General features: G+C 35.9%; 128 protein-coding genes and 1 CRISPR repeat array (1 of these 129 running past the window's edge). Of the genes, 65 read left to right on the top strand and 63 right to left on the bottom strand.

Going from position 1 to position 112,682, the window contains the following annotated elements:
* The 8 genes from HHL23_RS09550 to HHL23_RS09515 all read right to left on the bottom strand — a co-directional run.
* Window positions 1-94, bottom strand: the beginning of a protein-coding gene (locus HHL23_RS09550) for a hypothetical protein (RefSeq protein ID WP_169234584.1). It extends 335 nt beyond the left edge of the window; 94 of the gene's 429 nt are visible here — the first part of the coding sequence; its start codon is at window positions 92-94; the stop codon falls past the left edge of the window.
* A 1-nt stretch (window position 95) separates the two neighbouring features.
* Window positions 96-398, bottom strand: coding sequence for a hypothetical protein (locus HHL23_RS09545; protein ID WP_169234583.1), 303 nt, complete (start codon window positions 396-398; stop codon window positions 96-98).
* A gap of 12 nt (window positions 399-410) precedes the next feature.
* Window positions 411-773 carry a hypothetical protein gene (locus HHL23_RS09540; RefSeq protein WP_169234582.1) on the bottom strand — a complete coding sequence of 121 codons (363 nt, stop codon included), beginning with the start codon at window positions 771-773 and terminating at the stop codon, window positions 411-413.
* Entirely contained in the window at window positions 770-967 is a 198-nt protein-coding gene (locus HHL23_RS09535; RefSeq protein ID WP_169234581.1) for a hypothetical protein, read from the bottom strand. Before HHL23_RS09535 ends, HHL23_RS09540 begins: the two co-directional genes overlap by 4 nt.
* Before the next feature lie 40 nt (window positions 968-1,007).
* Window positions 1,008-1,268: a hypothetical protein gene (locus HHL23_RS09530; protein WP_169234580.1), complete on the bottom strand. Its 261-nt coding sequence runs from the start codon at window positions 1,266-1,268 to the stop codon at window positions 1,008-1,010.
* Window positions 1,269-1,277: 9 nt separating this feature from the next.
* Window positions 1,278-1,499: a hypothetical protein gene (locus HHL23_RS09525; protein ID WP_169234579.1), complete on the bottom strand. Its 222-nt coding sequence runs from the start codon at window positions 1,497-1,499 to the stop codon at window positions 1,278-1,280.
* 348 nt (window positions 1,500-1,847) lie between these two features.
* Entirely contained in the window at window positions 1,848-2,072 is a 225-nt protein-coding gene (locus HHL23_RS09520; RefSeq protein WP_169234578.1) for a hypothetical protein, read from the bottom strand.
* A gap of 53 nt (window positions 2,073-2,125) precedes the next feature.
* Entirely contained in the window at window positions 2,126-2,440 is a 315-nt protein-coding gene (locus tag HHL23_RS09515) for a hypothetical protein (RefSeq protein ID WP_169234577.1), read from the bottom strand.
* A gap of 129 nt (window positions 2,441-2,569) precedes the next feature.
* Between HHL23_RS09515 and HHL23_RS09510 the strand changes: the two genes are divergently transcribed.
* From HHL23_RS09510 to HHL23_RS09420, 19 genes are all read left to right on the top strand, one after another.
* Window positions 2,570-3,223, top strand: a complete 654-nt coding sequence (locus HHL23_RS09510; protein WP_169234576.1) for a hypothetical protein — start codon at window positions 2,570-2,572, stop codon at window positions 3,221-3,223.
* Complete coding sequence (locus tag HHL23_RS09505; RefSeq protein WP_169234575.1) at window positions 3,223-3,591, top strand: hypothetical protein; 369 nt, start codon at window positions 3,223-3,225, stop codon at window positions 3,589-3,591. The genes HHL23_RS09510 and HHL23_RS09505 overlap by 1 nt, the downstream gene beginning before the upstream one ends.
* Window positions 3,592-3,606: 15 nt before the next feature.
* The gene (locus tag HHL23_RS09500) at window positions 3,607-4,680 is read left to right on the top strand and encodes a major capsid protein (protein WP_169234574.1); all 1,074 of its coding nucleotides are present in this window, start codon (window positions 3,607-3,609) and stop codon (window positions 4,678-4,680) included.
* Window positions 4,680-5,000, top strand: a complete 321-nt coding sequence (locus HHL23_RS09495) for a DUF6706 family protein (RefSeq protein WP_169234573.1) — start codon at window positions 4,680-4,682, stop codon at window positions 4,998-5,000. Before HHL23_RS09500 ends, HHL23_RS09495 begins: the two co-directional genes overlap by 1 nt.
* Window positions 4,991-5,320 carry a hypothetical protein gene (locus HHL23_RS09490; protein ID WP_169234572.1) on the top strand — a complete coding sequence of 110 codons (330 nt, stop codon included), beginning with the start codon at window positions 4,991-4,993 and terminating at the stop codon, window positions 5,318-5,320. Before HHL23_RS09495 ends, HHL23_RS09490 begins: the two co-directional genes overlap by 10 nt.
* Window positions 5,311-5,730, top strand: a complete 420-nt coding sequence (locus HHL23_RS09485; RefSeq protein ID WP_169234571.1) for a hypothetical protein — start codon at window positions 5,311-5,313, stop codon at window positions 5,728-5,730. Before HHL23_RS09490 ends, HHL23_RS09485 begins: the two co-directional genes overlap by 10 nt.
* Window positions 5,727-6,134 (top strand): hypothetical protein, encoded by a 408-nt coding sequence (locus HHL23_RS09480; RefSeq protein ID WP_169234570.1) that lies wholly within the window; start codon window positions 5,727-5,729, stop codon window positions 6,132-6,134. Before HHL23_RS09485 ends, HHL23_RS09480 begins: the two co-directional genes overlap by 4 nt.
* A 14-nt stretch (window positions 6,135-6,148) precedes the next feature.
* A complete protein-coding gene (locus HHL23_RS09475; RefSeq protein ID WP_169234569.1) occupies window positions 6,149-6,652 on the top strand; it encodes a hypothetical protein in 504 nt (167 codons plus the stop codon).
* 65 nt (window positions 6,653-6,717) lie between these two features.
* Complete coding sequence (locus HHL23_RS09470; protein WP_169234568.1) at window positions 6,718-7,194, top strand: hypothetical protein; 477 nt, start codon at window positions 6,718-6,720, stop codon at window positions 7,192-7,194.
* 17 nt (window positions 7,195-7,211) lie between these two features.
* A complete protein-coding gene (locus tag HHL23_RS09465) occupies window positions 7,212-7,406 on the top strand; it encodes a hypothetical protein (RefSeq protein ID WP_169234567.1) in 195 nt (64 codons plus the stop codon).
* A complete protein-coding gene (locus tag HHL23_RS09460) occupies window positions 7,406-12,193 on the top strand; it encodes a tape measure protein (RefSeq protein WP_169234566.1) in 4,788 nt (1,595 codons plus the stop codon). Before HHL23_RS09465 ends, HHL23_RS09460 begins: the two co-directional genes overlap by 1 nt.
* Window positions 12,193-12,696, top strand: coding sequence for a hypothetical protein (locus HHL23_RS09455; RefSeq protein WP_169234565.1), 504 nt, complete (start codon window positions 12,193-12,195; stop codon window positions 12,694-12,696). Before HHL23_RS09460 ends, HHL23_RS09455 begins: the two co-directional genes overlap by 1 nt.
* Entirely contained in the window at window positions 12,693-13,715 is a 1,023-nt protein-coding gene (locus HHL23_RS09450; RefSeq protein ID WP_169234564.1) for a hypothetical protein, read from the top strand. The genes HHL23_RS09455 and HHL23_RS09450 overlap by 4 nt, the downstream gene beginning before the upstream one ends.
* Window positions 13,716-13,719: 4 nt before the next feature.
* A complete protein-coding gene (locus HHL23_RS09445) occupies window positions 13,720-15,402 on the top strand; it encodes an SGNH/GDSL hydrolase family protein (protein WP_169234563.1) in 1,683 nt (560 codons plus the stop codon).
* A gap of 24 nt (window positions 15,403-15,426) precedes the next feature.
* Window positions 15,427-18,129: a phage tail protein gene (locus HHL23_RS09440; protein WP_169234562.1), complete on the top strand. Its 2,703-nt coding sequence runs from the start codon at window positions 15,427-15,429 to the stop codon at window positions 18,127-18,129.
* Between the two features lie 30 nt (window positions 18,130-18,159).
* A complete protein-coding gene (locus HHL23_RS09435; protein ID WP_169234561.1) occupies window positions 18,160-18,477 on the top strand; it encodes a hypothetical protein in 318 nt (105 codons plus the stop codon).
* Between the two features lie 29 nt (window positions 18,478-18,506).
* Window positions 18,507-19,169: a DUF6808 domain-containing protein gene (locus HHL23_RS09430; RefSeq protein ID WP_169234560.1), complete on the top strand. Its 663-nt coding sequence runs from the start codon at window positions 18,507-18,509 to the stop codon at window positions 19,167-19,169.
* A gap of 36 nt (window positions 19,170-19,205) precedes the next feature.
* Complete coding sequence (locus HHL23_RS09425) at window positions 19,206-19,766, top strand: N-acetylmuramidase family protein (protein WP_169234559.1); 561 nt, start codon at window positions 19,206-19,208, stop codon at window positions 19,764-19,766.
* Between the two features lie 73 nt (window positions 19,767-19,839).
* Window positions 19,840-20,043, top strand: coding sequence for a hypothetical protein (locus HHL23_RS09420; RefSeq protein ID WP_169234558.1), 204 nt, complete (start codon window positions 19,840-19,842; stop codon window positions 20,041-20,043).
* A 29-nt stretch (window positions 20,044-20,072) separates the two neighbouring features.
* On the opposite strand, the gene HHL23_RS09415 is transcribed toward HHL23_RS09420, so the two are convergent.
* From HHL23_RS09415 to HHL23_RS09305, 23 genes are all read right to left on the bottom strand, one after another.
* Window positions 20,073-20,381, bottom strand: a complete 309-nt coding sequence (locus HHL23_RS09415; protein ID WP_169234557.1) for a helix-turn-helix transcriptional regulator — start codon at window positions 20,379-20,381, stop codon at window positions 20,073-20,075.
* Between the two features lie 474 nt (window positions 20,382-20,855).
* Entirely contained in the window at window positions 20,856-21,071 is a 216-nt protein-coding gene (locus tag HHL23_RS09410) for a hypothetical protein (RefSeq protein WP_169234556.1), read from the bottom strand.
* Window positions 21,072-21,266: 195 nt separating this feature from the next.
* Entirely contained in the window at window positions 21,267-21,527 is a 261-nt protein-coding gene (locus tag HHL23_RS09405; RefSeq protein WP_169234555.1) for a DUF7352 domain-containing protein, read from the bottom strand.
* Window positions 21,524-21,784, bottom strand: coding sequence for a hypothetical protein (locus HHL23_RS09400; RefSeq protein WP_169234554.1), 261 nt, complete (start codon window positions 21,782-21,784; stop codon window positions 21,524-21,526). Before HHL23_RS09400 ends, HHL23_RS09405 begins: the two co-directional genes overlap by 4 nt.
* Window positions 21,785-21,786: 2 nt before the next feature.
* Window positions 21,787-22,230 carry a hypothetical protein gene (locus HHL23_RS09395; RefSeq protein ID WP_169234553.1) on the bottom strand — a complete coding sequence of 148 codons (444 nt, stop codon included), beginning with the start codon at window positions 22,228-22,230 and terminating at the stop codon, window positions 21,787-21,789.
* Between the two features lie 2 nt (window positions 22,231-22,232).
* Window positions 22,233-22,652, bottom strand: coding sequence for a hypothetical protein (locus HHL23_RS09390; protein WP_169234552.1), 420 nt, complete (start codon window positions 22,650-22,652; stop codon window positions 22,233-22,235).
* A complete protein-coding gene (locus HHL23_RS09385) occupies window positions 22,649-23,068 on the bottom strand; it encodes a hypothetical protein (protein ID WP_169234551.1) in 420 nt (139 codons plus the stop codon). The genes HHL23_RS09390 and HHL23_RS09385 overlap by 4 nt, the downstream gene beginning before the upstream one ends.
* The gene (locus tag HHL23_RS09380; RefSeq protein ID WP_169234550.1) at window positions 23,065-23,322 is read right to left on the bottom strand and encodes a hypothetical protein; all 258 of its coding nucleotides are present in this window, start codon (window positions 23,320-23,322) and stop codon (window positions 23,065-23,067) included. Before HHL23_RS09380 ends, HHL23_RS09385 begins: the two co-directional genes overlap by 4 nt.
* A gap of 1 nt (window position 23,323) precedes the next feature.
* Window positions 23,324-23,716, bottom strand: a complete 393-nt coding sequence (locus tag HHL23_RS09375) for a hypothetical protein (protein ID WP_169234549.1) — start codon at window positions 23,714-23,716, stop codon at window positions 23,324-23,326.
* The gene (locus HHL23_RS09370; protein WP_169234548.1) at window positions 23,713-24,078 is read right to left on the bottom strand and encodes a hypothetical protein; all 366 of its coding nucleotides are present in this window, start codon (window positions 24,076-24,078) and stop codon (window positions 23,713-23,715) included. Before HHL23_RS09370 ends, HHL23_RS09375 begins: the two co-directional genes overlap by 4 nt.
* Window positions 24,075-24,335 (bottom strand): hypothetical protein, encoded by a 261-nt coding sequence (locus HHL23_RS09365; protein WP_169234547.1) that lies wholly within the window; start codon window positions 24,333-24,335, stop codon window positions 24,075-24,077. Before HHL23_RS09365 ends, HHL23_RS09370 begins: the two co-directional genes overlap by 4 nt.
* 2 nt (window positions 24,336-24,337) lie before the next feature.
* Window positions 24,338-24,580: a hypothetical protein gene (locus tag HHL23_RS09360; protein ID WP_169234546.1), complete on the bottom strand. Its 243-nt coding sequence runs from the start codon at window positions 24,578-24,580 to the stop codon at window positions 24,338-24,340.
* Between the two features lie 43 nt (window positions 24,581-24,623).
* On the bottom strand, window positions 24,624-24,953 hold the full coding sequence (locus HHL23_RS09355; protein ID WP_169234545.1) for a hypothetical protein: 330 nt from the start codon (window positions 24,951-24,953) through the stop codon (window positions 24,624-24,626).
* 107 nt (window positions 24,954-25,060) lie between these two features.
* Window positions 25,061-25,264: a hypothetical protein gene (locus HHL23_RS09350; protein ID WP_169234544.1), complete on the bottom strand. Its 204-nt coding sequence runs from the start codon at window positions 25,262-25,264 to the stop codon at window positions 25,061-25,063.
* Between the two features lie 5 nt (window positions 25,265-25,269).
* Window positions 25,270-25,602, bottom strand: coding sequence for a hypothetical protein (locus HHL23_RS09345; RefSeq protein WP_169234543.1), 333 nt, complete (start codon window positions 25,600-25,602; stop codon window positions 25,270-25,272).
* Window positions 25,603-25,626: 24 nt separating this feature from the next.
* Window positions 25,627-25,821, bottom strand: coding sequence for a hypothetical protein (locus HHL23_RS09340; protein WP_169234542.1), 195 nt, complete (start codon window positions 25,819-25,821; stop codon window positions 25,627-25,629).
* A 3-nt stretch (window positions 25,822-25,824) separates the two neighbouring features.
* The gene (locus HHL23_RS09335; RefSeq protein ID WP_169234541.1) at window positions 25,825-26,127 is read right to left on the bottom strand and encodes a hypothetical protein; all 303 of its coding nucleotides are present in this window, start codon (window positions 26,125-26,127) and stop codon (window positions 25,825-25,827) included.
* Window positions 26,108-26,536, bottom strand: a complete 429-nt coding sequence (locus HHL23_RS09330) for a hypothetical protein (RefSeq protein WP_169234540.1) — start codon at window positions 26,534-26,536, stop codon at window positions 26,108-26,110. The genes HHL23_RS09335 and HHL23_RS09330 overlap by 20 nt, the downstream gene beginning before the upstream one ends.
* Before the next feature lie 3 nt (window positions 26,537-26,539).
* The gene (locus tag HHL23_RS09325) at window positions 26,540-26,932 is read right to left on the bottom strand and encodes a YopX family protein (protein ID WP_169234539.1); all 393 of its coding nucleotides are present in this window, start codon (window positions 26,930-26,932) and stop codon (window positions 26,540-26,542) included.
* 61 nt (window positions 26,933-26,993) lie between these two features.
* On the bottom strand, window positions 26,994-27,239 hold the full coding sequence (locus tag HHL23_RS09320) for a hypothetical protein (RefSeq protein ID WP_169234538.1): 246 nt from the start codon (window positions 27,237-27,239) through the stop codon (window positions 26,994-26,996).
* Window positions 27,240-27,382: 143 nt separating this feature from the next.
* Complete coding sequence (locus tag HHL23_RS09315) at window positions 27,383-27,592, bottom strand: hypothetical protein (protein WP_169234537.1); 210 nt, start codon at window positions 27,590-27,592, stop codon at window positions 27,383-27,385.
* Window positions 27,593-27,639: 47 nt separating this feature from the next.
* Window positions 27,640-27,927: a hypothetical protein gene (locus HHL23_RS09310; RefSeq protein WP_169234536.1), complete on the bottom strand. Its 288-nt coding sequence runs from the start codon at window positions 27,925-27,927 to the stop codon at window positions 27,640-27,642.
* 17 nt (window positions 27,928-27,944) lie between these two features.
* Entirely contained in the window at window positions 27,945-28,307 is a 363-nt protein-coding gene (locus HHL23_RS09305; protein WP_169234535.1) for a hypothetical protein, read from the bottom strand.
* A gap of 103 nt (window positions 28,308-28,410) precedes the next feature.
* Between HHL23_RS09305 and HHL23_RS09300 the strand changes: the two genes are divergently transcribed.
* Complete coding sequence (locus HHL23_RS09300) at window positions 28,411-28,575, top strand: hypothetical protein (RefSeq protein WP_169234534.1); 165 nt, start codon at window positions 28,411-28,413, stop codon at window positions 28,573-28,575.
* On the opposite strand, the gene HHL23_RS09295 is transcribed toward HHL23_RS09300, so the two are convergent.
* From HHL23_RS09295 to HHL23_RS09250, 10 genes are all read right to left on the bottom strand, one after another.
* Window positions 28,559-28,747 (bottom strand): hypothetical protein, encoded by a 189-nt coding sequence (locus HHL23_RS09295; RefSeq protein ID WP_169234533.1) that lies wholly within the window; start codon window positions 28,745-28,747, stop codon window positions 28,559-28,561. The genes HHL23_RS09300 and HHL23_RS09295 overlap by 17 nt on opposite strands.
* A 26-nt stretch (window positions 28,748-28,773) precedes the next feature.
* Complete coding sequence (locus HHL23_RS09290; protein WP_169234532.1) at window positions 28,774-29,715, bottom strand: hypothetical protein; 942 nt, start codon at window positions 29,713-29,715, stop codon at window positions 28,774-28,776.
* A complete protein-coding gene (locus HHL23_RS09285) occupies window positions 29,648-30,433 on the bottom strand; it encodes a DUF1376 domain-containing protein (RefSeq protein WP_169234531.1) in 786 nt (261 codons plus the stop codon). The genes HHL23_RS09290 and HHL23_RS09285 overlap by 68 nt, the downstream gene beginning before the upstream one ends.
* A 103-nt stretch (window positions 30,434-30,536) precedes the next feature.
* On the bottom strand, window positions 30,537-33,041 hold the full coding sequence (locus HHL23_RS09280) for a DNA methyltransferase (protein WP_169234530.1): 2,505 nt from the start codon (window positions 33,039-33,041) through the stop codon (window positions 30,537-30,539).
* Complete coding sequence (locus tag HHL23_RS09275; RefSeq protein ID WP_169234529.1) at window positions 33,041-33,301, bottom strand: hypothetical protein; 261 nt, start codon at window positions 33,299-33,301, stop codon at window positions 33,041-33,043. The genes HHL23_RS09280 and HHL23_RS09275 overlap by 1 nt, the downstream gene beginning before the upstream one ends.
* 31 nt (window positions 33,302-33,332) lie before the next feature.
* A complete protein-coding gene (locus HHL23_RS09270; RefSeq protein ID WP_169234528.1) occupies window positions 33,333-33,644 on the bottom strand; it encodes a hypothetical protein in 312 nt (103 codons plus the stop codon).
* Entirely contained in the window at window positions 33,619-34,095 is a 477-nt protein-coding gene (locus HHL23_RS09265) for a hypothetical protein (RefSeq protein ID WP_228464689.1), read from the bottom strand. Before HHL23_RS09265 ends, HHL23_RS09270 begins: the two co-directional genes overlap by 26 nt.
* 212 nt (window positions 34,096-34,307) lie before the next feature.
* Complete coding sequence (locus tag HHL23_RS09260; protein WP_169234527.1) at window positions 34,308-34,583, bottom strand: hypothetical protein; 276 nt, start codon at window positions 34,581-34,583, stop codon at window positions 34,308-34,310.
* Between the two features lie 142 nt (window positions 34,584-34,725).
* Window positions 34,726-35,499 (bottom strand): YqaJ viral recombinase family protein, encoded by a 774-nt coding sequence (locus HHL23_RS09255; protein WP_169234526.1) that lies wholly within the window; start codon window positions 35,497-35,499, stop codon window positions 34,726-34,728.
* Window positions 35,486-36,019: a Rad52/Rad22 family DNA repair protein gene (locus HHL23_RS09250; protein WP_169234525.1), complete on the bottom strand. Its 534-nt coding sequence runs from the start codon at window positions 36,017-36,019 to the stop codon at window positions 35,486-35,488. Before HHL23_RS09250 ends, HHL23_RS09255 begins: the two co-directional genes overlap by 14 nt.
* A gap of 192 nt (window positions 36,020-36,211) precedes the next feature.
* Here HHL23_RS09250 and HHL23_RS22910 point away from each other — a divergent pair, with 192 nt between their 5' ends.
* On the top strand, window positions 36,212-36,346 hold the full coding sequence (locus tag HHL23_RS22910; protein WP_169234621.1) for a photosystem I reaction center subunit XII: 135 nt from the start codon (window positions 36,212-36,214) through the stop codon (window positions 36,344-36,346).
* Window positions 36,347-36,653: 307 nt separating this feature from the next.
* On the opposite strand, the gene HHL23_RS09240 is transcribed toward HHL23_RS22910, so the two are convergent.
* Window positions 36,654-36,974 (bottom strand): hypothetical protein, encoded by a 321-nt coding sequence (locus tag HHL23_RS09240; protein ID WP_169234524.1) that lies wholly within the window; start codon window positions 36,972-36,974, stop codon window positions 36,654-36,656.
* A gap of 29 nt (window positions 36,975-37,003) precedes the next feature.
* Window positions 37,004-37,276, bottom strand: coding sequence for a hypothetical protein (locus tag HHL23_RS09235; protein ID WP_169234523.1), 273 nt, complete (start codon window positions 37,274-37,276; stop codon window positions 37,004-37,006).
* A gap of 175 nt (window positions 37,277-37,451) precedes the next feature.
* Here HHL23_RS09235 and HHL23_RS09230 point away from each other — a divergent pair, with 175 nt between their 5' ends.
* Both HHL23_RS09230 and HHL23_RS09225 read left to right on the top strand, forming a co-directional pair.
* The gene (locus HHL23_RS09230; RefSeq protein WP_169234522.1) at window positions 37,452-37,760 is read left to right on the top strand and encodes a hypothetical protein; all 309 of its coding nucleotides are present in this window, start codon (window positions 37,452-37,454) and stop codon (window positions 37,758-37,760) included.
* Window positions 37,761-37,908: 148 nt separating this feature from the next.
* The gene (locus HHL23_RS09225) at window positions 37,909-38,340 is read left to right on the top strand and encodes a hypothetical protein (RefSeq protein WP_169234521.1); all 432 of its coding nucleotides are present in this window, start codon (window positions 37,909-37,911) and stop codon (window positions 38,338-38,340) included.
* Here the strand turns inward: HHL23_RS09225 and HHL23_RS09220 are convergent.
* The 3 genes from HHL23_RS09220 to HHL23_RS09210 are packed head-to-tail and all read right to left on the bottom strand — an operon-like array spanning window position 38,326 to window position 39,338.
* Window positions 38,326-38,592 carry a hypothetical protein gene (locus tag HHL23_RS09220; RefSeq protein WP_169234520.1) on the bottom strand — a complete coding sequence of 89 codons (267 nt, stop codon included), beginning with the start codon at window positions 38,590-38,592 and terminating at the stop codon, window positions 38,326-38,328. The two genes, HHL23_RS09225 and HHL23_RS09220, sit on opposite strands and share 15 nt — an antisense overlap.
* A gap of 1 nt (window position 38,593) precedes the next feature.
* Window positions 38,594-39,031 (bottom strand): hypothetical protein, encoded by a 438-nt coding sequence (locus HHL23_RS09215; RefSeq protein ID WP_169234519.1) that lies wholly within the window; start codon window positions 39,029-39,031, stop codon window positions 38,594-38,596.
* Window positions 39,032-39,053: 22 nt separating this feature from the next.
* A complete protein-coding gene (locus HHL23_RS09210; RefSeq protein ID WP_169234518.1) occupies window positions 39,054-39,338 on the bottom strand; it encodes a hypothetical protein in 285 nt (94 codons plus the stop codon).
* Window positions 39,339-39,560: 222 nt separating this feature from the next.
* On the opposite strand from HHL23_RS09210, the gene HHL23_RS09205 reads away from it, so the two are divergent.
* The 5 genes from HHL23_RS09205 (at window position 39,561) to HHL23_RS09185 (ending at window position 44,301) form a co-directional block, all read left to right on the top strand.
* Entirely contained in the window at window positions 39,561-40,001 is a 441-nt protein-coding gene (locus HHL23_RS09205; protein WP_169234517.1) for a hypothetical protein, read from the top strand.
* A complete protein-coding gene (locus HHL23_RS09200; RefSeq protein WP_169234516.1) occupies window positions 39,998-40,540 on the top strand; it encodes a DUF4468 domain-containing protein in 543 nt (180 codons plus the stop codon). The genes HHL23_RS09205 and HHL23_RS09200 overlap by 4 nt, the downstream gene beginning before the upstream one ends.
* Window positions 40,541-40,832: 292 nt before the next feature.
* Window positions 40,833-41,198 carry a hypothetical protein gene (locus HHL23_RS09195; RefSeq protein WP_169234515.1) on the top strand — a complete coding sequence of 122 codons (366 nt, stop codon included), beginning with the start codon at window positions 40,833-40,835 and terminating at the stop codon, window positions 41,196-41,198.
* Between the two features lie 571 nt (window positions 41,199-41,769).
* Window positions 41,770-43,572 carry a POTRA domain-containing protein gene (locus HHL23_RS09190; RefSeq protein ID WP_228464684.1) on the top strand — a complete coding sequence of 601 codons (1,803 nt, stop codon included), beginning with the start codon at window positions 41,770-41,772 and terminating at the stop codon, window positions 43,570-43,572.
* A gap of 132 nt (window positions 43,573-43,704) precedes the next feature.
* The gene (locus HHL23_RS09185; protein WP_169234514.1) at window positions 43,705-44,301 is read left to right on the top strand and encodes a methyltransferase domain-containing protein; all 597 of its coding nucleotides are present in this window, start codon (window positions 43,705-43,707) and stop codon (window positions 44,299-44,301) included.
* A 627-nt stretch (window positions 44,302-44,928) separates the two neighbouring features.
* Here the strand turns inward: HHL23_RS09185 and HHL23_RS09180 are convergent.
* The 3 genes from HHL23_RS09180 to HHL23_RS09170 form a co-directional block, all read right to left on the bottom strand.
* On the bottom strand, window positions 44,929-46,254 hold the full coding sequence (locus tag HHL23_RS09180) for a hypothetical protein (protein WP_169234513.1): 1,326 nt from the start codon (window positions 46,252-46,254) through the stop codon (window positions 44,929-44,931).
* A 219-nt stretch (window positions 46,255-46,473) separates the two neighbouring features.
* Entirely contained in the window at window positions 46,474-47,949 is a 1,476-nt protein-coding gene (locus HHL23_RS09175; protein WP_169234512.1) for a helix-turn-helix domain-containing protein, read from the bottom strand.
* Window positions 47,950-48,154: 205 nt separating this feature from the next.
* The gene (locus tag HHL23_RS09170; RefSeq protein ID WP_169234511.1) at window positions 48,155-49,663 is read right to left on the bottom strand and encodes a helix-turn-helix transcriptional regulator; all 1,509 of its coding nucleotides are present in this window, start codon (window positions 49,661-49,663) and stop codon (window positions 48,155-48,157) included.
* Between the two features lie 468 nt (window positions 49,664-50,131).
* Between HHL23_RS09170 and gndA the strand changes: the two genes are divergently transcribed.
* From gndA to HHL23_RS09145, 5 genes are all read left to right on the top strand, one after another.
* Window positions 50,132-51,550 carry an NADP-dependent phosphogluconate dehydrogenase gene (gndA, locus tag HHL23_RS09165; protein ID WP_169234510.1) on the top strand — a complete coding sequence of 473 codons (1,419 nt, stop codon included), beginning with the start codon at window positions 50,132-50,134 and terminating at the stop codon, window positions 51,548-51,550.
* An 11-nt stretch (window positions 51,551-51,561) separates the two neighbouring features.
* Entirely contained in the window at window positions 51,562-53,043 is a 1,482-nt protein-coding gene (gene zwf / locus HHL23_RS09160) for a glucose-6-phosphate dehydrogenase (protein ID WP_169234509.1), read from the top strand.
* 27 nt (window positions 53,044-53,070) lie between these two features.
* Window positions 53,071-53,781: a 6-phosphogluconolactonase gene (gene pgl / locus HHL23_RS09155; RefSeq protein WP_169234508.1), complete on the top strand. Its 711-nt coding sequence runs from the start codon at window positions 53,071-53,073 to the stop codon at window positions 53,779-53,781.
* Between the two features lie 279 nt (window positions 53,782-54,060).
* Complete coding sequence (gene ampC, locus HHL23_RS09150) at window positions 54,061-55,134, top strand: class C beta-lactamase (RefSeq protein ID WP_317174679.1); 1,074 nt, start codon at window positions 54,061-54,063, stop codon at window positions 55,132-55,134.
* Window positions 55,135-55,414: 280 nt separating this feature from the next.
* A complete protein-coding gene (locus HHL23_RS09145; protein ID WP_169234506.1) occupies window positions 55,415-55,933 on the top strand; it encodes a RidA family protein in 519 nt (172 codons plus the stop codon).
* A 202-nt stretch (window positions 55,934-56,135) separates the two neighbouring features.
* Here HHL23_RS09145 and HHL23_RS09140 read toward each other — a convergent pair whose 3' ends face one another.
* A complete protein-coding gene (locus tag HHL23_RS09140; RefSeq protein WP_169234505.1) occupies window positions 56,136-56,495 on the bottom strand; it encodes a prevent-host-death protein in 360 nt (119 codons plus the stop codon).
* Window positions 56,496-56,866: 371 nt separating this feature from the next.
* Complete coding sequence (locus tag HHL23_RS09135; protein WP_169234504.1) at window positions 56,867-59,353, bottom strand: DUF748 domain-containing protein; 2,487 nt, start codon at window positions 59,351-59,353, stop codon at window positions 56,867-56,869.
* Window positions 59,354-59,850: 497 nt separating this feature from the next.
* Between HHL23_RS09135 and HHL23_RS09130 the strand changes: the two genes are divergently transcribed.
* The 8 genes from HHL23_RS09130 to hemH are packed head-to-tail and all read left to right on the top strand — an operon-like array spanning window position 59,851 to window position 66,833.
* Complete coding sequence (locus tag HHL23_RS09130; protein WP_169234503.1) at window positions 59,851-60,525, top strand: MarR family winged helix-turn-helix transcriptional regulator; 675 nt, start codon at window positions 59,851-59,853, stop codon at window positions 60,523-60,525.
* Between the two features lie 2 nt (window positions 60,526-60,527).
* Window positions 60,528-62,000 (top strand): phytoene desaturase family protein, encoded by a 1,473-nt coding sequence (locus HHL23_RS09125; RefSeq protein WP_169234502.1) that lies wholly within the window; start codon window positions 60,528-60,530, stop codon window positions 61,998-62,000.
* Between the two features lie 2 nt (window positions 62,001-62,002).
* Entirely contained in the window at window positions 62,003-62,839 is an 837-nt protein-coding gene (locus HHL23_RS09120; RefSeq protein ID WP_169234501.1) for a phytoene/squalene synthase family protein, read from the top strand.
* Between the two features lie 29 nt (window positions 62,840-62,868).
* Entirely contained in the window at window positions 62,869-63,336 is a 468-nt protein-coding gene (locus tag HHL23_RS09115; protein ID WP_169234500.1) for an SRPBCC family protein, read from the top strand.
* Window positions 63,336-63,794: a sterol desaturase family protein gene (locus tag HHL23_RS09110; protein ID WP_169234499.1), complete on the top strand. Its 459-nt coding sequence runs from the start codon at window positions 63,336-63,338 to the stop codon at window positions 63,792-63,794. Before HHL23_RS09115 ends, HHL23_RS09110 begins: the two co-directional genes overlap by 1 nt.
* Before the next feature lie 2 nt (window positions 63,795-63,796).
* A complete protein-coding gene (locus HHL23_RS09105; protein ID WP_169234498.1) occupies window positions 63,797-64,489 on the top strand; it encodes a lycopene cyclase domain-containing protein in 693 nt (230 codons plus the stop codon).
* The gene (locus HHL23_RS09100) at window positions 64,476-65,756 is read left to right on the top strand and encodes a cryptochrome/photolyase family protein (protein ID WP_169234497.1); all 1,281 of its coding nucleotides are present in this window, start codon (window positions 64,476-64,478) and stop codon (window positions 65,754-65,756) included. The genes HHL23_RS09105 and HHL23_RS09100 overlap by 14 nt, the downstream gene beginning before the upstream one ends.
* 48 nt (window positions 65,757-65,804) lie before the next feature.
* Complete coding sequence (gene hemH / locus HHL23_RS09095) at window positions 65,805-66,833, top strand: ferrochelatase (protein WP_169234496.1); 1,029 nt, start codon at window positions 65,805-65,807, stop codon at window positions 66,831-66,833.
* A 218-nt stretch (window positions 66,834-67,051) separates the two neighbouring features.
* Here the strand turns inward: hemH and HHL23_RS09090 are convergent, their stop codons facing one another.
* The 4 genes from HHL23_RS09090 to HHL23_RS09075 form a co-directional block, all read right to left on the bottom strand.
* The gene (locus tag HHL23_RS09090) at window positions 67,052-68,014 is read right to left on the bottom strand and encodes a beta-1,6-N-acetylglucosaminyltransferase (protein WP_228464682.1); all 963 of its coding nucleotides are present in this window, start codon (window positions 68,012-68,014) and stop codon (window positions 67,052-67,054) included.
* 408 nt (window positions 68,015-68,422) lie between these two features.
* Window positions 68,423-69,628 carry an MFS transporter gene (locus HHL23_RS09085; protein WP_169234618.1) on the bottom strand — a complete coding sequence of 402 codons (1,206 nt, stop codon included), beginning with the start codon at window positions 69,626-69,628 and terminating at the stop codon, window positions 68,423-68,425.
* A 93-nt stretch (window positions 69,629-69,721) separates the two neighbouring features.
* Window positions 69,722-70,636 (bottom strand): helix-turn-helix domain-containing protein, encoded by a 915-nt coding sequence (locus tag HHL23_RS09080; RefSeq protein WP_169234495.1) that lies wholly within the window; start codon window positions 70,634-70,636, stop codon window positions 69,722-69,724.
* Between the two features lie 430 nt (window positions 70,637-71,066).
* Window positions 71,067-71,582 (bottom strand): hypothetical protein, encoded by a 516-nt coding sequence (locus HHL23_RS09075; protein ID WP_169234494.1) that lies wholly within the window; start codon window positions 71,580-71,582, stop codon window positions 71,067-71,069.
* A 123-nt stretch (window positions 71,583-71,705) separates the two neighbouring features.
* Here HHL23_RS09075 and HHL23_RS09070 point away from each other — a divergent pair, with 123 nt between their 5' ends.
* From HHL23_RS09070 to HHL23_RS09060, 3 genes are all read left to right on the top strand, one after another.
* Window positions 71,706-73,124 (top strand): aminotransferase-like domain-containing protein, encoded by a 1,419-nt coding sequence (locus HHL23_RS09070; RefSeq protein ID WP_169234493.1) that lies wholly within the window; start codon window positions 71,706-71,708, stop codon window positions 73,122-73,124.
* Window positions 73,125-73,410: 286 nt separating this feature from the next.
* Window positions 73,411-73,587 (top strand): histone H1, encoded by a 177-nt coding sequence (locus tag HHL23_RS09065; RefSeq protein WP_073332466.1) that lies wholly within the window; start codon window positions 73,411-73,413, stop codon window positions 73,585-73,587.
* Window positions 73,588-73,825: 238 nt separating this feature from the next.
* Window positions 73,826-75,397 (top strand): M20/M25/M40 family metallo-hydrolase, encoded by a 1,572-nt coding sequence (locus tag HHL23_RS09060; RefSeq protein WP_169234492.1) that lies wholly within the window; start codon window positions 73,826-73,828, stop codon window positions 75,395-75,397.
* Between the two features lie 170 nt (window positions 75,398-75,567).
* Here HHL23_RS09060 and HHL23_RS09055 read toward each other — a convergent pair whose 3' ends face one another.
* From HHL23_RS09055 to HHL23_RS09045, 3 genes are all read right to left on the bottom strand, one after another.
* Window positions 75,568-76,059, bottom strand: a complete 492-nt coding sequence (locus HHL23_RS09055; protein ID WP_169234491.1) for an RDD family protein — start codon at window positions 76,057-76,059, stop codon at window positions 75,568-75,570.
* A 64-nt stretch (window positions 76,060-76,123) separates the two neighbouring features.
* Window positions 76,124-76,759: an HAD family hydrolase gene (locus HHL23_RS09050; protein ID WP_169234490.1), complete on the bottom strand. Its 636-nt coding sequence runs from the start codon at window positions 76,757-76,759 to the stop codon at window positions 76,124-76,126.
* Between the two features lie 50 nt (window positions 76,760-76,809).
* Window positions 76,810-78,933: a Tex family protein gene (locus HHL23_RS09045; RefSeq protein WP_169234489.1), complete on the bottom strand. Its 2,124-nt coding sequence runs from the start codon at window positions 78,931-78,933 to the stop codon at window positions 76,810-76,812.
* A gap of 716 nt (window positions 78,934-79,649) precedes the next feature.
* On the opposite strand from HHL23_RS09045, the gene cas9 reads away from it, so the two are divergent.
* From cas9 to HHL23_RS09015, 6 genes are all read left to right on the top strand, one after another.
* Complete coding sequence (cas9, locus tag HHL23_RS09040; protein WP_169234488.1) at window positions 79,650-83,882, top strand: type II CRISPR RNA-guided endonuclease Cas9; 4,233 nt, start codon at window positions 79,650-79,652, stop codon at window positions 83,880-83,882.
* Window positions 83,883-83,884: 2 nt separating this feature from the next.
* Window positions 83,885-84,778 carry a type II CRISPR-associated endonuclease Cas1 gene (gene cas1 / locus HHL23_RS09035; RefSeq protein ID WP_169234487.1) on the top strand — a complete coding sequence of 298 codons (894 nt, stop codon included), beginning with the start codon at window positions 83,885-83,887 and terminating at the stop codon, window positions 84,776-84,778.
* A complete protein-coding gene (gene cas2 / locus HHL23_RS09030; protein ID WP_169234486.1) occupies window positions 84,775-85,113 on the top strand; it encodes a CRISPR-associated endonuclease Cas2 in 339 nt (112 codons plus the stop codon). Before cas1 ends, cas2 begins: the two co-directional genes overlap by 4 nt.
* Window positions 85,114-85,170: 57 nt before the next feature.
* Window positions 85,171-87,600: a CRISPR direct-repeat array (repeat unit 47 nt; unit sequence GCTGTGACTAATCACGAAGATAATAATTTTTGAAAGCAATTCACAAC).
* Between the two features lie 216 nt (window positions 87,601-87,816).
* Entirely contained in the window at window positions 87,817-88,494 is a 678-nt protein-coding gene (locus HHL23_RS09025) for a YceI family protein (protein WP_169234485.1), read from the top strand.
* A gap of 133 nt (window positions 88,495-88,627) precedes the next feature.
* A complete protein-coding gene (locus tag HHL23_RS22490) occupies window positions 88,628-88,780 on the top strand; it encodes a GIY-YIG nuclease family protein (protein ID WP_228464678.1) in 153 nt (50 codons plus the stop codon).
* A gap of 332 nt (window positions 88,781-89,112) precedes the next feature.
* Entirely contained in the window at window positions 89,113-89,391 is a 279-nt protein-coding gene (locus HHL23_RS09015; RefSeq protein ID WP_169234484.1) for a DUF1294 domain-containing protein, read from the top strand.
* A gap of 100 nt (window positions 89,392-89,491) precedes the next feature.
* Here the strand turns inward: HHL23_RS09015 and HHL23_RS09010 are convergent, their stop codons facing one another.
* Window positions 89,492-91,138, bottom strand: a complete 1,647-nt coding sequence (locus tag HHL23_RS09010) for a hypothetical protein (RefSeq protein ID WP_169234483.1) — start codon at window positions 91,136-91,138, stop codon at window positions 89,492-89,494.
* Window positions 91,139-91,441: 303 nt separating this feature from the next.
* Between HHL23_RS09010 and typA the strand changes: the two genes are divergently transcribed.
* The 4 genes from typA (at window position 91,442) to ychF (ending at window position 97,260) form a co-directional block, all read left to right on the top strand.
* Entirely contained in the window at window positions 91,442-93,247 is a 1,806-nt protein-coding gene (gene typA, locus HHL23_RS09005) for a translational GTPase TypA (protein WP_169234482.1), read from the top strand.
* A 125-nt stretch (window positions 93,248-93,372) separates the two neighbouring features.
* Window positions 93,373-94,983, top strand: coding sequence for a glycoside hydrolase family 10 protein (locus HHL23_RS09000; RefSeq protein ID WP_169234481.1), 1,611 nt, complete (start codon window positions 93,373-93,375; stop codon window positions 94,981-94,983).
* Between the two features lie 436 nt (window positions 94,984-95,419).
* The gene (locus HHL23_RS08995) at window positions 95,420-95,971 is read left to right on the top strand and encodes a ferritin (RefSeq protein WP_169234480.1); all 552 of its coding nucleotides are present in this window, start codon (window positions 95,420-95,422) and stop codon (window positions 95,969-95,971) included.
* Between the two features lie 197 nt (window positions 95,972-96,168).
* Window positions 96,169-97,260 (top strand): redox-regulated ATPase YchF, encoded by a 1,092-nt coding sequence (gene ychF / locus HHL23_RS08990; RefSeq protein ID WP_169234479.1) that lies wholly within the window; start codon window positions 96,169-96,171, stop codon window positions 97,258-97,260.
* Window positions 97,261-97,372: 112 nt separating this feature from the next.
* Here the strand turns inward: ychF and HHL23_RS08985 are convergent, their stop codons facing one another.
* Together HHL23_RS08985 and HHL23_RS08980 are read right to left on the bottom strand one after the other, a co-directional pair.
* The gene (locus HHL23_RS08985) at window positions 97,373-97,537 is read right to left on the bottom strand and encodes a bacteriocin-like protein (RefSeq protein WP_169234478.1); all 165 of its coding nucleotides are present in this window, start codon (window positions 97,535-97,537) and stop codon (window positions 97,373-97,375) included.
* Between the two features lie 137 nt (window positions 97,538-97,674).
* A complete protein-coding gene (locus tag HHL23_RS08980; RefSeq protein WP_169234477.1) occupies window positions 97,675-97,836 on the bottom strand; it encodes a bacteriocin in 162 nt (53 codons plus the stop codon).
* A 145-nt stretch (window positions 97,837-97,981) separates the two neighbouring features.
* Here HHL23_RS08980 and HHL23_RS08975 point away from each other — a divergent pair, with 145 nt between their 5' ends.
* The 3 genes from HHL23_RS08975 (at window position 97,982) to cls (ending at window position 101,425) form a co-directional block, all read left to right on the top strand.
* On the top strand, window positions 97,982-98,920 hold the full coding sequence (locus tag HHL23_RS08975; RefSeq protein WP_169234476.1) for a helix-turn-helix domain-containing protein: 939 nt from the start codon (window positions 97,982-97,984) through the stop codon (window positions 98,918-98,920).
* 100 nt (window positions 98,921-99,020) lie between these two features.
* A complete protein-coding gene (locus HHL23_RS08970) occupies window positions 99,021-99,785 on the top strand; it encodes an SDR family NAD(P)-dependent oxidoreductase (protein ID WP_169234475.1) in 765 nt (254 codons plus the stop codon).
* Window positions 99,786-99,961: 176 nt separating this feature from the next.
* The gene (gene cls, locus HHL23_RS08965; RefSeq protein WP_169234474.1) at window positions 99,962-101,425 is read left to right on the top strand and encodes a cardiolipin synthase; all 1,464 of its coding nucleotides are present in this window, start codon (window positions 99,962-99,964) and stop codon (window positions 101,423-101,425) included.
* Window positions 101,426-101,429: 4 nt separating this feature from the next.
* Here cls and HHL23_RS08960 read toward each other — a convergent pair whose 3' ends face one another.
* A complete protein-coding gene (locus HHL23_RS08960) occupies window positions 101,430-102,578 on the bottom strand; it encodes a methionine aminotransferase (protein ID WP_169234473.1) in 1,149 nt (382 codons plus the stop codon).
* A gap of 212 nt (window positions 102,579-102,790) precedes the next feature.
* Here HHL23_RS08960 and HHL23_RS08955 point away from each other — a divergent pair, with 212 nt between their 5' ends.
* Window positions 102,791-103,327 (top strand): DUF2867 domain-containing protein, encoded by a 537-nt coding sequence (locus HHL23_RS08955; protein WP_169234472.1) that lies wholly within the window; start codon window positions 102,791-102,793, stop codon window positions 103,325-103,327.
* Window positions 103,328-103,482: 155 nt separating this feature from the next.
* Here HHL23_RS08955 and HHL23_RS08950 read toward each other — a convergent pair whose 3' ends face one another.
* Entirely contained in the window at window positions 103,483-103,629 is a 147-nt protein-coding gene (locus tag HHL23_RS08950; protein WP_169234471.1) for a two-component regulator propeller domain-containing protein, read from the bottom strand.
* Window positions 103,630-103,849: 220 nt separating this feature from the next.
* Here HHL23_RS08950 and HHL23_RS08945 point away from each other — a divergent pair, with 220 nt between their 5' ends.
* The 7 genes from HHL23_RS08945 (at window position 103,850) to HHL23_RS08915 (ending at window position 112,535) form a co-directional block, all read left to right on the top strand.
* Window positions 103,850-105,733 carry a DNA topoisomerase IV subunit B gene (locus HHL23_RS08945; RefSeq protein ID WP_169234470.1) on the top strand — a complete coding sequence of 628 codons (1,884 nt, stop codon included), beginning with the start codon at window positions 103,850-103,852 and terminating at the stop codon, window positions 105,731-105,733.
* Between the two features lie 29 nt (window positions 105,734-105,762).
* Window positions 105,763-106,239 (top strand): hypothetical protein, encoded by a 477-nt coding sequence (locus HHL23_RS08940; protein WP_169234469.1) that lies wholly within the window; start codon window positions 105,763-105,765, stop codon window positions 106,237-106,239.
* A gap of 6 nt (window positions 106,240-106,245) precedes the next feature.
* Window positions 106,246-108,834 carry a DNA gyrase/topoisomerase IV subunit A gene (locus tag HHL23_RS08935; protein WP_169234468.1) on the top strand — a complete coding sequence of 863 codons (2,589 nt, stop codon included), beginning with the start codon at window positions 106,246-106,248 and terminating at the stop codon, window positions 108,832-108,834.
* Window positions 108,835-108,845: 11 nt separating this feature from the next.
* Window positions 108,846-109,499 (top strand): rhomboid family intramembrane serine protease, encoded by a 654-nt coding sequence (locus HHL23_RS08930; RefSeq protein ID WP_169234467.1) that lies wholly within the window; start codon window positions 108,846-108,848, stop codon window positions 109,497-109,499.
* A 30-nt stretch (window positions 109,500-109,529) separates the two neighbouring features.
* Complete coding sequence (locus HHL23_RS08925; RefSeq protein WP_169234466.1) at window positions 109,530-110,639, top strand: helix-turn-helix domain-containing protein; 1,110 nt, start codon at window positions 109,530-109,532, stop codon at window positions 110,637-110,639.
* Window positions 110,640-110,781: 142 nt separating this feature from the next.
* Window positions 110,782-111,567 (top strand): SDR family NAD(P)-dependent oxidoreductase, encoded by a 786-nt coding sequence (locus HHL23_RS08920; protein WP_169234465.1) that lies wholly within the window; start codon window positions 110,782-110,784, stop codon window positions 111,565-111,567.
* Window positions 111,564-112,535 carry an NAD-dependent epimerase/dehydratase family protein gene (locus tag HHL23_RS08915; RefSeq protein WP_169234464.1) on the top strand — a complete coding sequence of 324 codons (972 nt, stop codon included), beginning with the start codon at window positions 111,564-111,566 and terminating at the stop codon, window positions 112,533-112,535. The genes HHL23_RS08920 and HHL23_RS08915 overlap by 4 nt, the downstream gene beginning before the upstream one ends.
* Window positions 112,536-112,682: the final 147 nt, after the last annotated feature.

The raw sequence follows: 112,682 nt of genomic DNA, 5'->3' as shown, positions 1-112,682 counted from the left end.
AGATAGACTTTATACTATGAACACTCATGAATTTATCAGTCGGATTTCTATGTAACTGAATGTAATTTCCTATTCGTAATTCGTTTGCTTCCATATTAATTTTTTTGAGATCGTTTTAATTCCTCTAATTTTATTTTATCTGAAAGGTCTTTAATTTTATATCCGATAGAATTTATTTTGTGAGTTGAAATTATTCCAATTTTTTCGCTAAAATCAAATACTGCTTTTTCAAAGTTTTCAATTTTACCCGGAAATCCTAAATGTTTTAAGCGCATAATGTCGTCAGGATGAATCCCGTTTTTTTTAATCTGCTCTTTTACCTTGATTAAATCCATAAAGTCGCAATCCAAAGCTAATGAAATCTCCATAAGCCTTCCATTAAGTTCATATTCATTCATTTCAATTCAAATTTAAGTTATTTTAAAGAAATTCTCTATTTGCTCAACAAACCATCCTGTGAGATAAGCCTGAGTTTCGTCGTTTTCAGTATCTAATTGCAATCCTCGATCCTTAAATAACCTATTTACCAAGTGGACGGATTCATGAGCAATAACACTGCTTTTAGGTTTGTTTTTAAAGCATACAACATACTTTGAGTATCCGTTTTGTTTATAATCGAAAACAAAAGCCTCATCTTGCTTATCTGCTGGCCTGTCCCAATTCATACGATGCTGGTAAATGCCATTCACGTTTTTCCAGTCTTCCGGGTCCTGATCCAGCAATATCATAAAGTCACCGAAGAAAATAGGAATTTTAATTGTCTTTTTCTTCATCGTCTTATTTCGTTTATGACCTCATATCCAAGAGATTTTAGGCTTTCAATGGCATCCTGTACAGGTAATACGCCGTCTAAGTTATCGCCTATTCTTTCATGTCTCACTGCTGCATCATTAATATTTAATGACAGAAAACCCCAGCGATATCGAATGTACATCGGTTTGTCGTCAATAGTTCCCTCCCAAATCATTGGACATCCACTTAAAGTTTCTTTTTGAATAACAATTACACTACTCATAATCTTCAATTTTCTGTAAAAGAAGATTTGCGTCTTCAATTGTTTCCGGCTGAGGAATCTGTTTAAATACTATTCCGTTTTTCGGTGATGCTCCGGTAATAGTTTTGTCCTTATGAACCGTTAAGGAGTTCCAAATGTTCTCGGATAGTTCTTTCTGGTAGTTGGTGCAGAAAGTAATTCCACTTGCGTCACGGATTGTATCTTTTTCGTAACCGTTTTCAGTTAGGAAGTTGTAAAAATTAAAATTTGCCATAATCTAAACTTATGCGTTATAAGGTTTATTTTGTCCGTTGTGGTCTGAATACCTTTTGAACCTTTCAATCAGTTCAGCAATAAGCAAATCAGGACAATTTTTTGTAGGTGGAACACTCATTGTGAATTTTTTACCACCATTACACCAATCTTTTAAAATCTCTCTTGATTTTTCGATAAGTGTTTCATCTGGAATTTCAGATAACTGTTTGTTTAAAATTTCTTCTGTCATGCTTTTAATTTTTCGCTATTACTTTTGTTTTCGCCTCTTCCAAGGACTTTAATTTTATTTCAGGGATTTATATACCAGGGCATCTGTTACCGTCCAATTGGCTTTTATTTGTTCTAGTGTCATTGTTAATTTTTAGAGAATATTGATTCATTAATACATAAGTTATCAGACATCACTTCGAGTGAGCTACTTATATTAAAAGAAAGGTCTTTGCCTGTATCTAACTTTTTCCATCTAAAAACATGTTTATAAACCTTTATTTCTTTATAAATTCCCCAAACATTGACGTAGTTAAGATTATATATCTTTTCATTTAGACGTGTTAATTTATTTATAGTCATGAGTATTTTATTTTGATGAATTAGTAGTTATGTTGTAATCCATACCTTCCCAAGTGTAATCTATACTTAATTTTTTCAAACTTGCTTCTACATCTATTTGACATAAACAACAGTCTAATGAAATTTCAGAATACATATCATCTTTGATAGGATCTTCTTTGAAATAATCTATAAAGTCTTGAGGCGTCTCAATTTCTATTTCTCCGTTATTAATTACTATTATATTGCACATAATTCATATCCTTTATTGTTTAAGCCACTCAATTACTTTATGAGTGTAAATGTTCAAAAATTGTTTTTGTAAAACTCACCGGCTGTGTTTTCCGTTTTCATCTGCACTTTCAGCCATTCCAATACTTTTTGAGTGTGGAACATTAATTTAGTTTTCTGTTTTCTACTGGCGAATCCGCCGATTAATAATTCCTCAGGCAAAAGTTTATTATCAATCAATGAATAAACACGCCTTCTCGGTTTCCCTATAATCTTACAGAATTCATCCAAAGTGAGAGAAATCGACTTCGATAATTCTACCAAATGAGACGCTTCCATTACATCCCGGAGCGTCATATCTGCCATTCTTTTATTTAGTAATTCATTCATAACGTAATTAAAACAGCTTATTAAAGTAATACTTTATATAATGTTACTAAATTACATAATTACATATTGTTATGCAATAGTATTGAAAGTATTTTTGAATTCAATAATTAACAAATAACAATTCAAGTAATGTTTGAAAAAATCCTACAACAGCTTAAAACGAAATACAAAGACTTCGGGTTAAGTGAAACTATTTTGAAAGCTAAAGCAAAGCAAATTGAAAAAGCGGTCAAAGCAGAGGACGAAATTGAAAACGCAGTAGCAGGGGTAGAGGATGATTTGGCAATATTCCAATCATTCGCTGATCAAAACCGAACGTTGGCTAAAAAAATAGAGGAATTGGAAAAAGGCAAAACCCCAGATAAACCTGAGGATAAGCCAGAAGACAAGCCTACCGATAAACCAACGGGCGAAGCGGAACCAGCTTGGGTAAAAGCTCTGAATGATAAAATCGACAAACAAAACGAGTTGATTTCAGGCATCCAAGCGGAAAAAGCACAGCAAACCAATGCAGAAAAATTCCAATCAAAACTTAAAGAACTAGAAGTGTCTGATGACTACTTAAAAACGCTTCCAACGTTTGAGAGAAGTTTCCAAAGCGATGAAGAAATAGATGCCATTGCAAAAGAATACAAAGAGAAATCAGATGTGTTTGCGCAAATGTCAGCTAATTCGGCATTAGGAAATATGGCAAAGCCTTCATTGTTCGGTACAGAAGTAAAAGAGGGAGCGGTTTCACCTGAAGTTCAAGCGTTAATTGATTCCAAAAAAAGCCAAAACTAATGAATAATATAAAAAAATTCACAGGTAGCAGACAGAAGGTTGTTTTCGACTCTGTTTTAGCCACTTATCCTGGCGGAGTAAATGTAGAAAATACAGATGCAAAGCTAAGGTTTACAAATAATGTCCTGCCTGCCGGAACCGTGATTGTTTCCAATGGGAGTAGTGGTTGGAAGGTTTTAAATGTGGCTTTGACAGCTCCATTACTTGCAACAGCAATCGGTCTTGTGCTTCAAGATATTGCGATTGAAGATTTCACACTTTCATCAGTGGTTACTGACGGAACAGCGAGAATTGACGCTCTGCCTGACAAAGAAAAAACCGGTATTGCTTTGCTTAAAGCTGCACTTCCAAAAATCACATTCTACTAAAAAATTACAAAAACAATGGCAGATACATTATTACAAAGTATTATACCTGAATACAGAGAAGCTGATTTAGGAGCTTTACTTGAAGCGAACCCATTGGGTGATTTACGTTTCAAAGAGTTCTTTCCTTCCGAGTTTAAAACAGGGCTTACCTTCGGAAATCTGGAAGGAGAAACAGGTGCAAAAGTTATTGCTCCAATCGTTGCTCTTGATTCAGATGTTATTCTGAAAGGTAGAGAGAATACCGAAGCAATTAAAGGAGAAATTCCAAAGGTTGAAGTAGGTAGAAAGAAAACCGAAAGAGATTTCTTCAGATTGAATGATTTGAGAAATTCAGTTGCCTTGAATCCTAAAAACGCAAACATCAAAGTACAACTTATTAATAAGATTTATGATGATGCGATCTTCGTTACAGATTCAGTAAATGCGTCTATGGAATTCATGTCTAAATCTTTGCTTTCGCAAGGATGGTATGAAGCTTCTAACGGAGTGAAGATTGATTTTGGTGTTACGGTTCAAAATGCAACTGTAGACTGGTTCGATCCTGCGAATGCTGCAACATTTGACCCTATTAAGCAGTTACAGCTAGTGCAAAAGCAAGCTCTTGCAACTGGTTATCGCTACCTACGTCAAGTCATGGATTTAGCAACATTTAACCAGTTTGCTGCATCAGAAAAAGTTGTAAAGTTCACGGCCTCTTTCGCTCAAAATGTTCTAGGATTGGCTCAAACGCCTACTGTAGCGCAAATAAACTCAGCTTTATCAGCTCAGAATTTGCCAACAATCGAAATCTGGGAAAGTTACGTAAATGACGAGGCTAAGGATGGTACATTGACAGCTAAAAGCGGTTGGATTTTAGGAAATATCCATTTATCCGGAACAGCAACTTTCGGAAATACTCAGTACACAATTTCTCCGGAAGCTTCAATGGACTTGAACGAGACTTCAAAGATTACGACTAACGAATTCATTTTGGTTTCTACGATCGCAAAGGCTGCGCCTCTGTCAGTTCTTACAAAGGGGATGGCGTTCGCTACGCCTGTGCTAAACAGTGTTAAAAAACGATTAATTCTGAAAACGAAATTGGCATAATGACTATCGGGGGATACATACAAGAAAAATTTTCTAACTGGTCGGTTGAGTACTCCGACGGAATGGTTGCTGCTGAATTAGCACGCGTAAACCTTGATCCATCCGATACCATAACGAATGACATAAGCCTTGATACTTTCTTTTACAACATATTCCCCGACATCATTTCTATGCCTTCTAGTATTTCTGAGGGTGGTTATTCTATCTCTTATGATAAAGCCGCCCTTCTGAAATATTACTCAATGTTAGCGAGAAGACTCGGAAAGCCTGATTTACTATCTGACAATACAATAACAGACATCACTTCAAAATGGGGATAAGGCAATTTCCTTACACGCTGAATGTGTTTCAGAAGGCAGAAGACGTCTACAATGAAGCGAATGGTAGCTGGATTCCTGGAATAGCGGAGTGGGTGACAGTTTCTAAGTGTAGAGACGAAGGAAATGGAGGCGGAAACCGGATTGTAACCACTGATGGTGAGATCTACGTTTTTGGCGCAGTCATTTACCTTCCTAAATCCAGTCCAAAAGTGGCTCTAGGCGCAAGGATAAAAGTAACCGACAAAGATGGGAACGTCCGACTTGAAGGTGATAACAAGCTATTCAAGAAAGAACAACTACACGCAAGATTATGGGTCTGACATTTAAAGGTGACGCAACAGCTATCAATAAGCGCTTTTTAGACGCTCAAAAAGAGATTGAGGATAAAGCCTTACGTATTCTACGATACTGCGCGGAATCAGCCATTAATGAGGCTAGAACCGCTGGATCATATCGAGATGTAACCGGAAATCTCCGGGCCTCGGTTGGATACGCAATCATTCTCAATGGGCGAATAGCTGAAGAGAATTTCTCTGGTGCAAGTGAAGGTGTTAGCAAGGGTAAATCATTAGCCCAAACATTAGCTTCTCAACAGCCAGCTATAGCCTTAGTCGTAGTTGCGGGGATGAAATACGCTTCGCAGGTGGAAAGTAGAGGAGTAAATGTTCTGACAAGTGCAGAACAGATGGCTAAAACAATGGTTCCAAATCTATTAAAACAGCTTAAATGAAAAAGACGGTTTTAGAAGGCAAGCAATGGATTTTTGAGCTGCTTTCACAGGGAAATATCAAATCGGTTATCAATGGAAATATTTACAAGGACAAAAGGCCATCAGGAAGTACAAAAGAAGATTGTGTGATCAATTCTGTATCAATGGATAACTCTTTTCTACAAGATGGAGTTTTTAATGTCAATTTCTATGTGCCTATGCTTTCGGTGTTACTTAATGGAATCACGCAGTACATGCCGAATAATAATCGAATGCTTGAAATAAGCAAGGCTGTTTATCCAATTCTTGAAAACATATTTCGACCGGGATTCAATCTTACAGTAGTTAATCACTCAACATTTGAGGAAGTAGAAGAAAAAGCTACTTACATCAATTTCAGAATCAATTTAAAAGCATATAACTAACAAAAATACAAACAATGGCAGGACTTATAAATATAGGAGTAGCTGAGATCGCAATTGGAGCAATTGCAGTTGACGGTGGGATGGGGACGACCCTTGCACCATTAGGTTACACAGAAGAGGGATCAGCACAGTTAAACATGGATGATCCGACTGAAACAGAATTCAATGTAGAAGAAATAGATACTCCATTATGGATCGAATCTAAAGCCGGGAAAATTGCTGTTGCCTTTAAGGTTGCTGATCCGGACGAAGATACTTTAGTGAAAGTATTTGGAGGAAGCAAAACTGGTACAGGCGCAACGGCAGTTTATAGTTGGCCAATTACTCCAGTTTCTATTGAACGTTCTATCAAATTCACTCCAAAAAAGGGGATGGGGTTAAATATTCCTCGTGCAAAGATTACCGCAAAATTCTCTTCGGAAATTGGTAGAGGCGCATTGCTGGGTGTTGACGTAACCGGAACGGTACTACAGCCAACAAAAGCAGATGAACCAGCAATCACCACTTTCAGAGTATAACAGAATTCTAAAACTAAATAGAAAAGCCTATCTGATTAGGTAGGCTTTTTTTCAATAAAAATTACATGGAAAATCAAGAGCAAGAAGAACTGAATATTTTATCCGGAAAGGGCTATGAATTCGAAACGATTCTTTTTGGCAAAATCAAGAAATGGAACACTGGGAAAATGACGCTCGGAAAAATGCTGAAACTTTCTCGGGTTTTTATAAAAATAAAAATTGATGAAGCGGAAATCTTTAGTCAAGATCCTTCAGTAATGATAGCGGCTCAGTATAAATCTGTTAGCGACAATGCTAAATTACTTGTAGATGCAGTCTACATAGCAATTGAAACTGAATTTCCTAAATGGGTTAGAATCATGAGTTTTATTTATAAGCCAATCATAAAAAAACATTTACTGAATTCTATTAATTCTGCTGAATTATCAGAATTCGCACTGCGGTTATTGCAAAATTCAGATTACAAAAATTTTCTAAACTCTACGGTATTAATGAACGGGAATCGACCGACCAAAGCGATACCGATAGAGAAAACGGTCTAAAAACAATCTACGGAGTTATGGGGCAGATCTGCCACCACTTCGGATGGACATTAGACTACCTGCTTTGGGAAGTAGACTGGCGTATTGTACAGCGAATGCTTATTGATGCACCAAGCTACGAAAGTGAAGAAGAGAAAAAAGAAAAGAAAAAACCTGTCATAAATCTTTCTGAGCAAACCTCAGAAGATTTTCTACAACAATTATTTAAATAATGAATACCAGTCAAGGAGCCTTATATTTTGGAGCAGGAATAGACTTGCAACAATGGCGTAGAGACGTTGACTCTATGCGTAGAGATATTGTAGGATTGACCAATACGACTGTTCAGCAGACCCAGCAAATGGACTCTGCATTCAAAAATCTTTCTGTAGGTATTGCTGGATATTTCTCTGTGTCAGCCCTTCAAGGTTTCGCTATGGAACTTATTAGTGTTCGTGGAGAATTTCAAAAGACTGAGATTGCCTTCTCTACTATGTTAGGAAGTGGTGAAAAAGCGCGTGTCTTAATGGGGCAAATGGTAGATCTGGCTGCAAAAACTCCATTTTCACTACAAGATGTTTCTGCAGGCGCAAAACAATTATTAGCGTTTCAGATACCAGCGAATCAAGTTGTTGATGTTTTGACCAGAATGGGGAATATCGCTGCTGGGCTTGGAGTTCCATTGAGTAGAATTAACCTTGTATACGGTCAAGTAAAAGCAAAAGGTAAATTAATGGGTGATGACCTCCGCCAGTTCACGGAGGCGGGAATTCCAATGGTTGCTGAATTGGCTAAGAAATTTGGGAAAACTACTTCAGAAATCACGGAAATGGTTTCTGCCGGTAAAATTGGATTCAAAGACGTTCAAGATGTTCTTTTTGCAATGACAAATGAAGGAGGAATGTTTTTCAATCTTATGGAAAAGCAATCAAAATCACTTTCCGGACAAGTTGCGAATTTAGGCGATGCATGGGACCAGATGCTTAATAAAATAGGTCAAAGTAGCGAAGGATTTCTATATGGGTCAATAGAGAGTTTAACATACCTTATTGAGAACTATAGAGAAGTTGCAGAAATACTTTTAGAACTGGTTGCGGCATATGGAATCTATAAAGCAGCTGTTATTGCTACAAGCGTTATTTCCACAACTTACAATAAGACGATTGCTTCCGAAATAGCCCTGCTGGGTATTTCAGACAAAATGAAGCTGGGAAGGGCAATGGTGACCCAAAGACAGACGGAAGCCACAGCAAGGGATACTGCCGCTGAATTAGCAAGTACAAGAGCTAAATACGCAGCTTTACAGGTTGAGGTTTCGAGTTTAGCAGTAAAAAAACAATCGGCAATACAGTCTGGAATTGCTGCAACAGCAAAAGCACAAGAAGCACGAGTTCAATTAGCTTATGCTAGAATGGAATTGTCTTCAATTCAGGCAACCGGAACAGCAAGACATATAGAGATCGCTCAAAAAAGAGTAACAACAGCTCAAAATGCGGTTATCGCTACTCAGGAAACGGCTTCAATTGCTAGGAAACGAGCACTTGCAGCAGCTACTGAATTTAACGCTGCTAAACAGCAATTAGAAAACACAGCACAAGCCGTGGGAGTTGCGGAAAAAACAGCAGCGACGGCAGCGGAAGTAGCACAGGTTGCTGCCAAAAACGCAAACGCAATCGCAACAACCAGATTAACATTCCTTCAAAATTTACAGACTTTAGCGACTAGGATAGGAGCCGAAGCTCAGGCATTGTTAAACAGAACCATACTTGCCAATCCATACGCCTTAGCCGCAGTATTAATAGCAGGGATGACTTATGCTATTTATAAACATGCTACAGCTCTTACTGCACTTCAGGAAATACAAAACAAATTCAAAGAAGAGCTTTCTCAGACCAACGTAGGAGTAAATGAACAAATCACAAAGTTAAATTCATTGATTGCTGTCATAAAAAAGCAATCAACTTCATATGATGAAGCGAAAAAGATTTTAGCACAGGTCAACTCTCTTACGAATAACCGTATTGAAGGACTTACCATTGAAGCGATAAAAACCGGACACGCCGACGCAGCAATTAAGGCATACACTAAAAGTCTTTATAGACAGGCAGAAGTAATGCTTAAAGTTCAGGAGATTGCAAAATTAGAGGAACAAAGGAAGAAACTCAAAGAAGATATTGCTGACGAAACATTTTTAGAAAGAGCGAGTGCGACTCTTAATCCATTTGATGCAAATTATTTCGAGAAAGGATTTCAGGGGGCAAAAGAAAAAGAACTAAAAGCCATTGACAAAACACTTGCTGACTATAAAGGAGATGTTGAAAAGGCGGTTAAGGACGGCCTTGATCTGTCCGGAACTACTATAGAAGCTGAGGGACCCAAGGTGAAGTTAGGAATTCTCGAGGGTTTAAATGAGGAACTGAAAGCAGCCAATGAGGCTATTCAAAAAGCAGGATCAGATGCTGAAATAAACAAATGGATTAAAGTCCGTGATAGAATTCAGGCAAAAATTGACTCATACGGAGTAAAAAAGAAAAAGCCTAAAGAAGAAAGACAATTAGCGGAAATATTCCCTGTTGGTTCTCCAAAACAAATTCAACAACAGATCCAATTGCTCGATGAAGCAATGGCACAGGTTGAAAAGGGTATGGTGAAGATTCGTAAGCTGGATAAATATGGAAGCGACAAAGATAAAAAAGGAAATCCTTACCTAACAGGTGAACTAGTAAGTCTGGAAGAAGCTGGTAAAAGGAAAGAAGCGCTTGAAGATAAGCAAAAATCGCTTCAATATAAAAACTTCCAAGAGCGAATCGATGAATCCGAAAGACAATGGAATAATTTCTATAAAATGTCTGAATTCTATGGCAAGGCAACCGCTGATGCTCAGTATAAAGATTTGTTCAAAGGATCACAAAGTTACCTTCAGTATTTAGAAAAGATACAGCAAGCACTACTAGACAAGCAAGCAGTAGGAGATATTTTATCAGAAAAAGACAAAAACAATCTGGTATTCATCCAGGATAAAATCAATAGTTTAAATGGACAAGAAACCCCTTTGGAGAATTTTAAACGGGGAATTGATAATGCAGTGAAATCAATACCGTCACTAGTTGATCAGTTGGGTTATTTGGAAAAAGCTCAGGATGAAGCTTTCAACAAAGAGGGGTCAAATAGTAATTTATTTCTTCAAGAAAAATCATACTTAGAACAGCGAAAAAGAGACGTACTACAATCTCAGAAAGACTTATATAATGACTTCATAAAAGAGCAGGAAACATTTGAATCCAAGAAATCAACAATCGAGCAAAAATACAATGACATCCGTAAGAAGATAGGGGAGAACTCAACCTTTTCTGATGACGAAAGAATAAGACTTCTTGACACCGCAGCAAAAGAAGAAGCAAAAGAATATTCAGATGCTTTTTTAAATGTTTTCAAGAAAACAAAATTATGGGAAAAAGCATTTAGTGATATAGATTCTCTTACAAAAAAAGAAATATCACAATTAATACCCGTTTTAGAGGCTCAGATTTCTCAGTTGATAAAACTTGACGCTCCAATTGCTGAGATTGAAGGCTTTAGGAAAAAACTGGAAGAATTGAAGACTTTTTCAACAGGCTCAAATCCCATCACCAGATTAATCGCAAACTTTAAGGAACTAAGAAAGAAAATTAAAGAAGGAACAGCGACTCAGGCTGATTTCCAAAGATTAAGAGATAATGTTGATGAGGTCGCGGTTTATGTTAGAATGGCAACAGAAGCAGCCAAAGAATTATCAGAAGCTTTAGGGATAGGGGACAAAGGAGGTCCTTTCGAAAAGTTCGCAAAAGATTTAACTCAAACGATTGAAGGTCTGATCAACGCTATTGTTGGCTATTTCACTGGAAATATGCAGCAAATGGTAGGTGGTATTATCCAAATGGTTGTTGGAGTTATCAAAATGCTATCGACGGCTGGTGATGGAAGAAAAGAAAAGAGTATACGAGCTTGGAAAAGGGCTGTTGACGATTTAAAGTTTGCATACGAAGAATTGCAGATGATAATTGAAAAAACTGCCGGCGAAGGGCAGTTGGCAATGCAACGTGATCTCATTTCAAATTTAAAGGAACAACAAAGAATCCTTCAAGAAATGAGATCAAAAGAAAGCGCTAAGAAAAAAGCAGATCAAGAGAAAATTGCAGGATTTACACAACAGATCAACGATATTAATCTTCAGATTCAACAGTTAATCGATGACTTTCAAACGAGCGTCACGACAATCGAATTTAAAGATTTCTCAAAGAAAATAGCAGATGCTTTGATAGATGCTTTCGGAAAGGGTGAAAATGCGGCCGCTTCTTTTGAGAAGGTTGTAGATGACGTGATGAGAAATGCTGTAGCAAATGCTTTGAGAATTAAAATTCTGGAGCCGGCTGTTAAGAATATGGTTGATAGTCTTTATTCATCGATGGGTTTTGGCGGTACAGGAGGAGCCACAACTCAACAGGCTAATCAATTAAAAGCTTTTCAAGATCAAGTGGCATTAATTGATAAAAAGCTTCTTAGCGCAAATACTATATCAGCAGTTTCGCTAAACTCAATAAAAGCAGATTTACTTGAGCAAATAAAGATTCTTCAACAACAAATTGCGGCAAATGCTGTGTCCGGTTCTTATGATGGATTAACACAAGAGGAGCGAGATAAAATTAAAGCTCTTGGAACTGATGCAATGAATCAGTATACAGCGGCTTTACAACAATACCAGGATTTGTTTGGGGCTGCCTCAGAAAATGCTCAGGGATTGAAGGGAGATATCAAGGGTATCACTGAGAAAACGGCCGGAGCTCTTGAAGGCCAATTCAACGCTGTCCGTATAAACATCGTGGCTGTTCTGAAAATAATGCAGGGAAATCAGATTTTGTCAAATGCTCAAACAGCACTACTATCCCAAATCGAGGTCAACACACGAAATCTTCATCAGATGAGAAAGGATCTCGCTGAAATGAACTCTAAAATCAAACCGGGGTTAGCCGGAATACCATAATGGAAACGAAAGAAATACTAAAGCTGGCAACAGATATAAATCTGTGCAAGCCATGGCAGGAGAAGATGAAGAACGACCTGTCTTTGAAGAATCTTTGTCAGATGTACTTTGATGGTGACGACTGGTCAATGGAGAATGATTTTCCCAACATCGAAACCCTGCGAAATTTCAAGGGAAAAACAGAAATACACGGATTGTTTGCCGATTACATTGGGATGCCGAATGTCAGCAGCAAAATGGCATTTTTTGGGGATTCAGATGTGAAATTAAACTTCGTTGGTTTTGCAAAAAAACAATATGTATCAGTGTTGATTTTGCGCCACAATGTAAAAGCAAAAATCACAGCTTCAGATAATGCAATTGTTATCATCAATATTCTGGATAATGCTGAGGTTGAAATCGAAGCAGTTGAAAATAGTAGAGTAGATGTTTTCAGCTACGGAAACAGCAATATAAAATATTCAGGTGATGTAAGAATTCACAAATCAAGTTTCAAAAAATGAGTGAAGTAAAGGTTTCATTGAACGGTAAGAATTTTAAAGACTTCGAAGTTTATGTTTCGGAGTACAATAATCTTGTCGGAAAACTTGAAAGAAAAGACATTACTACATATGATTGGGCTGAGTATCACGGTTCATCACCGGATCTAAGAAAACCAAAATTTAAAGAAAGGCAGCTTGAATTGAAATGTTTCATAAGAGGTGATAATTGGGAATCATTATTCGGGAATTTTAAAGATTTTATTATTGAAGAATTCTCAAAACCCGGCACACAGAGATTACATATTAAGCCTTTTGGAGGTAAAACGCTTGCTTACGAAGTTTATGTAAAAGATGAGATTATCCCTGAAAAGACCTTCAGGAATGGTGAAATGTTCGGTGTGTTCTCAGTAAAAATGATTGAACCTAATCCGATCAAAAAAGTATTGCGAACAATGCTTGATCAGTTCAGTCTTTCGTATGAAATTGATTCGGAAACGGAAATATTCATGGGTGATGGTACTAAGCAGATAGGCCGCGGAAATGTAAGCTTTACGAAAACGTATTCACAACCGTCTTATCAAGGTTCCGGGATATCACTGATTGCAGCAAGTGGCGTAAACAACACTTACTACGAGGCGTATACTATCCCTACTGAAAATAACATCTATGAATTCTCAGTAACAGCAATTCTCACATCGCCAAAAAATATTGTCTTGTATGTGATTGGAAGGACCGCATCAGGGACATATGAAGCTATCGCAGTAAGTGCCATTTACAATGGAAAAACAGGCAAAAACACCCTTTCCGTAATTGAGCAGTTAAATTTCAACGATTACGGCAAGTTCATATTTAAAGTTTTAGACTCAGCAGGAAACGAAGTCCCGGGAATCACCTTTGAAAATCCCAGAATCGAAACAGCAGAAGTCCTGGGAGAATGGCAGGACATGACAGGAAAAGAAAAAATAATAATCATAGCGGGTAATATCGAAGACTTAAAAAGCCTCGATACACCAGCAGAAGTACTTTGGAATAAAATATAAAACAATGGGAGTAATAAACGGAAATAATAATCAGGTAACAGTTATAGTGAATGACATGGTGCCGCCTGAAAATATTGCAACAATTGATAAGGGAACTGTAATAGGCAATACCTATGACAAAATTCGAATTGATGATAAAATGGATGAGGTTGATCAGAAGTTATTAGATATTCAAAATTTGGTTGAGTCAGACTTCAAGGGAACGGTTTCGCCAAGCACGCCAGCACCTACAGAGGACGGCTCTTATAAGCCTGAAATATCTTCGGAAGATGATAAACCGACTGATCCAAATAGTACAGTAGATTGGGGGACAATATATCCTAACTTAGGAAATCTTAGGGCTAAAAGCGGTTATTTGACAATGTTCTACAAAAAAGGCACAGCATGGTCAAGATCAGAAAGTAAAATACCAACAGAAACAGAACTTTTTGAACTAGCTCAAGGAGGAACACTGCCAAGCCAAAATTTATTTAATATAGTTGATCCTACCATTCAAAATGACACCGCTATCTATGATACAACCTGGGTGATAACTACAGGATTAACGGGTTTCAAGATGTCTGGATGGATTCCTGTTTCACCTAATACACAATATACTTGGCTAAAGTATGGATTAGGTGGGAAAAATATGCAATTCACAGATGCTTCAAAAGTTAAAGTAGGTGGAGTTAAGGTTGGTACTACTGGTAATCCAAATGTGAGATTTAGCTTTACTACACCTTCTAATTGTTATGGCATTTATTATACATGCAAATCGTCTTCAGAAGGAAGTATTCCTCCTAATATGATGTTAGTTCAAGGTACAGGATTGCAATCGGATGGTATTACTGAATTAAACTTTGTGCCTTTTGGAGATGTTACATATGAAGGCAATGAAATAATAGCGGTTACAGGAAAAGTGTTGGTTGCTGATAGACTTTCAGCAGGGGCCCAATTAGATGGAAAAGACATAGCAACAATTGAAAGTGTCAATCAAGTCTTAAAAAATAAAAAAGTAGCTTGGTACGGAACTTCAATACCCGCAGGCTACCCAAATGATGGCAATAAGGATGTGTATTCTTACGCGAATAGAGCTGTTATAAATTTAGGTGGTACAATTCAGAATTATTGTGTCCCAAATGGTACTATTAGGGCTAAGAAGGCAAATGGAAGCTCGATGAGCGGAGGGCGTGACGCTTTAGCATTTACAAATACGAGCGCTGTTGTAAATTATCAGGCTAGTATGTTGAATTTAATTGGTACAGCAAATGAGCCGAACTTATGGGTTTTTGATTTTGGCGTTAATGATTTGCAAGAAGATGTTTCTGACTTTACAACATTACCTACAACGAATTCTATAGATGTTAATACATTCTATGGGGCATATAATTTTGTGTTACAAAAGCTGTTTCAATCAAAGCCAACGGCTAGGGTGTTAATCTTATCACATTTTTCTAATGATAGCAACACAACCACGGGGTATTATAAGCCCGTTAACGATGTGGTAAAAGTGATCGCTGATAAATGGGATATTGAAAGACTTTATGTTCATGAGAAGTCACAATTCGTGAACAACGGATTAGTTTCAGTTTTTGGAGCCGGAAAACAGATTCCAGACGGCATCCACCCTGGGAGTGACACGACATTGGGTGCGGTTAAGATTTTAGAAAAAATTGTAACGGAAAAGATGAAAAGTGTTTATATATAATTCTCAAACGCAATTTATCTAACAATGAACAACATAACTCTATATAGGAACGGCAGCCCTCTTTTCAATTTAATTGAAAGAGGGAAACGTTCTGTGGATTCAGCTTCGCTTAACCGTGTTTTACTCTCTGATGATTCGGTTTCGTTCAAGCTGACATCTTCAGATATTTTGGAAATTAGGATTAATGATTACTTTGTTTTGTTTGGCTCAGTTTATAGAATCAATTCACTTCCAACATATTCTAAAAAAAGCGATTCAGAATACGAATATAATATAGTCGCTCAGGGATTAATGTTCGATCTTCTTCGTTGTAAATTTTTCAATGCAGACGGCACCGGATTTAAAACAGATACAGATTTTCCGCTTATTGGGACCATTGAAACATTTCTGATTTGCCTCAAAAACAATATGGAACGGTTTTCTGCAGGTTGGGAGGTCGGAAATTTCACTAATGGAGAAACAAAAACGCTGACATTCGGTGATGATACCTGTCTTTCTGCGCTTCAAAAAATCTGTAATGAATTCAAAACGGATTTCTGGATTAAAGTTGAGAACGGAAAGTTTGTAATTCATACCGGAGACTACGGAAAAAAGGTGCCGATTAAATTTGAGTACGGAAAAGGCAAAGGACTTTATTCTCTGTCACGAAATAATGTAGACGAAAACGACATAATCAATCGCCTATATGTTTCAGGAGGTTCCGAGAACATCCCGAATGAATATCGAAATTTCAGCACTAAACTAAAGCTACCCGGCGCGGACTATTTGGAAGATCCAGCAGCGATTGCTTCGTTTGGACTTAAAGAAGGTTCAATCACTTTTGATGATATTTACCCGCATAGAACAGGAAAGGTTACTGTTTTAGGAGATACAAAGTTCAAGTTCGCAGATAATACCATGGACTTTGATTTGAACGAAAAGGAAGCTGATGGAGTTACTACAAAATATTTGGTTCCGGGAACATCTGCTAAAGTTCATTTTAATACCGGAAATTTAGCCGGCTATGAATTCGAGATCAAAAAAGGAGGGTACAATCATGCGACAAAGACCTTTGAGATAATTCCTTTCAAAAACGATCAGGGCCAGAGTTTTCCAGATGAAACATCAGCCGCTTTTCAATTAGCGGTAGGTGATGAGTATGTTATTTTGGACATCGTGATGCCGAAAGTATACATCGACAATGCTGAGAATGAGCTTCTGGTAAAAGGGCTTGAACAATTCGATTTACATAAAAACGCAAAAGTTTCTTATGATCTTGAAGTAGATCCAGCCTACATGGAAAAAATAGGACTCGGAAGATTTGATATTGGCGATTATATTCAGGTTTATGATCCAATTTTCGGAATTGACAAAGTGCTTAGGGTGAATCAAATTACAACTGACTTCATTCAAAGCGGAGATTACAATCCTTTCCGGACAAAGATTGTAATTGCAGATTCATACGAGATCAATTATAGCTCTCAACTTATTCTGGATATCAAGGAGATTAAAAATGTAATGTCAATAACCAACCTTGGTCAGATTAATTATTCAAAGCTAGGTTTAAAGACAACACAGGAACTGCAGAACCTTGTTTTTGATACTGACGGCTTCTTTGACCCGGAAAACATCCGGCCGAACTCTATTGAAACAAATATGTTGACAGTAGGAGCAAAAAGCCAGCAGATAAGCTGTTCAGTAGTATTCTTTGTCATGTTTGAAAACAATAAGAATAAGGTCAAAGTAAATGCAGGACTTATTTACTCTCAGACATTTGAAAAGACCTGGAATATTCCTGAAGATATTGTAACGATTTCGGATGATCAATATCGCTATGTGTATGCTGCATGTTCAAAGACTGACAATACAGCATCTATGGTTTTTACCCAAGATAAAAAGCTATTTGATGAAGACGCAAATGATTATTATTTCTTAATAGGGATTCTTCACTCAGTTGTTGACAACGTGCGTGTTCTTTCTATAACTGTGGGAACTACAACTATAAATGGAGGATTGATAAGAACCGGAATAATAGCATCACTGGATAATGAAATGCAGATAAACCTTGATCAAAAAAGAGTGACTGCAAAAATCACCTTTTTAAATGGCTCCGATGGCTTCACTTCAATTGATGGTGGAGTAGTAACAAGTGAAAGGATAGAGGTTGGCGACGGAACCGAAAGAAATGCATTCATTTCCGGAATTACCGATGTTGGTGATGAAAGTATAAGGTTTGCTGCAGGTGCGGATTATGACCATAAAGATGATGCGCCCTTTAAAGTACTTGATAATGGAAAGTTAATTGCGGAAAACGCAGATATAAAAGGTGTAATTAATGCTACATCAGGCACTTTTTCCGGAACCATCAACGCATATGCAGGAACGTTCGGAAGTGTTGTTACTAATAAATATTTCTCAATCACCGCAAATGGATTAGAAACACCTAAAGGCTGGATTGTGGCGGGTGATTATTCTCCTTCAGGAGATAAAAAGCTCGTTCAAATATCAGGAGCGGATGTTGGCATACCAGTGATGATTGTTAACGAAAAACCAGATGGATATTTTCATACCAGTTTATACTTGAGTGCTAAAAATGGGACAGGAGGAAATATCGCCTTAGATATACCGAATGGAGGAATCCGTGTAGCCGGACAAATTGGGCGTAATGGTGCAATCAAAGTAAAGGATGTGGACGGAAATGATCTATTTCTCTCTGTAGTTAATGGCATAATTACAAATACAATCTAAAAATTATAATAAAAACCCCTCTAAAATGAAATGGCGAATCCAAACACAAATCAAATTGGAAAAATACAAAGTCTTATTGCAAAGAATCCAGTGGCCTTCATCGCTGCTGTATTCTTTCTAATGTTTTGGATAACATACTTCATCAATCTGGATAGTAGTAAAGAATCAAAAGAAGATTATAAAACTCTATACAATGAAGAAAGACGCAAAAATGATAATTTAAATTACCAACTCTTGATAAAAGCTGGAATTATAGAACGAAACAACGAAGAAATGAAGCTTGCAGACAGTACTCTAAGAAACCAAACACAGGAGCAGGCGAAAACAATTTTAAAACAAGCAAAATGAAAAATAAAGCAGTTATAGCAATTTTAGCTTTGATTATAGTCGCACTGGTTGCGAACCTGATCGGCGGATGGTTTACCTTAGGTAAAGACGATCGCATCGTAGAAGAATCTGGAAAAAATATAGACACGATTTATCTCAACACGTATGTGAATCCCAAGGATAGTACAACGCATGGAAATTTTGAGCAGAAGGAAGGAGAAGTCGTAAAAAACTACATCACTAAGAATTACATGACTTATGTGAGCGATACGCTTGCGCCAGCTCTGAATATTGCTCAGGAAAAAATAGATGAATTGACCCGGGCAAAATTTACACTGGAGGGACAATTGAAAGCAACCAAGACAGAGCTGGATGTCAATAAAAAGGCGCGTGTATTTTATGAAAACAAATACATGCAGATAGTCTCAAATACAGCAGATAGCACGGTGGAATACAAGTACAACGCTATTGTAGATGTCGTGAAGTATCAAGACCGTAAATGGCTTCTGGGGAAGGAAAATACTTACATTGACATTTCCTCACCGGATAAGAATATGAAAATAAACGGGGTGGAGCATTTCAAAAAGCGAATCGATGTTAAACCAAAACGATTTGGGATTGGGATTCAGGCTGGGTATTATTATGTTCCGGCAGCAAATCAGTTTTATCCCGGTTTTGGCGTAGGACTTTCTTATAATTTAATCCGTTTATGACTGTTTAAAATCAATAATTGACAAAATACTTGAAAAATGAAAACACTAACAGAAAATGATTATATCAACGCGGCTAAAGAATTGGGTTGCGAAGTTGCGGCGATAAAGGCTGTAGCTGAAGTTGAAAGCCGAGGATCGGGATTTCTTCCATCCGGAGAGCCGAAGATACTTTTTGAGCGTCATAGGTTTTATAAATACACGAATAGCAAGTACGCGATTTCCCATCCAGATATTTGTAATAAAGCACCCGGAGGCTATGGAAAAGAATCTGATCAACACCTGAAACTTCAAAGAGCATCTACATTAAATAGAGAAGCTGCTCTGATGTCTTGTTCTTGGGGCCGGTTCCAAGTGATGGGAGATAACTGGCAAAAGCTGTGTTATAAGTCTCTACAGGAATTCATAAATAAAATGTACGACTCAGAAGCTGGGCAATTGGATGCATTTGTGAGATACATTAAAGCTTTCGGCCTACAAGCGCACCTCCGGAATAAAAACTGGACCTTATTTGCGAAAGGGTACAATGGCCCCGGATATAAAGCAAATGACTACGATGTAAAAATGCAAGCTGCTTATAATAAGTATTCAAAAATTTAACAAAATATCCTCAAAAGTGAGGAGAAATGATTTGATATTTTCTCATAATTTTGAATAACAAAATTACCATATAATGAACAAGACTATTAAGTTAAAAAGCCCAGCAATAAGTGAATGGATTTATACTGAATGCAATTCAGTAGGGAAAAAACAAGATGGATTAAAGAGTGACACTCAAAAGTTTCATATTTCAGAGCTATCACAAGAGGAGGCTCAGCAATATGCTGAAGAATATAAAAAGACATTCCTCGAAAAATACCATTTGATTAAAAAGTAAAAAAATCCCCACTTATTAGGTGGGGGTCTCTATTTTTTTTTCAACCGTTCAATTTCCTCATTCTGAAGTTTTATATAAGCATTAAGATTATCTATTGTACGGATGTAAAAAGCTTCATTTTTAACAGGAATAGGCTTCGTTATAATATCACCTTCGTAGATTTCCATGACTGGAACATCTAAAAATCGAGCTATTTTATCCCATTCTCTTCTGAGCATCTTTACTTCTCCACTTTCTCTTCTATTATAGTTCGATACGTCAGTCGCAATGACATCTGCCATTTGTTGCTGAGTGTAGCCCTTCTCTTTTCGAAGTTGCATTAATTTTTCCTTTTTCATATTTTGAGTTTTCACAAATGTGCTAAAAAATTATCAAAACGAAATATGGTAATCCGTATTTTTTGAGGACAACTTTTTAACGCCCTTCAATTCTGTAAAAATTAATTTTGATATAAAAAGTATCAATTTATATTTTGATGATGTTTCATTTTGTATCAATTTTGATACATGAAACTTAGAGGGACCATAGTAGAAGAAACGACTCCGAATTCCAATTCAATGATTATCCGTTTTGATGATGATCCAAAAAGGCGACATTTTGAGGTTAAATGTAGTTTTAACCCTCATGACCAAGGCTTCCGGAATTGGGAAACAATTGACATGTGGATAAAATGGGATAGTGAAGTATTCGAGGATCCAAAGACAAAGAAGAAGTCATACTTTACACATCTGACATGTGATAAAGCGGTTGAATTTAATTCCCCCTATATTAAATAAAACAAAGGCGTGAGGTTTTGATCCTACGCCTTTGTTTTATTTCGGCAACATAATCATCCTATGATTAGCTCCTTCTCTGATTACTATTTTATTTTCATCTACCATTTGCTGAAGAAAGGCGTTACGATCTTCGATTGACAGATTCAATATATGGTCAAAATCATCCATCTTATTGCCTCCGTTACCTCCGTTTTTAATTTGTTTCGCCTTAACTATTTCGATTATATGTTTTTCGAGTTCTTCTATGTCCATGAGACAAAGATAATTATTACTGAGATAACATCCAGCGCAAAAAGTAAGCGACTGCAGCAAGCTGTATCCAGGCTAAAACACCTATCATTCGCATTTGGCCGTCTTCATGTTGAAAAAACAGACAGTCTTTAATGAATTGTTTCATGGTTTCAAATTTAGTTTTATTGTTTATTGGTTGGTTGTGGGTTGCCGTAATTAATAAAGTTCAAACAAATGAAATACGAGGTCATTTATTTGTATTGTACCTATGAATCTTGAGGTATTGGATGGCATTGGGTACCCGGTTCCAAGAACGTAAAATCTTCTAAATTCGACATCGTTTGTAGTTTCAACTTCAACCCACATACATGGATTTTCATTTTGATTTTGAGCACTTAGAATTTTAGCATGAACTGGCATTTCTATAATTTGAACATCTAAAGTTATTTCTAATTGATATTTATAAATTGTTTTCATTTCTCTTCTTTTATTGTTAGTTCTTTTTCCATAAAATCTACAAATCCCTGCATATCTTTTAATTGAGAGTTTCTGGCTTGCTGTAATTCTGCATCTGCTTGCTTAAATTTTTTAATACACTTTTTACAGCACACCAAATCTTTATCACCAGTAGAGTTTCCATCAATAATATAAGTCCCGCAATACCCATAATCACTAAATGTTTCATCATCATTTGGGTTACTGAAGGGATCATAATGTGTTGCTAAATTTCCCATTTTTATTGTTTTAAATTTGCTTTGTTAATGTATTCTGATTCGTCCAAATTGAAGATGTTGAAGTGATTTGAGACTAGATATTGAAAGTGACCATATGGAAGCTTACTGATATACTTTTCAAACCCATAAACTTTAATCCAGTGCTCTCTTTCGTGGGTTAAGAAATCAATGTGATCGTTAAATCCTGCTTTTATTAATTCTTCCTTTGTTAGGTAGGATAGGTCGTAGAGGATAGGTTTGGCGGTTGGAGACCATATATTTATAACATTTTTGTAATCTGATCTTTCGCTTAATAGCGTTGGTTTATGAGGATAGCTATTGTCTATTTTTAATCCAACTAAAGTCCATGCATTTGTAATATCGACTGAATCACGATTTGATATGAATTTCAACCCATACGGCAGATAAGCCGAGTATATTTTCAATTGTTCTTCTTTTGTTTTCATAGCTAGTAAATTGGTGGCTTATCTTCAATTATTGCTTTGTAATGTGTCACTTCAATAAATCTTCTGTCATCAGTTCCAACCGGTAACCATGTATTGCCAGATCTAGCATATTTTGCGATTATTGATTTAGAATAATGAGTCGAAATAACTTTGTATTTTCCACTTACTGGTAAATCATCTTCACTTTCAATCTTTATCCAGCCGTTGTTGTTTTCGATTCCGGATAGCGAAGTCGGGCGACTTCCAGAAACGTACTTACCAGGTCCAATATTCTTCGCTTTTCCAATGAAGTTCCAGTTGTTAAATTCTTCATCTGTCAGCAATTCAGTATCACCTACATATATCCCATCAGTATTAATTCCTGATTTAAGACTATCGTATCTTTCTCCATATGCTTCTTGTATCTTCTGCTCTTTTGTCATGATTTAAGTATTTTACAGATTATTGATTTCTCAGGGTTGAAGGTGCGGGATTCTGCTTCTTGCCACTTTTCATACGTGTATCCTGCGTTTATTCTTTCGTTAAACGGATTCTCGCCCCAATAATACCCTTGTGCTTCGATAGCAGATTTGAAGGAGTCTAAGGCTTTTGATGTTATGTTTGATTCCTCATTATTGTGGAGATAATAAGTCATTTTACAACCTGGTATTTTTAAAACAAACTCTTCCGCCACTTCATCTGTAAATTCTGAGCCTTTGCAGATTAGCCCATACTTATCTTTGGTGTATTCATGGCTTAAATCGTAATAATATTGATATTTGAAAAATTCCAATGCTGCTAAATTTTCAAAACCCACAATAAGGAGTCTTTCTTTTAATTCTAATTCTATCTGTTTCATTGGTTTGTTTTTAGTTTAACTGGATAATATTTTTCAAAGATTTCCTGAATATCTTTACTAGCTTCTCTAAGATCACCGATCTTTATCATTTCCGAGTTATATTCATCATCTTGTTCCGATGGCCGATCATCATCGTCATAGTTTCCAAATGGTGTGTCACAGCCACAATACAGGCATACCCAATCAATAAAAGGAGTAACCTTATCACATTCTAAGCAGAATTCTAAATGGCAGTAGATAGGTTTACAATTCATTTTATTTTTTAATTAGTGAGTGTAAAAAGCTTATCAGTTCCGGGGATTGGTCTTTTAGATAGGGCTTTGAGAGATCCCAGGCATGCTCAAACATACCATAGTCGGTATGGTAGAAAAGACCTTTTATTCCAGTATCTGGAAAATTATAAATGTAGATAGCGTAATTTTCGCCAAACCATTCCAGAACATCGTTAAGCATTATTTCATCATCATTAATATGATTCACTACATATTTTGATAATTCATTATTGCTAGTCGTACCCATGAATATACCACCCATAAATATCCGGTAACAATTATTTTCACTATCTTGGATTCTTTCAGCTTTTATTGAGTTTTTCAGCATTGGGAGCTTCTCCCGTATATCGGCTGTTAATTCTTCTAGCTGTTTCATATTCCAATAGTTTTTAAAGCAGAGGGGGTTAGTTCAATGTTTGCGTTTACTATGGATTCAATTGTTTTACCCTTCACAAGTGCAAAATGGACACATACCTTATCATGTTCTACAGATTGAACACCGTTTGTTATGCAAGGCCTAAACCCTTCGAACAAAACCTTTTCTTTGGCTTTAAACCATTCGTTTGATATAAAATAAGGCAACGGAATATTATGCTCATCACACGGAACAAACATTCCAAGCGTTAAAGGCTGTTTTAGGAAAGTAGCGTAATTCCGAACAACCTCTTTAAATTCGCTTGTAGACTGTTTTATGCTTAATTGATCTAAAACAAAGTCCGTCATTGGTTGTAGTTTCATGATATAATGTTTTCAGGGTTGGTAATTGTGTCTATGTCAACTCCATAAATCGGTTGACAACAATCATCAATTTTTAGAAGTGTAGCTTTCTCCGCTATTCTCTTCTGCTGCTCCTGCTGGACTAGGTCACAGGCTTCGAAAATGTATTCATCAATATCAATATCATATTCTATGCAGCAATTCTTTAAATCATTCCAATCTTCGAATTCTCTCGTTTTCGCGTACTCGTCAAATATTCTTTGTTTCTCTGTGTGCATGGCTATAGTTTTTCTAGTTCTTGTTTTACTTCCTTCCAATAAATCAGATTGTTTTCTAAATAATTTACCGCCTTTCGTTCTAAATTAATTCTATCTTGAACATTTTGTAACTCGGACATTATTTCGTCAACGGTTATTTTAGTGCATTCAATTACCAAACTCCTCTCCGTCCCTAATGATATTTGTGATGGAGTTACTTGGTAAAATTTATTTTTTAATTCCTGTGCTTTTTCTTTTGGTGTCATAGTATTGTATTTAGTTTAAAAGGCCCCGAAGGGCCATGATTAGTTAGCAGCCGCAATGAGATACAGGATAAGAATCATAAACTTTATAAGGAGGTTCTGAACCTTGCCCCATCATAGTATTCCAAACAACATTAAAAAGATGCCCATCAACCCAAACACATGAATTTCCCATTGGGGAATAATAACTATCATGGCACTGGATAAAGGCGTCATTTGGACCTAATTTAGATTCTTGACCTTTAGATCCAGCTTTAACTAGCTCAGTAGCTTTATTGGCTAATTCTTGATTGTTAACCGCTGTGTCTTCGTTTGAATTTTGACATGAAGTCAGAATTACCAGCGTCAATACGCCGATTGAAAATAGTTTTTTCATTGAATAAAAAGTTTATATTTTTGCCTACGTTGAACCGGTGCAGACTTACCGTGTATAATTGATTTTACCTAGGATCGGTTAGTTTAGCTCTGTGGCTTCTTGAACATTTAAGCATATGACGAATCTTCCCTAACAGCTTCTACAGGTGACAATCCTTCCATGAAATAGCATAAAAATGCATCAGTGTCTAATTGCTTATATGCTGTATTAATATCTTTATCTTTGAAACCATATTCTATACATACTTTCCAAATCCATTCTCTATATCCATATGGATATTGTTTTCCGTTTAAATAATTTCTATTTTCCATGATTATTATTTTATTGAGTTAAGTAATTTTTCCAATTCTTGTTTTAAATACGGTACATGCTCAATATGATCTTCTGTGTTTTCTTCTGTGAATTCAAATTTTGCATTTTCGTGGATATACTCTAATGATTTTTGACAACGTTCCAGCATCTCCTTCATCTCCTGCTCTCTGTCTGGGACTTCACAAAGCCAGTAATTAGGATAAGCTAGTAGCTCATCAACATGCCAGTTCTTCATTACTGATCCAAATATAGCTTTACCCTTGTCTGTGAAATATTCATTTGTTTTATCAGGCAGTCTTTCCGACACCGCCACCTTAATGTATTTTGTTTTACTCATGATTTGTTGTTTAGTAGTTTTAAATTAATTCTGGTTTTTGATCCATTTTATACACCTTTTCAATTCTTTTATCTTGACTGCCTTAAATTTTATTTTTTTAAGAATCTGATCCCTCATGCCTTTGAGTTCTGTATTTTTTGAATCTATTTCAAGATCTAATTTTTCATTCTCATAAATTGATAGCATATCTTCAAGGTTCCAAATTGTTTCATTTTTCATAATCTATTTAGCTAGTAGTTCAGCGCATTCCTCGCAGTAGATTAAATTATTCTCGCTGTATTTCATTTCCTCGAATGATAATATATTTTTGCATTTCTTGCATTTGTCTTGCATTGGCTCTTCTGGTAAAATATCCCAATGTGTTGGTACGGTTTTTATACCGCTGTCATCACGCCATTGAGCTTTACCTTCAGCATTTGGGTGATAGGTTCGCCATGATGCTGTTATGGGGCTGTAATGTTTCCAATGACATACAATAATTCTTGTCCCGTCTTTAGGTGCTGTGTTAATAGGTTTCCAATTCATATTTATATTTTTTATAAAGTTTTCGGAATTCAGAAAATCTTGCGTTTAAAAGATTATATTCTTCTCTCAATTCATTGTAGGTTCTTAATTCATTACAATACGACCGATTACAGGACATTCTAAATTTTATTAATCTCTCAATCTTATCCATATTTATTTTAATTTCTTTCGCTCTTAATCCTTGAGATTCTGTTTGAAATAAATTAAATAACTCAGCTACAAAAACTGATGCTCGTAATTTATCATTAGAAAAGAAATTAACAGAAACACCATTTTCAACAAGAGTGTAGATACGCTGAATATTATAGTTTTTTACAGCGTAATTAAATATTTCAATTGATGTATTTTGAAATATGTACTTTAAAACGTTTAATTGTTTCTCGTTTAAATAAATGGCTAACTTTTGCATAATTTATTTTAGTAGTTCTGGATTAGAGTGGATGTTGCCTATTACTTCTGAAATTTCAGCTTGTTTTTCCCCTATTATTCCATTAGCTAACCAGCAGTTCATATTCCAACGAACGATAACATTGAAAGAATCTAATCCAATATTGTCAAGTGAAAAAATTTGATAAGTTTTCAAAATATCCCCTTCATAAATAAATGTTCCGTTTTTATCAATTAAACCCGTGAATTGACCAACGGATTCGGATAACACTTCGTGACAGCAATAATCACCAGTATATTGTAAATTTTCATATGTTAGGATGTTTACGCAAGATGTTCCTGGAGCACCAGCATAAAATCCAAACACCCATTCAGAGTTATCTACTCTTTGACCTCTAAATTTTATTTCTCTGTTCATATTTTAGATTTTTTGAAATTTTTAAAACCGGGCTTTGGCGTACCTCTGCCCGGAAAACTAATTATATTGGATAATGCCGTTCTATTTTGATTTCAATTCTGTCTTTTAAAGATTTTCTTTTGTTGGACTGAAAAACTTGTATTGGATAGTCCTGATTGTAGTTGACTTGCAATCCTATAGCACCATGGGTTTCAAATCCATAATCAAATGAATTATCTTTAGGTTTTCGGTTTTGCAATAGACTATTAACCAATATTAATACTGATTCTTCATTCAGTCCTACTGTGTCTTTGATCGTTAAATTCATGCTATTTGTTTTTAGTTATTTTTTTTAATTCTCTTTCGTACGCTTTAAATTCTTTGCGATATTTAAGCAGGTACTTTATGTAAATGAATACTTTTCTCATATTAGATCTGTTTTATATGGGGTCTTTAAGCCGACCCCGGGCGTTACTTCACTTTTAAAACTTGAATTTTTTTTAAACCTAATCTTTCTTTTAAAAATTCCTCTTTTTCTTTTATTGAGGTATTGGATTCTATTTTTAGTTTTATATCTCTGAATGGTTTTTTAGTGAAAGAGAAAATGCAGTATCTATGATCAATAATATCTTGAAATGGATACGGACACCATACTTCGATTACTTTGTAATAAATTATCATATTAAAAAGCCTTTTTACAGCTTGCTCAGGCTGGCTAAAAACTTCAGTTAAAATGATTTGAAATATGACAATAGTATGTTGAAATAGCTTAGGTATTTAGCTTTAACATAATCGTTGAATTGGGTGTAGTTTGTAGTTTCAGGTTGGGCATCTATTTTAACATTTAAAGTCTCACATGCGAGCTCAGTAAAACTTTTCAGTCTATCGTTTAGCCATTTAATATCACAATCTCTGAAAGAACCCTCTTCTAATTGCTTGACTATTTTCTTAACTGGATCTATCAGTGATACTTCAATGATGAAATTATTTAGTACTTCTGTATTATTTGTTATCATGATCTTTATTATTTATATTAAAATCTAAGTCCTAAACTTGCGAGATAATTTCTCTGTTTGAAACTCATGTGACTAAGCTGTTTGTACCCGTAACCTGCTCTTTTAAACATTTCTTGAAATATTTTAGTTGAAAAAGCGTCAGGTCTTCGGCCGTCTCGCCTGTGTGGGTCATTTTGCTCGGCAAGCCGAAGCAGCTCTTCATTTGTCATAGCTGCTAAAGCTTCTCTAATCTCATCTGGTGTAGATACTTTTAGCTTTTTGTAGATAATATCGTCCAGATTAGCGAAAGCTTCATCTAATACAGGCTTCAAAAGCTTTATATCTTCAGGCGTTAATTCGATTTCTTGTCCGTTTACCAATGTGTACTTTACTGTTTTCATATTGAATTCTCTTTGATTTGATTTTTCAAATGTACGTACATTTGTACGTACAACAAAATTTTTAATTAACTTTTTTGTAGATTTGTACGTACATATAAGTTTTATGAAAGAAAAAAGTAAGACAGAACGCTTTGAGATGAGGGTTTCGCCAATTTTTAAGCAGCTGATCAAAAAATTAGCTGAGAAGAATCAAATGTCACCACCTCAGTATTTGGAAAGCTTGGTTAGGAGGGAGGCTGAAAATTCAGATATTAAAATTGAAGATTGATTTTCTTCTTCCAAAGGTTAATCCGCCTTCTTAGCCTCTTCCGGGTTGAAATGATCCCTTGGTCATCTTTGTCCTCAAAATATTGCTGATAGTTTCCAAACTGATCAATCATTGTAATTGGGGATAGCTTGTCTATTCTGTTCTGCCTGTATACTTCAGTTAGGCTTTTCATTTCTGGGCTCATGGTTTTTATTTTTTTTATTTCCTTAGACTCATTCCTTGTAACTCGATGATATTGAAACATTCAAAGAACCTATCATAGATTCGGTCTCCATATCTGATCTTTATTTCCTTGATGGTTTCTCTGACATTCTCCCCATAATAATTCAGAGTAAGAAATGTTCTAGCGTGATTTACGTACCGCTCACTAAGTATCTTTTTCATCAAATCAACACTTCCATAGTTTTTAGCCATATCCTCAGATAATAAATCATCAAATGCATTAGTTCCTAGCTCATATCTCTTTTGAAAAAGTGACAATTGATAATCGCGATCAACCTCTCTATCATGGCGGTTAGCAGATTCATATTGTTTCACAACTTCGTCAACTGAATTATATTTGAACTGCAGATTGTATCTTCTTAAAAGCTGGTCTGTTCCTTCAATATCCTTCACAATCAAAGGGTTTACTGATGCATATCTGAAAACTTCGTAGAATGTTTTTACAATTGCAGTCTTACCAATACCCGGCTCTCCGATAATAACCCAGCCTTTATTGAGGTTTGGAACACTTTGGTTGTTTAGAAGAGGGCTGTTGAAAAATGATTTTCTTTGTAGGAAATAAGCGATCAATGTGTACACTAGTTTTTTCGACTCTCCATCGTTAGCTGTTTCATTGAATTCTTTGCCGTTTACAAGCTCAAAATTCGCTTTAAACACCTCGTAAAGACTTTCTGCTCTCATCGGTTTTAATTCCGGTAAAACAATCTCTTTCTGCTTTGGCATGGAATCTATCATCTTGTCAAAATCATTTTCATACTTGATCAGTAGTTCCTTGTATTTTTCTGCAACCGGATGTTTTGGATTGTTAATAAGAAGATATTCGATTGCTCTTGTCAGGATAGGAGGAGCATCACCGCTCAACTGACTGTCTAAGTCCGGTCCCGTTTGATTTGGTTTTAAAATTGTTTGATTGCCCATTATTGAAATCTTTTCTTAAGTGAGGTTCGACGTTTTGAAATTTAAGTTTCCAGTTTTTTATCGGGTTTCCGTATCCATCTTTCCAGCCTGCATCAACCCACGTTTGATACTTTGTGATTATTTGAGTTTTTTTTGATTGATAATCTTTTTTATTTTCGATCATCCAATTTTCAACAAAATCCAAAAATTCATTTTCGCTAGGAATTGTTATTTTTAAAGTATTTAAATCTTTATTTACATCTTCATTTACATTTGCAATATGCTTAAGCGACCCTTCAAGCAACCCTTCAAGGGTATTTTTATTTATTTCGTTTTGTTCTGTAAATTCCAATATAGATTCCTTATCAATAAAGGCTTTACGTAATTTGTCATATTCTTTTTTTGCGAGGAATTTTTTGGCTTTTTTCCAAAATTGACCTATTTTTCCGCTGTCAGATTGCCCTGATTTGTAATTTTCACGGGCTGATATTTCATCTCTAAGGCGAGAATTTTCCCATCCGTCTTCTGTTTGTTCAAATTTCGCTTCAAGGGTCGCTTCAAGGGTCGCTAAATCGATCCCATTGCAATACATAAGCACCCTTTTAGTTTCAAGCGGAATTTTACCATTTTGGTGTTGGTAAACCAGAAGATCCATGTAACACGCTCTTTCTTCAGGAAGCATCATTCTGGTTCCTTCGTAAAAGTCTTTACTGTAAAATAAGAATGCAGGATCTTTCATTCATTCTTTAATATTTAGTAATTCAAAAGCAATTTAACCAGGCCTCAATCACCTGTACGTATTCCATACTCAAACATCACTCATTGTATGGTAAATTTCATATTCACACTTCCATTAAGTCGAATAGAGTAGGCATGTTTAATTTTTCATGCATAGATCGAACGTAGAAAAGACCATCCTTGTAATAATCAGAATTTAGTTCTACAGCCTTAGCCTTACGGCCTAACTTCAGAGATCTGGTAGGAACGGTCATCAATCCTCCGAATGGCTCGTAAACAGTCTCGCCTTTCATCGAAAATAATTCAATCAGCCTATCAACTATATCTATTTGAAGCGGGCATATATGCTTTTCTTTGTTGCTAGAAACCTGACGAGCATTCAAGGTATTCATACGGTTTATATCGGTCCAAACAAAATCATTATTCGAGTGTGGGGGAATGGTCATGTATTCACGTGAAATCTTCCCTTTTCGCTCCAGAGCTGTAGACAGTTTTAAATGATTTTCAAAAGTGTACAATCCTTCATCGTTATACTGCTTCCAAACTCTCCAAACTTCTTTTAGATCTTTATCTTTTAGATCATCGATATCTAAATAATGATCACCGGAACTTCTCCAGTAAGCATGAGCGTCTAACTGCCATCTTTCAACAGGATATTCTTCTTTATGCTTAAATACTGGAAGATCGGAATAGGCGTTATCGGAATTTGAAGGCGGTTTTCTGAATAGTAAAACGTATTCGGGCATCCCTACACCCATTTTAGAACCGTCTTTGCATTTTTCAGAATGTCCCAATCTATAAGTTTGATTATTTTCCCGAACGACATCCGTTGTTATCGTGATTTTACCAATTAAATGAAATCCATGTTTTTTAAATGATCTTACAGTATCGCCGCTGAAATCGTCCATAGAAGTGAATGAAGTTCCATTTTGATAAGAGTATCTGATTCTGTCTTTTACGTGGATTGCAGCAACTCTTCCGGGTATTAGCATTCTGAACAAATGAGGAACTAAATAATCCATTTGATCAAAGAATCCTTCATTGTTAATATTGTGACCGAAATCATTGTAATTGCCTGAATACTCAAAATGATTTCCAAACGGAATAGATGTAATAACAACTCCAACTGAATTATCCTGAACTTCATTTTCATCAGCTGAAATCACCACCGTATCATTGTTGTAAAGGGTCGCATCGCCAATAATAACTTTATCTCCGTTGCTGAATATTTGTCTTTCCATTTTATCTCTAATTAATTCGTTATTTAAGCCGTACTCTCTAACTAATTTTATCATTTCAGATTGGAGCTCTTTGTGCTTTTCCCATTTCTTCATTAGAGTAGAAAAAACATGATCTTCGTTGTTTGTGTAGATAATATGTACGTTTACTTCTTTGTCCTGACCGAATCTGTAAAGTCTATGAATAGCCTGTATGAAATCATTGAATTTGTAATCAATACCTACAAAAACCATATTATTACAATGCTCCTGAAAATTACATCCGGATCCTGCGATTACAGGTTTCGTTAAGAGATATTGGTATTTACCGTTTGAAAAATCAATCAGAAGATCTTCTTTAGTTTCATTTTTTTGAGAACCGAAAACAGAATTGTAAGATTTTTCTTTGTAAAGTTTCTCCAGGTGATATCTCTCCGTTTCTCTATGATGCCAAAGAATAAAATTGTCATCGTTTAAAGTTTCTGTGATTTCAAAAGTCTTTTCGCATCGTAATTCTAAAGAATCTCTTTTTTCACGGGAGCTATCTACCAAAGATTTTGTATTGTCTTTGAAAAGAATCAAATCACCAAATTTGTTTTGGATTATCTCATCGCTTAAATTTTCAATTCGATGTTCTATTACATTTAATTTCGGCAAATCGTAGCCTTCATTTGGATATCCTAAATCGGAAGGTGTGTTAATGAAAACCGCCCAACTTGAAACCCACATCCAGAAGTCATTTTTCTGAGATTCTAAAAGCATTAAATCACCTGCTTTTTGCGGATTACGTTTAAAGAATTTTGTTAGTAAACTCCCACGATCTGCAACACCTAAAAACTCAGCATAATTTAGAATCTCGATGTAATCATTTGGAGAAGGTGTTGCAGTAGCTACAAATCTGTATGGTATTTGTTTGAAGTAGTTTATAATGTAATTTGTAGTTTCGGTTTTTAAATTCCGCAAAATAGATGCTTCATCAAAAGAAACCCCACCGAACTTTTCGGCCTTAATATCACCTTTTCGGATCCTTTCGTAATTTGTGAGATAAATCTTTTTTGAATATTCAGATATAGAATCGGTGTCTTTGATGTACTCAATTTCAAATCCTGTATTTAGTTTTTCATTATCTCTTTTGAATTCTCCCATCACTCCCAGAGGGCAAGCGATAAGAAAAGGTTTTCCGGTTTCGTTGATACAGTTCACAGCATTGATAAGCTGCATAAATGTTTTACCTAAACCGAAAGATGCAAATATTGCACGGCGGCCACCTCTCAAAGTCCAGCTGCAGATATCCTTTTGATGATCTTTAGCAATCTCCGGAATCCAGTTAGGTTCAAATCCGTAATCTTCTGAGATTATAACTTTGTTTTTTAAAAACTCTTGGTAATCCATTAGTTTTCTATTTTTTCTGTTTCAGGAATAGATTGAGGTTCACATCTTACAATACTGATTAGTTTTGTCGGATCTGTTTTATGTGGTCTACATTCGATTACCTCTATGATGTTCAATTCGTTAGTAGCTCGGTTCTTTGCGTGTAACAATGTTTTATGATAAACATTTGCTGTGTCGTTGATATACACTTCTGAATTCAATGGATGAATTACAGAGAAAGTGTCTTTACTGTATTGAAACATTGAAATATAACTTGGCATAATTTTAATTTTTTGATGTTAATTATTGAGTTTAATTATCTTCAATTAATATTGTTTGAAGATTTTCAGATTCATCTTCCTCAGTGAATGTTTTGTTTATAAAATCCAATTCTTCCTGGAAAACAAATGGAGATCTCAACTTCATGAATCGGTGCCATTTTTCATTTACAAAAGCGTAGCGATGAAAATCTAGATAGAGAAAAGCTTCTTGGCGACTGTGAAATTGTTCCATTGATTTATAAGAAGTAAATTCCTTTTCTTTCATTTCTCCGTTGCCATCTCTGTATTCTAATTTGAAAGAAGTGGCGTTTTCAATGTTAATTCGTTTTTTGAATTTTGGCATTTCCTGAAATTTTACTGAGTTGGTATTTTTGCGACATTTCCGGATTTCTTTCTAATTCCAAATTATGGTCATTACAGCACGGCTTCCAGAATCTTACATCTAAGTATAGACTGATGTTGTTATCCCTCGCCCAATCGTCTGCAAATCCTTTTCTACCACGTATATGCTCAATTGTATCTGCTCGTCTATTACAACCTTCAATAAAACATCTTAAGTTTTCTGGCTGTGCTAAAAATTGAAGTCTCTTTATCGTGTACTGAGGGTTTTCAATCTTTCTTTTGGCTGAAAATTTAGGAATAGGTTTTCCGATGTCCTTGATTTTTACTGGCTTCAAACTGGCTCTGTAATTCCAATAATGAGTTTTACATCTTTTAGCGATAAGAGGTTGCTCTTTTGAATCTGCAGGACAGTCGATACAAAGACCAGTCTTCTTTTTTATTGTGCTATTCATGATGCAGTCGGTATATGATTATCTTATTGTTCTTTTTCAAGTCTTCATTCAATTCCTTAAGATGAAGCTTGTTTTGATCTATTCTCTCGCAAACTGAATTATAAAGACGTTTTTTATTGTTCTCTTTATGCTTGTTTGCGATTTTTTGGAGGCTGTCAATATGGTTTCTAACCTCTGCTATTTTGTGGTATAGATTCATGGCTATTCGAATTTTAAAGTAGAACTATATTATCTGGATCTATGATATGTTCCTTTTTTACTCCGTAAACCCTTTCGCAACAATCATTAATCTTATAGAATGACTTACCATTACTCGCTTTCAGTAAAGATGCTTTGATACACTCTTCAGTATAAGTAGCGATAACATCATTTTCAATTTCTTCTAATCCCGGAACATCATTTAGAATATGGAAAGACCGTAAATCATTCCAGTCTACAAACTCAAATTTCTCTGCTACTACCTCTCTAATCTCTTGTATTCTGCTCATAATTATAATATTTCAATGTTTTTACTTGGGTTAGGAAGAGAGAGGTAATATTCCATGTCGTAGATAAAATTCTCTCGTGTGCGATCCAGTTCTTTTTGCGTAAGGACTTTGTGTAGTCTGGCAAAATACCAGAGAGCAAAGTTCATATGATCTTCTTTGTCGTAGACTTTCGAGTCCTTGTAGTTTTGCGGATGGTTGATGATTGACATGATTTTTCATTTATGGTTTTTAGGATTTGTTCTTTGTACTCTTTGCCATGCTTTGCTTTCTCTAAAAGCTTTTTGATGTATTCTTCATCACGTGGAATTAAAACTGAATGATAGTGAAGTAAGGGATTGAAAAAACGATCATCGAAGCTTACAAAAAGGCACTTATCAGTATCAGTTAAAAACATATTCAACTGCATCTGACCATAGTATTTTTTTAAAGAATCTTTTGATGAAGGTGATTCATCTTTGCTTACCCTGAAAAAATCTTCAGTTGATTTAATCATTAAGTATTTAAGATGTGTTTTTGATTTCGGACACTTAACCTCGCAAATCATATTATTAAGAATGATAACATCCGGTGTGCTGCCCAAATTATATTCATCATTGTAGAAGAAAATTCTTTCGCCGACTGATGTATAGATAAAGTCGTCATCATTAACCGTTTTACCTAATTCTACTGCAATTCGTTCAGCTACTCTCGGTTCAACTTCATTACCCCTTTCCATAGCTGAATTATAATACTGTGGCTCTGGTGGAGAAAGCATTTCTGCAACACAATCTGAAATGTATGTTTTTGCACCCACGGATAACAATTCGGATTTATCTCTTGGTTCAGAAAGTAGCTTGTAAATTTCACTTGCTGTAAAGTAATTCGCTCTGAATTTCAGCCAGTCTTCGTCATTCTGGAAACCTTTATAATTGACCATGTGCTTGCATTTTTTCAGTATTAGACTTGCCTGAAGGGATTTCTTCTACTACTTCAACATCTTTGAAATCCTCTGGTGCGTAAACGTCCTGTGCAATGCCAATTTCAGCAGCGCATTTTTTCAGAGCATCTGTGGCAGCCGATTTTAGGTCATTACCAATAGAAAGAGGGATTTGAGTATTTTTTTTGAAGACAATGTCTTTATTGCCATACTGCATCTTCACAATCGTATTACCGTTTGATCTACAGGTTAATTTGCCTTTTACAATCACTTCACCAGCTTCGGTAAGTATTTGCTCAGAAACTATTTCAAAGTCCCAATTCCAGCCGAAAAGCATGTTTAATTGCTTTTTCATGTAAGAACCCGAAACATAGGTCCATGTACCACCGCCTTTAGCCGGTCTTACTTTTTTTGCTTTCTCAGGTGTCTTGCCTATAACACCGTTCAATTGGCCAACAGATAGAATAAGCTCATTTGCCTTACTTATGTCTGCTGTCGTTATCATTTTTGGATCTGCCATAATTCTAGTATTTAGCGACTATACCACCGATAGCATCGTCTACATTATAGCCTTGGTTAAAGTAGCTTTTAGCCAATTTCGTAGCCTTAGTGTCCATTGTTTTAAGCCCTATAGTCATTCTCAAACCATTGAAAATTTGAGTTTGGTATTCAGTCCATGATAATTGGTTGCCGTGTGTTTTCATAATGTTTTATTTGTTATTTTGCTAATTCTCTAGTCATTGCGATTATCGCATCTGTTTTAGCCTTTCGGCTGGCGGTAACGGATCCCACTCGGTCACCGCCATTTTGCTTTTTGGAAGCGTTTTTTTGTTCGAGAAACCGATAAATGTGTTCAATCGGGATTTGCTCTAATATTTTTGTTGATAAACTTTTCATGCTACTTGCTTTTTAATGGTGTAAATCCAGTTTTTGCGAAAGTTTGGGTTTGCTAAACAAGCTATTACGCCTGCCTTAAAGTCTCTTGCTGTAAACCATTCAATCCACTTTTCATGTGAGATAAAACGGTTCTTAAATCTGTTTTTCAGTCTCATTGTGGTCTATTTAAAAAGGTTATAAGATCATGTATAAACAATTTGAAGAATCCCAAAATCACAAGGACAGAAGTGGCTATAATGGTTATGATTGTTTTCATGTTAATATTCTTTTTGAAGTTTAATTCTCATATCTGCAAAGTCATATTCATCTTCATTCATCTCAATAGAGTAGTTATCTCTCAAATAGTTCTCAACCGCCCTTTCAAGATCTGAGCTGATTTCTGCTATTTTCTCGCCTTCATCTGCCAGACAAAACTTTGAATCTGTAAAGTCAATGCAGATTGTCGGTGTGATCTGCAAATAGCCAGTGTACACCCCGTAAGTCGGGTTAAAATCTACTTCGCCTGTTATGAAGTTTTCATTTTCAATTCTCTGAAAAGCGATAGTTTCTAATTGAGGTATTGAGATGGTTGTATGCATGATGAAAGAATTAATGATTGAAGAATATTTTAGATGCAGTCGATGACTTTTTTAATGTCTCTTTTACAATTACTAGCCTGTTTCATTTTTGCATCAGCATTTTCACAAGCTTTAATCAATAGAAGTTTCAAGGCGGGTAAATTGTTTTCTGAAACTGAATTACCCCGGTAAACTAAATCTCTCAACGTTGAAGAACTAACACCATTTACTTTGCTTATTACATCAGCCCGGTCATATTTAGTAGTGAATTCTCTCAAGTGATCTGAAATCTTAACCGAAATCGGTTCTCTTATTTTTAGCATTAGCATAATTTTTTACTACTTTTGTTGTTTTAATTGTTTTTGTATTTCAGTTACAGTGGTTATCGTTGTAATTGTAGTACAATATTACGTAACAAATGTTAAGTAAACAAAACATTTGTTAAGTATTTTTACTAAACAAATGTAAAGTACTGATAACCAGTGAGAAAAATTTAGTATGAGATTTTATATACCTAATATCGAAGAACCAGAAGGGTTATATTCTGGGGTAAAGAAGTTTATGAGTAGCCAAGGATTTAATGTTGAAGAGCAGAGATACAGAAGTATTTCATATACTCATAATGGGAAAGAAAGAAGAGAAAGTGTAGGCATAAAAAACTCCTCAATTAATGAGGAGGTGTTAATTATTTTTAAGGCAGGGGCTATGTTTCTTGTGTGTACTGCGAATAGAGGAGTATTGAGAGGTGTGCCAATACTGGTGGGTACACATGAAATTTTAGGGTTTGAATATTTTGAAAAAGAATAACAGTCTGGCTTTAAGGCTTTTCTTAAATACGGAAACAGCAACATCTTTCGGAATTTGAAAATTAATATCTTTCAATGAATTCCAGAATAAAAAGGCTATGATCTGTGAGAATATATTTTTCATAACGATTTAATATTTATACAAATATATGAAAGAAAAAGAAAATAATAAACAAATGTTAAGTATTCCGGAAGTCAATGCAAGGTTTATGCAGGTTCTTTCATATTACAGCTACTCCGGATATAAATCATCACAGGAGGTTGAGGAAATTTCTCAGGCTAAAATTTCACATGTTAAAAGTGGCAGAAATAAACCTGGATTGGACTTAATAACAGCATTGTTAAAAAAGTTTCCGGAAGTTAATGCGCGTTGGTTAATTGTAGGGGAAGGAAAAATGCTGAATACAGAAAATGACCACACTCAATCATTGCCATCAGAAACATCTGATAAACTCATTCTTGAAAATATGCGAAATAAGGGTGTAAAGGATATACAAGATCGAAAAATTCTAGTTCTTACGGAAAAGGTTGATAAGTTTATGAAAGAATTGGAAGAGTTTAAATCTTCAATTAAAAATTAATCTTTGAAACTTGTAATTTCTATTGTTGCCAAAAATATTTCTGCTTTTAATTAGAATATAGCCAAAACTTTTAGACAACTCCTGCATGTCTAAAAATGTCACTTCGGCAACTTTATTAAGCTCTTCTCTGATTTCGTCAGCTTTTGTCAGGTACTCATCTGCTTTAAGAGTTCCTGATTTGTAATCGTCCCACAGCTGATCACTGATAGATATTAAAATCTTAAGCCTATCTTTTTTCTCTAAAAATTCCATATTACTTTTTCTCTCTTAAGATTGATGAATATCTGTCTAATGTGTTGTTCAAGAATTCATTTTTAGCTTCCATACTAGTGTAGTATTTTGCTTTTTTTAACAAAAGAATTGCAACCACAAAGAATATAATGAATAATGCTATCTGGGTGATGAAGTAAGCTACATTAGTGCTTACAAAAATATAATTGATAACAATAACAACTTGAAAGTATGCGGATAAATATACTGCATAGTAACTTTTTTTATGTGCTCCAAATCTGCCTCCGTATGCTATACAAAGATATGATATTGGCATTGCGAAAAAGAAAATAGCACTATCCAAGTCCAGTTCTTTAGCTCCACGGACATCAAGTACAAGAGAAGTCGTATCGTAAAATCTTTTAAGTATATTGTTAAGGAACGGTAGAATAGAAGACAACAATACAAGTATTGTTGCCATTCTTTGTGTTATAGCCTTTCCTTTACCAAGGTTTATCTGGCTTTGTTGGGTCAACGACCTCTCCTGGGTCTGTTGGGTTTGAGATTCCATTTCCATCTGGATTTGATTCTATCTTATGAGGGATAACAATTGTAGAATCTCCAATCTTTGCGGTAGATCCGTTATTATCCTTGTTAGTTTTTAGTTTTTTTAGCTCTATAACTTTAGCCTGTGGAGTAGCTGTAACTGCTTCGTCCTCGCTTCGGTCATTTGTACATGAAAATAGGACGCTTACTGTAGCACCTAAAATAATTAGTTTTGTTTTCATTGATAAAAATTTTTAAAATTCTTTATAAAATTACTAATTAAATCAGACACATACACTGAAATATATCACATTTCCATGATTTGCTAATATATAAAAATATTTCATTTTGCAATGAATTAAATTTTATTTTTTTACATTTTAGACTGATTTTAAAAAAGGGGGTATTTACGGATACCCGTAATAGGGTGTAAGCATTATATTTATCTTTGCAAAAACTTAATTATGAAAAAAATATTACTCTTATTTATATCAATTACAGTTTTATCTGTTCAAAGTTGTATGAATCAGCCTGATGATGAAGGCAGAGATATATTACACAACGAAAGGCAGCTACAAAATGAATTAATTGGAACATGGAAGTTTTGGGGAAGATTTTCTATTGAAAGGAATAATTGGATTGCTGCTGGGCCGAATCAATTGTTTACTTATCGATTCAGGTCAGATGGGACCTATTCATACATGGATAAGACCGATGGAAAATTATTAAACGGTGAATACAATATTATTCCTGCTACCGAAAAAGCAAATCCATATATTCTACTCAATTATAATGATAACGGGGAAATATCATCTAAAAAATTACTGATCATTTTTCTTGACAATAAATTTATTTCTATCTTCGAGCATCCTAATGAGGATCGATATCAAAAACAGTTACCATGAAAAAAGCATTCACATTATTTACATTCCTATTTTCAATTTTAATTTTCTCTCAGGAGCTTCAGTTTGAAGAAGTTGTAAAAGTAGACTCAACTGTGACAAAAGATGAATTATTTAACCGTGCAAGGAGTTGGATTGGAAAAACCTATAATGATGAAAAATATGTTCTTGCGACAGAAGACCGCGTGAATGGCGAACTGTCAGGAAACGGAAGCATGAGCTACAGGACGGGTAAACTTTATTTCGGGGTGGGTGCGGTTATTGGTGATGTGGATTATAAGATCAATATATTCGTCAAGGATGGTAGATATAAATATTCATTTCATTCTTTCCGACATATAGGAACTAATGTACCCGGAGGCTCGGCAATTAGCTATGGTTTACTTACTGTATCAGACAATGCGCCAAAGCCAAGCAGGGGAGGTGCAAATAATAAAGCATGGAATGATATCAAAGATCATACTTCAGTTAAAATCAAACAAACAATTGAGTCATTAAAAGAAGCAATGAATAAAAAATACGAAGGGAGTAGCGACTGGTAAAATACCCGTAAATAGAGTGGGTTTTCCGTAACAAAAAAGTAACAAAAAGAGTAACAAAACTATAATATCAGATAATAATATGATATAAAAACCCTCCAAAAACACGATTAATACGCATCAATTATAAAATTTACAGATTTCGGCTCTGAGGGTTGGGGGTTCGAATCCCTCCGTGGTCACAGTGTTAAATAAACAACCTGCTGTTTTTACAGTGGGTTGTTTTGTTTTCAATGCTTTGTTTTTTGTGATTGGCCAAGGTAAGTGAAATAAATTCTATTGTTAATCACATGATATGAGTGGCAGAAGAATAGGCCAGACCTATCCAGACAGGAGTGAGACTTCCTACACGTACAGCAAAGCAGGACAGCTTACACATGTCTTAAACAATAACCGTAACAATAATAACGGTGTTCCGATTCATCATAAATATTCTTACAACCGATTAACAAATATTGATTTAAAGGATATACCTTCAGCTGGAAAGTACCTCTCCATTGGCTTCTGGGCTTACTTTCGAAGAAAGAATACCAAAATCCTCTGTTGGTCTTTTACATTTACTAGATATAAGCTCATGAAGTCTCATGCGTTTCTCCATGTCCCTTATTATTACTATTTATTTTTCCACGTATTCCACACATACAAAAAGAATCCTCAGTAGCCTCACCACGCGGTTGATGCCCGAAATATGATTCTCAGAAATCCGATCAGAATTGGAGGCTTTTTTTTCATGATTTGTGTTTTTTTCATCATCTTATATCACTAAATATAGATAAAAATACAATACTAAAAGGTCAGTTTTTAGTGAAATTTTAAAAATTGTAGTAGGACTACGACTTTATTGACTGTTATTTTAAGTATTTGATTATTAAATAGATCTGCTTTTTATTCAACCTTATTAAATGAGAGACTTCTGTATTCTCTACGGAAGAGCTATCTACTACAAAGAACTTTGTATTTCCTTGTGATTATTAGGTAGATGGTGATACAAAATTATTTAATATTATATTGAAATTAAGTTGAACGGCAGAGATTCACTTACTTCGGAAAAAGAGAGATTGAAAATGCACAGTAAGGATATATTGATCTGAACTCAGCAGCTTTATCACAAGTCAAGTGTGTAAAATATACTTTTCTTTGTGGGACATAGTTTATTTTTTCCGTTAAAACCTCGTTTTTTACCCTTATTGGCTTGTAAATTGATATCAAAAGCTTTATCGAATTTTTTGATTATGATGAATAGACTGATTGCAATTTTAATTTTCTTTTTAAGTGGCTTTTCCCTTCTGAATGCACAGGAGAAAAAAGATTCGCTTTATTATAAAATAGAGAATTTTTCAGATAAAACGAAAGTCACCAAATTTATTCACCGTTTCATATTTCGTAGACAGGCGGATTCGGCATCGGTGAGAACAACAACTGAGAAACTGTCGCAAGAGACCTACAATGGGAAGCATATCAGAAATATCAAGATAGAAACAATTGACCCTTTCGGATATGGTTCGAAAGAGAAAAAAGAAAAGTCCAAATGGTATGACTGGTTTACCAATCATCTTCATGCGAATACAAGAGATACTACTATTAATAATTATTTGCTTTTTAAGGAAGGTGAGGAGTATAACGCGCAGAAGCTCTACGAATCTGAGCGTTTGCTGAGAACAATGCCTTTTATAAACCGAGTGAATATAAGCGTTTCCGACAGTACATCCGGCAAAGATTCTATTGATGTTGTGGTAAAAGTTCTCGATTCCTGGAGTCTGAAGCCTAGGGTCAGTTATTCAGGAAGTAAGATTGGTTTGGGAGTTACCGAAGAGAATGTATTAGGATTAGGGCACGAATTGAATTTGCTGTACAGAAATGATTCCAAGGAAAAGCAGGATTATCTTTTAGGAAGCTATACCGCATATAACCTTTGGGGTTCTTATATCAACGCTCAGATCCTGGGGGAACGTGATTTCTTGAAAAATGAAAGAATCAATTTCAATGTCAGAAGAGATTTTTTCTCACCCCTGACGAAATGGGCCGGAGGTCTTACTTTCGAATATTTTATGCGGAATGTGGCACTTCCGACAGCTACAGATACTAAATTTCCGGAAGTTCAAATCAAGGTGTACAGCCAGGACTTATGGGGTGGTTATCAGATTCCCGTTTCAGCTGATTCTAAAGAAAGAGTCAACAGTAATATTGCCTTGATAGGAAGGTTTCAGAATTACCAATATAAAGACAGTCCCGGAATAGATCAGTATCAATATTTTAGTTCTTACAGCAGTTTTCTGATGTCTGTCGGATTTATTCGCAGAAATTTTTCGGTTCAGAAGAATATTTTTCAATATGATTTACCGGAGGATATTGCGTATGGAAATTCGGTTAATTTAACTGCCGGAGCTTTATCTAGAAGTAATGAAGTAAGGCCTTATGCGGGCATTTCTGCGTCTTATGGTAATTTTATAAAGATTGGTTATTTCAATCTGAAAGCTGAGTTTGGACGATTTTTTAATGAGGATAGTCAAAATCGGGAGTCTTTCCGTTTGGACGGAACGTATTTTACCAATCTCATGGATTGGAAATTTGCCAAAGCAAGACACTTTTTTTCTCCTACTTTAGCATTGGGAAATCCGCAGCATAATTATACTTATAGAGACAGAATTAATCTTTCTGCTGCAGATGAATTTCCTGTTTACAATTCAGATTTTATAGGAACTAAAAAATTGGTTTTAAGATATCAGCTTCAGCTTTTTGTGAATAAAACATGGAAGAATTTCCATTTCAGTCCGTATTTAACTGCCGCAGTCGGCTGGTTAGGAATGCCTGCAGACAAATTGCTTAAAACCACCGCTAACACAAAAATAGGGGTGGGAGTTTTAATCAATAATCCGTTTTTGGTTTTCAACAGAATTCAAATTTCTTTCACCTATTATCCCCGTGTTCCTTTCGATAATAATTCAGTTTTTGATTTTAACAGCAACCGAAATAATATTTTACCAATGAATAGTTTCGCGACAGATATCCCTCATTTTGTGAATTTTGGAAATTGATAATGAAATGATTCTTGTGAAATTTTAATGCACCAAAGTTTCCCCTTCGTTTCTTCGGCGCACCGTTTGATCAAAAAAAAGATCATATCTGCTATTAATTTCTTAAATTATGAAGATTATATAACGTACCCAATGATTTTTGAACAACTCAAATTAAATATTGATGTTAAAGACAGTACTTTTAATGAACTTTACCCAAATCATATAAGAGAATTGGCAAACCGCCACTGGACGCCTATTGCTGTTGCCAGAATGGCAGCCGAATACCTCGCCGAAGAGCCTAATAGTAAAGTACTGGATATTGGTGCTGGTGCCGGAAAGTTTTGTCTGGTGGGAGCAGCTTCTACAAAGGGAATGTTTTTTGGAGTCGAGCAAAGAGCGGCTCTTACTAAAATATCAAAAAAAATAGCGAACAGGCATAAAATTACGAATGTAGAATTTATACATTCCAATATCAACAAAATTTCTTTTTCGGATTATGATGCATTCTACTTTTTCAATTCTTTTTATGAAAATATAGATACTTCATGTTTAATTGATGATACGGTGCCTACGGACAGGGATTTATATTATGATTATTCAGATTACGTAAAAGAACAGCTTGATAAAACTCCTGTAGGGACACGGTTAGCGACTTATTGGAGTAAATGGGACGAAATTCCAAGCAGTTTTGATTTAACGGGTACTGCCTGTAATGGATTATTGAATTTTTGGAAGAAAATTTCATGATGATGATAATAACAATTCAGAAAATTCGAGTTATTCAAAAAATAACTGATTTGAAATAAAACCTGGAAGCTGGGAAATAAATGTCACCCCAGAGACCCCATATAATAGACAAATTAGTTATTTAACGAAATGCATAGGTCTGAATATTGTATATTTTTTTATTTATTACCTCATTTTTTCACTATGCTTATTATTGAAGAAAGGATTTTTTTTTAACGACTACAGGGAGGAACAAAGTCTTCTGAAAAAAGCCGTTGGCTATTTCTATGAGTGATAGTTGACTTCTCGCATGCTTTATTCCGATTTTAAGTGCCTTAAATAAATTAATGCAAAAAATCCCTCCTGAATACAGGAGAGATTTAAAAGTGATTGATTATAAAAGAAGGGAAATTAATATGATGGTTTTGAATAAACTACTATTATCATTTGTTTGTGTGTTTAGAATCTAATCTATATCGTTCTTTAAGGCAGCCCTCATTTCTGCTCCAGGCAGATTAATCAGCAGTGCATATAGCTGAATCTGGTTGGGTTATAAGCAAGGACTACATATTTCCAGAATTGAGATAGTGGAAATGATATATTAATGGTGTGTGGGTATCTTAGTTGTATTTTGCTAATGGTCATCAATTAATTCATAATTGTTACTGTCCAAGTGGCAGGTATTCCATCAAAAATACTTACTGTACCACTGCCTGTTTTTGCACATTTTACATTAATATTCCGTCCCAGTGTTTCAGAATTCTCTACAGTTATATAGGCCTGCATTGTATTAAATGAGTTCCAATTAGAAGATGTTTGGTTGTTGGGTAATATTGATACAGATGCGAGCGCGGAAGGGTTATTTAAATCATTAATGGTACACCAAGTATGTTGTGGCGTATTCGTCGATATCCTTCCCATATTGACATCTATTCTGTAACTTTTACCTGCTGCTAAGTTGACCGTAGTATTATTGCTTTGTTTGGTTACAAATCCTGCTGGCATATTATTAAATATTACATTTTCAAAGCGGATAGGAACATCTCCGGCGCTGTTATTAATTGTTTGCATACTGGCTGTTTGAAAGGCAGTAGTTGTGTTGATCGTGCTACTTGATGTATCCAGGCTGGTCCAGACTCTATTGGCATCAGTCCCTATATTAACTTGTATTTTGTTTGCACTTGTATTGTAAATTACAGTTCCAACATGTGCTCTATTTACAGGAATAACATCTCTTTGGCTATTAGTAAGTCTTGGCAAAACCAAACCGGAGTTTGTACTGCTTATTTCCAGTTTCCCTGTAGGATTAGAGGTGCCTATTCCCATATCTCCGTCATTAGTAACCACAACCTTATTAATGTTATCAGTATCTGCAAGCCTCATTATAGGTTCAGATGGTGTTGTATTTTTAACAGCCAATCCTGCATCTCTGGTAGCGTTTACACCCAATTTCTCTGATACATATCCATTCCCGATTACATGCAGTCGTTCGTTGGGATCAGATGTTCCAATTCCAACATTGCCATTGTCTTTTACCACAAAATCAGAATTCACAGCTCTTGTTAAACCTGTAGAGGTTGCCCCTAATTTTACCATAGTATTAGCCGGATCGTCAATGAAGGCATCAGGAGTAGGGTCGCCTATAGAGCTATTATTTAGTTTTGTCCATTTACTTGTAGTTCCGTCAAAGTAATAAAACCCTATACTGTCAACAATTGATGTTTGTCCTGCAGCACTTCCTGTAGCTACATCATTGATGTAAATTAATGTTGAAGGTTCTACAGATATCATGCTTTGTGCCCTTTGCCTGTCTATACGTGGAATGAGTAATCCATCTGTAAGAGAAGAAGAACCAGTTGCATTTTTTGCGGTAATATCTAAAGTACTTTTGGGAGTTGCAGTATTAATCCCAACCTGAGAGTAAGCCATGCTGCTGAAAAGAATAGCAATGATGGGTAAGATTTTTTTCTTCATTTTTTTTCAAGTTTTTTTGTCCTTATGCAAAGAGACAAAAAAAGCTAAAGCTAGAAATAGAAATAGATACGTAATAAGTACTTTTGGTGTAAACTATTGTAAATCAGTATGAACTGATTATGTATAGACTTCGAAAATACACAGGCTACGTATAGATTACGTATCATATCCAAAGATCTTTAACTGCTATTTATGCCTAAATATTCTCTCCAGAAGAATTTAGCAGACAGATTTCAGCCATATATATAAATCCTCATTGGTTTGCAGACCAAGCTTTTTTCTTAATGTGTATTTCCGGGTCTGTATAGTACGGAATGATCTGAAGGTATAATCAGCAATTTCTTTTGAAGAAAAGTTAAGGTATACATAGGCCAGAAGTATAAGTTCACCAGGTGTCAGGCTACTGTTGATCTCTAATAATCTATGTTGGAAATCTGGATATAAAGACTGAAATTTCTCAAAAAAAACAGGGCTGCTTTTTTTGGCTTCTTCTATTACTTCTTCCAGGGATACCTGGAGTTTTTGTTCAAGTTCAATAGTATACTTATTTTTCTCAATAATTTCTGACTCTTTTTGCTGAATATGAATTTCGTTCTCCTTCACTTGTTTTTCTTTGCTTTTGTAATACTTAAAGTAAAAAAGAGCAAATATCACAAGCGCAAAGGCTATAATAGAAATAATGATCCAATAATTTTGTTGTTTGCTATACCTTAAATCTTCATTCTTTTCATTCAAAATAGAATTAACGGCAGACTGGATATCTATTTTTTTTGATTGGTCAAATTTTTCCTTTTGTTTGTAGTATTCTTCAAGGTATATTTTTTCGTTCTTTTTATCACCAATGATACCATATACTTCAGATATTCGTCTATTAATATCACTAGAAGTATAAATGTCAACCACTTTAAACTTTTTCATTTCATCTAAAGATTGTATAAAACAATCCAAGGCTTTTTTATACTCTTTTTTTGTTGCGTAATATTCCGCCAGAACGGAAAGAAGCTGATGCTTGCTGCGATTTTCTTTTTCCAGTACAATGCACGCTTTATTAAAATATAGGTAGGCAGAATCTTCTTTTTTATTCTCCAGATCAACGTAACCTTTTATGGTATAAATATCGGCTAGGCCCTCCCAATTTTGGTGATTAAATGTTTTTTGTACACGTATTGCATTATTTATAAATTGAGTTGCTTCATCATATTTTTTTTTATATAAATAAACAGTAGCAATTCTTGCATTGGTTCTTGAAAATAACAGTTTGGAATCAAAATCTTTTTTCTTTGAAGTTAAATTGATGATTTCAAAATATTCTTGGAGTTCCTGATCGTCGAAACCCAGTACTCCATAATTGGCGGCCTTTATTTCCTTAAAAGATGCCTTTAACCAATCATTATTAGCTGTTGCTTTCATTCCTAATCCTTTATCAATGTAAGCAAGACTCTCTTTGTGATAGTCCAGCTGGTCCAAACATTTAGCCATATACAAGTACGTTTCAGCAATTTTAAATGAATTGCCGATCCGTTCAGCGATCAAGCTGGCTTTTTTGGCAAACTTCATTGATTTCAGGTCATCTTTTAGTGCGTATTCATCTGATTGCTGTAAAAGAAAATCAATTCTTTCAATTTCTTCCTGTTGCGGGAAGAAAAATGGAAATAGGAAAAAGCAGAAAATAAACCAATATTTTTTTTTACACATTTTGTTTTTTTGTACTGAATTGCAAAATTAGGTATTTGCACTAAATGTTATATATTGTTTATTTTATACAATTGGAATTAAAACATGTTATTATTATAAAGCTTTGGTGTTATTTTGGGAAATATTGAATGGGAATTTGAGTTTCCGTATTACATCCAAATATCTTTGACTGCTTTTATACCTAAATATTTATCTCCAGAAGAATTTAGCAGACAGATTTCAGCCATATATATAAATCCTCATTGGTTTGCAGACCAAGCTTTTTTCTTAATGTGTATTTCCGGGTCTGTATAGTACGGAATGATCTGAAGGTATAATCTGCAATTTCTTTTGAAGAAAAGTTAAGGTATACATAGGCTAGAAGTATAAGTTCACCAGGTGTCAGGCTACTATTGATATCTAATAATCTATGTTGGAAATCTGGGTATAAAGACTGAAATTTCTCAAAAAAAACAGGGCTGCTTTTTTTGGCTTCTTCTATGACTTCTTCTAGGGATACCTGGAGTTTTTGTTCAAGTTCAATAGTATACTTATTTTTCTCAATAATTTCTGATTCTTTTTCCTGAATATGAATTTTGTTTTCCTTCACTTGTTTTTCTTTGCTTTTGTAATACTTAAAGTAAAAAAGAGCAAATATCACAAACGCAAAGGCTATAATAGAAAAAATGATCCAATAATTTTGTTGTTTGTTGTATTTTAAATCTTCATTTTTTTCATTCAAAATAGAATTAACAACAGCCTGGATATTTACCTTTTTTGACTCTCTAAATTTTTTTTCTTCTTTGTAGTATTCTTCAAGGTATATTTTTTCTTTCTCTTTATCGCCAATAATACGATATGTTTCAGATATTTGTTTATTAATGTCACTAGAAGAAAGAATGTCAACCACTTTAAACTTTTTCATTTCATCTAAAGATTTTATAAAACAATCCAAAGCTTTTTGATACTCTTTTTTTGTTAAATAATATTCCGCAATAGCATAAAATGTTTGATATTTACATTGATTTTCTTTCTCCAATATATTGTACGCTTTATTAAAATAGATGTACGCAGAATCTTCTTTTTTGTCCCCCAAGTAAATGTACCCCTTTACGAGATAGATATCGGATATACCATCCCAATTATTTTGGTGATTAAATGTTTCATGTATACGTATTGAATTATTTATAAATTGAGTTGCTTCATCATAATTTTTTTTATCCAAATAAAAATTAGCGATTCTTGCATTGGTTCTTGAAAATAAAAGTTTGGAATTTAAAGTTCTTGAAAATGATAGTTTGGAATTTAAATTTTCCTTCTTTGAAAGCAAGTTGATGATTTCAAAATATTCTTGAAGTTCCTGATCTTCTAAACCTAGTACACGATAATTGGCTGCCTTTATTTCCTTAAAAGCTGCCTTTAACAAATCATTATTGACTGTTGCTTTCAGTCTTAATCCTTTTTCAATATAATCAAGACTTTCTTTGTGAGAGTTCAAATGTTCTAAACACTTAGCCATATACAAGTACGTTTCAGCAATTTTTAATGAATTCCCGGTCCGTTCAGCAATTGAGCTGGCTTTTTTGGCAAGCTGCATTGATTTTAGGTCATCTTTTAAGGCGTATTCATCCGATCGCTGTAAAAGAAAATTAATTCTTTCAATTTCTTGCTGTTGCGGGTAGAAAAATTGAAATAGGAAAAAGCAGAAAATAAACCAATATTTTTTTTTATACATTTTTGTTTTTTTACACTGAATTGCAAAAGTAGGTATTTGTACTAAATGTTGTATACTGTTTATTTTATATAATTGGAATTAAAAACATATTATTATTATAAAGCTTCGGTGTTATTTTGGGAAATATTGAATGGGAATTTGAGTTTCCTGATTAGTACATGTTAAACGCTTAAATCAATCTGATTTTTCCTCATATAATTATTTGATATAAAATTTAATATATCTGGTTATTATCTTTCGTATTCTTTGTTAATCATTTTTATAGTCCTGCAGAGGAGGTGTCAGGAAAAAATGTACTAAAAAAATAGCAATCGCAGATATTGCAAAAAACGATGGTGTACTATTGGTCTATAAATGAATGATATATGAAAAGGTTGGTAATTTTTTCCATCCTTTTATTTTTTTACTCATTAGCATTTACGTAATTTTATACTCCGTAAAATAGAATTCATATAAATATCAATAAAAATGGATAAATATAATTACGGGATAGTGGGTCTCGGAGTGATGGGGAGGAATCTTCTTTATAATATTGCTGACAACGGGTTTTCGATCGCAGGATTTGACCTTGATGAAGAGAAAGTAAAAGAATTACAAGAAGGTGCCACTTCAGAAATGAAAGTAAAAGGGACCGCTACTTTAGGGGATTTTGTATCCGCACTGGAAGCTCCTAGGAAAATCATACTTATGGTTCCTGCAGGAAAACCTGTAGATGCCGTTCTGGAAAGCATTACACCGCTTTTAAGCCAAGGAGACATCGTTATTGATGCTGGTAATTCTTATTTCAAAGATACCAACAGACGTGTTGCTGATTTAGCTTCAAAAAATCTGCATTTTATGGGAATGGGCGTTTCCGGAGGTGAAAAAGGAGCCAGAACAGGTCCTAGTATTATGCCCGGAGGAGATCTGGAAGCTTTCCATCTTCTTCAGCCAATGCTTGAAGCCATTGCTGCAAAAGTAGAGAATGAAGCCTGTACCGCTTATATGGGAAAAGATTCCGCAGGGAATTATGTGAAAATGGTTCACAATGGAATTGAATATGCCATTATGCAGCTCATCAGCGAAGCCTACGATTTACTAAAAAGAGGAGCTAACTTAAATAACGATCAGCTATACGACGTTTTCAAAGAATGGAATAATGGCGAAATGAATTCGTTTTTAATTGAGATCACCAGAGATATTTTCCAACAGAAAGATTCATTAACGGAAGGCTACCTTGTAGATCAGATCTTAGATAAAGCAGGAGCAAAAGGAACCGGGAAATGGACCTCTGAGCAAGCTATGGAAATTGGGGTCTCTATTCCAACCATTGATATTGCTGTGACTTCAAGAATTTTATCAGCGTATAAGGAAGAGCGGGTTCAGGCTTCTCAACTCTATTCTGAAAAACAAATAACAAACCCTGAAAATACTGAGTTATTCATTAAAGAAGTAGGGGATGCTCTGTATCTGGCTACATTAATCAGTTATGCACAAGGTTTAGCTTTATTGGTTAAAGCTTCTAAGGAGTATGATTTCCGGATTCCATTAAAAGATGTTGTAAAAATTTGGAGAGGAGGCTGTATCATTCGTTCAGTTCTGCTGGAAAAGTTTTATTCCGCATATACCCAGGATCCTGATTTATCTAATATTTTACTGGATAAAGATATTGCTGTGATCGTTAAAGAAAAACTAGCTTCATTACGAAAAACGGCTGCTTTTGCTGCTTCAAACGGAATTTCAAGTTTGGGGATTCAGACTGCTTTAGGATATTTTGATGCCTATACCACACAATCACTGCCTGTGAATCTTATTCAGGCTCAGCGTGATTATTTCGGAGCCCATACCTATCAACGTACCGACAGAGAAGGTGTTTTTCACACGTCTTGGCAAACAGTAAAAAATTAAAATTCGGAAAAATGAATGAAAATAAAGTCTTGAAGCCAACTACAATCATAATTTTTGGTGCTACAGGAGATTTGGCAAAAAGAAAACTTTTTCCGGCGTTTTATAATTTATATATCGATGGCAGGATGCCCAAAGGTTTTAATATTTTAGCACTGGGAAGGGCAGATCAAACCAATGAATATTTTAAAAATTACATTAAAGAAAATCTTGAGTATTTCTCAAGAAAAAAGATAACTTCAGAAGATTGGGCAGGTTTTCAGGCCCATATTACCTATTTCCAGCATCAGCTGGACGAGGAGAGTTCTTACAAGAATCTGTATCAGAAACTTGAGGACTTTGATACGGTTTACGGAACAAGAGGGAACAGGTTGTTTTATTTATCAATCGGACCCAATTTCGTTTCCATCATTTCCAATCATATCAAAAATACGTTATTAGCTTCTGATCCTAAAAAAGACCGTATCATTATTGAGAAACCCTTTGGTCATGACAAACAGTCTGCGATAGAGCTGAACAGTTTGCTTGCTGAGGCTTTTGAAGAAGAGCAGATCTACCGTATCGATCATTATCTGGGTAAAGAAACGGTTCAGAATATACTGGCGTTTAGATTTGGAAATTCTATTTTTGAACCTTTATGGGATCATAAACATATAGAATCTGTACAGATTACCGTGGCTGAAGAGGTAGGTGTTGAAACAAGAGGCGCTTTCTACGAACAAACAGGCGCTCTGAAGGATATGATTCAAAACCACTTGTTGCAGATTCTGTGTATGGTGGCTATGGAGCCACCGGCTTCATTGGAATCGGGTGAGATCAGAGACCGTAAAGTAGATGTCCTGAAGTCGATTCGAAGAATTTCAGCTGATCAGGTGGATCATTATGCGGTAAGAGGTCAATACGGAAAAGGGACGATCAATGGAGTAGAGGCTAAAGGCTATCGTCAGGAAGATGGTATTGCTGCGGATTCTAATACAGAAACTTTTGCAGCGGTAAAATTCTATCTGGACAACGAAAGATGGCAGGATGTTCCTTTCTACGTTCGTACAGGGAAAAAAATGAAGGAAAAGCACTCTTATATTACCATTCAGTTTAAACCGCTTCCACATTCCACATTTTCAGAAAGTTCACAGCTTTTATCAGCTAATAGACTGATTATTAATATTCAGCCGCTGATGGATATCAGACTACAGTTTATGGCGAAAAAACCGGGACTTTCTTTGGTTTTAAAACCTGTTGAAATGATTTTTGATAATTTCGCCTGTCAGGAAGATACTCCCGAAGCTTACGAAACCCTTTTGCTGGATGCGCTTATAGGTGATCTTACTTTGTTTATGCGTTCTGATCAGGTGGAAGAAGCCTGGGATGTGGTAAAAACCATACAGGAAGCCTGGGAAAATAATAAAGATGCAGCTTTTCCAAACTATGAAGCAGGAAGCTGGGGACCGAAAGAAAGTATTGCATTGGTTGAAAGACAGGGGCATAACTGGGTATAAAACAATATAAATTTAAATTAGACGAAAATGAATATCACAGTATTTGATGATTTGGATAAGCTGTATAAAAAAGCAGCAGATACCTTTGTTGATCTCTCAAAAAAATCTATTCAGAAAAATAACCGTTTTGTGGTTGCATTAAGCGGAGGTTCTTCACCTAAAGCTATTTTTAAATTGTTGGCGACTGAAGAATATTCGGAAAAGATTGAATGGAACAAAGTCTACTTTTTTTGGGTGGATGAGCGATGGGTTTCTTTAGATGATGAAAAAAGCAATGCAAAGATGACGTTTGAATCACTTTTCGATCAGGTTCCCGTAAATAAAGAGCAAATTTTTCCAATGTATCAGGACGGAATAAGTCCGGAAGATTATGCTAAAGAATACGAACAGAAGATCAGAAATATTCTTGGAAATGAAGGTATTTTTGATTTCATCCTGTTAGGAATGGGAGATGATGGTCATACCGCTTCGCTATTTCCGGGTGAAAATGTATTAGAAGAAAAAGAAAAGTGGGTTTCTGCCTATTATCTGAAGCCTCAGGACATGTTCAGGATCACGTTGACCGCACCATTGATTAACAAAGCTGAAAATATACTGGTTGTTGCATTCGGGGGGTCAAAAAAACATGCACTGAATGAAGTTCTCAATGGAGAATATAATCCTGCATTATATCCGCTACAGCTGATTGATAAAAAAGAAGGCTTCCAGTTTTTCACTGATGAAAAAGCGAAAGGTTAAATGGTAAGTAATATATAACCCGTAGTGCATTTGTAAAACAGAAAATAAAGGTTGTTCAGAATTTAATATTTTGAAATTTGAAATTCCCATGAAGAAAAACCGAAACAAATACAAGGAACATTCTTATATTTTCAGAAAATGGAGAATTAGATAAATATAAATACAATGAATAAAATTGCAAGAAATGTAAAGAATTCTTCCTTACAAAACTGTACAAAAATAATACTTGTTAGTAGTTTAAGTTTTTTTTTAAGTTGTAATACTTCAAAAGGTCAAAATGTGAAAACTTTTGTTGATGGATTAGCTAAACCTTTAATGGTTGAAAATGAAATTCCGGGATTAAGCATTGGTATAACAGTCAACGGTAAACATTCCTTTTACAACTATGGAATATTATCTAAAGATAAGGAAGCGAAAGTGACAAATGAGACTTTATTTGAATTGGGCTCTATCAGTAAAACTTTCACCGCTTCTTTAGCCACCTTATCACATGTGGAAGGAAATCTTAATCTTTCTGATCCGGTAAGTATGTATATGCCCGAATTAAAGAATACGGTTTTTGATACAATAGCGCTTTATAATTTAGGCACTCATACTGCGGGTGGTTTTCCATTACAGTTACCTGATGAAATTACCAATGATAAGCAACTCATCAATTATTATAAAACATGGAAACCGGATTATCCTGTAAGTGCATACAGAGTTTACACGAATCCTGGAATTGGTTTATTAGGGGTAATTGCAGGTAAAACAATGCGAGAGCCTTTTGTAAAAGCAATGACGGACAATATTTTTGTAAAAATGGGTTTGAAAAATACATTCTATAAAGTTCCTTCAGAATATTTAGATGAATATGCGCAAGGCTACAATAAAACTAATGATCCTGTAAGAGTAAATCCTGCTGTTTTAGCAGATGAAGCTTACGGAATCAAGTCCTGCACAAAGGATATGATAACGTTTGTAGATGCCAATATGGGAATAGGAAATGTGAAAAATAACCTGTCTGTAGCGCTAATGAATACTCACATCGGCTATTTTAAAACAACGGAGATGACGCAGAACCTTATATGGGAACAATACAACTATCCCGTTTCATTGGAACGGTTGCAAAAAGGGAATTCATATGATATGATCTATAAGCCGAATCCCGTAAAAGAAATTCTTCCGCACCAACAGCCGGAATCCAATGTGCTAATTAATAAAACAGGATCAACAAATGGGTTCGGAGGATACGTAATGTTTGTTCCTTCGAAAAAAATTGGTGTCGTGATCCTTGCCAATAAAAATTACCCCAATTCATCTAGAATAGAGACTGCCTATAAAATTCTATCCTATATAGAAAAAAAACTATAAAGCATTCTATGTTTTATGATCTAGTGTATTGATAAAATAAAAATTGTTCAAAAATTGAATATTTGTATATTTGATTAATTAACAGTACGTTTTTAAAGAACTAGAATGGACGAATCATTAAAAATGATTCGTCCATTTTTTATATCCTTAATACGAATAAACAGGATATAAAAATTCAGCGAATATACTGCCAATAAAGAGCAAAAATATCAACATATGTTGAAGGTTTTAAAAATTTTGAAATCTACATTTGCTCTACTAATTCAATACAAAAAATATCATGAAACGTATATTATTTAGTCTGTCCGCACTCTACATAGGTTGTCTGGCCTTTTCACAAAATAAAAACCACAATGCCATCAGTCAGCAAAACAATACAGGTTCTGTCATCATCAAGAATCCAAAAGCTCTTTTTGATCCCACTCCGTTTGCTTTTTCTCATTCTGCAGCTCCTGAAGGTGAAGGTAAATATGTCTTCATATCCGGACAAAGCGGTGGCGAGGATTTGAAACATAGTCTTTCCAAAGATTTTAGAACTCAGGTGAAACATGCCTTGAAGAATCTGGAAACAGTGCTTGCGGACTATGGACTGGGAGTTAATGATGTTCTGAAAATCACCATCCTTATGGTTGATCATGATCAGGAAAAGCTTACAATCTGGACAGAGGAAATGCATGCAACTTGGAAGAATCATCAATTCCCGGCCAGTACTCTGATTCCCGTTCCCAAATTAGCCCTGGATGATATGATGATAGAAGTTGATGCTGTTGCTTTTATGAAAAAGAATACAACAAAGTAGATTCTTTCAGGCGATAAAAAAGGCTTCCGGAATGAACCGGAAGCCTTTGCTTATTTTTGCACAAAAATTAATCTTGTTTTACCAGGTTCAATAGGAACTTTCCACTCTAATTCAGAGGGATTATTTACTGATAACAAAAGCTTTTAGCTCTGCCATCAGACCGTTTTCAAATCTCCAGATAAGCAGGGTAATGTGACAGTGGTTAATTAAGTTGATAATTGGCAAGCACCAGACTCAAAATAAAATGAACATAATTCTGATCAGCTTCCTGTCTGTTGATCAGCCTGTTTTTATAATCATATGAATTCAGGACCTGTATCAGTTTTTGATACGTTTCAAAATGATCGCCTTTGATTTTAACCCTTCCATTACCTTCCTTTGTTTTAATGATTTCATTATCCAAAGTCCTGACTTTAAATAAGACATAAGATAATTTGGGATGAAAATTCATTCGTCCAACGTATCTTTCCACTATATTAACCTTGAACGGATCAAATACAATTGTGTTAAATACAATATTAGAATCAGATTCCTGTGTACTGAGTTCAAGCGTATAGTTCATAAATTTAATTTTCTACAAATTTACCCAGAAGCTAAAGAAAATCAAAGTAAAAATGAAAATTATGCGACAAAAGAAATATTCAGCTGTAATTTGAGGACCCTTTTTTTGAAATTCTCTATCTGTTTTCTGCGGCTGGATCGTATTTGGCGTACCGAACAGGCATTTCCGGAATACCTGCTAAGTCCGAAATAAAAAGTAAAAAAAAGATGGGCGAAGATCATTTTTAATTAATTATATTCATAACATCATTATGGGTTATAATATAAGATATGAGAAAATTTTTGATGCTGCTTGGTATGTGCAGTGCATGATTTAATCTCAAGACAGCTTCCGGTCCTCTTCAAGCCTCCAGCTTTTAATCCAAACTCAGATTAAATAAGATATTTTTTCAGCCCTTCCATAATTCCCTGCCACAAAGTATTGAAGAAACTTTTATTGGGATCACGTTTTACATCAACCTCTACATGATTGGGTTCTCCCTTGGAATCGTTTTTAACAAAAATATTGGCAATAGCGCTGAGGACTTTCTTCTCTTTCCCTGTATTTTTATTTAAAAAGTTCACATGCATGTCTGTGTATTTAAAATAAAAGTTCCCACCAATTTTATTGCTGTTGCCCTTATAATCAAATTTCAAATATTGAATCTGGCCGTCGAGACTCACATTAAGATAGGGTCTTACAAACAGGTTGGCATTGTCTACAGAAAGATTTTTTATGGTTCCATTGATCGCGTAGTCATCATTTTTATTGGCGACATCAAACTGCCAGTGCACATCGGTAGGGGCATCTCCGAAAAAATTAAAATTTGAATCCACTTTCACCAATGTTGGCTTTCCTTTCATCTTTGCATTGTTTACATCTTTGATTTTTGCGTTAAAATCCCCAAAGGTAATTTTACCAGGGATATTTGCTTTTTCCGCCACTTCTTCATAGGAAAGTTTTGAGTTTTTGATATCTATCTGATTGATATATAGCGGGAATTTCACGTCACGAAGTTTTTTACTGAACATATACCGTACGCCGATATCATCTGGTGGAGCAAGATCATGATAAATATTACAGTCGATTCCGTCAAAAATAATATGATCCAGGTTTATACTTGTTTTTGCACCCAATACTGAGTTCCTGTCAGTGATCATAATAGATTTCGCCTTTATCGTATAAAGATCCTCTTCAACGGCAATTAAACGGTTAAACTGGGCTCTCGAATATTTAGGAAGAAAAGCAAAATTAGTAACAGCCGTCACTTTTCCGGTGTTTTTTATATGATCAACTTTCAGGCGGTAATATTTTCCGGCATCAACATCAATCTTACGGGCAGTGATCAATTGTTTTTTAACGTGAAAAGGAACCGATTCTTTAAGGATATCTTTATTGGTGGTCACTGAATTGAGTTGTACATTAAAATTGTCCACCTTTAATTTTTCATGACCCTCTTTTTTCTGGGTAAATCTTCCGTCTATAATATGAAGCTCTCCCAGATGGGCCAGCAGATCCGGTGTTGCAGTGTTACTTTTTTTAGGAGCCTTAGTTTTATGCGTTGCGGCAATGATTTCTATAGCAGGACGGTATACATTGATTTTGCCGAGCTGAAGCTGCAATTGCTGTCCAACAAATTTTGAGGTATTATTCAGTATTTCAACTTTCTCTGTTTTGATGTTGAGAAGATCTTTTGTTGTGCTTTTACCGAGGGCTTTAAACTCTACATCATTCAATAAAATATTAGCATCGTTTGACGTTATTTTTTTTATGTTCACTGCCTGCAAAGGATCAGATTTGAAATAGATGTTTTCAAATTCAATATTGTGGGTGGAAAATGCAAAAGGAATCTTTTCCTTCACTGTTTTTTTGTCGAAGACAATATCTTTTAAATTCAAATGGAAATTGTCTACAGAAGCCACTTTTGTTTTATCCCGGTGCTGAACGAGAACAGAACCCTGTCCAAAATCAAGATTCTTGATACCGATCTTCAGGTTAACTTCTTTGGGATTTTCCTTTACCTCTTTTTTATTGGTTGAAGTAACGATCAGCTGAGGTTTTACGAATTTTGCATTTTCAATGATAAGAGAATCGTGATTAACGGTGAAGTTGTCTGCAGCAAGCTGATTGATTTTTAAGTCAAAAACATTCTTTGCATTGTACAGTGCAGGACTTTCAATAGGTTTCAGATGAAATTCGGAAATATGGAGCTGCTTGTTTTTCGCATCAATGGTCGTGGCATAAATCTGATAAAAATCGTTGACCGTGATAAGCACATCATGGGCATTAATTTTAAACTCTTTAAATTCAACAGGTAGTTTTGAGGCATTTTGGCTCTGCTTAATGTCGGTAAGATTAATGTTTACATTCTTTCCGGTAATAAGATCTTTTTTGTTTTTGTCTTTAACGGAAATATTTCCGTTGGTTACCAGAATATTTTCAACGCCAAAATTCATTTTCTTTGGGGATGGATCTTTTTTCTCTTTTGGCTTACCCAGTACAACGTTCACATTGGGATCAATGAGCTGTATATTTTTGATATGATAAGAAGTATTGAAAATGGCATTCCAGATCCCGAAATTTTCGATATGCAGACTTTTAACATTCCCATTGATTTGAGTAACGGAAGGATCTTTCGTCTCTTTGGTTTTAATGCTTATGGAGTGGGCAGAAATATCACCTTTGAAAATATTAAGGTTGAAATCTTCAAGATTGATTTGGTAAGGTGTTTTTTCATTCACCAGCTGCGGCAATTTGTTTTTGAGATACATATTCAGCACAAACGGGAAAATAAGCGCTAGAAAAACCAGAATCCCAATGACAATCAGCGCGACTCTCTTTCTCTTTCCGGTTCCTTTGTTTATTAGTTTTTTTTCCATCTTATATTTTTACTGGTGTTAGTGGGCTAAGTTAATCTTTGAACTTACAATATAAATATTACTGTCCAATCCTGTTCCAATTTACATTATAATTGAAATTATTTTGCAATTTTGATCTTTTAAATTGTATATGAGTAGATGGAGGGACATTATTGAATAACCAGTAGGCTGCTGAAAAACGGATCAATTGTTCTGAATTCAGAGGTACATATTTGAAATAAGGCTTAGATGATAAAATCCAAGCCTAGTGTTTAGCTTATGTTTTTGAAGGCTAGTGTCTTATGGGGATTTGTTTGTTGATATTACTACTAGCATGTATTTTATGCCTGGTCAGACGAAAATTTTTCTATCAAGGCTCTCCTTATCAATAAACCTTTATTGATAGCCCATTTTATTATGATCCAATTTTTATAGGGAAATTAAGGTTTTTAATTTTAGTTTATTTATGTTCTTTATGTCTTTTTATTTAGTATATTTGTATTCTAAATATTCGTAAGATGCATTATTCAATTGTTAAAGATGTTATTCAATTACTTGAGGAATTTGAGAGAGAGAATGAAATGAATTCTTACCCTTCAGATGTTGATGGTTTTAAAGCATGGCTATGCGAAAAAGAATCTCATGCAGTAAAGAATGACAGTAATGAACCTTATTGGGAAGGTAAAGAAAACGGGAGAAGTCCCGAAAGTGTAATAAGCACATCTTTGGTTCACCTTAACAGATATGCTAAATCTTACTCAAAATCTGCCATTTCAGATTCGGACTTTGCAACGCAGGAAGACTTCATTTATCTCATTAATCTTAAGGCATTTGGAGCAATGACCAAAATGGAACTTATTAAAAAAAATGTTCATGAAAAATCCGTTGGAATGTTGATTATCAATCGGCTTATAAAATTAGGATGGATTGAACAGACAGATTCAGAGACGGATAAAAGAACAAAAATCATACATATCACAAGCTCAGGCAATATCTCCTTGGAACATCAGATGCAGAAAATAAGGGCGGCAACTCATATTGTAGCAGGAGATCTTAGCCATTCTGAAAAAATGGAGTTGATCCGTATTTTAGGAAAATTAGAAAAATTTCACCATCCGATCTTCAGTAGGAATATAGAGTCCAGGAATCTTATTGATGTCGTCAGCCAGGAGTATTCATTCATAAAAAATTAATCATGAAAAAGAAAATAGCCGTCATCGGTTCAGGTTTTTCCGGATTATCTGCAGCTTCCTATTTGGCAAAAGAAGGAAATGAAGTACACGTGTTTGAAAAAAACAGCGAAGTAGGAGGCAGAGCAAGACAGTTTCGGACGGAGGACGGCTATGTTTTTGATATGGGACCAAGTTGGTATTGGATGCCGGATATTATTGAAGCATTCTTTGAGGATTTTGGAAAAAAAGCATCGGATTTTTATGAGCTTATTCCGTTGGATCCTCAGTTTGAAATGGTGTTTTCAGATGGCGTCATGAATATTCCGGACCGCTATGAGGAAATGACTGCCTTATTTGAAAGTATGGAAACGGGAGCCGGAAAAAAGCTTGACGAATTTATGCAAGATGCCCGGATGAAATATGAGATCGGGATGAAAGATTTTGTGAATAAACCCTGTCATTCATGGTTCGAGTTTATTTCACCCAAAATGGCAAAGAATGCGTTAAAGCTGGATTTGCTTACCAACTTCAGCCAATTTGTAAGAAAGTATTTCAGCCACCCTAAGCTGATCACGTTGATGGAGTTTCCGGTCATCTTTTTGGGAGCAGCGCCCAGGAATATTCCTGCTTTGTACAGTCTGATGAATTATGGAGGGTATAAATTGGGAACCTGGTATCCGATGGGTGGTTTTTCAAAAGTGACTGATGCCATGATGAAGATTGCTACAGAACAGGGAGCTCATTTTCACTTTAATTCAAATGTAGAGAAAATCAAGGTTGAAAGGGACAGAGCCATCGGAATACAAGTTCATGGAGAAGACAGGCAATTTGACATGATCATTGCTTCTTCCGACTATCATCATACCGAAAATCAGCTTCTTCCTGAATCGTACAGAAACTACAAACCGTCATACTGGGAGAAAAAAACATTCGCTCCATCATGTCTTATTTATTATTTGGGAATCAAAGGGAAAATTCCCAACCTAAAACATCACACCCTTTTCTTTGAAAACGATCTGGAACTTCACACCCATGAAATTTATGAAGATAAGAAATGGCCTACAAAGCCTTTATTTTATGTGTGTTGCCCGTCCCAGACAGATAAAGGGACTGCTCCCGGGAACTGTGAAAATATATTCCTGTTAATGCCCGTTGCACCGGGAATAGAAGATTCTGAAGAAATGAGAGAAAAGTATTTTATTGAGATGATCGGAAGATTGGAAAAACATACCGGAACTTCAGGTCTGATCTCAAAAACAGATTATAAAAGAAGCTACTGCATTAATGATTTTAAAGAAGATTACAATGCCTATAAAGGTAATGCTTACGGTCTTGCCAATACACTCTCGCAAACGGCTGTTTTAAAGCCTTCCATACGAAATAAAAAGATAAAAAATCTTCTGTATACTGGTCAGCTTACTGTTCCCGGTCCAGGAGTTCCGCCTTCCATTATTTCAGGGAAAATAGCAGCCCATGAAGCCAGCAAAATAAACTAATTATGAAAAAATTGTTTGACGACCTTTCCTATACAGTGAGCCGAGAAACGACTAAACAATACAGTACAAGTTTTTCTCTCGGCATCATGGCGCTGTCTCCGAAACTCAGGAATCCGATCTATGCAGTTTATGGATATGTACGTCTTGCCGATGAAATTGTGGACAGCTTTCATGATTATGATAAACAGAAACTTTTATCAAGGTACAAAGAAGAAACTTTTCAGGCATTGGAAGATAAAATTTCCCTGAATCCAATTTTGCAGGCGTTTCAGGAAACAGTCCACCAATACAGGATTGATTACAGTCTTATTCACCAGTTTCTGAAAAGCATGGAAATGGACCTTCAGAAAATAGATTACAATTCAGATCTTTATAAAGAATATATCGTAGGATCTGCTGAAGTGGTGGGACTGATGTGTCTTCATATCTTTACAGAAGGAAATGCTACAGAATTTGAGAGACTGAAGCCCTACGCCATGATCCTCGGATCTGCCTTTCAGAAAGTCAATTTTCTTCGGGATATGAAAGATGATTATCAGATTTTGGGGCGCTGCTACTTCCCGAATGTTGATATTTCATATTTTGACAATACCGTGAAATCTCATATTGAAAAAGAGATCGAAGAAGAATTTAAAACCGCTTTGGAGGGAATCAAAAAACTGCCTGGTTCCGCAAGATTCGGCGTTTATCTAGCTTTCCGGTATTATATTTCGCTTTTCCGGAAAATCAAGAAAACTTCTGCCAGTAAGATCATTAACCAAAGAATAAGAATCTCAAATGGAAAGAAACTATCTTTAATGATGAGCAGCTACGTACAGTATAAAACGTCTCTTTTATAACCGAATAATATTACATAGTACGAATTACAATGATACATAAAATGTATAGAGAACAGCAGCTGAACTGTGATATAGCAACAGCATGGGAGTTTTTTTCTTCAGCGAATAACCTCTCTGACATCACCCCAAAGGATATGAATTTTATAGTCCTTACCGAAATGGCGGATGATGAAATTTTTGAAGGGATGATTATTGACTATTATATTTCGCCCCTGTTAGGAATAAAAATGAAATGGAAAACGGAAATCAAACAGGTTGATTTTCAAAAAAGTTTTACAGATTCTCAGAAAAAAGGACCTTATAAACTCTGGAACCATCATCATGAATTTATAGTGAATGAAAAAGGAGTTTTTATGAAAGACTCGGTAGATTATGAACTTCCTTTAGGATTTTTGGGTGAAATAGCACATCAAATTTTTGTCAGAAAAAAGCTTGAGCACGTTTTCAACTACCGGTATAAAGTTTTAGAAGAACGCTTCAATAAAAAAATAAAGTAATGAATTTCCTGATTGTAGTAGGCACATTTTTCATCATGGAAGGAATGACCTGGCTCATCCATAAGTACATCATGCATGGTTTTCTCTGGATGCTTCATAAGGATCATCACGACCATAGCAATGAAGGGGCGATGGAGAAAAATGATTATTTCTTCGTTATTTTTGCTTTGCCTACGATACTTTTGATGTATTACGGAACGACACAGGATTTTAATTTCTGGTTTTACATAGCCATCGGAATCGCTTTGTACGGAATGGCTTACTTTTTTGTTCACGACATCTTTATCCATCAAAGGTTTAAAATCCTGCGCAATACAGAAAATCCCTACTTACTTGCTATAAGACGTGCCCATAAACAGCATCATAAACACACCGGAAAGGAAAAAGGAGAGTGTTTTGGCTTTCTGTGGGTGCCTGTAAAATATTTTAAAATGTATTTTAATCAACATAAAGCCTGACCATGTTCCACTACACCTATCTTTTGATTAATTTTTTTACGGTCATCATCTGTTTTGTTTTTTCATTTCATCCTAAAATAAAATTCAACAGACATTTTCCTGCTTTTTTTAAGGCAACATTTATTGTGGCGGTTGTATTCATCTCTTGGGATATCTGGTTTACCAAAAGAGGAGTGTGGTGGTTCAATGATGCGTATCTTTTAGGGATCCGGGTATATAACCTTCCGGTTGAAGAAATCCTGTTTTTCTTCTGTATTCCTTTTTCATGTATTTTTACCTATTTCTGTCTGGATCAATTTTTCAAATTGGGCTGGAAGCCATTGCCGGAAAAGGTATTTGTGATCATTTCCATTATTTCTGCATTGGGAATAGCCTTTTACTTTTATGATAAGATCTACACTAGGGTCACGTTCTTATCTACGGCTATCAGTATGTTTACACTTTATTTTGTATTAAAAGCAAGATGGATTGGCAAAGCTTCATTCATCTATCTTATACTGATGCCCGGATTTTTGGTGGTCAACGGAATACTTACCGGAACAGGTCTGGAATCCCCGATTGTGAATTACAATCCCCAAAACTTCATGGGAATAAGAATGCTGACCATTCCGATAGAAGATACGGTTTATGGTTATGAAATGATTCTGTGGAATATCTATTTATTTCAAAAATTGAAGAGCAATGAGCAAAATTAATATTTTCTGGTTCAGAAGAGACCTGAGGCTGGATGACAATGCCGGTTTGTGTCATGCCCTGGATTCAGGACTGAAAGTACTTCCTGTTTTTATATTTGATACCGGAATTCTGGACCATCTTGAAGACCGATCAGACAAAAGGGTAGATTACATCCACCAGGCTCTGGAGAATATCAATAAAGAACTTCAGACGCATAATAGCGGACTCAGAGCTTATCAGGGAAACCCACTAGATATTTTCAAAAGACTGGTCAAAGAGTTTGAGATCGATACGGTATTCTTCAACAGAGATTATGAACCACAGGCCATAAAAAGAGATCGGGAAGTTGCTGATTTTCTTGAAAAAAGCAACGTGAAATTTTCTGACTTCAAAGATCAGGTGATATTCGAAAAAAACGATATCCTTAAAAGTGATCAGTCACCATATACCGTCTTTACCCCTTATTCAAAAAAGTGGAAAGAACATTTAGAAACTATTAAAATCTATGAAACTGATTTCAGCAATTTGGCCACAATAAAAAGTCATGAGGATATTCTTACACTGGAAGATATTGGATTTAAAAAGACAGAAATAAAATGTACAAAACCTTCACTGGACAAAAAAATCATCGATTCTTATCAGCAATACAGGGATTTTCCTGCCATGGATCATACGACCCATTTAGGAGTTGCCCTTCGCTTTGGAACCGTTTCAGTGAGGCAATGTGTGAAATTTGCTCTTGAACATAGCGAAACATGGCTTAATGAACTGATCTGGAGGGAGTTTTTTATGCAGATTCTGTTTCATTTTCCTTACGTAGTCAACCATTGCTTTAAGAAAAAATATGAAGAGATTCCCTGGAGAAACAATGAAGAAGAATTCAAAGCCTGGTGTGAAGGAAAAACAGGATATCCTATTGTAGATGCAGGAATGCGGGAACTTAATGAAACCGGGTTTATGCACAACAGAGTAAGAATGATCACGGCAAGTTTCCTCACCAAACATCTTCTGATCGACTGGAGATGGGGAGAAGCCTACTTTGCCGGGAAACTTCTGGATTATGATCTTTCCGCCAATAACGGAAACTGGCAATGGGCGGCAGGTTGTGGTTGCGATGCGGCTCCATACTTTAGAATATTCAATCCTGAAGAGCAAACCAAAAAATTTGACAAAGATTGGAAATACATCCGAAAATGGCTTCCGGGCAACTATGATCAGAAACCATTGGTTGAGCATAAATACGCAAGGGAAAGAGCGTTGGAAACGTATAAAAGAGCATTGACTTAATACTTGACGATACAACTTAACAATCATTCATAATTAAAATAAATAACATTGGCTAAAAAAGGAATTTTATTGGTAAATCTTGGGTCGCCAAGATCTACAGCGGTAAAGGATGTAAAGGAATATCTTGATGAGTTTTTGATGGATGAAAGGGTAATAGATTACCGCTGGATTTTCCGTGCACTGCTCGTTCGTGGAATTATTTTAAATACAAGACCCGCAAAATCAGCAGAGGCGTACAAAACAGTTTGGACGGATCAAGGCTCTCCGCTGATTGTGATCACTAAAAAAGTTCAGCAAAAACTTCAGAAACTGGTGGATGTTCCTGTAGAAATCGGAATGAGGTATGCTGAACCGAGCATTGAAACGGGAATTCAGAAATTGGTTGATCAGGGTGTTTCAGAAATTGTGCTTTTTCCGTTGTATCCGCAATATGCAATGAGTACAACGGAATCTGTCATAGAAAAAGCGGAAGAAGTAAGAAAAAAGAAATTTCCAAAAGTAAGAATCAACTATATTCAGCCTTTTTACCATAGAGATATTTACATCAACTGTCTGGCAGATAGCATCAGAGAAAAGCTTCCTGAAAATTTTGATGCTTTACAGTTCTCCTATCACGGAGTTCCGGAAAGACATATTTACAAAACAGATCCTACAAAAACCTGCAATCTCAATGATTGCTGTTCCAGAGAAACGAATCCGAGTCATCAGTTCTGTTATCGCCATCAATGTTTCGATACCACAAAAAAAGTGATTGAAAAACTTAATTTACCTATAGAAAAAACCATTATTTCTTTCCAGTCAAGACTTGGAAAAGATAAGTGGATGGAGCCCTATACGGATGAAACTTTAGAAACAATTCCTTCAAAAGGAGTGAAAAATCTGGCAATCGTCTGTCCTGCTTTTGTTTCAGACTGCCTTGAAACCCTGGAAGAAATTTCAGTAGAAGGAAAAGAGCAATTCTTGCATAGTGGAGGAGAAAACTTCCATTATATTCCTTGTCTTAATGATGAAGATCGCTGGATAGAAGTGGTGAAGACCCTGTGTGAGGAAAAACTTCAGCAGTTTTATTTGTTATAAGCGAGAAATCAATTAGATGTTTTTAATCATAAAACAGATAATTCACAATGCAAAGCTCTTTTTAAAAATAAAAAATAGAGTATATTTGACCCGAGAAAATATTTTTTTTCATCATTTGTGTTTTTTAAGTCTTCCTCCGGGGAGACTTTTTTTGTAGGCAGCAATGAAAAACCCTGACCCAATTGGACCAGGATTACGAACATAACTTAAATATTTTTTTAATTTAAATGAGGAATAGTTCTGCTTATATTTTTTACATCAGTGATCTTCACCAATGTTTTAAAAGGTTCATCATATTGGGCTTTAATAGAGTCGATAATGTTATTGTCAACATGATCATCAAACTTCCGGGCAAAAAGATGATTCCCTTGTTGAAGAAAATCTAAATCGGTTTTTGTGAAAGTCTTTGGACGCAGTTTGATATCCCCATCAGGTATCCAGATAATGGCTCTTTTGTCATCATCTACCAAAGTACCCGTGAAAGAAGTATTCATTAAAACTGTTTGAAAGAAAGATTCGTCCGCGATTAAAGTGTTGAGATAATAGTCCTCAAACTTTTTGACTTCTATGCTATTGGTAATAAATTCACAGCAATCTCTGGTTAAAATCATCCACTGCCCACCAATATAAGGGATAACATCTTTCATGAAATTTCTTTTATGGGTTTTTTCTGAAATTTTATCTTCCAACTCCTCAAAATAGTTTTCAATTCTGTTCATGGTTTCAGGTCTGGATTTTTCCTGATCGGCAATTTTAAGATAGCTTTTACCATTGTTTTTGGATAAAAACTCTCGGATTATTTTCTGTGATTTTAAAGGATAATCCTGTCCGCTTAAATTAATGAAATAGTCCCATTGCGCATTCATATTCAGAAGATATTTCATTCCGTCTAATTCAGCCTGCACCATGCTGTATCCTCCCCAAACTACATTTTCACTATCCAGGATATGTACATTTGAATAAGATTTTAAAAAAATTCTGACATTCTCACCAATTTCCTGACTCGCTTTTTTGTCAATGTGTATCAGATAAAAATTGGTGGATTCGTAGATCGCTGTAAAAAGTTTTTTGAATTGATCAGGTAAACGATGTACCAAAATTAAGTACGCAATACTAATCGCTTTCATCGGTATATTGCCGATTTCATGTTCATCGCTTTCGCCCATGTAAACACTTCTCATTTTATATATTTTAAAATTATGAATGTTTACAACTTATTTTATAAAGTATTAATAGACATTTTTATAAATATACGAAAATTAAACTGTATTTATTATAAATAATAAAATTATGGATTTTGTTCTAAATCTTAATTGTTTGTATTTAGCTCAAACAATTAAGGTTTTAATTCATTGTAAATCAAATATATGTTAATTTTGTTTGTGTTTTTGGTGAAAAACCGTGTTCAAAATATTCTTTTATAAATTCAATACAATTTTCATTCTTTTTTTATCTTCTGCATATTTTGAATGATCTTATTTTTAGAGTATAATCAAGGAAACCTGTAAAGGTCTTTGAAATTTCTATTGATATCCTTCTTCAGAGAATATGCATAGCTTTCATTAATATTATTACAAAAAAAGCAGAGATTAATTCTCTGCTTGTTCTTTTTTTACCGCCTGATGCATCACCAGGATAATTCCTAATAGTATAATGGCAATCGCCAGATAGCGCCAGGCAAGTCCGCCCTGTTCCGTGACGTTTCCACTAACAGATATGATAAAGCTTGTAATGGAAGTAATCACATACACCAATCCACCCATCAGTCCGCCTGCTGTTCCTGCATTTTTAGGGAAATAAAGCATACTCGTTGTAAAAAACGATGTAAACAGGATTCCTGAACAGATGTGAATGAAAAAGGCGAACGGAACCATAATGAAAAGGCTTTCCGCATAGAAACTGGTGGCAATCAGTCCGGCGATCAGGATCAGCTGTAAAATAATAGGCTGTAAGATTCTGTCCTTAAAGTCAAGCTTAAGTCTGCGTTTTCCTATAAACCCACCAATCATCCAGGAAAAACCTAAGATTAATGTACAATATCCTATGACAACCGGAGTAAAGTGAAATGTGTTCTCAATAATAAAAGGACCTGTTAAATTAAATAGCATTACAATGGAATAGCTCAGTCCTAAAATAAAGATCCCAAGCATGAAAATCCTGTTTTTAAGCATCATTTTGTACAGACTGATGTTCTCAGAAAGATTAAGTTTCTTTTTCTCAGGTAAGCTTTCACCACTGAAGAACCATTCAAACAGAAACAGAGACGCTGCATAGAAAGCCAGAAAGTAAAAATTAGCATGCCAGTTAAACAGTTTTTCAAGATATCCCCCCAGAAACGGAGCCAAAATAGGTCCGCACGACCAGACGATGGTGAAATAGCTCAGATAATGTTTCACCTTTTCAGAATCATAAAGATCTACAAAAATAGCACGGGTAGCTACTACGAGGACAGAAACAGCCGCTCCTTGGAGAATACGGAGCAGACATATTAATAAAATACTATCCGTCATCGTAATCAAAATACTGCTTATGATCAGTAGAAAAAGAGCAATCAGCTTAGGACGGTAACGCCCAATGCTATCCAGAATTCCTCCTACAAAAAGTTGCGAAATCCCATAACTCAGCAAGTAAGACGTCAAAGTGATCTGGATATCCTTTTCAGAGACCTGCATTTCTTTGGCCATCGATGGGAATGAGGGCAAATAAATATCAGTGACAAACCCGGAAAGCGGGATCGACACGAAAGCCATAATGGTTATTAATCTGATTCTTTTCTCAGATGCTTCTTTCAACAACATACTCGTTCGTTATTTTACTATGCAAAAATAAGCTAAGAAATATCCAGTTGAATTTTAAAAGACAAAGTAAAAATTACAAAAATCAAAGATTTAAAATGTGTTTTTAAATTTTAACGGCGAAACCTCAGCATGTTTTTTAAAGAAATTATTGAAATGGGAGGGTTGTTCAAATCCAAGTGTATATCCGATCTCAGCGATATCCCAGTTCGTATATTTTAATAGATTTTTAGACTCTTCAAACACCCTTTCTTTAATGATCTGGGTAGTCGTAAGGTGGGTGACCGATTTTACTGACGAATTCAAATGATTGACGTGCACATTCAGATGCTCCGCAAAGTCAGAAGCCGTTTTCAGAGCCAGCGGATAAGCCGGAGAGTCCAAGGGAAACTGTTTGTTAAGAAGCTCATCAAACAAGCGGTAAAGGCGGATGTTGGCCGGAAGCTCATTAGGGTTGATATCATCCACGCGATTCTCCAAAGCCAGATGCATCACAGAGGCCAGATGACTTTTTATACTGCTGCATCGGAAAGGATAGGCTGAATTATTCAGTTTATACATCTGTTCAAAGTAAAGCGTAGCAAGCTGGGTTTGTTCATCCGTTAAAAAAACAATGGGCTTGCTCCATTCTTTGAATAAAGAGGTCTTTTTAAATAAATTGAATTCAGTATTTCCATTAAAAAACTCCTGATTGAACAGACAGAAATACCCTTCCTGAAGATCTCCGTCACATTCCCATGAATAGGGAATATGAGGGGAAGGAAAAAAGAGGGCAGGACGGTCAATATACAGGTCATGGGCCCCATACTGAAAAGTGCCATTTCCCAAAATAAAGCTTACTTTATAATAATCACGGCGGTTGTAAGGGCTTTTAAAACTGCAGTATTTCCGCATAGACACATTGAAATGCGACTTTCCTGTTTCAAAATCATCCGAATCAAACATCTTCATCTGATTCTTTCTGAGACGTTTGTAATAATCTTCAATGGTTTCCAGCTGATCACTCATGATATAGAAATTATAAAAATCAAAGATACGGAAACTGCTGTTAATCCAAATCTATTTTCTGTTCTGTAATGATAATCTGCAAAATAGTTTTTCTCAATTTCCTTTGAACCGCTTTTATCATTACTTTTTGCAATTTACATCTATCAATTTACATTATTTAAATTTCAAAAAAGTCTACTCAATCTACGTGATTTTCGAGGGCTTTAAAAGTCACAAAACTTTTCAAACTAAAGTGTTATAAAGTGTTTCAAAATCTTCTTAATGGTTGAAAAATTACTTAGATACCAATCTTTGCTATCCGGGAAATCTGTGGTAAACTAAAAATATCAATCACAAAAGTATTTAGCATTTTTTTAAACTTTCGTGGTAACAAATAATAAGGCCAGAATGTTTTAAAAGGATCGAAAACCTGCACTTTTTTCTTGGAAATCTAGCTTTTACTGATTTCCAATTTTAATATATGCGACGGAAGTTGGAAAGGTCCCGCTGTAGCATCAATAGCGACAGAAAACCCTGACTCTTTTAAAAACTCTAAAAGTGGATCATGTGCCAGTATATTGATCCAGACGATATCTGTGAAGCTGGCTGCGGATCTGCTTTTTTTCCAAAGTGATGTTCTGGTTTCCGGTGAATCAAATTCCGGGAGTATCACAAAGCTCATCTCTGTGGCTCTTTTCCCCTCCGGCAACGCAGGGTGAGTCAATCCGCTTTTAAGAGTGCTGTAGCCTACAGGCTGATCATCTGCATAAGTAATAATAAGCTGATTGGAAAGGTCGTTCAGATCATTGATCATCTTTCTGGGATCAATATCATCTTCAATGTATTTTTTGATATCCTTTTCAGGAATAAGCTCTTTGTATAATGCGTAAACAGAAGCATCGATAATGGTTATAAGATCAGAAATTCCCTCTTCAGAACCTACTGTAAATTTTGAAATTATATTCATGAATCTTTTTTTATTCAAAATTAGAAGATTATAGCATTCAAAAAGGATACAGTTATTATTAATTTAATCGGTACAGTTTGGTTATTTTGTAAATTTGTTCAGTACAGATTAGCAAAATTAAGGATGGGGTCATACAAATATGAAATTTTCACTTCAGTTATTGAAGAACAAATTAAAAATAGAATTCTGAGGAAAGGACAGCGATTGCCTTCCGTGCGGGAGATTAAAAATGCATACCATTTGAGTACAAGTTCTGTTCAAAGTGGTTTTGATCATCTTGTGATGAAAGGACTGGTGGAAAGCCATCCACGCTCAGGATATTTTGTAGCCAATACTTTAGATATTCATAGCTCTCCATCCAAAGCAAATCTGCCTCCAGTGGTTAGGGATGCTGTATTCGCAAAAAACATCATGCTAACCTCAGCCAGAAACAAGCCTTCGGAAGTGAGTTCATTCAATGCAACAGCACCCGGAGATCTTTTAATTCCTCAAAAACTGATTCTCAGAACGATGCAGGAAGTCATCCGCGAGAAAGGAGCCGTATTGTTAAGGTATTATCCTTCCAATGGCCTGCCGGAGCTAAGGGAGCAAATTTCCCAACAAATGGCAGTTCATGGATGTTTATTCAACCCGGATGAACTTATTATTACAGATGGAGCGCTGCAGGCATTAACCATAGCTTTGAGCGCTGTAACCCAACCCGGAGATATTGTAGCTGTTGAAAGTCCATGTGTCTTTTCAATTCTTGAAGCTATTGCTAACCTCGGGCTGAAAACTATCGAAATTCCTGTTCATTATGAAAACGGTTTCGATATGGATTATTTTAAAAACGTATGTCTGTCGAATGATATCCGTGCAGTGGTGCTAACGCCTAATTTCAACAATCCCACAGGTACCGTTATGAGTGATGATGCTAAAAAAGAGGTGTTGGAGATTGCAACAAGGTTTCAGGTTCCGATTATTGAAAATGATATGTATGGGGACCTTTATTTTGGTGATAAAAGACCACAGTGTATTAAAAGCTTTGATCGTTCAGGGCTGGTAATGACCTATTCTTCCTTTTCAAAAACCCTGGCGCCTGGCATCCGTTTAGGCTGGCTGAATACCGGACGTTTTTATTCCCGTTCGGAAAAGGCAAGGTTTGTTTTGGGAAGATCCGTTTCTCCAATTTATCAGGAACTCATGCTGAAACTTCTTCAGGGAAACAGCTACGAGAGACACCTTCGTTCATTCCGTAAAAAACTCAATAAGCAGGCTGTTGAACTGCTGGGTGCATTACGTCGGCACTTTCCCGAAGATTCCTATTTCCACAACCCTCAGGGAGGGTACAGCATTTGGGGTAAACTGCCGGAAGGAATTGATATGCAGGTATTCTTTGATTACTGTGATCAAAACAGGATTCTATTTACTCCTGGCGATACATTTTCGCTGACGGATGAGTACAGGCATCATTTTCGGATTATATTTGCAGACCGGATTACTGCGGAAAGCCTGGTTTTATTAGAAAATGCGGGGACACAAGCAAAAGAACTGCTTTCTTAAATCTTCTGTCTTTCTAGTGTGCTGTTGTAGTAAAGAGAATATCACCTTTAGAGAATTTTGGAATAAGAATAAATGCAGAAGAGATAAAGGAGAAATGATGTTGTAATAATGGCTTAAAAGCCCCAATAAGCCTAATAAACTCCCAAAATTTTTAACATAAACGTAAAAAATAATAGTTCGGAGGACGAAAAGATGAAAAAAATCACATTTTAACCTAAACTTTTTTATCCGGAGTTAGGCTGGAATTACCATAAAACCTATATTTGCACCCTAAATTTTAAAAATAATGAAAGAACTAATTGAAAAAATCAACGCTGAATTCGAAGCGTTTGCAAGTGAGGCTAACCAACAAGCAGAGAAAGGAAACAAAGCTGCAGGTACAAGAGCTCGTAAATCTGCTTTAGAACTTAGCAAATTGTTCAAAGAATTCAGAAAAGTTTCTGTAGACGAAGCTAAAAAATAATTTGTTCCCGAGCCGGCTCACTGAGCCGGCTTTTTTTTATGCCCGAATCTTACGTAATCATTCTTTAGGATTTTCCTTTTTGAATATCTTTGTTACCGTATGTATTTAAAGAGGGGGGTGATTTTTTCACACATCACTGCATTATTTCATTGTCAAATCAGCACACGGATCCTTTTACCATTCCGTTTTCTTCTTTATTCCCACAAATTCTATTATCTTTAAGCATTCAATATGTGTTATGAAGATAAATAAATTTTTTGCTGTGCCCGCAGTTGTGCTGGCTGCCCAATTCTCATGGGCTCAGGTGAAGGTAGATCCGAAAGAAAAGCTTGATCCTATTGTAAAAAGCTTTGTAGATGAAATCAACAACAGTTCTCAGCTGGAAACCATGGCCTATGAGCTTCTGGACGGTATAGGTCCCCGTCTTGTGGGAACTCCGGAAATGCTGGCTGCGAATGAATGGTCTGCCGCTAAACTCCGTTCATGGGGAATAGAATCCAACCTTCAGCAGTTTGGAACATGGAAAGGATGGCAGCGTGGCATTACGCATGTAGATATGACGTATCCACGAGTGAAATCATTAGCTGCAACACAGCTTGCATGGAGTCCGGCAACGAAAAAAGCCGTAGAAGCTGAGGTGGTAGCCCTTCCAAAAGTTTCTTCCAAAGCTGAATTTGATGCATGGCTACCTTCGGCGAAAGGAAAAATAGTACTTATCGCGCAATACCAGAAGATCGGACGTTCTGATGAGCAGATCAAAGAATTTGCAACTCCGGAACTGTACGAAAAACTAAAAGCAGAAAAAGAACAGGCCGGAAAAGACTTCCGTGACTATGTGAAAAATATAGGCTACGATAATAATACACTTCCGGAAGCTTTAGAAAAGGCGGGAGTAGCAGGAATCGCTATTTCCAACTGGACCGGCATCATGGGAGCGAACAGAATTTTCGGTGCTAAAACTTCAAAGATCCCAATGATCGACATTGATGTGGAAGATTACGGAATGCTTTACAGAATGGCTGAAAAAGGAGCGAAACCTAAAATCAAAGTAGAAGCACAATCTAAGATTCTTCCTGATGCGAAAAACTTTAATACGATTGGAGTCATTAAAGGAAAAGAAAAGCCTGAAGAGTATGTAATCCTTTCTGCCCATCTTGATTCTTGGGATGGAGCACAGGGCGCAACAGACAACGGAACAGGCACACTTACTATGCTTGAAACCATGAGAATCCTGAAGAAATATTATCCCAATAATAAAAGAACGATCGTTATAGGACTTTGGGGAAGTGAAGAACAGGGACTAAACGGTTCGAGAGGCTTTGTAGCAGATAATCCACAGATTATGAAAGGGACACAAGCCGTATTCAATCAGGATAATGGAACCGGACGTGTGATCAATATCAGCGGCCAGGGATTCGTAGACTCATACAGCTATATCGGAAAATGGCTGAACGGAGTTCCAAAAACAGTAAGGGATCAGATTAAAACAGATTTCCCGGGAATGCCTGGCGGTGGCGGTTCTGATCATGCGTCATTTGTAGCCGCTGGAGTTCCAGGATTTTCTCTGAGCTCTCTCAACTGGGGGTATTTCGGGTATACATGGCACACGACGAAAGATACGTATGACAAGATCGTTTTTGATGAGGTGAAAAATAATGTGGTTTTAACGGCTGCATTGGCCTATATGGCATCAGAGGATCCTGAATTTACAAGCAGAGAAAGGAGATTAATGCCTCAGGACGATAAAGGTGAAACGGTAAAGTGGCCGGAAGCTAAGGAACCGAAGAGGGATTCTAAGGAGTATAAATAGAAGTGCTAGACTAAGACTAAGACTAAGACTAAGACTAAGACTAAGACTGCTGTTCAATAGTAATCCTGTTTTTGTAATAATATCTTTAAGATAGAAAAGGTTGTACAGATTATTGTACGGCCTTTTTTTGTGGATAAAGTAGGTTTCTTATTTCTTGCCTTTTATTTTCTTTAACGATATAGGTTTTGCAGATCTTGTTGTTCAGATTCATACTGAAATTCATCTGAGTGCCTTCCTTTTCCCATGTGTGGTTCACTGGAGGAATGTAATCTGTGAAAATTGGCAAGACACAAAAAGTTTCTTTTTAAAGATAATAACAGCCCGGGACTATTTGCAAAATCATCAATCACCTTTATTTTAAATACACTCTTTCCTAAAGTAGTTCCCCAATACCATTCGCATATGGTCCCTGTAATAATGACACACGGAATGGAATACAGAAAGCTGATGATCGCTATTTTTTCAAACAGGAAGAAGAAAATAAGGAAGAAGGGTAGGATGTCAATGAGTTTAGCAAAAAACCTTTCTCTTTCGTTGCCTTTATAAGTGGCGTCGTAGGGAAAATCATATTCAAAAGAATTATAAATCCTGTACCCGAATTCATCAAACTGACGAGTTGGCCTGCGGATAATTCTTCTGTCCTTAAGTTCGGATACTTTCATGGGTGTTTTTATGATTTTGGTTATTTCATAACATCAATGGTTTCCAAATAATCTAAATACTAGATTAAATATATAGTGCAAGATCTGAAAATTTCGAAACAAAAGGTTTATAATCATTTGTACTCAATGTTCCGAAACCATATGTACAGAAAATAAAGGATAAATGATTAGACATTGCAGAGTTGTAATCAGTCTGCGTATCCCCAATGTAAACAGAGTTTTCAACGCTTAAATCATTCCTTTCCATGAGCAGTTGAATGTTCTCTGATTTCGGTTTTTTAGTCCGGCCGTAAGACTCAAAATCGGTAAACAGGTCACTGAACTTATTATAGGCTAAAAATGCTTCAATATATCCGTCCTGGCAGTTGCTAACGATAAAAAGCTTGTGATTTTTAGCAAGACTTTTCAGTGTCTCTTCAACGCCGTCATAAAGAATACCGCCGTAGATATGCAGAACCTGATTTTCACTGCGGACAATTTCCGAAAGGACTTCCTGAACCTGCTGATCGGAAATTCCGGGAATAATATCTTTTAAAATATCATCTGCCAGCAAACCCATGTACTGATTCATATCTTCAGGTTTTAAATCCTTTTTGATCAATTGATATTTATTTAATACCTCATTCCAGGTTTTAATGATGGTAGCTCTGGAATCCCAAAGCGTTCCGTCTAAATCGAAAATTAAATTTTTATAGCTCAAAATGTATTGTTATTTTTTTGATTTTTAGTATTCAAGAAGTTTAAGAGCAATTATAAAATCATGCTCAGCTGAACTCTCTTTCTGGCTTCATCTACTTCAGTTACTTTTACGCGGACATGCTGGTGAAGTTTGACCACTTCATTCACATCAGATACAAATCCTTCTTTCAGCTGTGAAATATGAACAAGTCCGCTTTCCTTGATCCCCATGTCTACAAAACACCCGAAAGCCGTAATATTATTGACGATTCCGGGAAGAATCATTCCTGGTTTTAAATCTCTAATGCTTTTTACATTAGGATCAAATTCAAATACTTTAGCCGCTTTTCTGGGGTCCAATCCTGGTTTTTCGAGCTCTTTTAAAATATCCTTGATGCCTAAAATTCCTATTTCTTCCGTAACATAATTTTCAGCCTTTACCAAAGCTGTTTTTTCTTTGCTGGCAATCAGTTCATTGGTTTTAATGCCCAAATCCTTGGCCATTTTTTCTACAATTCCATAAGCTTCCGGATGCACAGCAGAATTATCCAGAGGATTTTTAGCATTGGAAATTCTCACAAATGCTGCCGCCTGCTGGTAGGCTTTTTCTCCAAGCCTTGGTACTTTTTTTAATTGTTTTCTGTCTTCAAAAGCTCCGTTTTCCATTCGGTAATTAACGATGTTTTCCGCCATTTTCTCCCCGATTCCTGAAACATAACTTAATAATGATTTACTGGCTGTATTTAAGTTGATTCCCACCGAGTTGACACACTTCATCACCGTTGAATCAAGTTCGTTTTTCAACTGGGTTTGGTCTACATCATGCTGATACTGTCCCACACCAATAGATTTAGCATCAATTTTTACCAATTCTGCCAGTGGATCCGCCAGTCTTCTCCCGATAGAAACTGCACCACGCACTGTCACATCATAAGATGGAAACTCGTCTCGTGCAATTTTACTCGCAGAATAGACCGATGCTCCCGCTTCTGAAACCACAAAAACCTGCAGAGGCTTATCAAAAGCAATTTTCTTAATGAAAAACTCTGTTTCGCGGCTTGCTGTTCCGTTTCCTATAGAGATCGCTTCAATATGGTAGGCATTCACCATCGAACGAATCTTTTTCATAGCCATTCCGCTTTCGTTCTGCGGAGCGTGGGGGTAGAGGGTTTCATTGTGGAGCAGGTCGCCTTTTTCGTCAATGCAGACCACTTTACATCCGCTTTTGTATCCTGGATCAATGGCTAAAATTCTTTTTTCTCCTAAAGGTGGAGCGAGAAGCAGCTGGCTCAGGTTTTCAGAAAATATTTCAATGGCTTTTTTATCTGCTTTTTCTTTAGCTTCCTGTAAAGCCTCATTAGAAATAGCAGGTTCTAAGAGCCTTTTGTAGCTGTCTTTTATGGCCAGAGCGATCTGTTCAGAACTTTCATTATTGGACTTGATGATAGCTTTTTCTACAAAATCAATGGCTTCATCTTTATCAATACCTATATTCACTTTCACAAAACCTTCCGATTCAGCTCTGAGCATAGCCAAAAGCCTGTGAGAAGGAGTTCTGTTTAGATTTTCTTCCCACTCAAAATACTGCGAAAATTTTTGAGCGTCTTCTTCGTCTTTTTTGGCCTTGACTGCTTTAGAAGTGATCACAGCCTTACGCTGAAACATTCTACGGAGGTTCTTGCGGACATACATATTTTCATTGATCCATTCAGCCATGATGTCTCTGGCACCCTGAAGTGCCTCTTCCTCAGATGAAACGTCACTGTTCAGGTATTTGGAAGCCAGAAACTGGAGATCGTTGCTTTTTTGGCTCATAATGATCCTGGCTAAAGGTTCCAGTCCTTTTTCTTTGGCAGTATCTGCTTTCGTTTTCCTGCGTTTTTTGAAGGGTAGGTATAAATCTTCCAGCTCCAGAATATCAAAGCTTTCTTCAATTCTCTGCTTCAGTTCCGGAGTCAGGGCATTTTGTTCTTCAATGGATTTTAAGATGCTTTCTTTTCGCTTTACAATTTCTTCAAACTGTTTGCTGATCTTGGAGATCTGTTCGATCTGAACTTCATCCAGATTTCCGGTCTTATCCTTTCTATAACGGGAAATAAACGGGATGGTGCAGTCTTCTGCTAATAATTGAAGGGTATTGTTGATGCTCTTTTCGGATATATCGAGCTGTTGCTGTATAAAGGTTACGGTCGTCATTATTTTGTTTTCGGAAGGCTAAAATAGGGCTTTAGAATGAAAAAAACGGAATACATATTAAACAGAAATTATTGGCGCAAAAAAAATCCCCCGTATTATAAGACGAGGGGGCTTAAATGTTTTCACAACGGAATAATCCTTATTGTGAATTACTTTCAAAATTATAAAACAAATATAAGCGAAAAATTTTTAATGAAATTATGGGTATCCGTAATTCGAGTATTTTTTTTGTTTCTATCTTTATATTGTTTCAGGATTATAAAGAATAATGTAAAATAGTATGATTGAAGAAAAAAGAGACTATCCATATTAGATAGTCTCTGAAAGTAATTCACAACTAACTCTGTACGGCCTAAATTAAGAACTCTTAGACATGGTTAGTTTACATTGATGTAGTTACATGTTGTTGGCAACACATAGGTTAAGTTTGGACCTTAACAAATTTGACTCGTCAGTTCAAAATACTTACTCAATAAGTTACAAATGTATAAAAATATATTTAAATTTGTACAGAGTTAAGAAATGAATTTTAAAATTATTGATCTTGTTATTTCTACTTGGGATAGTAATAAGTTAAGTTTGGACCTTAACAAATTCAACTCGTCAGTTGTATTACTTAATCATTAATCTAATACAAATGTATAAAAAATATTTATATTTAGTACAGAGTTATAAAATATTATTAATAATTTTAACTTAATTAATTGATAATCAATATGAAAAATATACTTGGACTAGACTTAGGAACCAATTCAATTGGTTGGGCTATAATTAAGCAAAACTCTGAATCGAGGCAGGGAAGTGTTCTGGGAATGGGGACCAGAGTATTGCCTATGTCGCAGGATATTTTAGGGGATTTTGGTAAAGGGAATTCTGTTTCTCAAACAGCTGCCCGGACTGGTTACAGAGGAGTCAGAAGGCTCCGAGAAAGATTTTTATTAAGAAGAGAAAGGCTTCACCGAGTTTTGAATATTTTAGGTTTTTTACCTAAATATTATGCTTCTCAGATAGATTTTGATAAAAGATTTGGAAAGTTTAGAGAAGAGACAGAACCTAAGCTTCCATATAATAATGAGGGTTTCATCTTTAAAAATTCGTTTGAGGAAATGCTTTTGGATTTTAAAATATCTCAATCTGAGCTCTTATCAGGAAATAAAAAAGTTCCTTATGACTGGACGATTTATTACCTGAGAAAGAAAGCTGTCTATCAAAAAATAGAGAAAGAAGAGCTGGCATGGATTCTTTTGAATTTTAACCAGAAGAGGGGATATTATCAGTTAAGAGGAGAAGATTTTGATGAAGGAAAAGATAAAACATTTGTAACGTTAGACGTTGAAAAAGTTATTGATTCTGGAGAAAAAATAAAAGGAAATGTACTTTTTGATGTTTATTTTACTAATGGGTGGAAATATGAAAAGCAAATAACAAAGCCTCAAGATTGGATTGGTCGTACCAAAGAATTTATTATTACAGAATCTATATTAAAAAATGGTGATATAAAACGGACCTTTAAAGCCGTTGATTCTGAAAAAGACTGGATTGCCATTAAGGCGAAAACTGAACAGGAAATTGATGCCTCTCATAAAACAGTGGGATCTTACATTTATGATGCTATTCTTCAAAACCCTAAACAAAAGATAAACGGAAAGCTTGTCAGAACCATTGAACGTAAATTTTATAAAGAAGAACTGAAACAAATTCTTGAAAAACAGAAAGAGTTTCATCCTGAACTGGAAATTAATGATCTGTACAATGATTGTGTGAGGGAGTTATACAGGAATAATGAAGCTCATCAGTTGAATCTTGCCAAAAAGGATTTTGTACATCTTTTTTTGGAAGATATTATCTTTTACCAAAGACCTTTGAGAAGTCAGAAGTCTTCTGTTTCGAATTGTACTTTAGAATTTAGAAAGTATAAAGATGGAAATGGAGTAGAGAGGATTCAATTTCTAAAAGTTATTCCAAAATCTAATCCTTACTACCAGGAGTTTCGCATTTGGCAGTGGATGTTTAATCTGAGCATTTACAGAAGAGATGATGATATAAATATAACCTCAGATTATTTAAAAACAATCGAAGATTATGAGCGTCTTTTTGAATTTCTGAATAATAGAAAAGAAGTTGACCAAAAAGCATTATTGAAACATTTTAAGCTTAACGATAAGACGCATCAATGGAGATATGTAGAGGATAAAAGATATCCGTGCAATGAAACAAGAGCAATGATAATAGCATGTTTAGGCAAAACACAAAGTAATATGGCTGAATTTCTTACAAGGAAAATTGAGCAGGAAATATGGCATATCATCTATTCTGTTAATGATAAAACAGAATATGAAAAAGCTTTAAAATCATTTGCTAAGAAAAATCACCTGGATGAAAATTCGTTCTTTGAAGCCTTCAGAAAATTTCCACCATTTAGTAGTGAATATGGCTCTTATTCTGAAAAGGCTATTAAGAGATTGCTTCCTTTGATGAGAACTGGGAAATATTGGAGCTGGGAAGATATTGATACAAAATCAAAAAACAGGATTCAGAAAATTATTACTGGTGAATACGATGAGGATATTAAAGATAATATAAGAGAAAAGACTCGTACTCTTCAGAAAGAAAGTGATTTTCAGGGTTTGCCTTTATGGTTAACTCAATATGTGGTGTATGGAAGGCATTCTGAAGCTTCACTCACTGGAAAATGGAACTCTGTTGATAATATTGAAGAATATTTGAGAGAATTCAAACAGCATTCTCTTCGCAACCCCATTGTAGAGCAGGTGATAACAGAGACACTCCGTGTGGTAAAAGATATATGGATGAAATATGGGAATGGGGTAAAGGACTTTTTCAGTGAAATTCACATCGAACTTGGAAGGGAAATGAAACTTCCGGCAAAAGAACGAAATAAAATGACACAGAGAATATCAGAAAATGAGAATACCAACCTTCGCATTAAGGCATTGTTGGCAGAAATGGCGAATGATAGTGAAGTAAAGAATGTCAGACCTTATTCTCCTATGCAGCAGGAGGTTCTGAAAATATATGAAGATGGAGTTTTGAATTCTGAGATTTCTGTAGATGATGATATTCTTAAGATCAGTAAAACTGCACAGCCTTCCTCATCCGATCTGAAAAAATATAAACTTTGGCTGGAACAGAAATACAGATCACCTTATACAGGAGGGATTATTCCACTTAACAAGCTTTTTACACCGGAGTACGAAATTGAACATATTATTCCTCAAAGCCGTTATTTTGATGACAGTTTTAGTAATAAGGTGATCTGTGAGTCTGCAGTCAATAAATTAAAAGACAATTACATTGGTCTTGGATTCATTAAACAGTTTCATGGATATAAAATTTCCGATAGGATTAAAGTATTTGAAGTAGAAGAATACGAAGACTTTGTCAAGAAAAACTATGCTAATAACAGGACTAAGAGATCAAAACTTCTTTTAGAAGAAATTCCGGAGGAGATGATTGAACGTCAGCTTAATGATACACGATATATCAGTAAATTCGTCTCAGGTATTCTTTCCAATATTGTCAGAAAAGAAGTCAATGATGATGGAATGAATTCTAAAGATATCATTCCTGGTAATGGAAGAATAACATCAGAACTTAAGCAGGACTGGGGGTTGAATGATGTTTGGAACGACTTAATTTTACCTCGTTTTGAAAGAATGAATTTAATTACAGAGTCTAACGATTATACAGTATGGAATGAGAAATACCAGAAATTTTTACCAACAGTCCCGATTGAATTTTCAAAGGGATTTTCAAAAAAGAGAATAGACCATCGTCATCATGCATTAGATGCTTTAGTAATTGCCTGTGCAACCAGAGATCATATTAATCTGCTTAATAATCAGGCTGCAAAATCAGAAATGAAAAGGTATGATTTGAAAAGAAAGCTGATGAAATTTGAAAAAAAGATTTATCAACATCCACAAACAGGAGAAAGGATCGAAAGGGATATTCCTAAACAGTTTTTAAAACCGTGGGAGAATTTCACAGTTGAAGCTAAAGAAAATCTCGATAAAATTATTGTAAGCTTTAAGCAGAATCTTAGAGTGATTAATAAAGCTACAAATTATTATGAAAAATGGATTGAAAAAGATAACATTAAAGTGAAAGGTTTGGTTGAACAACAAGGCTTGAACTGGGCTATAAGAAAACCATTGCATAAAGATACGGTTGCCGGCAAAGTGGAATTACCTTGGATTAAAGTTCCTAGAGGAAAGATCCTAACTGCTACAAGAAAAAGTCTTGACACTTCTTTTGATTTGAAAAATATCAGTTCGATTACAGATACTGGAATTCAGAAAATTTTAAAGAATTATCTTGAATATAAAGGGAGTTCAGAAGATGCTTTTTCACCTGAAGGAATTGAAGATATGAATAAGAATATCGAGAAATTTAATGATGGGAAACCGCATCAGCCTATTGCCAAAGTACGGATTTTTGAATTAGGAAGTAAATTTCCTTTAGGTCAAATCGGAAATAAAAAACATAAATATGTGGAAACGGCAAAGGGTACTAATCTCTTTTTTGCAGTATATGAAGGTGATAAAGATAAAAGAACGTATGAAACGATTCTTTTAAATGAGGTTATTGAAAGACAGAAGCAAGGGTTGTCCCCTGTAGCTTTAAAAAGTAAAAATGATTTTTATTTATGCCCCAATGATCTGGTGTATGTTGCTGCAGAAGATGAGTTGGTGGATAGCTTAGATTTTCAGACCATTTCCAAAGAGAATATGAATAATGTTTATAAAGTGGTAAGCTTCTCTGGTAGTCAAATTTTCTTCGTAAGACAAAATGTTGCTGTTTCCATTGTAAATAAGACTGAATTTTCTACTTTAAATAAAATGGAAAGAGCAATTGACGGGAGAATGATCAAAGAGTCCTGCGTGAAGTTAAAAATTGACCGTTTAGGAAATATAACAAAGTCATAATCATGATAACCCGTTCCATCTATATTGGCAATCCAGCGTATCTAAAGCTCAAGGATGAACAGATGTGTATTTTGGAGCCTTCATCCCGTGAATTGAAGGGAAAAGTACCTGTAGAGGATTTAGGATTACTGATGCTGGATCATTTTCAGATCACGATTTCACACCAGCTGATTCAAAGAATGATGGGAAATAATGTGGTAGTGATAAGCTGTGATGCCCATCATCTTCCCCATGGGATCATGTTGCCACTGTATGGACATACAGAACATTCAGATCGCATAAAAGACCAGCTTGATGCCAGTGAGCCACTTAAAAAGCAGTTATGGAAGCAAACGATAGAATGTAAAATAGAGAATCAGAAAGAGGTTCTTTTAAAATTAGGCAATTATTATGAACCTATGCTTGAATATCAGCGAAATGTAAAAAGTGGAGATATTACGAATATGGAAGGAATTGCTGCACAGCATTACTGGAAATATCTCATTAGCCTGGATTTTTTAAGACAACGTTTTGGAGATTCTCCTAACCAGTTTTTTAATTTTGGATATGCAGTGTTAAGGAGTATAGTTGCAAGAGCATTGGTAGAAACGGGATTGCTGCCTGTGTTGGGGATTTTTCATAAAAATAAATATAACCCATATTGCCTTGCAGATGATATAATGGAGCCATATCGCCCATTTGTAGATTTCCTCGTGATGCAATGGCTGATGCAAAATCCGGATTCCGAGGATCTCACAAAAGAGTTTAAAGCTCACCTATTGAGAATTGCAACAGTGGATGTCTTGATTGATGATAAGACTAGACCATTATTGGTGGCAGTGAAAACAACTGCTTCCTCGCTTTATAAATGTTATACGGGAGAAAAACGTCTGATTTCTTATCCCGAATTCTTATGAATGCCGAAAGGTTTAATGCATACCGGATTATGTGGGTGTTAGTACTGTATGATTTACCAACCGAAACCAAAGCGAATATGCGTGATGCTAATTTGTTCAGAAAACGGTTGCTGGATGACGGATTTACGTTGTTTCAGTTTTCAATGTATGTAAGGCATTGTCCAAGTCGGGAAAATGCTGAAGTGCATATCAAAAGAGTTAAAAATATGTTGCCTAAAGCAGGGAAGGTAGCCATCATGTCTATTACAGATAAGCAATTTGGAGATATTGAGATTTTCTTTGCCAGGAATAGAGAAGAACCCCCACCGACCTTTCAACAACTCGAATTATTCTAATTTTTTAATCGTAAATAACAGAAAAATCCATTGATTTTCAATGGATTAAATTTTGAGGCTGTGACTAATCACGAAGATAATAATTTTTGAAAGCAATTCACAACCCACGCCTTCAGGCTTAACTTTCAGCACAGCTGTGACTAATCACGAAGATAATAATTTTTGAAAGCAATTCACAACTAATTGTCCGATGTTTACGTTTTTTTCCATGCTGTGACTAATCACGAAGATAATAATTTTTGAAAGCAATTCACAACTACCATTTACCCGCTTCTAATTTTTTAACAGCTGTGACTAATCACGAAGATAATAATTTTTGAAAGCAATTCACAACAGTAGTTTTCATTTTAAATTCCCAACCTTCGCTGTGACTAATCACGAAGATAATAATTTTTGAAAGCAATTCACAACTATTTCTTAAATGCTTGTATTCAAACTCGTGCTGTGACTAATCACGAAGATAATAATTTTTGAAAGCAATTCACAACAATTATTATGATTGAGCCACAAAAAGGCCAGCTGTGACTAATCACGAAGATAATAATTTTTGAAAGCAATTCACAACATCATTTTTATAAGGACCATCTTTATCAAAGCTGTGACTAATCACGAAGATAATAATTTTTGAAAGCAATTCACAACGTATGGAGTTCGTTCCTGTAAAAGGTATAGGCTGTGACTAATCACGAAGATAATAATTTTTGAAAGCAATTCACAACACAGATAGATCCAGATATTAAGTGGGAGGAGCTGTGACTAATCACGAAGATAATAATTTTTGAAAGCAATTCACAACTTATGATCCGAGGCTATGAGGCCGGGGATGGCTGTGACTAATCACGAAGATAATAATTTTTGAAAGCAATTCACAACGGCAAAACCAATTTATTATATGCAACAAATGCTGTGACTAATCACGAAGATAATAATTTTTGAAAGCAATTCACAACTGTCCTTTCTATTAATATAGAATTATATGGCTGTGACTAATCACGAAGATAATAATTTTTGAAAGCAATTCACAACAGCTCTTCAAAACTGTTAACCATTTTGTAAGCTGTGACTAATCACGAAGATAATAATTTTTGAAAGCAATTCACAACGGGATTATTGATACTGTCATACGTTTTTTGGCTGTGACTAATCACGAAGATAATAATTTTTGAAAGCAATTCACAACTTGATCATTAAAAGAACACTGCACGCTAGCGCTGTGACTAATCACGAAGATAATAATTTTTGAAAGCAATTCACAACGTGGCTGGCTGTTAAAAACGGTGTTGAATAGCTGTGACTAATCACGAAGATAATAATTTTTGAAAGCAATTCACAACTGTGACAAAAGGACCTTGATCATATGGATGGCTGTGACTAATCACGAAGATAATAATTTTTGAAAGCAATTCACAACGGTCTGCAACACCATCTACAGCGGTTCGAGCTGTGACTAATCACGAAGATAATAATTTTTGAAAGCAATTCACAACTGGTTTTGGCTCTTCGATTCTGATTAAAACGCTGTGACTAATCACGAAGATAATAATTTTTGAAAGCAATTCACAACGATATAGACGGTAATGTAGCCGACCCCGACGCTGTGACTAATCACGAAGATAATAATTTTTGAAAGCAATTCACAACTGATTCAATGTTTCTATCATAAACCCTTTAGCTGTGACTAATCACGAAGATAATAATTTTTGAAAGCAATTCACAACTGATCTCTATGGCCTTGATGAACGGAAATCGCTGTGACTAATCACGAAGATAATAATTTTTGAAAGCAATTCACAACCATATGCTTTGCAAGCTCTTCCCTCCATTCGCTGTGACTAATCACGAAGATAATAATTTTTGAAAGCAATTCACAACGCAAATCCCAACCTCGATAATTGATAGAACGCTGTGACTAATCACGAAGATAATAATTTTTGAAAGCAATTCACAACAGTATTGGGCGATCTTTCGGGAAACCTTACGCTGTGACTAATCACGAAGATAATAATTTTTGAAAGCAATTCACAACGAACAGAGGCAGAGCTGTACAGCGAATACGGCTGTGACTAATCACGAAGATAATAATTTTGAAAGCAATTCACAACTGATTGAAGGTGATGTAACAAAGACAGGTCGCTGTGACTAATCACGAAGATAATAATTTTTGAAAGCAATTCACAACAGTAGCAAGCTCTTTCATCATTTTCGCAAGGCTGTGACTAATCACGAAGATAATAATTTTTGAAAGCAATTCACAACAATAGCTCCGCCAAGTGCTAAAACTGCCCTGCTGTGACTAATCACGAAGATAATAATTTTTGAAAGCAATTCACAACGAGCTTCTGCTATTTCTTTATTTTCAGTTTGCTGTGACTAATCACGAAGATAATAATTTTTGAAAGCAATTCACAACTAAACGGTTTTCTGTGTTTACTGCGCCAATGCTGTGACTACTCACGAAGATAATAATTTTTGAAAGTAATTCATAACCTAATATATTTGTAATCAATCATTAAGATAGTAATTTTACTATACAATGAAATACTTTAGATTCTCCATTTTTTACTATTTCTCTTCCACAATAGAGCGTAAAAAATAAAAATTATGATTTCTTGATGTATGTTAAGGGAATATCTGAGAAGGTTTTTATACTTTTGACTCTTCAAATTTAAAATTTTAATTAAATTTTTTAAACAATAAAATAATATGAAAAAACTTAGTGTAATTGCATTAGTAGGAGTAGGATTGCTTGCAGCATCATGTAATAAAGATAAATCAGCAGGTACTGCGTCTACAGCTACAGAGCAGACGGTAGCTGAAAGCAAAGGAGAAGTATTGCCAGTTGATGTTGCGACTTCTGTAGTAAACTGGAAAGCTTTTCACAAAGGAGGAATGGCTCCTCGTTGGGGAACACTTAGCGTAAAATCAGGAGATTTAAGCGTTGAAGGTGGTCAGCTTTCTGCAGGAAACTTTGTGATCGATATGAATTCTATCAAAGTAGATCCGGCTTCAGTAACAGAAAAAGATAAAAAACCTGCAGATTTGGAGGCTCACTTAAAAAATCCTGATTTCTTTGATACGGCAAAAAATCCTACATCAGACTTCAAAATTACAAGTGTTACAGACTTGAAAGATACACCTAAAGACGCTGTTGCAGGCGCTAATAAAACAGTAAGCGGAAACCTTACATTATCAGGAAAAACAATCAATGTAACTTTCCCTGCTAAAGTAGATGTTACAGATAATTCAGCTGCAGTTCAGGCTAAATTTACAGTAAACAGAGCAGATTGGGGAATCAAGTTTGGTACTTCAGAAACAGATCCAGCTGAATGGATGATCAGCAAAGACATCGAGATCGCTGTTGATGTTAAAGCTAAAAAATAAATTGTTAGATAATACAAATACTGAGAGCTGCTTTCTTATGAAAGCAGCTTTTTTATTGTGGGAGAGGTATCCAAATAGAGGCACTCGAAGCCACGGGAATGATAAAAAATTTTATATTTACAAAAACACAAATATGAAAGAGAAAGTCAAAGGCTGGATGTATATTTTATTATATGCAGACGGGAGTTATTACGCAGGTAGTACCAATAATCTTGAACGCAGAATTCTTCAACATCAATCAGGAGAAGGTTCTAATCATACGAAAAGAAGACTTCCGTTAAGCTGATCTATTTTGAAGAATATGACCGTATCGATCTCGCTTTTTACAGAGAAAAGCAGATCCAGGGATGGAACCGAAAGAAAAAAGAAGCACTTATCAATACATCCTGATTTGCTTCCTCAATTGGCTGTGGCATACAGGGATTTATTTTCCGAAGAGTTAGATGACTGAGAGATAAGGTGGCTTCGAGTGCCTCAGCCACCTTTTGGAAATACAGTCAGAAATAATTTTGTTAAGATTAATGATGAATAAATAGAAAGACAAATTTCTCATCAAAAGGCAAATACAAGGTGGCTGAGGCACTCGAAGCCACCGCTTAATTCACTATTTTTGCACCAATGATATACATTCTACTCATAATAAACCTTTTCACCTTCCTTATTTTTGGCTGGGACAAAAGGCTTTCCATTCAACATAAAAGAAGGATTTCGGAAAGTACACTTTTAGGATTCGCTTTTATAGGTGGAACTCTTGGTGCTATTTTAGGAATGCTTATCTTCAGGCATAAAGTGTCAAAAAGATCTTTTTTGCTGAAGTTTGTTGGAGCGGTTTTGCTTCAGGTATTGTTTATTTATATAGTTTGGACTACTGGTCTCTGCCATAAATTTCTTGGATAGAAAAATATTCATGTGAATGTAATTGAAGATTGGTGTATGAAATTAACGTAATATCTTAATGTTCATTCATAACAAACACCTCAAAATGAGGTGTCTTCCGTTATACAATAAGCTGTACATTTCCCTGAATGATATAGCTGAGATTAGGTTCATTGAATCCTGTTATTTTAATAACCAGAAACCCGTTTTCGTTTTCAATAGAGGTTATCTGTGAATTTCCAACATCTTTTGCAGACAGGTTTTTGCCGAAAATATCACCATAAAACCATCTTCCCAAAGAGTAGGTTGCTACATAGATATTGTACTTGGCAAACATCATATATTCCTGGAATTTAATTTTAGTTGTGATTTTTATTCCAAAATTAGAAGGATCATTTCCCATCAGCTCATGAGTACAGTCTGGAATATAGCCGGCCTTTCCGTCTCCGACATCTCCGCTTCTCGTTACCGGAATAACACCGAATTGTCTTTTTACATTGCCGATTGCCTTAGTATGGGTAGCTTTTATTTGTCCGTAAGATGAGATAATATTATGATCTCCAACCGTCCAGTTGGGTGGAAGGAGGCCATCTCCCTCTACGATAGGAAGTGAATAATTAATATAATTTCTTGGTTGGGAAATATCCATTAAACCACGATAGGTATTATATCCGATGGTATGGCCATTGCTATCAGTAATAGGTAATTGTCTGTCAGCAATGATGGTATTGTTATTCCATTCACCTGTAACCTGTCCATAGTTTACGGGTTCATTAGGTTGGGCCAGATTTCCAGGGCCTATTAACGGTCTATCTACATAATTAAAATAACCGCCTGTGATTTCAAATGTGCCATTGTGGACTTCAGAAAGATCAATGGCATTGAATATAGCTTCTGCATATATTCCTTTAATAACGATGCCTAGACAATCACCTTTGAATTTTAATCCAATTTGTCCTCCTTCTGTGGTAGGCGAGATTAAGGTGGTAGCTGTAGTTCCTCCGTCAAATAAGAATCCAAAGTCTTTGGTAGCCGATACTCTTTCTAATAGAAGTGCATTGTTTTGCCCTAAAAACTGATACGCATACTGATTGCTGTTTTTACCAGAAGACATAATGTTTTTCATGCTGGTATAAAAACAGTCTAAAAATTTCCACGAAACCTCACAGTCTGTAAATTTAATATTTTCTAAACTTGAACCATGGCAAAAATTAAAGAAATCTAAACCTACAGCACAGTCTTCAAAATTAGCATCTTTTATATGAGAGAAAGTTATAACATGGCTTTCTGTATTAGTACCGTGATTACCTTTTAGACTGTTATTATCCAGGTAGGCTGTTTTCAAAATAGTATTTGTCCCGTCTCCTTTAAAAGTGGAACCATTACAATAAAAACAGACATTATTTGTAATGAATATGGATTGTTTTATATAATATTTTTTATTATTTCCAAATAATAATATGCCTCCGCCCTTAGAAGCTAAATATAAGACAGCTTTGTTAATATTTTCCGTATCGTCTGCAGTTCCATTGCCTTTTACTCCGAAAATAGCCACATTTAAAGGTTTTGTGCTTTCGGAGACTGTCCTATTTAAATAATATAGGCCATTTCTGTTTCTGTGTACAATTTCGTCAAAATACACACTTGTAGAAGGTGTATATATTCTATCATAAATATGGGGTTCATAAGTAAACTCATCAATCAGTTCTATTCTGTCTGCATCAGGGATGGTACTAGAAGGTGAGAAAAATTCATTGGTAAAAATCATAAATTTTGTTTTTTTGATGTTAATAATTTATTTCCTGCAGGAAATCTATAAAGCAAAAGTAGGGTTGCATGACGACAGAACTCGTCGTATTATTTATTGTTTCAAAAAATATGGAGATGATTACTCATTTAAACTTAATCTTATATTTTTAATTTATCATGTGGAAAATATCATAAATGATTCTATTTTAAGGCTTTAACGAATGTTTTTGTTTAACGCTCTCATTATGAATTTGTTAATTAATTTATATTCTTGCTTATTATTCATTAGAAATCACTATTTTTGCACCCGTAAAAATCATTCATGCAAAACATTAGAAATATTGCGATTATCGCACACGTTGACCACGGGAAGACGACTTTGGTTGACAAGATTATTCATGCTACAAACATTTTCAGAGAAAATCAGGAAAGTGGAGAATTAATAATGGATAATAACGATCTTGAAAGAGAAAGAGGTATTACCATTCTATCTAAAAATATTTCTGTTACTTATAAAGACGTTAAAATTAACGTAATCGATACTCCTGGTCACGCCGATTTTGGTGGGGAAGTAGAGAGAGTTTTAAAAATGGCGGACGGAGTAATCTTGTTGGTGGATGCCTTTGAAGGGCCAATGCCTCAAACAAGATTCGTACTTCAGAAAGCTTTGGAATTAGGACTTAGACCACTAGTAGTAATCAACAAAGTAGATAAACCAAACTGTCGTCCTGAAGAAGTTCATGATAAAGTATTTGATTTATTCTTTGCTCTTGAAGCAACTGAAGAGCAGTTGGATTTCCCAACATTCTACGGTTCTTCTAAGCAAGGTTGGTTCAACACTTCATTAGAACAAACAGAAGATATTTTCCCATTATTAGATGGTATCTTACAGTATGTTCCTGAACCGAAAGTGGCAGAAGGAAACTTACAGATGCAGATTGTTTCTCTTGATTTCTCTTCTTTCTTAGGAAGAATTGCAATTGGAAAGGTAATCAGAGGGGAGATCAAAGAATCTCAGTGGATTGGTTTAGCTCAGGCAGACGGTAAGATTCTGAAAGGAAAAGTAAAAGAACTGTACGTCTTTGAAGGATTAGGAAAGAAAAAAGTTACAGAAGTGAAAGCTGGAGATATCTGTGCTGTAGTAGGTTTCGATGCCTTCCAGATTGGAGATTCTTTCGTAGATCTTGAAAATCCTGAACCATTGCCAAGAACTTCGATTGATGAGCCTACGTTGAACATGACGTTCTCAATCAACAATTCACCTTTCTTTGGAAAAGATGGTAAATATGTGACTTCTAATCACCTTAAAGAGAGATTGTATAAAGAATTAGAGAAAAACTTAGCATTAAGAGTTGAGCAAACTCAGGATGCAAATACTTTCTTGGTATTTGGTAGAGGTATTCTTCACTTGTCAGTTTTAATTGAAACAATGAGAAGGGAAGGATATGAAATGACAATTGGTCAGCCGCAAGTTATCCTTAGAGAAATCGATGGAGAAAAATGTGAGCCTTATGAATCTTTGGTTGTTGACGTTCCTGAAGAATTTGCTTCAAGAGTAATCGATTTGGCTACTCAGAGAAAAGGAGATCTTCACATTATGGAAACTAAAGGTGAAATGCAGCATATGGAATTCGAAATTCCTTCCAGAGGTTTGATCGGATTGCGTTCTCAGATGTTGACTGCTACTGCCGGTGAAGCTATTATGGCGCACCGTTTCACAGAATACAAACCTTTCAAAGGAGCTATTCCTGGAAGAAGTAATGGTGTTTTGGTTAGCAAAGGTCAAGGTCCGGCTACTGAATATTCTATCGCTAAATTACAGGATAGAGGTAAGTTCTATGTTGATCCGGGCGAGGAGATCTATGCAGGTATGATCATTGGTGAGCAAAACAAACCAGGCGATTTAGTCATAAATATTGTAGAAGCAAAACAATTAAACAATATACGTGCTGCAGGTAAAGATAAAGATGGTGGAGTTGCTCCAAAAATCTTATTCTCTCTTGAAGAATGTATGGAATATATCCAGGGTGATGAAGCGATCGAGGTAACTCCAAACTTTATCCGTATGAGAAAGAAAATCCTTTCTGAAGAAGAAAGAAAAAGAGTGGAAAGATCAGCGAAAGCTTAAGAAATTCTTATATATTAGAAAAGCCTCGAATTTTTCGGGGCTTTTTTTATGAGACTATGTCTTAAAATGTTTATTTTGGCATAATAATCTCTTAGAAAAAATAAATTTAAAGTAGTTTGCAGACGATGAGAATGAATATTATAAAACTTACTGTTTTAGCCGGAGTTTTTGCATCATATACCAGTTGTTCCGTACAGAGCAATACAGTAAAGCCAACACCGACTAAGAATACAGCCAAACCAAACAGCAATACCTCAAAACCTAAAGAGCCCGTTACTACAACCAAACCTGTAACAGCAATACCCCCAACTGAAGAAATCTTCAGAACCACACTTCCGGAAGTTAAAAGAGAATTCCGTGCAGCCTGGATTGCAAGTGTAGCCAATATCAACTGGCCGTCAAGAAATGATTTAACGGTCGACCAGCAGAAAGCAGAAGCCATAAGCATGCTCGATATGCTTAAAAACAATAACTTCAATGCTGCAGTCTTCCAGATCAGACCTTCTGCAGATGCGCTGTATACAAGTAATATAGAACCATGGTCATACTTTCTGACCGGACAGACAGGAATGGCTCCGTATCCCAATTATGATCCCCTTCAGTTCTGGATTGAAGAAGCTCATAAAAGAGGCCTGGAACTTCATGTCTGGTTAAATCCTTACCGTGCCCATCATTCCAACGGAGGTGCCGTAAACAGCCTTTCTATGGCCAGTAAGCTTTCCGATATTGTGATTAAATTAAAGAACGGAATGTATTGGTTCGATCCGGCTAATCCAAAAACTCAGGGCCACGTTTCCAATGTTGTAAAAGATATTGTGAAAAGATATGATATCGATGCTGTACATTTTGATGATTACTTCTATCCTTATGCTACCTACAACAGGGGAGCAGATTTTCCGGATAATGCAAGCTGGAATGAATATCTGAGAAACGGCGGAACATTATCGAGAGCCGACTGGAGAAGAGATAATGTCAACAGATTCGTTGAACGGATTTATAAAGAAATTCATGCAGAGAAAAACTACGTGAGATTCGGGATCAGCCCGTTTGGGATCTGGAAACCTGGATATCCGGCAGGAATCGCAGGTTCGTCTCAATATGATGAACTGTATGCTGATGCTAAATTATGGCTGAATAAAGGATGGGTAGATTATTTCTCGCCACAGCTTTATTGGCCTATCGATTCAAAAGGGCAGGGATTTGAAGCATTATTGAACTGGTGGAAATCTGAAAACACCATGAACCGCCACTTATGGCCGGGACTCAATACCGTTGAGATCAAAGTATCCGACCGTCCTGCGGAAATTAAAAATCAGATTGAAATATCCAGACAGATCTTAAAGAACGATGCCGGAGAAATTCACTGGAGTATTGCAGGGCTTACCAAAAATTCCAATATGCTTCCTGTCTTGAAAAACGGACCGTACAAAGAAAAAGCACTTGTGCCGAAAACACCATGGATCAAGACAGCTTCACTGCAGACGCCTACAATATTTGTTACAGACAATGGAAACTCCGCAAGAATCAGCTGGAGCAGCAAAAATATAAGAGATGTATTCCAATGGGTACTTTTCACTCAATACAACGGAGTCTGGGAAACAGAAATCCTGACATTGGACACCCTTTCAAAAGATATTCCGAAAAATAAAGAAGGTAGAAAATTAAATGCAGTCGCGATAAAAGCCGTTGACAGGCTCGGAAACGAAAGTGATTATATGGCGAAGAAGATAAAATAGTTTTAAGAGGCTGGAAGAAGGAAGTTACCATTGGTCTTGACATTGCTTTTGACTATCAATTCGATTCAGCAGCTTTGAAAAAAAGAATAAAAACCTTTTATATTTAATAAAACAACAATAAAACCAGTTCAACAAAAGGACTGGTTTTTCCTTTAAATAAAACATCCATTTAACAGCATAAAATTTTATCTCCGATAAAATCCTAGTGCCTTAAAGCATCCAAGTTAGAAAAAAACAGCGTCTTTGCGTTCACCAAAAAACACACAAATCACTTAAAGAAATAGGACCAATTTATTTTAGAATAACTATAAATTAAACATCTAATCGGTTTTAAATCAATGACTTGAAAGTAGGCTGGAATTTATCAGAAGAAAAATGAAACAGTGGCGGAACCATTTTTGCATCATTATTTCCATAATCACAAAAATATAGCATTATGAATACCAACAGACTTTCCGCGACTATTGAAAAAGCACTAAGTGATCAGATGAACAAAGAAATTCATGCATCACACATTTTTCTATCTTATGGAATATGGGCAGATGACAAAGGATATCAGGGGATTGCCAACTTCCTTTACAGACATTCGCAGGAAGAAAGAAACCATTCCATTAAATTCATGGAATATGTATTGAACAGAGGCGGAAAACCAAAAGTAGACACCATTCCGGCTCCCCCGGCAGATCCGGAATCCCTAACAGCCTGTTTTGACGCAGTCTTTAAACATGAAGTAGATAATACCACATCGATTTACAAAATTGTAGATAGGTCATTGGAAGAAAAAGACTGGGCAACCTGGAATTTCATGCAGTGGTTTGTTCAGGAACAGATCGAAGAGGAAACCCTGGCTGCCAGCCTCATCGATAAATTGAAAATTGCAGGTGGCGATAGAGCAACAGATGAATCTTTATTTACTTTAGATAAAACATTGCAAAATACACCGAATGATGTCCCGCTCGCTCAGGATGCTACCGGAGATAACCCATAAATCGATCGATGAACAAAAATTGCTTGAAAATCTGTCAAAATTTTGGCAGATTTTTTTATTATGAATCTCCCTTTAAAATCACTACCTTTGCAGGCTGAAAGTTCAGTGGTCTACAATTGATAAAAGACCAACTTTAAAATAGGAGACCCCTGAACCCTAAACAGTATCATTGAACATTAAACTTTGAATTTTACAATATGAAATGTGGAATTGTAGGCCTTCCGAATGTAGGTAAATCAACTCTTTTTAACTGCTTAAGCAATGCTAAAGCGCAGTCAGCAAACTATCCTTTCTGTACCATAGAACCGAACTTAGGAACGGTATCTGTACCGGATCAGAGGCTATTTGAGCTGGAAAAATTAGTTAATCCGGAGAGAGTATTACCGGCTGTAGTTGAAATCGTTGACATTGCTGGTCTTGTAAAAGGGGCAAGCAAAGGAGAAGGATTGGGAAATCAGTTCTTGGCCAATATCCGCGAATGTGAAGCGATTATCCATGTTTTAAGATGTTTTGATAACGGTAACATCATCCACGTTGAAGGTTCTGTAGATCCGATGAGAGATAAAGAAATTATCGACATCGAGTTACAGTTGAAAGACCTTGAAACAGTAGGAAAAGCGGTTGATAAAGCTAAAAAATTCATCAAATCCGGAAAGAAAGACGATATCCTGGTCTATGAAACCCTTCAAAATCTGGAGAAGTTTATTGAGGACGGGAAAAATGCAAGAGAATTTCCTGTTAATGATATGACTCAGGCTATTATTGATGATATCCAGCTTTTAACCAAAAAGCCGGTATTATATGTGTGCAACGTAGACGAAAACTCTATCAAAAACGGAAACGAATGGATAGAAAGGATCGAAACGATGGCTAAAAGCGAAGGAGCAGAAGTGGTGGTATTGGCAGCACAGATCGAGGCAGACATCAATGAACTTGAAACGTTTGAAGAGAGAGAAATCTTCCTTGACGAGCTTGGTCTTAAAGAGCCTGGAGTAAACCGTCTGATCAGAAAAGCGTACGACTTATTGAAACTTCAGACGTACTTTACAGCTGGTGTGAAAGAAGTGAGAGCATGGACGATCGGGCAGGGTTGGACAGCGCCTCAGGCGGCAGGTGTGATCCACACAGATTTCGAAAAAGGGTTTATCCGTGCAGAAGTGATCAAGTACAATGACTATGTAACGTATGGTTCTGAAGTAAAAATAAAAGAAGCCGGAAAACTTTCTGTAGAAGGTAAAGAATATATCGTTCAGGATGGGGACGTCATGCACTTTAGATTCAACGTATAAGAATATATTAAAGTTCGTTATAAGAAAAACGCTTCCCAATCTATACGGGAAGCGTTTTTTGCTTAAATAATCACTCTTTTAGGGAGCGGTTATTTCATATTATTTCTTGTTTTTAGAATAAACGATCAATAGGATCTATTATAATCAACTGGCACTGCTGTTCTGCACAGCCTCTTCCATATTTCATGCATTCTCCTGTAGCTGGATCAATGCACATCTCCTTTCCGCCAACAATTGTTCTTAATTCTCTTTTGTTCAGTTTTTTTAAATTTTTCATGATCTTTTATTTTTAGTGAATTAGTTTAGGAAATATTCACATATCATTTAATGAAGAAAATATATACTAAATTATATGTGATGTCTAAAAGGACAGAAAAAAACCATCCAGCTAGTGAGCGGTTTTTTAATTCTTTATTAAGGCTCTATTCCGGGTCTGCATTGCAGCTGTGCACAGCCGATTGATATTTTTCTACAACCTCCGGTCATAGGATCAATGCAGTCCATTAATCCACCGGTAATACTTCTTAACTGTTTTTTGTTCAGTTTTTTTCCTTTTGGTAAATCTTGATTTTTCATTGTTTGATTTTTAGTGAGTTAGTTTAAAAACTAAGGTAATAAAAATATTGACATGTATATCACTTCATGAAGAAAAAAGAGAACTATTTTTTTCATTTTCAAATCCTGCGAACTTTGTATATTTGAATTTTACAAACCGTCAGTTATGGAAAAGATCGCACATGCATCCCTTGAAGATTTTTATAAAGAGATGGCCGCCAAACTCGGAAAAGACCTTGAAAGTATTTTTCCAACAGGGCTCCATAAAGATATCGGACACTTTAACGTATTCGATATCAGACAAACGATAGAAAGGGCAAAAATAACTTCGGAAATGCCCTACAACAGGAGAAAATACTATAAAATCAGTTTGATCAGGGGACGAAACAGAGCAGAATATGCAGACAAAATCATTGCCATTAAGAAAAATGCTTTACTGTTTGCCACTCCCAAAGTACCGTACCACTGGGTGCCCGAAGATCCGGATCAAACGGGAAGTTTCTGTGTGTTTACAGAAGACTTTTTTATTAAAGCACAATCTCAGTTCTCATTAGAAGAATTACCCATATTTCAGCCGGGAAATATTCCGGTATTTGAAATTGAAGATGAGTTGGCAGACGAAATAGAAGCACTTTTTGCCAGGATAAAAAAAGAAATAGCTTCCGATTATGTTTTCAAATATGATCTGATCAGAAACTACGTCCTGGAACTGATCCACTATGGGCAGAAGCTGCAGCCTGCCGCAAAACTCTCTGCTTCAAATGATGCTTCGCTAAGGGTAGTCTCATTATTCATAGAACTTCTGGAGCGGCAGTTTCCCATTGAATCCTCAGAACAGAGGTTGCAGATGAAAACAGCAAAAGATTATGCGGATCGTCTTGCCGTGCATGTGAATTATTTGAACAAAAAATTAAAAGAAAGTACCGGAAAGACAACCACTGAACTGATTGCAGACCGTATGATTCAGGAAGCTAAAATTCTGCTGCGACAGACCAAATGGAATGTTTCTGAGATTTCCTACGCATTGGGTTTTGAAGAATTGGCCCACTTTTCCAATTTTTTTAAAAGAAAAACATCATTTACCCCAATGGAATTTCGCTCATGATTTGAATTTTGCAAATTTCAGATTGATTCAGGCAACCGTTTCTTATGCAGAATTTTCCAACTTTGTACCATTAAATATGTAAAATAAATAATATAAAAAGATGAATACAAAAACAAAAATTGCACTTGTAACCGGCGGAAGCCGCGGACTTGGAAAAAATGCAGCCCTTAAGATCGCTCAAAAAGGATTAGATGTTATCATTACTTATAAAAGCAGCAAAGAAGAAGCAGATGCTGTAGTTAACGAAATACAGGCAATGGGTCAGAAAGCCTCTGCTTATCAGTTGGATACCAGAGATGTAAAAAGCTTTGATGCATTTGTGAAAAAGATTACCGATCATTTGGAAACTGAAACGGGAAGCTCAACCATTGATTTTCTTATCAACAATGCCGGAACAGCTTTATATTCTCCTCTTGTGGAAACTACAGAAGAGCAGTTTGATGATATGGTCAATGTCCACATCAAAGGGGTTTTCTTTCTGACCCAGAAAATGATTCCTTTCATCAATGATGGTGGCGGAATTATTAATATCTCATCAGGACTGGCAAGATTTGCCCTGCCGGGATCATCCGTTTACGGTTCTATGAAGGCAGGAGTTGAAATGCTGACCAGATACATGGCAAAAGAATTGGGACCGCGTAAGATCAAAGCTAATGTTATTGCACCGGGAGCTATTGAAACCGATTTCGGAGGTGGAAGAACCAGAGACGATCAAAACGTAAATTCAATGATCTCCAATAGTACAGCTTTAGGAAGAGCCGGACTTCCGGATGATATCGGAGGCGTAGTAGCTTTCCTGTGTACAGAAGATGCAGGCTGGATCAACGGACAGAGAATTGAGGCTTCCGGAGGAATGTTTTTATAGCAGAAGAAATTGTAAGGTAGATTTATTTGCTTGTATTATTGCGAAGTGCGAAGCAACGAAGCAATCTTCATTTCACATACAACCAGTTCTGAAAAAGGACTGGTTTTTTTATTTTTTCTTTTCCATTTAAACCATTCACCTTTTTACTACCTTTAATATCCACAAAGTTCCAAAATATGCTTAAAGAATTTTTTGAACAGTTTCCCTATGCTCTTTTCGGACTAGAAGTTCTTTATCTTGTTGGAATTATCTTTCTGGCAGGTAAGATTATCATGGATACCAGGAATGCGAGTAAGACACTGGCTTATCTCATGCTGATCATTTTTTTTCCCGGGGTGGGAGTGATCATCTACTTTGTTTTTGGCGTCAACTACAGAAAAAATAAATTCTATACTTTTAAAATAGAACGCAACGAACAGATTTATAAGGCGGTAAGTTCCTACATCCGGGAAACTCATCATAAAACCCTGGAAAGCCATAAAGAGCAGATGGAGCAATTTTCGACAACGGTCAATTTTCTTTATAATGCTGGCCATTCCCCTTTATCGGAGGGAAATTATGCGGAAATACTGATCAATGGAGAAGGTAAATTTGATAAAGTCTTTGAAATTCTTGAAAAAGCAGTTCATCATATCCATCTTGAGTATTATATTTATGATAATGATGGAATAGGAAACAGGCTTGCTGATCTGCTGATCAAAAAGGCAGGAGAGGGCGTAAAAGTCCGTTTTCTGTATGATGATATGGGGAGTGGGAAAATTGGAAGGAAACTGTTGAAAAGACTTAAGGAAGTTGGAATAGAAGTATCTCCAGTTAATAAAATCACATTCAGGCTTCTGGCCAACAGGGTCAATTACAGGGATCACAGAAAGATCATTATTGTAGACGGAGCAGAAGTTTTTACAGGAGGAATCAATGTTTCGGATAAATATATTAATCCTAATCCCAAGCAGTATTGGAGGGATGTTCATCTGTATATGAAGGGAGAGGCTGCTTTTTATTTTCAGTTTTTATTTTTCAGCAATTGGATCTTTGCAACAGAGAAAATACCTGAGATCTCCCAGCTTTATTTTAAAAAAACAGGGGAGGCTGGTACTTCCCTTATTCAAACGGCAGCCAGCGGACCGGATACCAAACCTTCTATTATGCTGAGTACCACATCGGCAGTGCTTTCAGCCAAAAAAAGGATATATATTGTGACCCCTTATTTTATTCCGGTTGAAACCGTATTCGACGCGATCAAGCAGGCCGCACTTTCCGGAGTGGATGTAAGGTTGATGGTTCCTAAATCCGGTGATTCTGTAGTGGTCAATGCGGCAGCTTATTCTTATTATGAAGAGCTTTTGGAGAATAATGTGAGGGTTTTCTTTTACAAAAAAGGGTTTATCCATGCTAAAACGATGCTTATCGATGATGTTTTTTCATCCGTTGGAACAGCCAATATGGATGTCAGAAGTCAGGAGCTGAATTTTGAGGTCAACGCTTTGATTTTTGACCAAAAGATCAACGGAAAACTTCAGGACCTGTTTCATGAAGATATGAATGACTGCGAGGAAATTCTCCTTGATTCATGGAAGAAAAGGCCAAAATACAAAGTCTTCTTTGAACATCTGGCCAGGCTGCTTTCTCCGCTTATCTAAAGACTTAGAGTTTGGAAAGGTTTTCTATTGCCCTTTCTAAAGTTTCCTGTTTTTTCGCAAAACACAATCTGATGACGTGATCATTTCTCTTGTTTTTATAAAACGATGAAAAAGGAACACTCGCCACTTTATGATTAATCGTCAGCTCAGAAGCGAAATCAAAATCATTCTTATCAGAAATTTTATCATAGGTAAGCGCTTGGAAATAGGTTCCTTCACAATCCAGAAGACCAAAAGATGTTCCGGCAAGTCCTTTTCTCAGAAAATCTCTTTTTTCCTGGAAGAAAGTATTCAGATAATTATAATGTTCGTCATTTTTCATGTATTCTGCCAGAGCAAGCTGAATAGGGGTGTTTACACAGAAAACATTGAACTGATGTACCTTCCTGAATTCGTCGGTGAGATTTTTGGGAGCGGCACAGTAGCCTGTTTTCCAACCTGTAACATGAAATAGCTTTCCAAATGAGGCCACAAGAAGACTTCTTTCCTTAAGTTCAGGGTATTGACAGATGCTTAAATGCTGTTTTCCGTCGAAGACAATATTTTCATAGACTTCATCACTTAGAATAAGGATGGGAGTATCTTTTACAATCTTCACCAATTCCTGCAGGTCATTTTCCTTTAAGATCTTTCCGGAAGGATTGTTCGGATTATTCAGGATGATCATTTTGGTTTTGGCACTTACCAGACCGTTTACCGTATTCCAGTCGATCTCATAATCCGGAGCTTTCATTTCAAAACGTTTTACAATACCTCCGAAAAGCTCTACGGTAGGCTCATAACAGTCATAAGCCGGTTCAAAGATAATCACTTCATCATCTTTTTTCACAAAGGTAGCAATAGCTGTAAAAATAGCCTGGGTTCCTCCTGCCGTAACCGTTATTTCAGAATCCGGATGATATATTGCCTGGTGGCTGTTCTCAATTTTTCTGGCGATCTCTTCCTTTAAGGGCATCATTCCTCCCAGCGGAGCATATTGATTAAATCCTTTTCTGATAAAGTGGTCTACGTGGTCCAGCAGTTCAGAGTCCGGCATGAAATCAGGAAATCCCTGAGAAAGGTTGATAGCTTCATTTTCATTGGCAAGCTGCGTCATCTGGCTGAAAATGGTAGTTCCTACATTAGAAAGTTTAGATAAAGGAAGTTGTATCATGAAGATCAATTTTATGTACCCGAATTTAATTTATTTTTTGCAATCATGAAACAGGATTCTATAAAAAAGAGTACTTCTTTTGTGAGGCGTTGCTCAAAGAGAAAAGACCTGCGGATATATTTTAACAGAAAGCTGAGATTGCTCACTTCTTTTATGCAGAAAGACACTTAGATTTGTGAGAACAAAGACTAAATTACCTTAAAATCAGCACCATGAAGATTAAGAAAACTGAATTTCCCGAAGGATCTGTTTTATCAACAGAAAAAATAATATTTGACTATACAGACAGCTTTAAAGGAGAGGTATTGGATACTGAAGGAAATATAGGTACGACAGAAATTGGAAGGGCTTTTTTCACCAGCACGCCTCAATGGGGGAAGAAAATGTTCGCTTTCAGAAACAGTATTGTTAAAATGTTCGGACTGAAAACCGGAACAGACCACAGCATGGCACAAGCGCCGGACGATTTTAAACTTGAAGTAGGAGAGAAGGTCGGAATTTTCAAGATATTTGATAAGACTGACAACGAAATTATCATGGGTGAGAATGATAAACATCTTGATTTCAGGGTTTCTATTCTTTATGATAAAGCACAGGGGAGCCGTAAAACAAACTTTTTAACGATTTCTACTACGGTGAAATACCACAATTGGATGGGGATATTATATTTTCTTCCGGTTCGTCCTTTTCATCAGCTAATTGTCCCGGCTATGCTCAAAAAGATGATTGGAAAACTGGAAGGAAAATAAAAAGAAAGGAGCGGAATTCCGGGTACCTGCTTTTATTCGAAGAGAATCTCGAGGCTTGCCTCGGGGTCAAAAGAGGAAAAGTTTGAAAAACGGATGGTTTTTCATAAAACTAAAAATAGAATCTCTTCCATTGAATCTCGGGCTCTGCCCGGGGATCATTTATTATTGAAATGCTTAAATTCTTTTCCGTCAAACCGAAACATCCCGTTATCACTTCCCACCCAAAGAAATCCATTCCGGTCCTGGCTGACAGAGTAGGTATATGAATTATTCAGGCCATCCTCTTCATTATAATTGACCATTCCAGGAATTTGCGCAAAAAATAACGATGAGGATAACAAAATGAAAGAAAATAAGAAGAAAAGAGTTATTTTTTTCACCTGATATTGAATAATAGCGTAAATATATAATTTGATTAATAATAACGCAATGTTTAAGATTGAATATTGGCAAAAATCGAATTGAAAAAATTCGGATATTTTTGTACAATTTCGTACTTTTGTATGTTTGCTGAAATCATATATGTCACAAGAAATAAATCCAATCTACTCCGAAGATAATATCAGAACCCTCGACTGGCAGGAACACATCCGTCTGCGCCCCGGAATGTACATAGGGAAGCTCGGAGACGGCTCCTCTGCAGACGACGGTATTTACATTCTCCTGAAAGAAATTCTGGACAACTCTATCGATGAGTTCAGAATGAGGTCAGGGAAAAGAATTGAAATAAAAGTGGATGATGGTAAAGTCAGTATCCGTGACTTTGGTCGTGGAATTCCGCTGGGAAAGGTAGTAGATGCCGTTTCTAAAATGAATACGGGAGGTAAATATGACAGTAAAGCCTTCAAGAAATCGGTAGGGTTAAATGGAGTAGGTACCAAAGCCGTAAACGCGCTTTCGGAGTATTTCCGAGTAAGATCCTTCCGTGAAGGAAAAATGAAGATGGCGGAGTTTTGCAGAGGAATCATCACAGAAAACTATGAGGAAAAAGACACTTCAGACCGAAACGGTACTGAAATCTCTTTCATTCCTGATGGTGAGATCTTCCTTCATTTCAAATACAGAAAAGAATATATAGAAAAAATGCTGCGTAATTACGCGTATCTGAATCCGGGATTGAAAATTCTTTTCAACGGAGAGACCTATTATTCTGAAAACGGGCTTAAAGACCTTCTGGAAGAAGAAATGGAAAATGAAATTCTGTATTCCATCGTTCACCTGAAAGATACCGATATAGAGTTGGCGATTACCCATTCTGACAAATCACAGACAGAAACCTATTTCTCTTTCGTAAACGGACAGAATACCACGCAGGGAGGAACGCACCTTAATGCTTTCCGCGAAGCGTATGTAAAGACGATAAGGGAATTTTTTAATAAAAATTTCGATGCCTCAGATATCCGGAAATCTATCATTGCAGCGATCTCTATCAATGTAGAAGAACCTGTATTTGAATCCCAGACGAAAACAAAACTGGGATCTAATGATATGGGCCCGAACGGACCTACCGTAAGAACATTTATCATTGATTTCCTAAAAAGTAAACTAGACAATTTCCTTCATAAAAACCCTGAAATTGCAGAAGCTATCCAAAGAAAGATTATGATCTCCGAAAGAGAGAGAAAAGAACTTTCAGGAATCCAGAAACTGGCAAGGGAAAGAGCCAAAAAAGTGTCTCTGCATAATAAAAAACTCCGTGACTGCAGGCAACATTATAACGACCAGAAAAATGAAAGAAAAGGGGAGACCCAGATCTTCATTACCGAAGGAGACTCTGCATCCGGATCCATCACAAAATCCAGAGATGTAGAAACCCAGGCTGTATTCTCATTGAAAGGAAAACCGCTGAACTGCTACGGACTGACGAAAAAAGTAGTCTACGAAAATGAGGAATTCAACCTTCTCCAGGCTGCTTTGAATATTGAAGAAAGCCTTGAGGACCTAAGATACAATCAGGTCATTATATCTACCGATGCCGATGTGGATGGAATGCACATCCGTCTTTTGATGATCACATTCTTCCTTCAGTTCTTCCCGGATCTGATCAAGAATGGTCACCTGTATATTCTGCAGACACCGTTGTTCAGGGTAAGAAATAAAAAAGAAACAAGATACTGCTATTCCGAAGTGGAAAGAATCAAAGCTTTGAATGAGCTTGGGAAAAACCCGGAGATCACCCGATTTAAGGGACTTGGAGAGATTTCTCCTGATGAGTTCAAACATTTCATCGGAAAAGACATTCGCCTGGAACCTGTTGTAATAGGCAAAGACCAGACCATAGACCAGTTGCTGGAGTTCTATATGGGTAAAAATACCCCGGACAGACAGTTATTTATCCTTGAAAACTTGGTAGTGGAAGACACTGATATTGATAAGAAGGAGATGTTGGATGAAGCAGCAGATTAAAAACCCAACTAATAAATATAAAACCGAAAATGAGACTTAACAACCGCAATAAAGCTTCAGTTTATAATTTTGTACATACGATGCTGCTGATGTTGGTTATATTTGGGATTTCCGCATTTTTACTGAACGAATACCGGTTTCATGCTGTGGGAAAAGAAAGTTATATCCTTCTTGTTCTTCCGATCTTAATGCTGGTAGTTTTTCACCTGAACGGCAGACAGATCTTTGAATATGACAGTGATGGAGAAGCCCTGAACTTCAAGAACAGCAATATTATTCCTTTCCTGGACAGGCCACTTCACGATGAATTTCCGAAGTATAAACTGATCAGCTATGAGATCGTCACTGTTTTCTTTATCAAAAGATTATACATTACCATCTCAAGTAAAAACAGCGGTTCTACCATACTCAAATATGAAATATCCTATTTGAGCCAAAAAGAAGTAAACGATTTAAAAATCTCTCTGAACAAAGTAGTGAAAGCTAATGAAGAGAAAAATGATTAAAAACAGATGACGACAGAAGAAAACTCGCACGAAGGTGAGAGCTTGAAAAAAGTCTCAGGACTTTATAAAGACTGGTTTCTGGACTATGCTTCCTATGTAATTCTGGACAGAGCAATTCCTTCTGTCTATGATGGGCTAAAGCCTGTTCAGAGAAGGATCATGCACTCTATGCGGGAACTGGAAGATGGCCGTTACAACAAAGTAGCCAATATTGTAGGAAATACCATGAAATATCACCCGCACGGTGATGCTTCCATTACCGATGCCATGGTACAGATCGGCCAAAAAGAGCTCTTGATAGATACTCAGGGAAACTGGGGAAATATCTATACCGGAGACTCTGCAGCTGCGGCAAGATATATTGAAGCCAGGCTGACCCCTTTCGCATTGGAAGTAGTATTTAATCCAAAAACGACAGAATGGGCCAAGTCCTACGACGGCAGAAATAATGAACCTATTGATCTTCCCGTTAAATTCCCGTTGCTTCTTGCACAGGGAGTGGAAGGAATTGGGGTAGGGCTTTCTACGAAAATTCTTCCTCATAATTTCAATGAACTGATCAATGCATCTGTCGCCCACTTAAAAGGAAAGAAATTTGAACTGTTTCCCGACTTTTTAACGGCAGGATATCTTGATGTTTCCGAATATAATGACGGACACAGAGGAGGAAAAGTAAGAGCGAGAGCCAGAATTACCCATACCGACAAGCACATGCTGGTGATCTCAGAGCTTCCTTTCTCAAAAACAACAAGCGACCTGATTGATTCTATCCTGAAGGCCAATGAAAAAGGAAAGATCAAGATCAAAAAAATAGAGGATAATACATCCGATAAGGTAGAAATCCTTATCCATCTTCATAATGATGTGTCGCCGGACAAGACCATTGATGCACTGTATGCTTTCACAGACTGTCAGGTGACCATTTCTCCGAATGCATGTGTGATCGTTGGGGATAAGCCTATGTTTATGAATGTTTCTGACATTCTGAAAATGAATACGGAACACACTGTTTCGCTGCTTAAAAAAGAGTTGGAAATAGAACTTCATGAACTTCAGGAAAGCTGGCATTTTTCTTCACTGGAAAGGATCTTCATAGAAAACAGAATCTATCATGATATTGAAGAAGTAAAGACCTGGGAAGATGTTATTAAAACTATTGATAAAGGTTTAAAACCACATACCAAGCATCTTTTAAGAGCGGTAACGGAAGAAGATATTTTAAAACTGACCGAGATCAGGATCAAGAGAATTTCAAGATTCGATTTAGATAAATTTAAAGAAAATATAGCAGCCCTTGAAGGCAAAATAGAGCAGGTAAAATACAATCTTGCCCATCTGATTGCTTATGCAATTGATTATTATTTAAATATTCAGAAGAAATACGGAAAAGACAAAGAAAGAAAGACCGAGCTTAGAATTTTTGATACCATTGATGCAACAAAAGTAGCGGTGGCCAATGAGAAATTCTACGCCAATTTTGAAGAAGGTTTTATCGGTACCTCTCTGAAAAAAGACCAGTATCTGTTTGACTGTTCGGATATTGATGATATCATTATATTCAGAAAGGATGGAACGATGAAAGTCGTAAAGGTAGATGCTAAAATTTTCGTCGGAAAAGACCTCCTGAGCGTTGCCATATGGAAGAAAAACGACAAAAGAACGGTCTATAACATGATCTACCGCGAAGGCAGGGACGGACCGTACTATATGAAACGTTTTTCTGTGACTGCGGTGACCAGAAACACAGACTATCCGCTGGCTTCTGATAAAAAAGGTTCCGAAGTCCTGTATTTCTCTGCCAATCCTAACGGGGAAGCAGAAACGGTGAGTGTTCTTTTAAAACCGAATCCGAGAATCAGGAAAAACAAAATGGAAATCGATTTTTCCGATCTTGCGATCAAAGGAAGAGACTCCAAAGGAAATCTGGTGACCAAATATTCCGTAAAAAAGGTGGATATGAAAGAGGAAGGCGTTTCTACGTTAGCTCCAAGAAGAATCTGGTTTGATGATACGGTAAGAAGATTGAATGCTGATGCCCGCGGAACTCTTTTAGGCAGTTTCAAAGGAGATGACAGAATTCTAACCATTAATACAAACGGTGAAGTGAAACTGGTTTCTTTCGATCTGGGGAACCGCTTCGATGATGAATACCTGGTGCTGGAGAAATGGAAACCGGAACAGCCCGTAACATGTATCTATTACGACGGAGAAAAAGATATGTATTTTATCAAGAGATTCCTGTTGGAAAATACGGTGAATCTGCAAACTTTTATGCCATCGGAACACCCGAAATCATTCATAGAAAATGTAATTGTAGCCAACGGGGCTTCAGCAGAGATCATCTTCGCTAAAGATAAAGGGAAAGACCGCGATGTTGAAACGATAGATCTTGATGAATTTATTACCGTAAAAGGAATCAAAGCTATTGGAAACCAGTTTACGAAATTTAAAGTGAAAACCATCAACATCACCATCCCGGAACCTGTAGAAGAGGAGCCGGAAGTGTATGAAGAGCCGGAAACCGGAGACGGTATTGTGGATGATGACCGGACCGTAATCGGAGATCTCTTTGAAACCGATGAACCAGAAAATTAAGAATTTAAATTATGAATATTCTAATCGTATTTATTATCATTACGGCTATTATTAGTTTCGTTGCCTTCAACAATCTTGGTATTACTGAGAAATATAAATTCAGTGTAGGATCAATTCTGAACAGGAAAGAGTACATCCGTCTTCTTTCATCAGGATTTCTTCATGCAGACATCATGCACCTGGTGTTTAACATGATGACGCTGTATTTCTTTGGACCCATTGTTATTCAGACTTTCGGAAATATAGGTTTCGCCATCGTATATCTGGGCTCTATATTGCTTGGGAATTTTCTGTCGCTTTATATTTACCAGAAGCAGCCTTGGTATTCTGCCGTAGGAGCAAGTGGAGGAGTTTCGGGAATATTATTTGCCTCAATAGCCATGAATCCTCAGATTGGTATCTACATCTTCTTTATTCCGATTCCGGTTAAGGGATATATTTTCGGACTGCTCTATTTCGGGTATTCCGTATATATGATGCTGAATCCGAAACAGCATGATAATATAGGACATGCCGCCCACCTCGGAGGAGCTTTTCTCGGATTGATTTATGCAGTAGTTACAGCTCCCGATATTGCACTGCATAATGCTCTCTATTTGGGAATTATGTCGCTGCCTTTAATCTATCTGGGTTATGAAATTTTTGTCAGGAAGAGAATAGGATAAAAACTATCTTTACTATAAATGTCAAAACCAATGAACACATCAGAATTAAACCGCTTCATCGTTATATTAATCTATGGTTCATTGGTTTTGCTTTCTCTGTTGACACTGTCCAATCCTTTACGGGTGAACAGGAAAGCCAATTTCTGGTTTGGGATATTTCTTTTTTTATGGTCGAGTTTCTGGCTGGATGAAGTACTTACATTGGTTAAGGAGTCTCCAATTGAGATTCATTCCATCATTTCAGTTCAGATCATACAGTTTCTCACCCCGATTATGTTCTATTTTAGTGTGTTATTTTACACCAATCCATCATTTAAATTTAAAATTTCAGACCTAAAGTATTTGATTCTTCCGGTTATTTTTTGGATCAACATTATATTGCAACGTTTTGGTGGATTTGAGGATAACAGCATTTTTAATTATGTCTTTATTGGATTAATTCTTTTCCAGGCTTTATTCTATACCGGTCTTTCATACTTTACGATCCGAAGACATAAAAAAAGAATTCAGCAGTTTTCTGCCAATACGGAAGGCATCAATCTGAACTGGCTCGAATATATCACCGTCATCATTTTCATCATCAATATTATCTATGTTGTTTATAATTTATCCTACGATTCTAAAGCCCTAAATTTTTTCATTAACACCGCTTTTCTGCTGGTTATTTATTTTGTGGGGTATTATTCGTTAAAACAAAAGGAAATCTATCCTTTAGAAGAAAAACAACGCGAAGAACTTATTTCGATAGACGAAAATCCGGAAGCAGCAGAAGTAAAGAAAAAACTGATCTCCGACGAAGAGGTAAGTAAAATCAAAAACCAGCTGGAAGAGATTATGACTCAACAGAAACCTTATCTCGATAGTGAGCTTAACCTGATCCGTCTTTCTGAACTTTTATCTATTTCTACCCATCATCTGTCCTACGTGATCAATACCGGATTTAAAAAGAATTTTTTCCAGTATGTGAATGAATACAGAATCGATTACGCCAAAAAACTTCTCAAGGATTCCCGGAGTAAACTGTCGATTTTGGGAATTGCCTACGAATCCGGATTCAATTCCAAGACTTCTTTCAATACCACCTTTAAAAAACTAATCGATCAGACCCCTTCCGAATATAAAAATGGTTCTGATTTATAAATCTTAACGTTTTTGTTTTGTTAACTTGCTTTAATTCAGTTTGTTGTATTTTTGTTTTTTTAATTTTAAAATAGGTTCACTCAGATAATCCTGAACATTCAAAGACCCTTTTGAGGATAGCTTTGTACCATAAAATTGTATTATGGATACCAAAGAATCATATGCGGTCGTAACGGGAGCAAGTCAGGGACTGGGAAAAGCGTTTGCAGAAAACCTGGCCAGCAAAAACATCAATGTTGTTCTGGTAAGCCTGCCGGGCCAGCATTTGAAAGAACTTTCCCAAAAGCTTGAAGAAACCTATCAGATCAAGGCACAGTACTATGAAGTAGACCTTTCCGTGAACGAAAATGTCATGAAACTTACCGAATGGCTGAACCAGTCATTTGAAATTCATATTTTGATTAATAATGCCGGACTTGGCGGGACCAAAAAGTTTATAGATGCATCGCCAGCTTATATCAATACAATCCTTCAGGTGAATGTAGCAGCAACATCACTGATTACACACCAGCTACTTCCTAATCTTTTGCGGCAGCCGAAAGCCTATATTTTAAATGTATCCAGTATGGCAGCCTTTTCACCGATCGGTTTCAAAACGGTATATCCGGCTTCCAAAACTTTTATCCATTCGTTCTCAAGAGGGCTTCATGAAGAATTGAAAGATACCAATGTTTTTGTAAGTGTTGTGAATCCCGGTGCAATGAAAACGAATATTGATGTCTGCAAAAGAATTGAAAAACAGGGTGTTTTGGGAAGACTTACCCTTCTGGATCCGAACAAAGTCGCTGCCTACTGCATCAGGCAACTTTTTAAAAAAGATTCAGTTATTATGGTGAATCCCATCAGCTGGCTCGTTATGAAGTTGCTGCCGATATGGATCAAGCTGCCTCTGATGACCAGTGCCATAAAAAAAGAAATTGAAGCATGAAAAAAGTTTTCGTGACCGGAGCCACAGGGCTTCTGGGTGCTAATACCGTTATTAAATTACTACAATATGATTATTCTGTTATTGCTCTGGTTCGTAAAAAAAGCAGCTGGATGGGTGAAGAAAATAAAAATCTCAGATTCATAGAAGGAGATCTGTTCTCGGATATTTCAGAATATTTACAGGAGGTAGATACCATCATTCATATAGCGGCAGAAACCAGCCAGGATTTGTTGTGTTATGAGGATTATAAAAAGATTAATTATGATGCAACCGTTCATTTATGGGCACAGGCTGCAGCTGCTGAAGTGGAAAAATTCCTGTTTGTGAGCACAGCCAATACTTTAGGATATGGAAAATCTGGTGTTCCGGGTAGTGAAAATACGCCTCAGTTTTGCCCTTTTACCCATTCTTATTATGCACAAAGCAAACTGGAAGCAGAGAACTATCTTCTTCAACAAAACAGAGGAACGAAGATCGTTATTGTAAATCCGACTTTCATGATTGGGGCCTACGACCGTAAGCCCAGTTCGGGAAAGATGGTCTTTTGGGCATGGGAAAAGAAGCTTGTTTTTTATCCGAAAGGCGGCAAGAACTTTGTTCACGCGGAAGATGCAGCCGAAGGACTGATAAAAGCAATTGAAAATGGTAAAAACGGCGAGAAATATCTTTTAGCCAATGAAAACCTTACCTATAAAGAGTTTTTCAAAAAAGTAAATACCATAACCGGACAGGATCCAATAATGATAGCTATTCCAAACAGAGTTTTGAGCTTCCTTGGATGGATAGGGGATGGTTTGAGAAAATTAAAAATTAAAACAAATCTGAGTACCTCCAATATGAAAGCCCTGCAGATCTGTAATTATTATTCTCATCAGAAATCCCTGAAGGAGTTAGGTATTCAATATCAATCCATTGATAAAGCAATCGAAGATGCCATTCAGTATTTTATTAAAAACAATAAACATTGATTTTTGTTCCGTTAAAAATAAAAGAGTCCGTCTCACAACCAGTGAGGCGGATTTTTTTTGTATTTATTCGTTTTTCTTTTGAAGTTTTTTCCAGTTTGAAAAGTGTCTCTTATGCCACTTTCTTTCTTAGGTTGTGAGCTAAAGCAT

The sequence above is a fragment of the Chryseobacterium antibioticum genome, assembly GCF_012927325.1.
Lineage (GTDB): Bacteria > Bacteroidota > Bacteroidia > Flavobacteriales > Weeksellaceae > Chryseobacterium > Chryseobacterium antibioticum.
Note: the sequence above shows the minus strand (reverse complement) of the source record. Positions and strands in the feature narration are given on the sequence as shown.

Excerpts from the sequence above, each read along its gene's own strand:
- HHL23_RS09545 (WP_169234583.1), bottom strand. The coding sequence starts at position 398 with ATGAATGAATATGAACTTAATGGAAGGCTTATGGAGATTTCATTAGCT.
- HHL23_RS09540 (WP_169234582.1), bottom strand. The coding sequence starts at position 773 with ATGAAGAAAAAGACAATTAAAATTCCTATTTTCTTCGGTGACTTTATG.
- HHL23_RS09535 (WP_169234581.1), bottom strand. The coding sequence starts at position 967 with ATGATTTGGGAGGGAACTATTGACGACAAACCGATGTACATTCGATAT.
- HHL23_RS09530 (WP_169234580.1), bottom strand. The coding sequence starts at position 1,268 with ATGGCAAATTTTAATTTTTACAACTTCCTAACTGAAAACGGTTACGAA.
- HHL23_RS09525 (WP_169234579.1), bottom strand. The coding sequence starts at position 1,499 with ATGACAGAAGAAATTTTAAACAAACAGTTATCTGAAATTCCAGATGAA.
- HHL23_RS09520 (WP_169234578.1), bottom strand. The coding sequence starts at position 2,072 with ATGTGCAATATAATAGTAATTAATAACGGAGAAATAGAAATTGAGACG.
- HHL23_RS09515 (WP_169234577.1), bottom strand. The coding sequence starts at position 2,440 with ATGAATGAATTACTAAATAAAAGAATGGCAGATATGACGCTCCGGGAT.
- HHL23_RS09510 (WP_169234576.1), top strand. The coding sequence starts at position 2,570 with ATGTTTGAAAAAATCCTACAACAGCTTAAAACGAAATACAAAGACTTC.
- HHL23_RS09505 (WP_169234575.1), top strand. The coding sequence starts at position 3,223 with ATGAATAATATAAAAAAATTCACAGGTAGCAGACAGAAGGTTGTTTTC.
- HHL23_RS09500 (WP_169234574.1), top strand. The coding sequence starts at position 3,607 with ATGGCAGATACATTATTACAAAGTATTATACCTGAATACAGAGAAGCT.
- HHL23_RS09495 (WP_169234573.1), top strand. The coding sequence starts at position 4,680 with ATGACTATCGGGGGATACATACAAGAAAAATTTTCTAACTGGTCGGTT.
- HHL23_RS09490 (WP_169234572.1), top strand. The coding sequence starts at position 4,991 with ATGGGGATAAGGCAATTTCCTTACACGCTGAATGTGTTTCAGAAGGCA.
- HHL23_RS09485 (WP_169234571.1), top strand. The coding sequence starts at position 5,311 with ATGGGTCTGACATTTAAAGGTGACGCAACAGCTATCAATAAGCGCTTT.
- HHL23_RS09480 (WP_169234570.1), top strand. The coding sequence starts at position 5,727 with ATGAAAAAGACGGTTTTAGAAGGCAAGCAATGGATTTTTGAGCTGCTT.
- HHL23_RS09475 (WP_169234569.1), top strand. The coding sequence starts at position 6,149 with ATGGCAGGACTTATAAATATAGGAGTAGCTGAGATCGCAATTGGAGCA.
- HHL23_RS09470 (WP_169234568.1), top strand. The coding sequence starts at position 6,718 with ATGGAAAATCAAGAGCAAGAAGAACTGAATATTTTATCCGGAAAGGGC.
- HHL23_RS09465 (WP_169234567.1), top strand. The coding sequence starts at position 7,212 with ATGGGGCAGATCTGCCACCACTTCGGATGGACATTAGACTACCTGCTT.
- HHL23_RS09460 (WP_169234566.1), top strand. The coding sequence starts at position 7,406 with ATGAATACCAGTCAAGGAGCCTTATATTTTGGAGCAGGAATAGACTTG.
- HHL23_RS09455 (WP_169234565.1), top strand. The coding sequence starts at position 12,193 with ATGGAAACGAAAGAAATACTAAAGCTGGCAACAGATATAAATCTGTGC.
- HHL23_RS09450 (WP_169234564.1), top strand. The coding sequence starts at position 12,693 with ATGAGTGAAGTAAAGGTTTCATTGAACGGTAAGAATTTTAAAGACTTC.
- HHL23_RS09445 (WP_169234563.1), top strand. The coding sequence starts at position 13,720 with ATGGGAGTAATAAACGGAAATAATAATCAGGTAACAGTTATAGTGAAT.
- HHL23_RS09440 (WP_169234562.1), top strand. The coding sequence starts at position 15,427 with ATGAACAACATAACTCTATATAGGAACGGCAGCCCTCTTTTCAATTTA.
- HHL23_RS09435 (WP_169234561.1), top strand. The coding sequence starts at position 18,160 with ATGGCGAATCCAAACACAAATCAAATTGGAAAAATACAAAGTCTTATT.
- HHL23_RS09425 (WP_169234559.1), top strand. The coding sequence starts at position 19,206 with ATGAAAACACTAACAGAAAATGATTATATCAACGCGGCTAAAGAATTG.
- HHL23_RS09420 (WP_169234558.1), top strand. The coding sequence starts at position 19,840 with ATGAACAAGACTATTAAGTTAAAAAGCCCAGCAATAAGTGAATGGATT.
- HHL23_RS09415 (WP_169234557.1), bottom strand. The coding sequence starts at position 20,381 with ATGAAAAAGGAAAAATTAATGCAACTTCGAAAAGAGAAGGGCTACACT.
- HHL23_RS09410 (WP_169234556.1), bottom strand. The coding sequence starts at position 21,071 with ATGGACATAGAAGAACTCGAAAAACATATAATCGAAATAGTTAAGGCG.
- HHL23_RS09405 (WP_169234555.1), bottom strand. The coding sequence starts at position 21,527 with ATGAAAACAATTTATAAATATCAATTAGAAATAACTTTAGATGTTCAA.
- HHL23_RS09400 (WP_169234554.1), bottom strand. The coding sequence starts at position 21,784 with ATGGGAAATTTAGCAACACATTATGATCCCTTCAGTAACCCAAATGAT.
- HHL23_RS09395 (WP_169234553.1), bottom strand. The coding sequence starts at position 22,230 with ATGAAAACAAAAGAAGAACAATTGAAAATATACTCGGCTTATCTGCCG.
- HHL23_RS09390 (WP_169234552.1), bottom strand. The coding sequence starts at position 22,652 with ATGACAAAAGAGCAGAAGATACAAGAAGCATATGGAGAAAGATACGAT.
- HHL23_RS09385 (WP_169234551.1), bottom strand. The coding sequence starts at position 23,068 with ATGAAACAGATAGAATTAGAATTAAAAGAAAGACTCCTTATTGTGGGT.
- HHL23_RS09380 (WP_169234550.1), bottom strand. The coding sequence starts at position 23,322 with ATGAATTGTAAACCTATCTACTGCCATTTAGAATTCTGCTTAGAATGT.
- HHL23_RS09375 (WP_169234549.1), bottom strand. The coding sequence starts at position 23,716 with ATGAAACAGCTAGAAGAATTAACAGCCGATATACGGGAGAAGCTCCCA.
- HHL23_RS09370 (WP_169234548.1), bottom strand. The coding sequence starts at position 24,078 with ATGAAACTACAACCAATGACGGACTTTGTTTTAGATCAATTAAGCATA.
- HHL23_RS09365 (WP_169234547.1), bottom strand. The coding sequence starts at position 24,335 with ATGCACACAGAGAAACAAAGAATATTTGACGAGTACGCGAAAACGAGA.
- HHL23_RS09360 (WP_169234546.1), bottom strand. The coding sequence starts at position 24,580 with ATGACACCAAAAGAAAAAGCACAGGAATTAAAAAATAAATTTTACCAA.
- HHL23_RS09355 (WP_169234545.1), bottom strand. The coding sequence starts at position 24,953 with ATGAAAAAACTATTTTCAATCGGCGTATTGACGCTGGTAATTCTGACT.
- HHL23_RS09350 (WP_169234544.1), bottom strand. The coding sequence starts at position 25,264 with ATGGAAAATAGAAATTATTTAAACGGAAAACAATATCCATATGGATAT.
- HHL23_RS09345 (WP_169234543.1), bottom strand. The coding sequence starts at position 25,602 with ATGAGTAAAACAAAATACATTAAGGTGGCGGTGTCGGAAAGACTGCCT.
- HHL23_RS09340 (WP_169234542.1), bottom strand. The coding sequence starts at position 25,821 with ATGAAAAATGAAACAATTTGGAACCTTGAAGATATGCTATCAATTTAT.
- HHL23_RS09335 (WP_169234541.1), bottom strand. The coding sequence starts at position 26,127 with ATGAATTGGAAACCTATTAACACAGCACCTAAAGACGGGACAAGAATT.
- HHL23_RS09330 (WP_169234540.1), bottom strand. The coding sequence starts at position 26,536 with ATGCAAAAGTTAGCCATTTATTTAAACGAGAAACAATTAAACGTTTTA.
- HHL23_RS09325 (WP_169234539.1), bottom strand. The coding sequence starts at position 26,932 with ATGAACAGAGAAATAAAATTTAGAGGTCAAAGAGTAGATAACTCTGAA.
- HHL23_RS09320 (WP_169234538.1), bottom strand. The coding sequence starts at position 27,239 with ATGAATTTAACGATCAAAGACACAGTAGGACTGAATGAAGAATCAGTA.
- HHL23_RS09315 (WP_169234537.1), bottom strand. The coding sequence starts at position 27,592 with ATGATAATTTATTACAAAGTAATCGAAGTATGGTGTCCGTATCCATTT.
- HHL23_RS09310 (WP_169234536.1), bottom strand. The coding sequence starts at position 27,927 with ATGATAACAAATAATACAGAAGTACTAAATAATTTCATCATTGAAGTA.
- HHL23_RS09305 (WP_169234535.1), bottom strand. The coding sequence starts at position 28,307 with ATGAAAACAGTAAAGTACACATTGGTAAACGGACAAGAAATCGAATTA.
- HHL23_RS09300 (WP_169234534.1), top strand. The coding sequence starts at position 28,411 with ATGAAAGAAAAAAGTAAGACAGAACGCTTTGAGATGAGGGTTTCGCCA.
- HHL23_RS09295 (WP_169234533.1), bottom strand. The coding sequence starts at position 28,747 with ATGAAAAGCCTAACTGAAGTATACAGGCAGAACAGAATAGACAAGCTA.
- HHL23_RS09290 (WP_169234532.1), bottom strand. The coding sequence starts at position 29,715 with ATGGGCAATCAAACAATTTTAAAACCAAATCAAACGGGACCGGACTTA.
- HHL23_RS09285 (WP_169234531.1), bottom strand. The coding sequence starts at position 30,433 with ATGAAAGATCCTGCATTCTTATTTTACAGTAAAGACTTTTACGAAGGA.
- HHL23_RS09280 (WP_169234530.1), bottom strand. The coding sequence starts at position 33,041 with ATGGATTACCAAGAGTTTTTAAAAAACAAAGTTATAATCTCAGAAGAT.
- HHL23_RS09275 (WP_169234529.1), bottom strand. The coding sequence starts at position 33,301 with ATGCCAAGTTATATTTCAATGTTTCAATACAGTAAAGACACTTTCTCT.
- HHL23_RS09270 (WP_169234528.1), bottom strand. The coding sequence starts at position 33,644 with ATGCCAAAATTCAAAAAACGAATTAACATTGAAAACGCCACTTCTTTC.
- HHL23_RS09265 (WP_228464689.1), bottom strand. The coding sequence starts at position 34,095 with ATGAATAGCACAATAAAAAAGAAGACTGGTCTTTGTATCGACTGTCCT.
- HHL23_RS09260 (WP_169234527.1), bottom strand. The coding sequence starts at position 34,583 with ATGAGCAGAATACAAGAGATTAGAGAGGTAGTAGCAGAGAAATTTGAG.
- HHL23_RS09255 (WP_169234526.1), bottom strand. The coding sequence starts at position 35,499 with ATGGTCAATTATAAAGGTTTCCAGAATGACGAAGACTGGCTGAAATTC.
- HHL23_RS09250 (WP_169234525.1), bottom strand. The coding sequence starts at position 36,019 with ATGGCAGATCCAAAAATGATAACGACAGCAGACATAAGTAAGGCAAAT.
- HHL23_RS09240 (WP_169234524.1), bottom strand. The coding sequence starts at position 36,974 with ATGCATACAACCATCTCAATACCTCAATTAGAAACTATCGCTTTTCAG.
- HHL23_RS09235 (WP_169234523.1), bottom strand. The coding sequence starts at position 37,276 with ATGCTAAAAATAAGAGAACCGATTTCGGTTAAGATTTCAGATCACTTG.
- HHL23_RS09230 (WP_169234522.1), top strand. The coding sequence starts at position 37,452 with ATGAGATTTTATATACCTAATATCGAAGAACCAGAAGGGTTATATTCT.
- HHL23_RS09225 (WP_169234521.1), top strand. The coding sequence starts at position 37,909 with ATGAAAGAAAAAGAAAATAATAAACAAATGTTAAGTATTCCGGAAGTC.
- HHL23_RS09220 (WP_169234520.1), bottom strand. The coding sequence starts at position 38,592 with ATGGAATTTTTAGAGAAAAAAGATAGGCTTAAGATTTTAATATCTATC.
- HHL23_RS09215 (WP_169234519.1), bottom strand. The coding sequence starts at position 39,031 with ATGGCAACAATACTTGTATTGTTGTCTTCTATTCTACCGTTCCTTAAC.
- HHL23_RS09210 (WP_169234518.1), bottom strand. The coding sequence starts at position 39,338 with ATGAAAACAAAACTAATTATTTTAGGTGCTACAGTAAGCGTCCTATTT.
- HHL23_RS09205 (WP_169234517.1), top strand. The coding sequence starts at position 39,561 with ATGAAAAAAATATTACTCTTATTTATATCAATTACAGTTTTATCTGTT.
- HHL23_RS09200 (WP_169234516.1), top strand. The coding sequence starts at position 39,998 with ATGAAAAAAGCATTCACATTATTTACATTCCTATTTTCAATTTTAATT.
- HHL23_RS09195 (WP_169234515.1), top strand. The coding sequence starts at position 40,833 with ATGAGTGGCAGAAGAATAGGCCAGACCTATCCAGACAGGAGTGAGACT.
- HHL23_RS09190 (WP_228464684.1), top strand. The coding sequence starts at position 41,770 with ATGATGAATAGACTGATTGCAATTTTAATTTTCTTTTTAAGTGGCTTT.
- HHL23_RS09185 (WP_169234514.1), top strand. The coding sequence starts at position 43,705 with ATGATTTTTGAACAACTCAAATTAAATATTGATGTTAAAGACAGTACT.
- HHL23_RS09180 (WP_169234513.1), bottom strand. The coding sequence starts at position 46,254 with ATGAAGAAAAAAATCTTACCCATCATTGCTATTCTTTTCAGCAGCATG.
- HHL23_RS09175 (WP_169234512.1), bottom strand. The coding sequence starts at position 47,949 with ATGTGTAAAAAAAAATATTGGTTTATTTTCTGCTTTTTCCTATTTCCA.
- HHL23_RS09170 (WP_169234511.1), bottom strand. The coding sequence starts at position 49,663 with ATGTATAAAAAAAAATATTGGTTTATTTTCTGCTTTTTCCTATTTCAA.
- gndA (WP_169234510.1), top strand. The coding sequence starts at position 50,132 with ATGGATAAATATAATTACGGGATAGTGGGTCTCGGAGTGATGGGGAGG.
- zwf (WP_169234509.1), top strand. The coding sequence starts at position 51,562 with ATGAATGAAAATAAAGTCTTGAAGCCAACTACAATCATAATTTTTGGT.
- pgl (WP_169234508.1), top strand. The coding sequence starts at position 53,071 with ATGAATATCACAGTATTTGATGATTTGGATAAGCTGTATAAAAAAGCA.
- HHL23_RS09145 (WP_169234506.1), top strand. The coding sequence starts at position 55,415 with ATGAAACGTATATTATTTAGTCTGTCCGCACTCTACATAGGTTGTCTG.
- HHL23_RS09140 (WP_169234505.1), bottom strand. The coding sequence starts at position 56,495 with ATGAACTATACGCTTGAACTCAGTACACAGGAATCTGATTCTAATATT.
- HHL23_RS09135 (WP_169234504.1), bottom strand. The coding sequence starts at position 59,353 with ATGGAAAAAAAACTAATAAACAAAGGAACCGGAAAGAGAAAGAGAGTC.
- HHL23_RS09130 (WP_169234503.1), top strand. The coding sequence starts at position 59,851 with ATGCATTATTCAATTGTTAAAGATGTTATTCAATTACTTGAGGAATTT.
- HHL23_RS09125 (WP_169234502.1), top strand. The coding sequence starts at position 60,528 with ATGAAAAAGAAAATAGCCGTCATCGGTTCAGGTTTTTCCGGATTATCT.
- HHL23_RS09120 (WP_169234501.1), top strand. The coding sequence starts at position 62,003 with ATGAAAAAATTGTTTGACGACCTTTCCTATACAGTGAGCCGAGAAACG.
- HHL23_RS09115 (WP_169234500.1), top strand. The coding sequence starts at position 62,869 with ATGATACATAAAATGTATAGAGAACAGCAGCTGAACTGTGATATAGCA.
- HHL23_RS09110 (WP_169234499.1), top strand. The coding sequence starts at position 63,336 with ATGAATTTCCTGATTGTAGTAGGCACATTTTTCATCATGGAAGGAATG.
- HHL23_RS09105 (WP_169234498.1), top strand. The coding sequence starts at position 63,797 with ATGTTCCACTACACCTATCTTTTGATTAATTTTTTTACGGTCATCATC.
- HHL23_RS09100 (WP_169234497.1), top strand. The coding sequence starts at position 64,476 with ATGAGCAAAATTAATATTTTCTGGTTCAGAAGAGACCTGAGGCTGGAT.
- HHL23_RS09090 (WP_228464682.1), bottom strand. The coding sequence starts at position 68,014 with ATGAGAAGTGTTTACATGGGCGAAAGCGATGAACATGAAATCGGCAAT.
- HHL23_RS09080 (WP_169234495.1), bottom strand. The coding sequence starts at position 70,636 with ATGAGTGATCAGCTGGAAACCATTGAAGATTATTACAAACGTCTCAGA.
- HHL23_RS09075 (WP_169234494.1), bottom strand. The coding sequence starts at position 71,582 with ATGAATATAATTTCAAAATTTACAGTAGGTTCTGAAGAGGGAATTTCT.
- HHL23_RS09070 (WP_169234493.1), top strand. The coding sequence starts at position 71,706 with ATGGGGTCATACAAATATGAAATTTTCACTTCAGTTATTGAAGAACAA.
- HHL23_RS09065 (WP_073332466.1), top strand. The coding sequence starts at position 73,411 with ATGAAAGAACTAATTGAAAAAATCAACGCTGAATTCGAAGCGTTTGCA.
- HHL23_RS09060 (WP_169234492.1), top strand. The coding sequence starts at position 73,826 with ATGAAGATAAATAAATTTTTTGCTGTGCCCGCAGTTGTGCTGGCTGCC.
- HHL23_RS09055 (WP_169234491.1), bottom strand. The coding sequence starts at position 76,059 with ATGAAAGTATCCGAACTTAAGGACAGAAGAATTATCCGCAGGCCAACT.
- HHL23_RS09045 (WP_169234489.1), bottom strand. The coding sequence starts at position 78,933 with ATGACGACCGTAACCTTTATACAGCAACAGCTCGATATATCCGAAAAG.
- cas9 (WP_169234488.1), top strand. The coding sequence starts at position 79,650 with ATGAAAAATATACTTGGACTAGACTTAGGAACCAATTCAATTGGTTGG.
- cas1 (WP_169234487.1), top strand. The coding sequence starts at position 83,885 with ATGATAACCCGTTCCATCTATATTGGCAATCCAGCGTATCTAAAGCTC.
- cas2 (WP_169234486.1), top strand. The coding sequence starts at position 84,775 with ATGAATGCCGAAAGGTTTAATGCATACCGGATTATGTGGGTGTTAGTA.
- HHL23_RS09025 (WP_169234485.1), top strand. The coding sequence starts at position 87,817 with ATGAAAAAACTTAGTGTAATTGCATTAGTAGGAGTAGGATTGCTTGCA.
- HHL23_RS22490 (WP_228464678.1), top strand. The coding sequence starts at position 88,628 with ATGAAAGAGAAAGTCAAAGGCTGGATGTATATTTTATTATATGCAGAC.
- HHL23_RS09015 (WP_169234484.1), top strand. The coding sequence starts at position 89,113 with ATGATATACATTCTACTCATAATAAACCTTTTCACCTTCCTTATTTTT.
- HHL23_RS09010 (WP_169234483.1), bottom strand. The coding sequence starts at position 91,138 with ATGATTTTTACCAATGAATTTTTCTCACCTTCTAGTACCATCCCTGAT.
- typA (WP_169234482.1), top strand. The coding sequence starts at position 91,442 with ATGCAAAACATTAGAAATATTGCGATTATCGCACACGTTGACCACGGG.
- HHL23_RS09000 (WP_169234481.1), top strand. The coding sequence starts at position 93,373 with ATGAGAATGAATATTATAAAACTTACTGTTTTAGCCGGAGTTTTTGCA.
- HHL23_RS08995 (WP_169234480.1), top strand. The coding sequence starts at position 95,420 with ATGAATACCAACAGACTTTCCGCGACTATTGAAAAAGCACTAAGTGAT.
- ychF (WP_169234479.1), top strand. The coding sequence starts at position 96,169 with ATGAAATGTGGAATTGTAGGCCTTCCGAATGTAGGTAAATCAACTCTT.
- HHL23_RS08985 (WP_169234478.1), bottom strand. The coding sequence starts at position 97,537 with ATGAAAAATTTAAAAAAACTGAACAAAAGAGAATTAAGAACAATTGTT.
- HHL23_RS08980 (WP_169234477.1), bottom strand. The coding sequence starts at position 97,836 with ATGAAAAATCAAGATTTACCAAAAGGAAAAAAACTGAACAAAAAACAG.
- HHL23_RS08975 (WP_169234476.1), top strand. The coding sequence starts at position 97,982 with ATGGAAAAGATCGCACATGCATCCCTTGAAGATTTTTATAAAGAGATG.
- HHL23_RS08970 (WP_169234475.1), top strand. The coding sequence starts at position 99,021 with ATGAATACAAAAACAAAAATTGCACTTGTAACCGGCGGAAGCCGCGGA.
- cls (WP_169234474.1), top strand. The coding sequence starts at position 99,962 with ATGCTTAAAGAATTTTTTGAACAGTTTCCCTATGCTCTTTTCGGACTA.
- HHL23_RS08960 (WP_169234473.1), bottom strand. The coding sequence starts at position 102,578 with ATGATACAACTTCCTTTATCTAAACTTTCTAATGTAGGAACTACCATT.
- HHL23_RS08955 (WP_169234472.1), top strand. The coding sequence starts at position 102,791 with ATGAAGATTAAGAAAACTGAATTTCCCGAAGGATCTGTTTTATCAACA.
- HHL23_RS08950 (WP_169234471.1), bottom strand. The coding sequence starts at position 103,629 with ATGGTCAATTATAATGAAGAGGATGGCCTGAATAATTCATATACCTAC.
- HHL23_RS08945 (WP_169234470.1), top strand. The coding sequence starts at position 103,850 with ATGTCACAAGAAATAAATCCAATCTACTCCGAAGATAATATCAGAACC.
- HHL23_RS08940 (WP_169234469.1), top strand. The coding sequence starts at position 105,763 with ATGAGACTTAACAACCGCAATAAAGCTTCAGTTTATAATTTTGTACAT.
- HHL23_RS08935 (WP_169234468.1), top strand. The coding sequence starts at position 106,246 with ATGACGACAGAAGAAAACTCGCACGAAGGTGAGAGCTTGAAAAAAGTC.
- HHL23_RS08930 (WP_169234467.1), top strand. The coding sequence starts at position 108,846 with ATGAATATTCTAATCGTATTTATTATCATTACGGCTATTATTAGTTTC.
- HHL23_RS08925 (WP_169234466.1), top strand. The coding sequence starts at position 109,530 with ATGAACACATCAGAATTAAACCGCTTCATCGTTATATTAATCTATGGT.
- HHL23_RS08920 (WP_169234465.1), top strand. The coding sequence starts at position 110,782 with ATGGATACCAAAGAATCATATGCGGTCGTAACGGGAGCAAGTCAGGGA.
- HHL23_RS08915 (WP_169234464.1), top strand. The coding sequence starts at position 111,564 with ATGAAAAAAGTTTTCGTGACCGGAGCCACAGGGCTTCTGGGTGCTAAT.